General features: G+C 59.5%; 100 protein-coding genes and 6 pseudogenes (1 of these 106 cut by a window edge). 67 read left to right on the forward strand and 39 right to left on the reverse strand.

The genetic code is table 11. The features are described 5' to 3' along the window. The first annotated feature begins 399 nt into the window (after positions 1-399). The 13 genes and pseudogenes from E8M77_RS12195 to E8M77_RS12245 all read left to right on the forward strand — a co-directional run bounded on the left by E8M77_RS12195 (position 400) and on the right by E8M77_RS12245 (position 10591). On the forward strand, positions 400-615 hold the full coding sequence (locus tag E8M77_RS12195) for a hypothetical protein (RefSeq protein ID WP_205910481.1): 216 nt from the start codon (positions 400-402) through the stop codon (positions 613-615). A gap of 151 nt (positions 616-766) precedes the next feature. Further along, entirely contained in the window at positions 767-1705 is a 939-nt protein-coding gene (locus E8M77_RS12200) for a helix-turn-helix domain-containing GNAT family N-acetyltransferase (protein ID WP_137130900.1), read from the forward strand. Positions 1706-1740: 35 nt separating this feature from the next. Beyond that, positions 1741-2526 (forward strand): glucose 1-dehydrogenase, encoded by a 786-nt coding sequence (locus tag E8M77_RS12205; protein ID WP_246659247.1) that lies wholly within the window; start codon positions 1741-1743, stop codon positions 2524-2526. 167 nt (positions 2527-2693) lie between these two features. After that, a pseudogene (locus tag E8M77_RS12210) lies at positions 2694-3400 on the forward strand (IS6 family transposase). Between the two features lie 189 nt (positions 3401-3589). Next, positions 3590-4543 carry a helix-turn-helix domain-containing protein gene (locus E8M77_RS12215; protein WP_137130902.1) on the forward strand — a complete coding sequence of 318 codons (954 nt, stop codon included), beginning with the start codon at positions 3590-3592 and terminating at the stop codon, positions 4541-4543. Between the two features lie 114 nt (positions 4544-4657). Continuing rightward, positions 4658-6064 carry an aldehyde dehydrogenase family protein gene (locus E8M77_RS12220; RefSeq protein ID WP_137130903.1) on the forward strand — a complete coding sequence of 469 codons (1407 nt, stop codon included), beginning with the start codon at positions 4658-4660 and terminating at the stop codon, positions 6062-6064. Positions 6065-6129: 65 nt separating this feature from the next. After that, positions 6130-7725 carry a GMC family oxidoreductase N-terminal domain-containing protein gene (locus E8M77_RS12225; RefSeq protein ID WP_137130904.1) on the forward strand — a complete coding sequence of 532 codons (1596 nt, stop codon included), beginning with the start codon at positions 6130-6132 and terminating at the stop codon, positions 7723-7725. Positions 7726-7909: 184 nt separating this feature from the next. After that, positions 7910-8266 (forward strand): ABC transporter substrate-binding protein, encoded by a 357-nt coding sequence (locus tag E8M77_RS24385; protein WP_170975834.1) that lies wholly within the window; start codon positions 7910-7912, stop codon positions 8264-8266. Continuing rightward, positions 8199-8942, forward strand: a complete 744-nt coding sequence (locus tag E8M77_RS12235; protein ID WP_170975835.1) for an ABC transporter substrate-binding protein — start codon at positions 8199-8201, stop codon at positions 8940-8942. The genes E8M77_RS24385 and E8M77_RS12235 overlap by 68 nt, the downstream gene beginning before the upstream one ends. Further along, entirely contained in the window at positions 8921-9055 is a 135-nt protein-coding gene (locus E8M77_RS24390; RefSeq protein ID WP_281408189.1) for a hypothetical protein, read from the forward strand. Before E8M77_RS12235 ends, E8M77_RS24390 begins: the two co-directional genes overlap by 22 nt. Positions 9056-9066: 11 nt before the next feature. Then, positions 9067-9306, forward strand: a complete 240-nt coding sequence (locus tag E8M77_RS24040; protein ID WP_137130906.1) for a hypothetical protein — start codon at positions 9067-9069, stop codon at positions 9304-9306. Positions 9307-9430: 124 nt separating this feature from the next. Further along, positions 9431-9583: a hypothetical protein gene (locus E8M77_RS23895; RefSeq protein ID WP_170975836.1), complete on the forward strand. Its 153-nt coding sequence runs from the start codon at positions 9431-9433 to the stop codon at positions 9581-9583. 96 nt (positions 9584-9679) lie between these two features. Further along, the gene (locus E8M77_RS12245) at positions 9680-10591 is read left to right on the forward strand and encodes a helix-turn-helix domain-containing protein (RefSeq protein ID WP_137130907.1); all 912 of its coding nucleotides are present in this window, start codon (positions 9680-9682) and stop codon (positions 10589-10591) included. Between the two features lie 39 nt (positions 10592-10630). On the opposite strand, the gene E8M77_RS12250 is transcribed toward E8M77_RS12245, so the two are convergent. The 3 genes from E8M77_RS12250 to E8M77_RS12260 form a co-directional block, all read right to left on the reverse strand. After that, complete coding sequence (locus E8M77_RS12250; protein ID WP_137130908.1) at positions 10631-11524, reverse strand: alpha/beta fold hydrolase; 894 nt, start codon at positions 11522-11524, stop codon at positions 10631-10633. A 594-nt stretch (positions 11525-12118) separates the two neighbouring features. Then, positions 12119-13180 (reverse strand): SDR family oxidoreductase, encoded by a 1062-nt coding sequence (locus tag E8M77_RS12255; protein ID WP_137130909.1) that lies wholly within the window; start codon positions 13178-13180, stop codon positions 12119-12121. Between the two features lie 182 nt (positions 13181-13362). Beyond that, positions 13363-14250, reverse strand: a complete 888-nt coding sequence (locus E8M77_RS12260) for an AraC family transcriptional regulator (RefSeq protein WP_137130910.1) — start codon at positions 14248-14250, stop codon at positions 13363-13365. A gap of 192 nt (positions 14251-14442) precedes the next feature. On the opposite strand from E8M77_RS12260, the gene E8M77_RS12265 reads away from it, so the two are divergent. The 3 genes from E8M77_RS12265 (at position 14443) to E8M77_RS12275 (ending at position 18749) form a co-directional block, all read left to right on the forward strand. Further along, a complete protein-coding gene (locus E8M77_RS12265) occupies positions 14443-16182 on the forward strand; it encodes an NAD(P)/FAD-dependent oxidoreductase (protein ID WP_348639903.1) in 1740 nt (579 codons plus the stop codon). Between the two features lie 52 nt (positions 16183-16234). Continuing rightward, complete coding sequence (locus E8M77_RS12270; RefSeq protein WP_137130911.1) at positions 16235-17440, forward strand: serine hydrolase domain-containing protein; 1206 nt, start codon at positions 16235-16237, stop codon at positions 17438-17440. Positions 17441-17552: 112 nt separating this feature from the next. Continuing rightward, positions 17553-18749: an MFS transporter gene (locus tag E8M77_RS12275; RefSeq protein WP_137130912.1), complete on the forward strand. Its 1197-nt coding sequence runs from the start codon at positions 17553-17555 to the stop codon at positions 18747-18749. A 279-nt stretch (positions 18750-19028) separates the two neighbouring features. On the opposite strand, the pseudogene E8M77_RS12280 reads toward E8M77_RS12275, so the two are convergent. From E8M77_RS12280 to E8M77_RS12305, 6 genes and pseudogenes are all read right to left on the reverse strand, one after another. After that, positions 19029-19322 (reverse strand): annotated as a pseudogene (locus E8M77_RS12280) (ATP-binding protein); the annotation flags it as partial. 300 nt (positions 19323-19622) lie between these two features. Next, positions 19623-20519, reverse strand: coding sequence for a 5'-methylthioadenosine phosphorylase (locus E8M77_RS12285; protein ID WP_137130913.1), 897 nt, complete (start codon positions 20517-20519; stop codon positions 19623-19625). Positions 20520-20529: 10 nt separating this feature from the next. Further along, on the reverse strand, positions 20530-21330 hold the full coding sequence (locus tag E8M77_RS12290; RefSeq protein ID WP_137130914.1) for an ABC transporter permease: 801 nt from the start codon (positions 21328-21330) through the stop codon (positions 20530-20532). Next, positions 21323-22192 carry an ABC transporter permease gene (locus E8M77_RS12295; protein WP_137130915.1) on the reverse strand — a complete coding sequence of 290 codons (870 nt, stop codon included), beginning with the start codon at positions 22190-22192 and terminating at the stop codon, positions 21323-21325. Before E8M77_RS12295 ends, E8M77_RS12290 begins: the two co-directional genes overlap by 8 nt. Next, on the reverse strand, positions 22189-23235 hold the full coding sequence (locus tag E8M77_RS12300; RefSeq protein ID WP_137130916.1) for an ABC transporter ATP-binding protein: 1047 nt from the start codon (positions 23233-23235) through the stop codon (positions 22189-22191). The genes E8M77_RS12295 and E8M77_RS12300 overlap by 4 nt, the downstream gene beginning before the upstream one ends. Before the next feature lie 24 nt (positions 23236-23259). Then, positions 23260-24303 (reverse strand): ABC transporter substrate-binding protein, encoded by a 1044-nt coding sequence (locus E8M77_RS12305; RefSeq protein ID WP_137130917.1) that lies wholly within the window; start codon positions 24301-24303, stop codon positions 23260-23262. A gap of 197 nt (positions 24304-24500) precedes the next feature. On the opposite strand from E8M77_RS12305, the gene E8M77_RS12310 reads away from it, so the two are divergent. After that, entirely contained in the window at positions 24501-25520 is a 1020-nt protein-coding gene (locus E8M77_RS12310) for a LacI family DNA-binding transcriptional regulator (protein ID WP_137130918.1), read from the forward strand. 196 nt (positions 25521-25716) lie between these two features. Here E8M77_RS12310 and E8M77_RS24050 read toward each other — a convergent pair. The 5 genes and pseudogenes from E8M77_RS24050 to E8M77_RS12335 all read right to left on the reverse strand — a co-directional run. After that, positions 25717-25842: pseudogene (locus E8M77_RS24050) on the reverse strand (IS6 family transposase); the annotation flags it as partial. A gap of 91 nt (positions 25843-25933) precedes the next feature. Beyond that, positions 25934-26608, reverse strand: coding sequence for a TetR/AcrR family transcriptional regulator (locus E8M77_RS12320; RefSeq protein WP_170975837.1), 675 nt, complete (start codon positions 26606-26608; stop codon positions 25934-25936). Positions 26609-26645: 37 nt separating this feature from the next. Then, a complete protein-coding gene (locus E8M77_RS12325) occupies positions 26646-27713 on the reverse strand; it encodes a maleylacetate reductase (RefSeq protein ID WP_137130921.1) in 1068 nt (355 codons plus the stop codon). Then, positions 27710-28570 carry an intradiol ring-cleavage dioxygenase gene (locus E8M77_RS12330; RefSeq protein ID WP_137130922.1) on the reverse strand — a complete coding sequence of 287 codons (861 nt, stop codon included), beginning with the start codon at positions 28568-28570 and terminating at the stop codon, positions 27710-27712. Before E8M77_RS12330 ends, E8M77_RS12325 begins: the two co-directional genes overlap by 4 nt. A gap of 43 nt (positions 28571-28613) precedes the next feature. Then, positions 28614-29213: a nuclear transport factor 2 family protein gene (locus tag E8M77_RS12335; RefSeq protein ID WP_137130923.1), complete on the reverse strand. Its 600-nt coding sequence runs from the start codon at positions 29211-29213 to the stop codon at positions 28614-28616. Positions 29214-29427: 214 nt separating this feature from the next. On the opposite strand from E8M77_RS12335, the gene E8M77_RS12340 reads away from it, so the two are divergent. The 12 genes from E8M77_RS12340 to E8M77_RS12395 all read left to right on the forward strand — a co-directional run bounded on the left by E8M77_RS12340 (position 29428) and on the right by E8M77_RS12395 (position 42929). Beyond that, complete coding sequence (locus E8M77_RS12340) at positions 29428-30600, forward strand: autotransporter outer membrane beta-barrel domain-containing protein (protein ID WP_137130924.1); 1173 nt, start codon at positions 29428-29430, stop codon at positions 30598-30600. A 77-nt stretch (positions 30601-30677) separates the two neighbouring features. After that, positions 30678-32084: an aldehyde dehydrogenase gene (locus E8M77_RS12345; protein WP_137130925.1), complete on the forward strand. Its 1407-nt coding sequence runs from the start codon at positions 30678-30680 to the stop codon at positions 32082-32084. A 56-nt stretch (positions 32085-32140) separates the two neighbouring features. After that, complete coding sequence (locus E8M77_RS12350; protein WP_137130926.1) at positions 32141-33130, forward strand: dihydrodipicolinate synthase family protein; 990 nt, start codon at positions 32141-32143, stop codon at positions 33128-33130. Between the two features lie 36 nt (positions 33131-33166). After that, positions 33167-34366, forward strand: a complete 1200-nt coding sequence (locus tag E8M77_RS12355) for an acyl-CoA dehydrogenase family protein (protein WP_137130927.1) — start codon at positions 33167-33169, stop codon at positions 34364-34366. 28 nt (positions 34367-34394) lie between these two features. Next, complete coding sequence (locus E8M77_RS12360; RefSeq protein ID WP_170975838.1) at positions 34395-35294, forward strand: VOC family protein; 900 nt, start codon at positions 34395-34397, stop codon at positions 35292-35294. Positions 35295-35566: 272 nt separating this feature from the next. Next, complete coding sequence (locus tag E8M77_RS12365; protein WP_137130929.1) at positions 35567-37039, forward strand: carotenoid oxygenase family protein; 1473 nt, start codon at positions 35567-35569, stop codon at positions 37037-37039. Between the two features lie 71 nt (positions 37040-37110). Next, positions 37111-38385, forward strand: coding sequence for an MFS transporter (locus E8M77_RS12370; RefSeq protein WP_137130930.1), 1275 nt, complete (start codon positions 37111-37113; stop codon positions 38383-38385). 36 nt (positions 38386-38421) lie between these two features. Further along, positions 38422-38862, forward strand: coding sequence for a heme-binding protein (locus E8M77_RS12375; protein ID WP_137130931.1), 441 nt, complete (start codon positions 38422-38424; stop codon positions 38860-38862). 11 nt (positions 38863-38873) lie between these two features. Then, positions 38874-39815 carry a D-2-hydroxyacid dehydrogenase gene (locus E8M77_RS12380; RefSeq protein ID WP_137130932.1) on the forward strand — a complete coding sequence of 314 codons (942 nt, stop codon included), beginning with the start codon at positions 38874-38876 and terminating at the stop codon, positions 39813-39815. Further along, positions 39812-40993 (forward strand): M24 family metallopeptidase, encoded by a 1182-nt coding sequence (locus tag E8M77_RS12385; protein ID WP_137130933.1) that lies wholly within the window; start codon positions 39812-39814, stop codon positions 40991-40993. Before E8M77_RS12380 ends, E8M77_RS12385 begins: the two co-directional genes overlap by 4 nt. Positions 40994-41063: 70 nt before the next feature. Then, a complete protein-coding gene (locus E8M77_RS12390) occupies positions 41064-41555 on the forward strand; it encodes a flavin reductase family protein (protein WP_137130934.1) in 492 nt (163 codons plus the stop codon). Positions 41556-41780: 225 nt separating this feature from the next. Next, positions 41781-42929 (forward strand): helix-turn-helix transcriptional regulator, encoded by a 1149-nt coding sequence (locus tag E8M77_RS12395; protein WP_137130935.1) that lies wholly within the window; start codon positions 41781-41783, stop codon positions 42927-42929. A gap of 166 nt (positions 42930-43095) precedes the next feature. Here the strand turns inward: E8M77_RS12395 and E8M77_RS12400 are convergent, their stop codons facing one another. The 3 genes from E8M77_RS12400 to E8M77_RS12410 are packed head-to-tail and all read right to left on the reverse strand — an operon-like array spanning position 43096 to position 47034. Further along, positions 43096-44439, reverse strand: a complete 1344-nt coding sequence (locus E8M77_RS12400; protein WP_137130936.1) for a Gfo/Idh/MocA family oxidoreductase — start codon at positions 44437-44439, stop codon at positions 43096-43098. 13 nt (positions 44440-44452) lie between these two features. After that, positions 44453-46156 carry a dihydroxy-acid dehydratase gene (locus E8M77_RS12405; protein ID WP_137130937.1) on the reverse strand — a complete coding sequence of 568 codons (1704 nt, stop codon included), beginning with the start codon at positions 46154-46156 and terminating at the stop codon, positions 44453-44455. Further along, positions 46153-47034: an NAD(P)-dependent oxidoreductase gene (locus E8M77_RS12410; protein ID WP_137130938.1), complete on the reverse strand. Its 882-nt coding sequence runs from the start codon at positions 47032-47034 to the stop codon at positions 46153-46155. Before E8M77_RS12410 ends, E8M77_RS12405 begins: the two co-directional genes overlap by 4 nt. A gap of 322 nt (positions 47035-47356) precedes the next feature. Between E8M77_RS12410 and E8M77_RS12415 the strand changes: the two genes are divergently transcribed. The 4 genes from E8M77_RS12415 (at position 47357) to E8M77_RS12430 (ending at position 50797) form a co-directional block, all read left to right on the forward strand. Then, complete coding sequence (locus E8M77_RS12415) at positions 47357-48331, forward strand: tripartite tricarboxylate transporter substrate binding protein (RefSeq protein ID WP_170975839.1); 975 nt, start codon at positions 47357-47359, stop codon at positions 48329-48331. Positions 48332-48399: 68 nt separating this feature from the next. Further along, entirely contained in the window at positions 48400-48846 is a 447-nt protein-coding gene (locus tag E8M77_RS12420; protein ID WP_137130939.1) for a tripartite tricarboxylate transporter TctB family protein, read from the forward strand. Between the two features lie 11 nt (positions 48847-48857). Further along, positions 48858-50366 (forward strand): tripartite tricarboxylate transporter permease, encoded by a 1509-nt coding sequence (locus tag E8M77_RS12425; protein ID WP_137131104.1) that lies wholly within the window; start codon positions 48858-48860, stop codon positions 50364-50366. A gap of 50 nt (positions 50367-50416) precedes the next feature. Continuing rightward, the gene (locus tag E8M77_RS12430) at positions 50417-50797 is read left to right on the forward strand and encodes a VOC family protein (protein ID WP_137130940.1); all 381 of its coding nucleotides are present in this window, start codon (positions 50417-50419) and stop codon (positions 50795-50797) included. 115 nt (positions 50798-50912) lie between these two features. On the opposite strand, the gene E8M77_RS12435 is transcribed toward E8M77_RS12430, so the two are convergent. From E8M77_RS12435 to E8M77_RS12450, 3 genes and pseudogenes are all read right to left on the reverse strand, one after another. After that, positions 50913-51851 carry a LysR family transcriptional regulator gene (locus E8M77_RS12435; protein ID WP_137130941.1) on the reverse strand — a complete coding sequence of 313 codons (939 nt, stop codon included), beginning with the start codon at positions 51849-51851 and terminating at the stop codon, positions 50913-50915. A gap of 629 nt (positions 51852-52480) precedes the next feature. Beyond that, positions 52481-53067 (reverse strand): annotated as a pseudogene (locus E8M77_RS24195) (transposase); the annotation flags it as partial. A gap of 496 nt (positions 53068-53563) precedes the next feature. Then, entirely contained in the window at positions 53564-54523 is a 960-nt protein-coding gene (locus E8M77_RS12450) for a LysR family transcriptional regulator (protein WP_137130942.1), read from the reverse strand. Positions 54524-54618: 95 nt separating this feature from the next. Here E8M77_RS12450 and E8M77_RS12455 point away from each other — a divergent pair, with 95 nt between their 5' ends. The 16 genes from E8M77_RS12455 (at position 54619) to E8M77_RS12530 (ending at position 70890) form a co-directional block, all read left to right on the forward strand. Further along, on the forward strand, positions 54619-55770 hold the full coding sequence (locus tag E8M77_RS12455) for a muconate/chloromuconate family cycloisomerase (RefSeq protein ID WP_137130943.1): 1152 nt from the start codon (positions 54619-54621) through the stop codon (positions 55768-55770). A gap of 4 nt (positions 55771-55774) precedes the next feature. Continuing rightward, complete coding sequence (catC, locus tag E8M77_RS12460) at positions 55775-56065, forward strand: muconolactone Delta-isomerase (protein WP_137130944.1); 291 nt, start codon at positions 55775-55777, stop codon at positions 56063-56065. A gap of 74 nt (positions 56066-56139) precedes the next feature. Next, on the forward strand, positions 56140-57069 hold the full coding sequence (catA, locus tag E8M77_RS12465; RefSeq protein ID WP_137130945.1) for a catechol 1,2-dioxygenase: 930 nt from the start codon (positions 56140-56142) through the stop codon (positions 57067-57069). A gap of 70 nt (positions 57070-57139) precedes the next feature. Beyond that, positions 57140-58510: a benzoate 1,2-dioxygenase large subunit gene (gene benA, locus E8M77_RS12470; protein WP_137130946.1), complete on the forward strand. Its 1371-nt coding sequence runs from the start codon at positions 57140-57142 to the stop codon at positions 58508-58510. A gap of 106 nt (positions 58511-58616) precedes the next feature. After that, entirely contained in the window at positions 58617-59108 is a 492-nt protein-coding gene (gene benB / locus E8M77_RS12475; RefSeq protein WP_137130947.1) for a benzoate 1,2-dioxygenase small subunit, read from the forward strand. Positions 59109-59123: 15 nt separating this feature from the next. Continuing rightward, on the forward strand, positions 59124-60140 hold the full coding sequence (gene benC / locus E8M77_RS12480) for a benzoate 1,2-dioxygenase electron transfer component BenC (RefSeq protein WP_205910484.1): 1017 nt from the start codon (positions 59124-59126) through the stop codon (positions 60138-60140). Then, positions 60137-60919: a benzoate diol dehydrogenase BenD gene (gene benD / locus E8M77_RS12485; RefSeq protein ID WP_137130949.1), complete on the forward strand. Its 783-nt coding sequence runs from the start codon at positions 60137-60139 to the stop codon at positions 60917-60919. The genes benC and benD overlap by 4 nt, the downstream gene beginning before the upstream one ends. Positions 60920-61055: 136 nt before the next feature. Continuing rightward, positions 61056-62267 (forward strand): ABC transporter substrate-binding protein, encoded by a 1212-nt coding sequence (locus E8M77_RS12490; protein WP_137130950.1) that lies wholly within the window; start codon positions 61056-61058, stop codon positions 62265-62267. A gap of 56 nt (positions 62268-62323) precedes the next feature. Continuing rightward, positions 62324-63196 (forward strand): branched-chain amino acid ABC transporter permease, encoded by an 873-nt coding sequence (locus E8M77_RS12495; protein ID WP_137130951.1) that lies wholly within the window; start codon positions 62324-62326, stop codon positions 63194-63196. Positions 63197-63198: 2 nt separating this feature from the next. Next, on the forward strand, positions 63199-64206 hold the full coding sequence (locus E8M77_RS12500; protein ID WP_137130952.1) for a branched-chain amino acid ABC transporter permease: 1008 nt from the start codon (positions 63199-63201) through the stop codon (positions 64204-64206). Next, positions 64203-64961 carry an ABC transporter ATP-binding protein gene (locus E8M77_RS12505; RefSeq protein WP_137130953.1) on the forward strand — a complete coding sequence of 253 codons (759 nt, stop codon included), beginning with the start codon at positions 64203-64205 and terminating at the stop codon, positions 64959-64961. Before E8M77_RS12500 ends, E8M77_RS12505 begins: the two co-directional genes overlap by 4 nt. Next, entirely contained in the window at positions 64958-65668 is a 711-nt protein-coding gene (locus E8M77_RS12510; protein ID WP_137130954.1) for an ABC transporter ATP-binding protein, read from the forward strand. Before E8M77_RS12505 ends, E8M77_RS12510 begins: the two co-directional genes overlap by 4 nt. After that, the gene (pcaD, locus tag E8M77_RS12515) at positions 65668-66450 is read left to right on the forward strand and encodes a 3-oxoadipate enol-lactonase (protein WP_137130955.1); all 783 of its coding nucleotides are present in this window, start codon (positions 65668-65670) and stop codon (positions 66448-66450) included. Before E8M77_RS12510 ends, pcaD begins: the two co-directional genes overlap by 1 nt. A gap of 122 nt (positions 66451-66572) precedes the next feature. Next, positions 66573-67508, forward strand: coding sequence for an AraC family transcriptional regulator (locus E8M77_RS12520; protein WP_137130956.1), 936 nt, complete (start codon positions 66573-66575; stop codon positions 67506-67508). An 87-nt stretch (positions 67509-67595) separates the two neighbouring features. After that, complete coding sequence (locus tag E8M77_RS12525) at positions 67596-69089, forward strand: aldehyde dehydrogenase family protein (protein ID WP_246659234.1); 1494 nt, start codon at positions 67596-67598, stop codon at positions 69087-69089. 64 nt (positions 69090-69153) lie between these two features. Beyond that, entirely contained in the window at positions 69154-70890 is a 1737-nt protein-coding gene (locus E8M77_RS12530; RefSeq protein WP_137130957.1) for a GMC family oxidoreductase N-terminal domain-containing protein, read from the forward strand. A 205-nt stretch (positions 70891-71095) separates the two neighbouring features. Here the strand turns inward: E8M77_RS12530 and E8M77_RS12535 are convergent. Further along, positions 71096-71377: pseudogene (locus E8M77_RS12535) on the reverse strand (IS701 family transposase); the annotation flags it as partial. A gap of 126 nt (positions 71378-71503) precedes the next feature. On the opposite strand from E8M77_RS12535, the pseudogene E8M77_RS12540 reads away from it, so the two are divergent. After that, positions 71504-72255 (forward strand): annotated as a pseudogene (locus tag E8M77_RS12540) (helix-turn-helix domain-containing protein); the annotation flags it as partial. A 231-nt stretch (positions 72256-72486) separates the two neighbouring features. On the opposite strand, the gene E8M77_RS12545 reads toward E8M77_RS12540, so the two are convergent. Then, the gene (locus E8M77_RS12545; protein ID WP_137130959.1) at positions 72487-73665 is read right to left on the reverse strand and encodes an MFS transporter; all 1179 of its coding nucleotides are present in this window, start codon (positions 73663-73665) and stop codon (positions 72487-72489) included. 26 nt (positions 73666-73691) lie between these two features. Continuing rightward, complete coding sequence (locus E8M77_RS12550) at positions 73692-74210, reverse strand: DNA starvation/stationary phase protection protein (protein WP_137130960.1); 519 nt, start codon at positions 74208-74210, stop codon at positions 73692-73694. 931 nt (positions 74211-75141) lie between these two features. On the opposite strand from E8M77_RS12550, the gene E8M77_RS12555 reads away from it, so the two are divergent. Genes E8M77_RS12555 through E8M77_RS12565 form a run of 3 tightly spaced genes read left to right on the forward strand, consistent with a single transcriptional unit; the run spans position 75142 to position 79201 of the window. After that, complete coding sequence (locus E8M77_RS12555; RefSeq protein WP_246659235.1) at positions 75142-76461, forward strand: cytochrome c; 1320 nt, start codon at positions 75142-75144, stop codon at positions 76459-76461. Next, positions 76458-76946, forward strand: a complete 489-nt coding sequence (locus E8M77_RS12560; protein WP_137130962.1) for a (2Fe-2S)-binding protein — start codon at positions 76458-76460, stop codon at positions 76944-76946. The genes E8M77_RS12555 and E8M77_RS12560 overlap by 4 nt, the downstream gene beginning before the upstream one ends. After that, on the forward strand, positions 76943-79201 hold the full coding sequence (locus tag E8M77_RS12565) for a molybdopterin cofactor-binding domain-containing protein (RefSeq protein WP_137130963.1): 2259 nt from the start codon (positions 76943-76945) through the stop codon (positions 79199-79201). Before E8M77_RS12560 ends, E8M77_RS12565 begins: the two co-directional genes overlap by 4 nt. Before the next feature lie 569 nt (positions 79202-79770). On the opposite strand, the gene E8M77_RS12570 is transcribed toward E8M77_RS12565, so the two are convergent. Beyond that, positions 79771-80322, reverse strand: a complete 552-nt coding sequence (locus E8M77_RS12570; RefSeq protein WP_137130964.1) for an AraC family transcriptional regulator — start codon at positions 80320-80322, stop codon at positions 79771-79773. Between the two features lie 185 nt (positions 80323-80507). Between E8M77_RS12570 and E8M77_RS12575 the strand changes: the two genes are divergently transcribed. Further along, complete coding sequence (locus E8M77_RS12575) at positions 80508-81143, forward strand: response regulator (RefSeq protein ID WP_137130965.1); 636 nt, start codon at positions 80508-80510, stop codon at positions 81141-81143. Positions 81144-81230: 87 nt separating this feature from the next. Continuing rightward, entirely contained in the window at positions 81231-81605 is a 375-nt protein-coding gene (locus E8M77_RS12580) for a response regulator (RefSeq protein WP_137130966.1), read from the forward strand. A gap of 518 nt (positions 81606-82123) precedes the next feature. On the opposite strand, the gene E8M77_RS12585 is transcribed toward E8M77_RS12580, so the two are convergent. The 5 genes from E8M77_RS12585 to E8M77_RS12605 form a co-directional block, all read right to left on the reverse strand. After that, positions 82124-83101 (reverse strand): alpha/beta hydrolase, encoded by a 978-nt coding sequence (locus tag E8M77_RS12585; RefSeq protein ID WP_137130967.1) that lies wholly within the window; start codon positions 83099-83101, stop codon positions 82124-82126. A gap of 113 nt (positions 83102-83214) precedes the next feature. After that, positions 83215-85092 carry an amidohydrolase gene (locus tag E8M77_RS12590; RefSeq protein WP_137130968.1) on the reverse strand — a complete coding sequence of 626 codons (1878 nt, stop codon included), beginning with the start codon at positions 85090-85092 and terminating at the stop codon, positions 83215-83217. 49 nt (positions 85093-85141) lie between these two features. Continuing rightward, positions 85142-85399, reverse strand: coding sequence for a DUF1427 family protein (locus E8M77_RS12595; RefSeq protein ID WP_137130969.1), 258 nt, complete (start codon positions 85397-85399; stop codon positions 85142-85144). A gap of 150 nt (positions 85400-85549) precedes the next feature. Further along, entirely contained in the window at positions 85550-86206 is a 657-nt protein-coding gene (locus E8M77_RS12600; RefSeq protein ID WP_137130970.1) for a hydrolase, read from the reverse strand. Between the two features lie 146 nt (positions 86207-86352). Further along, complete coding sequence (locus tag E8M77_RS12605) at positions 86353-87105, reverse strand: AraC family transcriptional regulator (RefSeq protein ID WP_246659236.1); 753 nt, start codon at positions 87103-87105, stop codon at positions 86353-86355. Positions 87106-87580: 475 nt separating this feature from the next. On the opposite strand from E8M77_RS12605, the gene E8M77_RS12610 reads away from it, so the two are divergent. After that, entirely contained in the window at positions 87581-92497 is a 4917-nt protein-coding gene (locus E8M77_RS12610; RefSeq protein WP_170975840.1) for an ATP-binding sensor histidine kinase, read from the forward strand. Positions 92498-93108: 611 nt separating this feature from the next. Here E8M77_RS12610 and E8M77_RS12615 read toward each other — a convergent pair. Further along, positions 93109-93753, reverse strand: a complete 645-nt coding sequence (locus E8M77_RS12615; RefSeq protein ID WP_137130972.1) for a TetR/AcrR family transcriptional regulator — start codon at positions 93751-93753, stop codon at positions 93109-93111. 175 nt (positions 93754-93928) lie between these two features. Between E8M77_RS12615 and E8M77_RS12620 the strand changes: the two genes are divergently transcribed. The 6 genes from E8M77_RS12620 to E8M77_RS12645 are packed head-to-tail and all read left to right on the forward strand — an operon-like array spanning position 93929 to position 100763. Further along, positions 93929-95509 (forward strand): ABC transporter substrate-binding protein, encoded by a 1581-nt coding sequence (locus E8M77_RS12620; protein WP_170975841.1) that lies wholly within the window; start codon positions 93929-93931, stop codon positions 95507-95509. 6 nt (positions 95510-95515) lie between these two features. Continuing rightward, positions 95516-96448: an ABC transporter permease gene (locus tag E8M77_RS12625; protein WP_137130974.1), complete on the forward strand. Its 933-nt coding sequence runs from the start codon at positions 95516-95518 to the stop codon at positions 96446-96448. Further along, entirely contained in the window at positions 96445-97323 is an 879-nt protein-coding gene (locus E8M77_RS12630; RefSeq protein ID WP_137130975.1) for an ABC transporter permease, read from the forward strand. Before E8M77_RS12625 ends, E8M77_RS12630 begins: the two co-directional genes overlap by 4 nt. Then, complete coding sequence (locus E8M77_RS12635; RefSeq protein ID WP_246659237.1) at positions 97320-98387, forward strand: ABC transporter ATP-binding protein; 1068 nt, start codon at positions 97320-97322, stop codon at positions 98385-98387. The genes E8M77_RS12630 and E8M77_RS12635 overlap by 4 nt, the downstream gene beginning before the upstream one ends. Beyond that, the gene (locus E8M77_RS12640; protein ID WP_170975842.1) at positions 98384-99370 is read left to right on the forward strand and encodes an ABC transporter ATP-binding protein; all 987 of its coding nucleotides are present in this window, start codon (positions 98384-98386) and stop codon (positions 99368-99370) included. The genes E8M77_RS12635 and E8M77_RS12640 overlap by 4 nt, the downstream gene beginning before the upstream one ends. Before the next feature lie 19 nt (positions 99371-99389). Further along, a complete protein-coding gene (locus E8M77_RS12645; RefSeq protein ID WP_137130977.1) occupies positions 99390-100763 on the forward strand; it encodes a serine hydrolase domain-containing protein in 1374 nt (457 codons plus the stop codon). Positions 100764-100837: 74 nt separating this feature from the next. Here E8M77_RS12645 and E8M77_RS12650 read toward each other — a convergent pair whose 3' ends face one another. The 4 genes from E8M77_RS12650 to E8M77_RS12665 are packed head-to-tail and all read right to left on the reverse strand — an operon-like array spanning position 100838 to position 104255. Next, positions 100838-102103 (reverse strand): ABC transporter substrate-binding protein, encoded by a 1266-nt coding sequence (locus E8M77_RS12650; RefSeq protein ID WP_137130978.1) that lies wholly within the window; start codon positions 102101-102103, stop codon positions 100838-100840. A 19-nt stretch (positions 102104-102122) separates the two neighbouring features. Then, entirely contained in the window at positions 102123-103169 is a 1047-nt protein-coding gene (locus E8M77_RS12655) for an aldo/keto reductase (RefSeq protein WP_137130979.1), read from the reverse strand. 5 nt (positions 103170-103174) lie between these two features. Further along, positions 103175-103522, reverse strand: a complete 348-nt coding sequence (locus E8M77_RS12660; protein WP_137130980.1) for a TIGR04076 family protein — start codon at positions 103520-103522, stop codon at positions 103175-103177. 10 nt (positions 103523-103532) lie between these two features. Further along, a complete protein-coding gene (locus E8M77_RS12665) occupies positions 103533-104255 on the reverse strand; it encodes a GntR family transcriptional regulator (protein ID WP_137130981.1) in 723 nt (240 codons plus the stop codon). Positions 104256-104344: 89 nt separating this feature from the next. Here E8M77_RS12665 and E8M77_RS12670 point away from each other — a divergent pair, with 89 nt between their 5' ends. Genes E8M77_RS12670 through E8M77_RS12690 form a run of 5 tightly spaced genes read left to right on the forward strand, consistent with a single transcriptional unit; the run spans position 104345 to position 109247 of the window. Then, complete coding sequence (locus tag E8M77_RS12670; RefSeq protein ID WP_137130982.1) at positions 104345-105157, forward strand: ABC transporter ATP-binding protein; 813 nt, start codon at positions 104345-104347, stop codon at positions 105155-105157. Further along, positions 105154-105900, forward strand: coding sequence for an ABC transporter ATP-binding protein (locus tag E8M77_RS12675; protein WP_137130983.1), 747 nt, complete (start codon positions 105154-105156; stop codon positions 105898-105900). The genes E8M77_RS12670 and E8M77_RS12675 overlap by 4 nt, the downstream gene beginning before the upstream one ends. After that, entirely contained in the window at positions 105897-106808 is a 912-nt protein-coding gene (locus E8M77_RS12680) for a branched-chain amino acid ABC transporter permease (RefSeq protein WP_137130984.1), read from the forward strand. The genes E8M77_RS12675 and E8M77_RS12680 overlap by 4 nt, the downstream gene beginning before the upstream one ends. Then, positions 106805-107776 carry a branched-chain amino acid ABC transporter permease gene (locus tag E8M77_RS12685; protein ID WP_137130985.1) on the forward strand — a complete coding sequence of 324 codons (972 nt, stop codon included), beginning with the start codon at positions 106805-106807 and terminating at the stop codon, positions 107774-107776. The genes E8M77_RS12680 and E8M77_RS12685 overlap by 4 nt, the downstream gene beginning before the upstream one ends. A 4-nt stretch (positions 107777-107780) precedes the next feature. Continuing rightward, positions 107781-109247 (forward strand): aldo/keto reductase, encoded by a 1467-nt coding sequence (locus E8M77_RS12690; protein WP_137130986.1) that lies wholly within the window; start codon positions 107781-107783, stop codon positions 109245-109247. A 90-nt stretch (positions 109248-109337) separates the two neighbouring features. On the opposite strand, the gene E8M77_RS12695 is transcribed toward E8M77_RS12690, so the two are convergent. The 5 genes in view from E8M77_RS12695 to E8M77_RS12715 are tightly spaced (at most 52 nt apart) and all read right to left on the reverse strand, a layout consistent with a single transcriptional unit that may run on beyond the window. Further along, on the reverse strand, positions 109338-111065 hold the full coding sequence (locus E8M77_RS12695) for a biotin carboxylase N-terminal domain-containing protein (RefSeq protein ID WP_137130987.1): 1728 nt from the start codon (positions 111063-111065) through the stop codon (positions 109338-109340). A gap of 52 nt (positions 111066-111117) precedes the next feature. After that, complete coding sequence (locus E8M77_RS12700) at positions 111118-112713, reverse strand: 5-oxoprolinase/urea amidolyase family protein (RefSeq protein ID WP_137130988.1); 1596 nt, start codon at positions 112711-112713, stop codon at positions 111118-111120. Positions 112714-112720: 7 nt separating this feature from the next. Continuing rightward, positions 112721-113527 carry a putative hydro-lyase gene (locus E8M77_RS12705; protein WP_137130989.1) on the reverse strand — a complete coding sequence of 269 codons (807 nt, stop codon included), beginning with the start codon at positions 113525-113527 and terminating at the stop codon, positions 112721-112723. A gap of 20 nt (positions 113528-113547) precedes the next feature. Then, a complete protein-coding gene (locus tag E8M77_RS12710; protein ID WP_137130990.1) occupies positions 113548-114312 on the reverse strand; it encodes a 5-oxoprolinase subunit PxpA in 765 nt (254 codons plus the stop codon). Between the two features lie 25 nt (positions 114313-114337). Further along, positions 114338-114894 carry the end of an NRAMP family divalent metal transporter gene (locus tag E8M77_RS12715; protein ID WP_170975843.1) on the reverse strand. It continues 703 nt past the right edge of the window, so 557 of the gene's 1260 nt are visible here — the last part of the coding sequence; its start codon lies off the right edge, out of view; it ends in the stop codon at positions 114338-114340.

A 114894-nucleotide genomic window follows, 5' to 3' on the forward strand; every position in this document is an offset into this window, starting at 1 on the left:
GACGGAGACACAATGCAGGGCCTCCAAAAACAGCCGGTCATCTCGACCCTTGTCGCCCCGCCGCGGCAGCGAGGCCCGAAAAGCATCAAGTGCGACCGCCCAGTCCGTTTCTGTCATCTTCGTCAGCATCGCCGATCTCCTCTGAAACCGGCAACCCATGAATCATCCAAATACTGGTTTAGGAATCGCAGAAATAAAACATGCGGCAATCCGTCCACACCGCCTAACCACTCTACGAATACATCTGCAAAACCTGGAGAGCAGAGCCAGAACGGTTTAGACTCAATCCGCACCATCAAATGCCGGGACTAAACACCTACGTCGCCATCACCGTAATGACGGCGTCCTCATCTATCTGAACGGTGAGTTCTTCAAGCGTGACGAGGCCAAGGTTTCCGTATGGTGACGCGCGGCAAGAAGAAAACGCCTAACCGCGATCCTCGCTTTGCTCTTGGACGGGCGACGATTGCCATCGTGGCGGAATTCAAGATTCCAAAGCCTGAATCCAAGTCCAAGGGACTGACGCTGATGACCTCGACCGTGCGTTGCGGCGCGCCAACTCCGCCGATCTGTCGCCGTGGCGCGATAGTCTGCGCGACGACCACGCAAAATTAGCCGATTGCCGTACGCCGTTTATTGGATCCAGGACACACCGGACGCCCGGCGGGAGGTTTGTTGCCGTCCGACAAGGGCCGGCTTGACCACTGAGCCGCCCTCTGTCAGTGTAGTTGTATGATGCAACTAATTATGTTTTCGCCCTATGCCCATGTCGCAATCCACCATTGATCTCATCCGCGCCGCCTCACGGCTGCTCGTCCGCGAACTCGGTTTCATGGGCGGCGCCTTCGCGGGAACCGACCTTCCGCCTTCCGCCGTCCATGCCCTCATTGAAATAGACGCCAGCGACGGCATCTCGGCGCGCGATCTTGGTGGACGTCTCCGCCTGGAAAAGTCGAGTGTCAGCCGGATGCTGCGCAAACTCGTCGTCTCCGGCGACCTCATAGAAGAGCCGGGCGAGGAGGATGCTCGCACCAAGACGCTGACCCTGAGTGCGACTGGGCGAAAGCGTGTCGCGGAAATCCATGCCTTCGCCCGTGCGCAGGTCGCGGGCGCGCTGGAGCAACTTCCTTCTGAACGTCACCGAACCGTTCTTGACGGCCTGCGCCTCTACGCCGAGGCGCTGGCTGGGCGGCTGGAAGCCTCGAGCGCTGCGCCGCAAACTGAAATCGTCGCCGGCTACCGGCCTGGCCTCGTGGCCCGCGTCACCGAGATGCACGCGCTCTATTATGCGCGTGAGGCCGGTTTCGGCCAGCGCTTTGAAACCGTCGTCGCCGGTGGTCTCGCGGCCTTCTGTGATCGTCTCGACGCGCCGGTGAACGGGATCTGGGCTGCACTCTGCGACGAGCGGATCGTCGGCTCGGTCGCCATCGACGGTGAGGATTTGGGTGCGGGCATCTCGCACCTGCGCTGGTTCATCGTCGATGATGAGATGCGCGGCACGGGCGTGGGACGGCGGTTGCTAGAGGCCGCGCTCGCCTTCTCGGATGCGCAACGCTTCACCGAGAGCCATCTGTGGACCTTCGCCGGTCTTCATGCCGCACGTCATCTCTATGAAAAGAATGGCTTCGTGCTGGCTGAAGAGCGTCTCGGCAGCCAGTGGGGCAAGGAAGTGCTCGAACAGCGCTTTGTGAGGAGACGGGCATGACGACCACAGAGACGATAGTGCCTTCGATCACCGAGCTGGCGGGAACTCCACCCTCCTACGTACCGGCAGGGCGGCTCGCCGGTAAGGTCTGTCTCGTCGTCGGCGCAACCAGCGGCATCGGTCGTGCAACGGCGTTGCGCATGGCTGAGGAAGGGGCGGCGGCTGTGGTCGTCTCGGGTCGACGGCAGGCGCTCGGCGAGGAACTCGCCGAGGCTCTGTGCCGCATAGGCACGATAGGCGTGTTCGTCACAGCCGACGTCACCCGCGAGGCACATCTGGCCGACCTCGTGGCGCAAACGATGACCCGCTTCGGCCGCCTCGATCTCGCCTTCAACAATGCCGGGTTCCAGGAGCGCCGGGCGCCGCTGGCCGCACAGACCGATGACGTCTACGGGCAGGTCTTCGACACCAATGTGCGCGCGGTCTTTCATGCCATGCGCCATGAAATTCCTGCGCTGATTGCCTCGGGCGGTGGAGCGATCGTCAACAACACCAGCGTCAGCGGGATACGTAACCCCAATCTCGGCCTGTCGCTCTATGGCGCCTCCAAGGCCGCTGCCATCGCGCTCACGCGCGCGGCGGCGATGGAATATGCGCAGCAAGGCGTGCGGATCAACGCGATCGCCCCAGGGCGCGTCGTCACGGACATGATGCTGTCCTCCGGCATCGCCGACATGCGCACCGTCGCAGGCGGCCTGCCGCTGCGGCGCATGGGTCATCCAGACGAAGTGGCTGCGGCGGTCGTCTGGCTGCTGTCGGGCGAGGCAAGTTACGTCGTCGGCCATGTGCTCGCCGCCGATGGCGGCTTCCTCGCGGGATGAGACTTCGCCTGCTTATAAGATCCGGTCTGCTTCATAATCTGCGGCGCGAGAACGTCCGGCAGGTTATGCTGACCATGTGGTAGAAATCCTTTGATTGCACCTCGCCCGGTGTAGGGATGGCACCGTTACGTTACCCGAGAATCGATGAAAATGTGGGATCTGGTGGGATGACCAGATTTAGCCGTGATCCACTCTATCGCCGCCAACGCTTTCCCGCTGAAATCATTGCTCACGCCGTGTGGCTCTATTTCCGGTTTCCTCTCAGCCTGCGGATGGTTGAGGACTTGCTGGCTGCCCGTGGGTCACTGTCTCTCGTCAGACGGTCCGGCTGTGGGCAGAGAAGTTCGGCCGGCGTTTCGCCAAAGACATCCGTCGTCGCTCATTCGGCCAGCTTGGAAGCAAGTAGCACCTCGACGAGGTCGTCATTTCGATTCGAGGCAAGAAGCACTGGCTGTGGCGCGCCGTTGACCAGCACGGATTTGTTCTGGAGGTGCTGGTGCAAAGCCGCCGCAATGCCAAAGCAGCCAAACGCCTGATGCGCAAGCTTTTGAAGAGCCAGGGGCGAGCGCCGCGGGTGATGATCACCGACAAGCTCCGGTCCTATGGCACAGCAAAACGCGAGATCATGCCCGGGGTCGAACGCCGCTCGCACGAAGGCCTGAACAATCGGGCGGAGAATTCACATCAGCCGACACGACGACGGGAGAGGATCATGAAGCGATTCAAGTCACAGCGACATCTACAACGTTTCGTCTCTATCCATGACCCGAGTGCCAAGCTGTTCCACATCCCGCGCCACGGCATCACCTTCAGCCATCATCGCGAACTGTGTTCGGCGGCGATGAACCTGTGGGCGAAAATTGCCAGAGCATGACCGACGAACTCGGCCGCTACCATGGTTTGCCCTCTTTGCCTTTAAGCTTACGATGCCGACAGAACTTGAACGTCATTTCTGAAGCAAAATCGCCAGCGGCTGGCCTTGCCGAGACGCGGGGGCTTTGACATTTACAAATTTTGTTAACATGCTCATTAAATGCGAAGCCGGCTTTGGGAGGAGGCGGATATGTATCTGGAGAGCTTTGCGGGAAGGATCCCGCCGCAGTGGCCGTGTCTGCAATTCGACGACTGGTCGGCGAACTTGAAATCGATCTGCGGCCATTTCAATTCGCGTCGTTTGGAGAGGAACGACCGTGTCATAGGAGGCGCAGAGGTTTCCAATGCCGGAGGTTTGACTCTGGCCCAAGTCGCCAACAATCTCGACTATATTCGACGCGATCCTGACGACATTCGTGCGGATCAGGGGGATAATCTCTTCCTGCTCCTTCAGCTTGAGGGGTCATGTGGCATCGAACAGTCCGGGCGGCAGGAGCACCTCCATCCGGGAGAGTGCATTCTCGTTGATTCCACCCGCCCATCAGTTTTTTACTTCGGTGGATCCTTCTCCAATCATCTGTCTGTTCATTTGCCCCGCCAACTTCTCCTGTCGGACAAGACCGCTCTTATCTCGGTCAGTCGCAAGATCGGTGCAGATGATCCAATGTCGGTCATGCTCGGTGCGCTCGTCGCAAAGCTCATGAAAACATCTGGAGATGATATTCGGGCACCCCATCTGCGTGATCTTTTGTTCAACACCGCGAGGCAGGCTTTCGCCACGGTGCCCGGCGAGAAACTGTTCCTGCGCGCCGATAGCGCGATGGGCCGGATCGAGGTGGTTCAGGTATTGATCGATGAAAACCTCACGGAGGAGTGGCTTTCGCCCCAGTGGTTGGCTGACCGGGTCGGGGTGTCGCTGCGAACCCTGCAGGAAGACATGAGCGCGCAGGGTATGACGGTAACAGGGTTGATCAAGTTCAAGCGGCTGCATCTCGCACGTTCTCGCCTGGAAAGCCTGCGCGGCATCCGTCATCCCGGCGCTATCGCCGATGTCGCGTATTCCGTCGGGTTCAACGACATCTCCTATTTCAATCGCAGTTTCCGCAAGCTCTTCGATTGCAGTCCAAAGGACATCGCGTCCTGATCTGGTCAATTTTTGTGCGTCGCGTTTTTGTCCAATTCAGGCTGCGTCCCGATCCAAGACGACGATCCGGTCTGCCGCTAGGGTCCTCCCAAGATCTGCATGGGAGGATGCATCATGAAGGAATACGGGCTCGTTATTGATGGGCGCTCGATTGCGACAGCACGTCAGAAGCCGGTTACCAGTCCGTCGACCGGTGCGCTAGTCGGTCTGTCGCCGCTGGCGACAACCGCCGACCTAGACAAGGCGGTCGCAGCCGCTAATCGGGCCTTCCCCGCTTGGGCGGCAATGAGTTCCAGTGAGCGCGCCGCCTTGTGTGGGAAGCTTGCGGAGACCATAGAAGCTCATGCCGAGGAACTCGCGCATCTCCTTACCCTTGAACAGGGCAAGCCGCTCAATGGGCTGGGTTCGCGCTTCGAGATCGGCGGTGCCGTCGCCTGGACCCGATACACCGCATCGCTCGACCTGCCGATCGAGATCGTGCAGGATGGCCCTGAGGGACGCGTCGAACTGCATCGTAAGCCGATCGGTGTCGTTGCTGCGATTACGCCGTGGAATTGGCCTGTCATGATTGCCTGCTGGCACATCATCCCCGCCATCCGCATCGGCAACACCGTCGTCATTAAGCCTTCGCCGAACACGCCGCTGTCGACGATCCGCTTGGTGGAATTGCTCAACACCGTCCTGCCGCCTGGTGTTGTCAACGTCATTGCCGATGACAACGATCTCGGAAGCGCGCTGACCACTCACAAAGATATCGCCAAGGTTACCTTCACGGGGTCAACTGCGACTGGTCGAAAGGTCATGGCTTCGGCTGCGGACACGCTGAAGCGCCTCACGTTGGAACTGGGCGGCAATGATGCCGGCATCGTGCTGCCGGACGCTGATCCCAAGGCGATCGCCGAGGGCCTGTTCTGGGGTGCCTTCATCAATAGCGGTCAGACCTGCGCCTGCCTCAAGCGCCTTTATGTGCATGACAGTATCTATGACGCCGTCTGCGAGGCGCTCGCAGCCTACGCTGGTCAGATCAAGCTTGGTGACGGGCTGGCCGACGACAGCGTTCTCGGCCCGCTGCAGAACGCTCAGCAGTTCGCGATCGTGTCCGATTACGTCAATGATGCGATCGAGAAGGGTGGACGGGTTCTGACGGGTGGACGGCCTGCTGATGGGCCGGGCTATTTCTATCCTGTCACGCTCATTGCCGACGTGAAACACGGCGCTAAGCTCGTCGATCTCGAGCAATTCGGTCCGGCCCTGCCGATCATTCGCTACTACGACATTGAGGAGGCGATCGCCATGGCTAACGACAATCCGAGTGGTCTCGGCGGCTCCGTCTGGTCCAGCGACACAGCACGGGCGAAGGCGGTCGCGAGCCGGATGGAATGCGGCTCTGTCTGGATCAACAAGCATGGCGCCGTCCAGCCGAATGCGCCGTTTGGCGGCATTAAGCAGTCGGGTGTCGGCATCGAATTCGGCGTCGATGGGCTGAAGGAATTCACGGTGATCCAGACCGTCTTTTCCTGATTGCCAGCCTACAAGATAAGAGTGCGGGCTTGACGAAACTAAGCCTGCTTCCGGGAGGAGAGATCATGCGTGAATTTGACTATATTGTTGTGGGTGGCGGTTCATCGGGCTCCGTCGTCGCAGCCCGCCTGTCGGAAAATCCGGCCAACAAGGTGCTGCTGATCGAGAGCGGCCAGAAGGACAGCGATCGCTTCATTCACATTCCGGGGACCTTCTTCAAGGTCATCGAGAAAGGACGCGACGTTCATTTTTATACATCCGAGCCGGATCCGGGTCTGAAGGGCAAGCCGAATGTTGTGCCTCAGGGTAATGTGCTCGGTGGTGGTAGCTCGATCAATGCGATGATCTACATTCGCGGTCAGCGTCAGGATTACGATACCTGGGCTCAGATGGGCTGCAGGTCCTGGTCCTATGACAAGGTGCTGCCGGTTTTCCGCGAAATCGAGGGCAATCAACGGCTGTCGGGCGAGTTCCATGGCGCCGAAGGGGCGCTGAAGGTGTCGGATCGCCGGTTCGGACACCCCTTGTCCTGGGCCTTTATTCGCGCCGCCCAGGAAGCCGGTCTGCGCTACAATGAAGACTTCAATGGCGAGCAGCAAGAGGGCGTCGGTTTCTACCAGACGACGACCAATAATGGCCGACGCTGGAGTGCTGCCCAGGCCTTCCTGCGCGATGCAGAGAAGCGCTCGAACCTTGAGATCATGACCGGGACGAAGGTGCACAAGGTGCTGTTCGAGGGACGCACCGCGGTCGGTGTGCTCCTGTCGAACGGAGAGCGGATCAAGGCAAGTGGCGAGATCGTGCTGACGGCCGGCGCCATCGCGACACCGAAGATCCTGCAACTGTCGGGCATCGGTGCTGCGGGGCAACTGGCCGCCCACGGCATCGATGTTGTGGCAGACCTTCCGGGCGTCGGCGAGAACTATCAGGACCATCTCGAGGCGACGGTTCAGGCCGAGGTGCGAGATCCGATCTCCCTGTTCGGGCAGGATCGTGGTGTGGCGGCCGTCGGGCACATGCTGCAATACATGCTGACCAAGACCGGGGTCCTCACCTCTACCGTGGTCGAATCCGGTGGCTTCGTTGATACCGCAGGTACAGGACAGCCGGATATCCAGTTCCACGTGCTGCCGAGCTTCAACGGTTTCGGCGAGCGGCTGGCGCATCCGGGCCATGGCATTTCCATCGGGCCGTGTTTCCTGCGTCCGCAGTCGCGCGGGACGGTGAAGCTGCGCTCGTCCAATCCGGACGATCCGGCGCTGTTCAACGCAAACAGTTTCTCCAATCCGGCCGATATTGAGACGCTGGTGCGTGGTGTCGAACTTGCCATCCGGATCACCGAGGCACCGTCGCTCGCCAGGCTGATCAAGCGGCGCATTCTGCCCGAGCCGGGTGTCGAGAAGGATCCGGACGCCTTGCGCGACTATATCCGTGGCGTGTCGAAGACCGTCTTCCATCCGTCCGGCACTGCGAAAATGGGAGTGTGCGAGGACCGCATGGCCGTGGTCGGCGAGGATCTCAAGGTGTTCGGCGTCGACCGGTTGAGGGTTGCTGACGCGTCCATCATGCCGACGCTCGTTTCCGGCAACACCAATGCACCGACGATCATGATCGGGGAGCGGGCAAGCCGCTTCATTCTTGGAAAGGATCTTGCCGCCTGAGGAGGAGCGAGGGCGGCTTTGATCGGCCATTCTGCCACACGCTGGAATCATCCGGCACACATGGGAGGGAAACAACATACAGAGTGCGCATTTTCTTTATGGTGCGGCCGCAGTCGCGGCCCTGTTCTTTGCCAATGTCGGAACAGCTGTCGCTGCACCGAGCTGCGGACTGAACAATGGTCAGGTGGCAAGCGGGGAGCCGATAAAGGTCGGTGCGATCGTCGGCCAGACAGGTCTTGACGATCTTTCGTCTGCATCGAAGGCGGCAAAGGCCTATTTCGACTGCGTCAACGCTAATGGCGGCATCAATGGGCGACCAGTGGAATATCTGGTCGAGGACGATCAGTGGAACCCGGAAGTCGCGGCCCAAGTAGCAACCAAGCTGGTGAAGGACGAAAAGGTCGTCGCCCTGGTCGGCTGCCTCCTTCGTCGAGATGGGCGTCAACGCCAAACTCTACGAAGAAGAAGGTGTGATGGCGATGGCCTCCGGCTGTGCGGTGGCGGAATGCTTCGAATCGCGCAACATCGTGTCTACCAATGAAGGACCGCTTCCATCGTCGGTTGGGGCTGCCCAGTGGGCGGTCGGCAATCTCGGCTCGAAGAACGTCGTCTTCATCGGGCTGACCATCCCGAGCGTGGGACCCTATTCCTGCGGCTGGACGGAAAAATACATGCAGTCGAAGGGACTTTCTGGCTCCAGCGTGCTGCTTGATCCGGCTGCGGCTGATATGAACTCCGCCTTCCTGGAAGCAGTTGCATCGGGGGCCGATACCATCCTCGTCAACCTGCCGGCCGGCATGGCGGCGGCGCTTCTGAAAGTGGTTCAGGAATCGGGCCAGCGCGACAGCTACACATGGATTTCCTCGGCGCCGCTTTATGACCGCGATGTGCCCAGCATGCTCGGCGATGACTGGGCGGGTGTCTTGTATGTCAACGCCGAATTGATTCCGATCGATGGCACGGGGCCGGATGCCACCAACTGGCGCGGCGTGCTTGACACACATGGCAAGCCCGAGGATCCGCGCGACACCTTCAGCCAGGCCGGCCATCTCTCGGCGCGCTTCTTCGTCGAGGTGCTTTCTGAAGCAAGATCCCGCCAAGTTCGACCGTGCCGCGGTCACCAAGGCGATCCGCGGCATCAAGAACTACATCTCTGCTCTGCGGCCGTTACTATGTCGGCAATGGCGACCGGCACATGCCGAACCATGCCATTATGATGGTCCAGATGGTCTCGGGCGGCTATAAGGTTGTCGGCGAATGCACCGACATCGACAGTGCCTATCTCGAACCCTACCGCGCCGACGAAAAAGCGCTGGGTATCGGCAACTGAGGATGTCAGGCATGTTGGGCGCCTATGGAATGTTCCTAGTTTCGGGGCTTGCCGTCGCCACCCTCAATGCCTTCGAGCGCCGGATGACGGAACTGGCGCGATGCGTGGCCGGCCGTCCGAAACTGATCTTGCTTGATGAGCCAGGCGCCGGCTTCTCCCAAGTCGAGGTTGCGCGGCTGCGCAGCGTGATCGGCGGGATCGCGGGTGTGATCGGCGCAAGGACGTTTGTGATCGACCAGACGTGGATCTGATCCAGGCCACCTGCCAGCATACCATGGTGCTCGATTTCGGATCACTGGTGACCTATGGCGAGACCGCGACGATATTAGTCGACGATCGTGTTCGCGCTGTTTATCTAGGGACGGAGGAGGTGAAATGAGCGTGATTGAAATCTCCAACCTGTCGGTCCGTCGCGATGTGAAACGGGTCGTTGACGATGTTTCCATTCGGCTCGCGCCTGGCTTAGAAATCGCGGCTGGTGTCAGCTTGGAGGCGGGACGCGGTAGCCTTTCTTCAATCAGAACTTGATGTCTCCGTCAGGTCAGGTCAACTTTTTGCCAAACGAGTTGCTGGTCTAGAGAATGGGCGCGGTCGCGGGACCCGCATGCGCAGCAGAAAGAAGAAATGACAAACCTTGCGCCTTTTAGTGAGGCTTTCCTGAACTGGGACCTCAACATCTCGCCTGAAGTTGCCAGAGACACCCGACTGGAGTGCCGGCACTACGGCGATGTGCGGATTTCATCGCTCGAAGGCGGTGTATGCAGGGGCGCGCGCTCAGAAATCCACAATGCCCACGATGGTGGCGAATACACGGGGCTGGTCACCTTGATGCGGGGAAACATGCTCGTCAGCACCGAGGGTGTCGAAATGGAGCTTTCCGAAGGCGACACTCTCATCTGGAGCAATCGGGGGAACCACGAGTTTCACGTCAACGACCGGGTTCAGCAGCTGATCATCATCGTCCCAACCAGCCGTTTCCAGACTTACATGGCCCGCCCTCTGCCATTCACACAATGGGCGCTTCAGGGCAGAACCCCTGTTGGCGGTCTCATTTCAGGGTTCATGCGCGCACTGTCACAGAACATTGAGCTGTTGGACCGGCGGTCAGGCGAGACGGCGGTCGACATGTTCCTCGCCATGCTGAGCAAGGCGATCAAGGGTACGCACGTAAATGTCGAGGCAACACCCCGAACTGCAAGATACGACCGCATTCTGTCTTTCATCGAAGATCAGCTTGAAAATTCCAAATTGACGCCTGCTCTCATTGCGCGAGCACATGATATTTCTACTCGATATCTGAATTTTCTCTTCCATCAGCACGGTCAAACTGTTGTTGCCTGGATCAGGGAGCGCCGCCTTGTACACGGCGCCGAAGATCTTCAGGAAAACCAGGACGCATTGAGCATTACAGAAATTGCGCATAAATGGCATTTCAGCGACGGGGCGCATTTCACCAGATCGTTCAAGGCGAAATTTGGCGTCACGCCGAGCGCCTGGCGTCGCGACAATCGACCGACCAAGGATGAGGCCGAATAGACACGCCGCGACGCCAGAAAATAGTCCGGGCTGACTGCCTCAGAGGTGTTTCTTGAACCATGCCAGCGCCAGTTCGGCGGCTTCATCGAACTTGTCGTAGTACAGGTCGAAGTGTCCGCCTTCGACGATGGCGAGGTTCTTTGGATAGCCCGCCCGATCGAAGGCTGCCTGCGCAATGTCAGGAGTGGTGACGCGGTCGGTAGAGCCGATGATCATCTGGAACGGCCGGGGCGAAATCATATGGATCAGGGCCGCCGGTTCATAGGTGCTGGCAAGTTCCATCGAGCGCACGGTGACCCGGTTTTCCCATGTTTTCGACTTGCCTTGATGAGCCACCGTATGAGTCCAGGCATCGGCCATCGGCATGACGGCGGGCTCCATCGGGTTCTCTGTCACAACAGGCATCATCAGGGGAGGCTGACCCGCCATGCGTCCCATTCTGTCGCCTGCCCACATCTTCCGCACCATGGCAAGAAAATCGGGGCGGACCTGACGCGCGACGGTCTGGCTGCCGCTGACAAAGGGTACCTGCACTGAAACGCATTTAACGCGGTGATCAATCGATGCGACATTGATCGCGTGGCCGCCGCTGAAGCTCGACCCCCAGACGCCGATGCGCTCAGCGTCGATGCCCGGTTGCATCTGGGCAAAGGTGATTGCGTCGCGCATGTCCTCGACCTGCTGTTGTGGCAAGACCTCCTGCCGTTGCGCGCCATCACTCAGGCCGAAATTGCGGTGATCATAGAGAAGAACGGAAAACCCTGCATTGGCGAAATACTCCGAAAAGCCTTCGTGATTTGAGAAATCGATGGTGGAGCTGATGCCGCCCGTAAGAATGATCAAGGGCTTCGCCGCTTCGTCACCGGCACCGCTGTAGAGGCGGCCGCGCAATGTCGTGCCGTCAGCTGCCTGGAAAGAAATTTCTGAGTACATGATTGATATCCTTATTGGAGTTTGCTTCGAGGTGACGAATGTTCCGGTCGCAAGAAGATCGGACGGGCTCCACCATTCCAGTTTTCGTGGACCGGGATTTGGACTACGCCGCTGCTCTTGCGACAGCGGTTGCGTTTCTGGCGCAACTGAAGAGAAACAGCGCTAGGCTTCCATGCCGATGGCCAAATAGCCTACCGCCGTAAAGCCGAACATTTGCACGATGATGCCGCCGGTAAATCCACCGATTGTCGATCCACCCATTACGATAACCGGTGTCGCTGCTGTTGCGCGGCCTGTCGTTTCGATGCGAGACAAGAGACCGAAAATGAAGGTGTTTGCGATGGCGAAAGCGAAGGGAATCAGCAGCAGCGCCGCGAAATACCATGCAAAGTTTGTAGTGCTGGGAAGCCACAGCCAGCCGGCCTAGGTAGGTCCCATGACCATCGCCGTGTTCAGCGGGATAATCCAATGCTGCGTAAGGCCGACCATCAAGGGCAAACCATGATCGCTTCGTATCAATATTCTTCATATTTCTCCCCCCGGAGATCTAATACCAAACCAGCCTCCTCCAACGACGGCTCGGCATGATTGGTTTCAGCTGACGCTTGCCCCTGCATCGACCTGGAACGAAACCCCGGTCATGCCGCTGCTTTGATCGCTCAAGAGGAAGACAACGCTTTCCGCGACCTCATTGACGGTCACTGCTCTTCCCAGAGGGTGTCTGATTTTCAGCATTTGTTGAAAGCCCGGGTCGGCGAACATTGGACCCGTCATCGGCGTTTCGAAGAATGTCGGGCAGATCGCGTTGCAGCGGATACCTGCGCTGCCATAGTCCAGGGCAATGGATTTGGTCAGCCCTATGACACCGTGTTTGGATGAGACATAAGCCGGCAGCCCCCGCTCGGCGAGAAGGCCAGCCATAGAGGCGGTGTTGACGATTACGCCGCCTCCGACCGTCAGAAAGTGGCGAATTTCAGCCCGTGCCGAATAGAATACGCCATTCAGGTTTACACTCAGCACAGCCGCCCAGTTTTCGTCGCTGCATTCGTGCAGAGACCCGAGTTTGCCACCGATTCCGGCATTGTTGACCGCCCCATCCAATCTGCCAAAATCCGCAACGATACTTGCCACGACGTCATCGATGTCAGAGGACTTTGTCACGTCGACCTGATACGCTTTTGCTCCGTCGATCTCCTCCGCAAGCATCCGGGCAGCGGCGATATCGTAGTCGGCGATTGCGACGCGTGCGCCGCGTGCAGCCAACAGTTCAACGATTTTTGCGCCCAGACCAGACGCGCCTCCGGTCACAAGAATAACCCTGCCTTCAAAATCTTTCATGATGTCCTCCATTACAGACGAGCGCAGCGATTTTGATGGGCTCTTCTGATCTGGGCAGGCTAGTCTTCCCTCCAACTCGATGCTTGTTTTTGCGGGAATGAAGACTTGAACGTTTGCGAAGTGAACGAGCAGATCGACAGATCGGCGGTGCCGGCCATGGACTTGAAATCCCGAAGATTTCCCGTCGTAGAGATCTGCTTCCAACCCACAGCCAGGTTGCAATGCCTCGATATCGCCTGAGAAACACGCGCCGCCTGACGTGTGCAAGCCTGTGTGAGGCAGCAGGATCCCATCCTGCTTCAACTGATCGCCAGACAACTGCGGGCTCGCAATATCAACAGGGCGTTAGACCATTGTGATCTGCCCGAAGCTGCCTTCGTTTGGCGGAGCGCGGCGAACGTTTCGGGTAGCCCGGTTTTGTAATGGCGCGTCGTCGCAACGGGCGCGGATCTTGTCGCCCGGTGTATCTGATCGCGTCGAGGGATGGCCCCGGCCCAGGACTACGTCAATTGTTGTCGGAACTTTCCTGGCGTCGCGCCGAAGCGGCGGGAGAATTGTCGCGTCAAATGAGACTGATCCGCAAAACCGCAAGACGCCGCGATCTCAGCCAGGGGCATGGCTGCATGCTTGATGAGGTGCCGCGCGCGATCAAGGCGCTGCTCCTGAACATAGGCATATGCCGCCACGCCGAATGTTTCGCGAAAATGCCTGGAGAATGTGCATACGCCGAGATTGACCAGCCGAGCCAGGGAATTCAGATCCAGTGCTTCGTGAAGATGCGCGTCGATAAACTCTCTGATCAGATGTTGCTGCCGGTCATCGAGCTTTCCTTGCAAGCGAACCGGAGAAAAAGCCATTTGAGCATAATGCCTGAGCAGATGAATGGTGAACAGGCGTGCCATGAGATCGATATAGAGCACACCGCCACTTGCAGGCTCGTCGAGCTCCTGCTCGATGCGTTGTATCCCCTCGACCAGCACGGGATCTCGACAGTCGAGAATATCCAGAACGGCAACGTCGTCCACTGGGCGATTCATGACCTCGTTGGCGACATCCACCATGAGGCTGCGACTCAAATAAAGGTGGCTCGCCTCCACAGGCGGCAGCCAGCGCCATTGAGATGACACTCCCCGCGCCAGAAGCGACACCGATCCTGGCGGACAAACCCGTTTCGTCCAGCGCCCGTCCACCCGCCTTTCCAGCGTCGAACCACCCGACTTGCACAACACAATCAATGTATCGCGCATTGCAGGAAGCGCGACATCCTGTCCGGCATAGGCATATTTCCGGAAAGTCCCCTCTTTCCAGCCGCTGTGATCACTTTGCGCAAGCAACTTGCCGGGCAACCAGACGGGCAAGTCCGCAGGCGCTACACCTCCCTCGTGCACCGCGCTCCTCCTCTCGATGACAGACCGACCTGGCCCGCTGCGAGCAGGCCAGTATCAGGCCGTCGGCAACGCTCCTCAACCTTGCCGCCGGACAATCTCTTCATATGTTAACTATATGGCGCCCGTCCCGCAAGCCCGCGTGTTTCCGTCCGGGCGGCAAATCGCCTTTGCGTGTTTTGTTCAAAAAATCGCGTGGATCGATCAAGAACCGACGCGATGCCTCATGCAGCTTATTCGGGCCAAACCTGCCGGTCACGGACCGGGATGATGGGCAACGTGGGTGCGGGAGGAAAACGCATGTCGAATAAAATCATCGAAAAAGCACCCGCCGGTGCCGGTACCGAGCTGGACGTGTTGATCATCGGCGCAGGAGTATCCGGCCTCTATCAGTTGCATCTCATGCGCGAGAAAGGTCTGACGGCCCGCATTTGTGAAGCCGGTTCAGGCATCGGAGGAACCTGGTTCTGGAACCGCTATCCGGGTGCCCGTCTCGATTCAGAATCGCCGAGCTATCAGTATCTGTTCTCCGAGGAGCTCTATCGCAACTGGACCTGGAGCGAACGCTTTGCGACCCAGGCAGAAGTCGAGGCATGGCTGAATTATGTGGCTGACAGTTTGGCTTTGAGGCAGGACATAGATCTAGACACCGCCGTGACGAGCGCAGTCTGGGACGAAAGCATATTGCGCTGGACCGTGCAGACCTCGCGCGGCACGACACTCAGGCCGCGCTTTGTCATTGCCTGCTGTGGCATGTTGTCGGCGCCGCTCACGGACCAGTTTCCGGGTCAGACGCTGTTTAAAGGCCAGATTTTTCACACCGCACGCTGGCCGGCGACCGGAGCTAATCTTGCCGGAAAACGCGTCGGCGTCATCGGCACCGGCGCCACCGGCATTCAGGTCGTGCAGGCCCTCGCCCCGGTTGCGGGCGAATTGACCGTATTCGTGCGGACGCCGCATTATGCACTGCCCATGCAGAACGTTCAGTATTCGGCTGTTGAGATCGAAGCTTACAAATCGAACTTCCGCGCCTTGCAGGATCAGCTGCCGGTTTCCTTCGGCGGTTTCGATTTCGCCCCCGAATATGCCTGGGCGGATCTGTCGCCGGAAAAGCGGCTTGAAATCCTCGAAGCATGCTATTCGGACGGTTCGCTGAAGTTCTGGCTTGCGTCATTCGCCGAATTATTCGTTGACGAAGAGGTCAACGCGGAAATCTCTGCCTTTATCCGTGCCAAGATGCGGGCGCGCCTGAATGATGACCGGCTGAGTGAGATCCTGGTTCCTGCCGACTATGGTTTCGGCACGCGGCGCGTGCCGCTTGAAAACGGCTTCCTCGAAGCCTTTCTGCAACCAAATGTCCACGCCGTTCCCGTCAAGTCGAACCCGATTGCCGCCGTGACGCCCACGGGGTTGCAACTCGCCGATGGAACGGTTCACGAACTCGATGCAATTATCATGGCCACCGGATTCGATGCCGGTACCGGCGCATTTGCGCGGATCGACTTCAGGGGTCGCGATGGTCTGTCGTTGCGTGACCATTGGCAAAAGGGTGTATCCACCGCGTTTGGCCTGCAGATGAACGGGTTCCCCAATCTTTTCATGACGGGCGCACCTCTGGCGCCGTCGGCGGCACTTTGCAACATGCCCATCTGCCTGCAGTTCCAGAATGAATGGATAGCGGACTGCATCGAGCATGTCCTCGAAAACGGTGGCCATGTGATCGAGCCTACGGCGCAAATCGAACGGGAGTGGGTAGAGCATCACGATCTCGTCGCCGCCAGCGTGCTGATGAGCAAGACGGACTCCTGGTATGTCGGCTCCAACGTGGCTGGCAAGCCCCGGCGCCTGCTGGCTTACGCCGGTGGCGCGGACGCCTATCGGACCCGATGCCTTGAGATTGCCGAAAGCGGCTATTCCGGCTTCGACATCCACTGATCGCCCCCCCCCCCAAAAAAAAATCCCAGCTGAGACAGATCGAGGAAGACCTATGAATTCCGAACTCAAACAGGCAATGGATGCACATCTGGCCAAGACTGTTTCGACATCGCCGGGGCTGCCGGGCGTCATCGCCATGATCACCGATCGTGATGGCGACATCTATCGGGGAAGCGCAGGAACGCGTGCCATAGGCGGCGGCGACGAAATGACACTCGACACCGTTTTTGCCCTCTATTCGACCACCAAGGCGGTGACGGCCGTTGCGGTCCTTCAACTGATGGAAGACGGGTCTCTCGACCTTGACGCCCCTGCACGAACCTATCTGCCGGAAATCGGTGACCTGAAGGTGCTGGAAGGCTTCGGGGCCGACGGTCACCCAATCCTGCGCCGCCCGGCTCGCGAGATCACCACCCGCATGCTGCTCACCCATACGGCGGGGCTGGCCTATGATTTCTTCAGTGGCGATTACGTCCGCTTCATGCAAGCCACCGGAACGCCAAGCCCATTCAGCGGGCGCCGCGCCGCCCTCAACACGCCTCTGCTGTTCGAGCCTGGGGAACGCTGGCACTATGGGTCCAACATCGACTGGTGCGGGCAGATTGTCGAGGCCATTGCGGGGCAGCGTCTCGGCGAGGTCTTCGAAAAGCGCATCTTCGCACCTCTGGGCATGCGCGATACGAGCTTTCGTCTCCATGAAGGCCTGCACCCACGGCTCGCGACGCTGCACGACCGTCACGCCGATGGCAGCTTGACGCGCTCTGCCTTCTCGCTACCAGCCGAACCGGAAGTCGATATGGGCGGACACGGCCTTTTTGGCACCGTGGGCGACTACATGAAATTCATTCGGATGTGGCTTAACCAGGGTCGTGGCGATCACGGGCGGGTTCTGAGGTCCGAAACGGTCGCTTTGGCGCTGAGCAACCAGATGGGTGATCTGAAGGTGCAGCCCATGCAAGGCATGGTCCCGGCGCTTGCCAGTGATGCAGAATTTTTCCCCGGCATGCCGAAATCCTGGGGTTACAGCTTCATGATCAACGATGAGGATACCCCGATGGGCAGGCCAGCGGGCGCAGCCGCTTGGGCAGGGCTGGCAAACCTCTTCTATTGGATAGACCACCGGAACGGCTTCGGCGGCTTCTGGGCAACGCAGATCATCCCGCTCGGCGATCTGACCTCTATTGTTGGCTTCTTTGAAATGGAAGCAATTTTCAACCATGGTTTCGCCCCGCGTCTGCGTGGTGCCTCCGTGGCCTGAGCACGGATGCCGGCATCTCGGCAATTTGTTTCCCTTCCTCCCAGCTATCTGGGGGTAGGGGGACTACACGATATGGGTGGCACCCTCGGGGAGAGGATGCCGGGAGGAACAAATGAGTGACGGAATGAACGAAACCGGCGGCTTGCGAACCGCCCCAGGAACCTCTCAGGGCATCCTGCTCGGTCTTTTATCGTTAGTATCGGTGGCCGCAAGCGTTTTGCTCGCACCCGTTCTACCCAGTATGGTGGCGCATTTCGCACCACTCGATCCTCATGCCGAAACCAAGGTCGTTCTTGCCATGATGGCGCCGGCGCTCATGGTTGCCGTCAGTTCAAGCTTTGTTGGTATCCTGATCGATAAGATCGGGCGGCGGAGCGTTCTTATTGTCAGTCTCCTGCTCTACGGGCTGATCGGCATTTCGCCAGCCTTTATCCATGACCTGAATATCCTCGTCTGCTCTCGCTTCCTGCTTGGCATATTCGAAGCCGCGATCATGGTGGCATCAACGACCCTCATTGGAGACTATTTCGAGGGTAAAGAAAGACAAAAGTGGCTGATCATGCAGACGGTATTCGTTGCGGTTTCCGGGATTCCCTTCATCTTGATTGGCGGTGTTCTTGGGCAACTGCATTGGAATGTTCCCTTTTATGTCTACGGCGTATTTATCCTGGCCATACCAGCCGCGTTGACGTTGCTCAGGGAGCCGTCGCATCGCCCGCGCGACGATAATTCCCTGGCATTTCCGTGGCGCGATGTGATTGGCTTTTATGCAATAGGCTTGCTGGTCGCTATCTTGTTTCTCATCGTCCCCATCCAGTTGCCATTCTTGTTGACGCAGCGTGGCATCACCTCACCGTTGACAATCTCCGTGGGTAACATGGCGAATTCATTCGCCATACTTGTGGGTTCCATCTATTTCCGACGTCGGGCTGATCATCCCGTCTGGGCGAACTTTGCCTTCGCCTTTGCCTTCATCGGCGTTGGTTTGCTCCTTGTCGTTGGAACAGGAAATTTCTGGCTCACGCTTGTGGGGGCTGTGCTCTCCGGTTTGGGAGGAGGGTTCATTCTGCCTGCAGTTGTCAGCGAAATTCTCCGGCATCTGCCGTTCGAGCTGCGTGGACGCGGAACCGGACGCTGGCAGACGTCTTATTTTGCCGGCAGTTTCGGTGGCCCGTTGATCGTGCTGGGCATCACCAGTTTGACCGGCGCGCTAGAGAGCACGTTGATCGTCATGGCTCTTGTTTCGTTGGCAAGTGCTCTCGCAAGTCTGGTGGCGCTGTACAAGGTCAGAACAGTTTCACAAGACTAGTGGTCGATTTAATTCCATAAATGTGCTTACCTGATTTTTAATAAATCATTGATTTGCAATGAAGAAAAATCGATAGCAACGACGGAATCTTTGTATTCGACACGTCCGTTGCGGTCAGCGAACAACGTTGCGGTTTATCAACAGGCGTAGAGCATTTTTCGAATGCGTTGGAACTGGTGAGGTCCAGAATATCGCTGCGGGACACCGTCCGAGGGGGACGCTCGCGGCCATGCGAGCGTGAACTGGCACAGAGTGTCACCTCTGATTATGGTTTTCTGATCAGGGCTTGGTCAATGGGCTGGGCTTTTCTCCTCTCTTCTGTGCTGCGGCTGACGAGCTGGCTTTGAAGCGGAAGCTGTCGGTTTCCAGGATATGGCAAAGTTGGGTCAAGCGATCGAGCGGAGCCGTCGTCATCTTGGCGTCGCCGAAGACCGTGGCCCATTCGCTGAAGCTGAGGTTGGTGGTGATAGCGACGCTTGTTCGTTCGTAGAGCTTGCTCAGGAGGTGGAAGAGCAATGCGCCGCCTGAGGCGCAGAACGGCAGGTATCCCAACTCGTCCAGGATTGCCAAATCATCGCCACCCTGTTTGTGCAGATCCTGCCCAGGCCGATCCGCCTGCCTGACAGGCGTGTCACGGTGTCAGCCGCGACACGCCTCACCATCCAACTCGGTGCGCTCGTCATTGCCCTGTGGAGGAATGATATCGCTGACGCCAGATGACCATAGGTTCCTTCAATTTGCGCCAACAATCCTTCCATTTTTGTATGAGTCTTGACCGGACGCGGAGCGCCGCCAGCGGCACGCGATCCCTGCGACCCCGCGAGGTTCGGTAAGGCCAGTCGTGGGGCTGACCATAGCTCATCAGAGGCGCCATCAAAACCGTTCGTAGCGCTCTGCGGGCTGTGGTGATTTCAGGCTAGAGCAGACGCAATTTCCGTCGGTGGGTATCCTCGCGGCGGCTTCGAGGGCGACCCGCGAGGCCAGCATCGACAGGTTCGGCAGCACACCCTCCTGTAGTAGACTTCCCCGGCTGCGGTCCATGTAGTCGTTGAACCCTGCCGTTACGAAGGCGCAAGGCACGAAGCACGCGCCGATTTCGCGCGACAGGGTCGCTTCCGGCGCTATCGAATGGTTGATGACGTCTGCCCCCATGGAGCGGAAGGCCAATGCTTCTGCCGGGCTCGTCAGTCGCGGTCCGTAGGCATGGGCAGCAACCAATCCCTGTTCGATTCCATGCACGCGGCAGGTGGCTGGCCAGAACTCGCGGGCTGTCTCCGCCAGGATCCTGGCGCAATGCGGGCAGACGATCTGCTTGCCGGAGCAATCGAAGCGCTGGCGGCCCGGCAACAGGGAATAGGGGGTCTGGGTGAGTTCGATGATGTCGGCATTGATGACCATGTCACCCGGCTGGATCGCCTTGTTGACCGCCCCGATTGTTGAGCAGGCGATAACGTGGGTAACGCCTGATTCCATCAGGACCCAGAAGGATCGGCGGTGGCAGGAATGGTCGATGTGGTCGCGCGGATTGCCGTGCGAATACATGCACAAAGCCTGCCGTGTCTTGCCTTCGGCTGTGATGCTGGCGTCGAATTCCAGAAGCTTCCAGTTTTCCGAGATGCCATAGGGCGTGTCGAAGGCCAGGTCACGGGTGAGCACCCTGACGCCCGGCATGCCGACATCCTCCGGAAAGGCGAGGCCCCAATTGGCCGAGCCGGTGATGATGGCCAATCCGGTTTTCGGAATGGGAGAGAGAAGAATGTCATGCGTCATGTTATGTCTTTCAGGCGTTCTGCCCACGGTCGCGCAAATTGAAGAACAGGACCACACCGGAAATCAACACGGTCCAGAGGGTGGAAATGGCGGCAATCGTCGGGTCGATCTGGTCGCGCAACGAGATGAACATCAGCTTCGGCAGCGTGCTGCTCGGGCCGTTGGCGACGAAGATTGAAATGACCGCCTCGTCCAGCGACGTGAGGAAAGCCATCAGCGCCGCAGTTGACAGGCTCAATCCGAGTTGCGGCAGAATGATGCCGCCCATGGTCTGAAACCAGCTCGCGCCGAGGCTGCGCGCGGCCTGCGCCTGGGCCCAGTCGAACCGGTTGAGCGCCGGATAGAGCACGATCACCGCGACCGGAATGGCAAGCACCACATGTCCGGCCAGGACCCCGGTCAGCGTGCCGACGAGGCCGAGCTTCGCCAGCACGAAGAACAGCCCGATCGCGAGAAGGATGCCGGGCGTCACCGACGGCGAGAGCAGCAGCGCATAGATACCGGCGGCTGTCCGACCACCGAGCCGATTGAGTGCGAAGCAGGCCAGAAAACTCGCCGGTACGGCAACCGCAGCCGTCAATATGCCGAGGATCAGACTGGTGCGCAGCGCCGCCATCCACGCGGAAGACATAAAGAAGCTCTCGTACCAGCGAAGGGACCATTCGCGGGGCGGAAATTCAAGCAGATCCGACGCGGAGAATGACAGGGGCACCACGATCAGCGTGGGCAGCATCAGAAAGAGCAGGACCAGAGCAGAGAAGCTCCACAGCAAGGTTTTGCTCAAGCGATTGTCCTGATAGGCGTCAAGCATGGCGTGTCCCCCGGTTAAGGAACCAGCGCGTAGCAAACAGCATTGCGCCGGTGAGGAGAACGAGGACGAGCAACAGTACGCCGAGTGCGCTTGCCGAACCCCAGTCCTGGAAAGTGGAAAGCGTGCGGTCGATGCGGATAGAGATCGGATTGACCTTGCCGCCGCCCAGCACCGCCGGCGTGATGAAGAAGCCGAGCGTGTAGATGAAGACGATCGTTGAGCCCGACAGGATACCACCCGCTGAAAGCGGCAGGATGACCGTGCGCACGCAATGCCAGAGGCCTGCACCCATGCTGGCCGCAGCCCGGATAATGTTGCTGTCGATATCGCGCATGGCCGCATAGACCGGGAGCACGAAGAGCGGCAGCATGTAGTGCACCATGCCTATCAGGGTGCCATTGAAATTGTAGACAAGCGGCAACGGAGCGTCGGTAAGGCCTAGGCTTTGCAGTGCCGCATTCACCAGACCGTCTTTGCGCAGGAGGACGAGCCAGCCATAGGTGCGCACAAGGATCGATGTCCAGAGCGGCAGCATGATCAGGATCAGCACCCGGTTGGCGATCCGCGTGCTGGTACTTGCTAGCGTGAGCGCCAGCGGTATGCCAAGGATCATGCAGAGCACAAGTGTGGTCCCCGACAAAGCGAGCGTTGTGCCGAGTGCCGACCAGGTGAGCCCGCTGGACAGGATCTTTCCGTAATTGGCCGTGGTGAAGTTGCCACCGAGATCGAGAAAGGACTGGCGCAGGATCCAGGCGACCGGGAGCAGGGCGGCAAACCCCACCAGAACGAGCGCCGGCAGCGCCAGCGACAGATAGAAGCGCCGTTCGCGCCGGGCATCCTGCAGATAGGCGGCAGCACTCATCGGGCGGCACCTTCCGGGAGGCTGTGCACCGTTGCGGCGGCGGCATAGGCGGTCAGTTCCTGACCGGGCCGGAACCCGGCGCAACCGGCTGAGCGGGTCGCCGGCACGCTCAGCATCACTTCGTCGCCATTCGCCGTCTTGAGGTTGAGGAGCCAGTTCTCGCCGCGGAAGGCCTTGGTAGACAGGGTTCCCTTCACTGCCACCTTGCTCCCGGCGATTTCGGCGGGATCGAGGTGAAAACTCTCGGCGCGGATCATCGCCAGCCCCGAGATCGTGGCCCCGGCATCATCGCGGTGGAGCAGATCGATCGGCAGGATGTTCGCCTCGCCCATAAACTCCGCGACGAAGCGCGTCTTCGGCCGATGGTAGATCTCCGAGGGGGTGGCGATCTGCTGGATCTCACCGGCATCCATGACGGCGATCCGGTCCGACATGGTCAGTGCCTCGCGCTGGTCATGGGTGACGTAGATGGTGGTGATGCCAAGATCGTCGTGCAGACGCCGGATCTCAAACTGCATGTGTTCGCGCAAGTTCTTGTCGAGCGCAGACAGAGGCTCGTCCATCAGCATGACACGCGGTTCGAAGACGATCGCGCGGGCGAGCGCCACCCGCTGCCGCTGTCCGCCGGACAGGGCGGCGATGTTGCGGTCACCGTAGCCCTCGAGCTTCACACGTGCCAGAGCGGTCAGTGCCCGCGCACGGGCGTCCGCCTTGGATACCTTTCGTAGGATCAGCGGGTACTCGACATTGGCGAGCACGCTCATGTGCGGGAACAGAGCATAGTTCTGGAAGACGATGCCGATATCCCGCTTGTCGGGCGACAGCCGGGTAACATCCCGACCGCCGATGACAAGGGAGCCGCTGTCGGGGCGGACAAAACCCGCGAGCGCCATCAGGAGCGTCGTCTTGCCGGAGCCTGAGGGGCCGAGCAGTGTCAGGAATTCGCCGGCGGCGATCTCCAGGGAAATGTCGTTCAGCGCCACATAGGTACCGAAGGCTTTCCGGACGCGATCGATGGTGATGGGAAGCGAGGTGATGGCCATGGTGAAAGCGGCTCCAGGATTGTGTCAGCGGTTCATCATCTCGTCGAAGGCGGCCTGGGCCGCATCGCCGTTCTTCACCCACCAGTCTGCCTTAGAGAAGACCGAGGTTTCGACATTGCCGGGAGCTGTTGCCAGAAGCTGCAGGCGTTCTGCGGGGATCAGGCCACCTTCATAGGCTTTGGGGTTCAGCGGGCCGTAGGCGATGTAGTTAGTGAGTTTGGCACCGCGCTCCGGCTTGGTCATGGCGGCGATCAGCTTCATCGCGGCGTCTTTGTTGGCCGAGCCCTTCGGCACCGCGAGGCAGTCCGTGCCGATCACCGAGCCCTTGAAGCTGTAGTTCGCGGCGCCACCGTCTGCCTTGACACTTTCGGCACGGCCGTTCCAGGTGACGACGAGGTCCGCTTCGCCGTCCTTGAGGATCTGCGCCGACTGGGCACCCGAGGTCCACCAGACCGAAACATTCGGCTTCAGGACTTCCAGCCGGTCGATCGCGCGCTTCAGGCCTTCGGCGCTGTCGAGCACGGTGTAGACCTCGCTTGGGGCGACACCCTCCGACAGGAGTGCGATTTCGATCAGGTCCTGGGCATTGGCACGCAGTGCACGCGTGCCGGGGAAGGCCTTCACGTCCCAGAACTCCGCCCAGCTTGCCGGCGGCTTCTCGCCGATGGTCTTGGTGTTCCAGGCCATGACGGTGCCGTAGGAGCTGAAGGGGTAGCAATAGGCGGATTCCGCGCCGGCCGGCAGCGACTTCGGATCGATGATCGAATAGTCGATCGGCTCGAGCAATCCCTGGGCGGCAGCCTGGGCGCCTTCGGGTGAACCGAGATGGATGACGTCGGTCGTCACGGCACCGGACGTTACCTGCATCTTGAGGGCGGCGAAGCCGTCGCTCTGGGTTTCCTCGCGCACCTCAATGCCGAGTTCCGCCGCGGCGGGTCCCCACATGGCCTCTTTCATGGCGGTGCCATAATCGCCGCCGGCCGTCGTGATTGTCAGTGTCTGTGCAGCCAGCGGGCTGGCGGCAGCGATGGCAATTGCAGCCACGGAAAGGCGCAGAATACGTTTCATGGGTCAGTCTCCTATGTTCACCCTCGAATGACGATTTTGGGTCTTAATGCCCGAATTTTGAAAATCGTAACGTTACGATTGCGAGATATCTGCGTTCCGTCAAGCGGAATCTTGTTGAAGCGAACTGCCCACTTCCAATCTTTCGGAGGAAAGGGCACTGTGTCCCGGTTTCGAACCAGACAGGAATAACCGCGCGCATGGCATTGAATTCCAGACCCAATTTGAGGCAGATCGCGACCGAATTGGGCCTGTCGGTGACAACAGTTTCGAGGGCTCTCAAGGATGGCCCAGAGGTTCATCCAGATACCATCCGGCGGGTAAAGGCCGCAGCCGATGCCGCCGGTTACGTGCCGAATCTGCATGGGCGGGCGCTTCGCACCGGTCTGACGCGGACGCTGACCGCCATTCTTCCGATGGAGACCCGCGACTACCTTTCCGATATCGCCAAGCTGCCCCTGATCGAGGGCATGACGCTGGCTGCCCGCGAAGGCGGTTACAGCCTCTCGGTGTATTCGACCACGCCGGAGGAGGATCCGCAGGAAAACCTCGCGCGTCTGATCCAGATCGGTGGAGCAGACGGGATCGTCATCACGCGTATGGTTTCCGACGATCCCCGCATCCCGTATTTGCTCGAACGCGGTATTCCGTTCATCGCCTTCGGTCGAACGAGCACCGCGTTTGATTACGCGTTTGTGGACGTCGACAACGAGGGCATCGCCTTTGATGCGACGCGCATGCTGCTTGATCGGGGCTGCCGCCGCATTGCACTACAGCTGCTGACCCGCGAGGACCAGTATAGCGCTGCCCGCCTCGTCGGCTATACGAAGGCCATGAACACGGCAGGACAGCCGATAGACCCGCAGATGATCGGCCATGAGGATTTCACCATGGAAGCCAGCGAAGGCTGGATTTCCCGTTTGCTGGACATGCCCGATCCGCCGACCGGTCTCGTCTGTGCCAACGAACTGGGTCTACTTGGCGCCCTCGGGGCGACGCGCCGCAAACGACTGGTCGTCGGTCGCGACTTCCACATCGTCGTGCGCGACAACACGCATATGTGCCGCTATCTCTCCGTTCCCCTGATCGCTCACGTCGTTGACATGGTCGGGATCGGGCGCAGCCTCGTTCAAGGCCTGATCCGCCAGATCGAGGAACCGAACGCGCCGCGCATGCAGCGTGTCGTCGAGGGCAAGGTCCAGCAGATCGCCAAGATCTGACCGGGACAGAGGCCCGCGCGCCGGTCAGCCGGTGCCGAACCGGCCGACCGAGCCTGCGCACTGGAAAGCTTGCTCGTCAGCCGAGCTGTGCCGTCGCAGCGCCATAACCATAGACCCAGGCAGGTTCCTCCAGCTGCTTTAGCCAGGTATTTGCGTTCGAGATCGTCTGGACTTTGGTCGCGCAGTCTCGTCGAGCCACTAGCATATCCTCGACCATGCGCAGACTGAGCGGGAAACGGAAGTAGAGCCAAACGGCACGGGCAATCACGTCGGCTGGAAATCGGTGGCGACGATAAAGAGGAGCACGGCTAAATCTGGTCATCCCACCAGATCCCACATTTTCATCGATGCTCGGGTAACGTGACGGTGCCATGGCGAATTCAGCCAATAACAGGTACCCGCGCGTCAGATACTCAAGGGCTGTAAGCCTTCAAGAAGGCTTCTACGCCAGCTCGCGCCATGTTTTTCCGGTACTGCAGATCAATTGTATCTGCCAATCCCAGCAAGGCGCGTATCTGCATATCACCGAGAATGCCGCCGAAGAACTGTGCAGCAGCTACGCCGGGTTGCTCGGACCTAAGCTCTCCTTTCGCCATCGCACTCGCCAGAAAGGTCGCGAATTCATTCATGAGAGCCGCCGGCCCTTCCTCAAAGAAGCGCTTTGCCAGGTCTGGAAACAGCACGGCCTCTGCGGCGGCGGTTCTGTAAACTGCCACTGTAATCGGCGAGAGCAAAAGATCGATGGCATCGAGCGCGAATTTCTCCAGTACGGAGGCGAGAGGCTCACCGGGTTTTGATTGCAGGGCAAGGGTGTGCTGACGACCTTCTCGGACTATGATTTCGGAAAAGAGTTTTTCCTTGCACTCAAAATGGGCATAGACCGTAGCTTTTCCGACATTTGCGCGCTGTGCGATCGCGTCCATGGTCGTCGCGCCGAAGCCGCGCTCTGCGAAAAGATCTCGGGCAGCCTTCAGGATCTTCTCGCTCTTCACCTGAGACAGAGATCCGCGCTCTCGCCTGACGGGGGCAGGATTGTCGTTTTTCATGCGTTCAGTTTCATCAGCTTTCATCCGGTAGCCGTATACCATGATTTTTCTCCGGTTGGTATCGAAGTGGCAGCCGACTTCAAGGAGTTGTGCCTTCAAAGGCATTCTGAAGCAGATGACGTATCGTTTCCCTGTCAAAGGGCTTTGGTGACCAATAGGGGTTCAGGGTCGCAAGTTCTGCAGCCCGATCCAGCTGATCTGCGTTCATTCCGATCTGGGCAAGGTTGGTTGGCGCTCCGCAGCCCCTTGCAAGGTCCTGAATGGCTTTGGCAGGGCTCCGGTCACCCAGATTGGCCGCGCGTTGAATGCGCTTCATGGCCTGTGGCACTGCGTCGGAGACGAAACCCGTCACATAGGGCAGCATTACCGTATGCGTTTCCGCGTGAGGCAGATCAAAGGAGCCTCCCAGCACATGGCATAACTTGTGATGGATCGACATACTGACCGATCCCAGGCAGGAGCCGGCAAGCCAAGCTCCCTGGAGAGCGAGACACCTGCCGTCGATGCTTTGAGGGTACCGGTGGATGAGTGGCAAGGCGCCCATCAGATTACTGATCGCCTCCTGTGCCATAAGAGATATGATCGGATTACCATCTTGCGCATAGAGGGCCTCCACCGCATGGGCCATCGCATTCATGCCGCTTGTCACGCTGAGGGTGGTTGGCAATCCAAGGGTCAGCTCCACATCATAAACGGTCGCGGCAGGCAATATTGAAGGTGCCCGCTGGGTCGTTTTGATCCCATTTTTCGTTTCTCCCAGAATCGGGGTCATTTCAGAACCGGCATAGGTGGTGGGTACCGCAAGATGCGGAAGACCGGTGCGCAATGCCACCGCTTTTCCAAGGCCGATTGCCGAGCCTCCTCCGACGGAAATTATTCCGTTGGCGGAGGCTCGCGCCAGGTCCGCCATCGCCAAGTCGGTAATGTCTTTGGGTGTGTGCATCACTGCTCGAGGGCACAGTGCGGCACGAACTGTACCAAGGTGTTCGGCGACATCTGCTGCCATGTCTTGCTGTTCTGCCGTTGAAACGACAAGAGCATTCGACATTCCAAGCCTTTCGGCTTGCTGTCCAACAAGGCGCCTGGTGCCGCTGCCGAAAATCACGCGGTTGCTGGAGAACTGTAATGAGAAGTCGAAATCGCTCACTGTGCAGCCGCCTCCGCAAGTATGAAATCATAGTCCAGCACCAGATAGGGGCGGTCCATCTGCGTGCCGTCTGGGGCAGTACCGGGCTGACATTCCCGGTAGCGGGTAACGAGCGAGGTCTTGACACCGAACACCACATCGCTTTCCAGGTAGGGATCACCATCGATGAAGACATGTGTCACAAGGGTTTGGAAGCCCGGTGCTTCAATCATGAAGTGAACGTGTTCCGGCCGGAACGGGTGACGTCCCTGTGCCTCCAGCATCTGGCCGACAGGTCCATCATTGGGGATCGGGTAGTACTTCGGTTTGACCGACCAGAACCAGAACCTGCCGTCGACATCCGTGCGAAAGCTGCCCCGCATCTTCAGCTCATCGCTGACCTGAACATCATAGAAGCCTTCATCGTCGGAATGCCATGTGTCCACGAGGGCCGATAGGGGCGCGCCATCCGGGCCGCGAACTGTTCCGCTCACAAAGAGCGGCACGCCCGGCACGCCCGGCGATATGTTGTCCCCAAGTGACAGCTGTGGTCGCGTCTCTACAAAGAACGGGCCGAAGACTGTGGTTTCTGTTGCTGCATCTGCCGTGCGATGATTGATGGCATCGACAAGCATGGATACGCCCAGCGTATCCGACAGGAGAACGAATTCCTGTCGGGTCTCGCTGCACATTTGGCCCACCCGCGTCAGGAACGAGACACCGAACTCCCATTCCGCCTGGCTGGGCTCGATTTCCCGCACGAAGGCGTGAAGATGACGGACGAGGGATTCGCTGATCTGACGGATCCGCGGATTCTCAGCCTGCCCGACGGCGCACAGGACTTCCGCCGTTATGCTCTCTTCGTTGAGATCACGCATGGTCGAACTCTTTCATGGCTTCCCGACAACGACTGAAAGGCGTTTAGCCCACAAACGGCGATCCGCCATTCAGCCAATCCGCGCCACGAGAATAGAGAGCTTCCACTTCCGGTCCCACCAGACCCGGCATGTCCGGCTTGACCTTGTAGCCGATGGCGGTCTGCAGATAGGCCAGATGTCGGTAGCCTTCTGGAAAACTGTTCAAACGTTGCTGATCCAGAACAGGTCGCTCCATCGGATTGACGGCATCGATCCGGTCCTTCTCATAGATCGGCTGACGCACGACAATGCCCCAGCGTCCATCGCGCCGCTCAATGAAATCATAGAATCGGCCGGTGCAAACCACATCGCACAACACACCTTCGACCACGGCACGTTGGCTGATGGTCATCTTCGTCTGTGCGATCGCACGATCTCCCTTGATGTCGATCAGCGTTCCACCGAGGAAATGCAGAATACGAACACCCTTGGCAAAAGCAGCCTTGCTTATCTCGATGAATTCATCCGGCGTCCCCTGAAACCAGGTCGCCATCATCCGTCCGTCCGGGTGCCAACATGTGCGAAACCTCTCCCAAAGGCACGCATCGCGCGTGAGCGCCCATTCCTCAATAAGATCCCGGATGGCGTCGCGTTCTGCTTTCATGGTCTTCCTCCCTGCGAATTACCGGTGCGGCGAGCGGCTGAAGCTCAGAGGCACCTTCGAAATTGACGCTAAGGCTTCGTTTCATGCTCTGCCTCATCCGTTCGGATGATGCTGCCCTGCCTTCATTCAGCGAAAGTGCGCACCGTAATGCCGAGCGAGAGCCTCGAGAGGGGATGGTTGTCGCCCGCCGATGGAAGAATTCTGGGAGGAATGAATGGCCAAGCTATTGCAGTCTATTACCTGTTCGTCGCTGTCACTGCTGCTGTCAACCGCTGTGCCGGTGTTTGCTCTCGCAGCAGATATCGGCGCCGGCGCGCCGCCCCGTGGGCAGCCGAGCCTCGGCATCCTGACAAGCGCGAACTTGTCGAAGGCGGGTTTGCTTGAGCCGCTGTTTTCGGAAGAATTGATGGGGTCGATGCAGGCGCGCATCGGGGGGGCGCGCGCAACGGACGGTTATGCAACCTCGCTACCGTCTGGCGTGCCGCAGCCGAATTACCGTGACCGCGAGCTCTTCTATATTGCCCCGGTCAGCGTCATGTTCGAGCTGCCGTCGTCGGAGGGCGTCAATTTCATACGCCTGGCTGCCGTCGGCACCTGGGATGATGGCGCCTCGGACACTGCATTGTCTAACAATGGCGATGTGCGGCGTGCGGCGGTGCAGTTCTTCCATGCGACAGATCCCAGCCAGATCTTCGGCATCGGCGCAAGCTACGAGCGTCGCGATATAGATACGGATATCACCTCGGACGCCCTGGGCAGCTATTTCAACAACAAGTGGGAAGCCTGGGGCATTCAGGGCTTTTACGCGAAGGATTTCGGAAACAACTGGGGTCTGGAAGCAAAGGCTGAATGGCAAAGCGGACAGCATGATTTCCAGCTCACGCAGTACATTGCGCCGGGTCGTGTCTTGCCTATCAGCTATAGCCAGAACGACGACCACCTTTATGGAGAGGTTCAATTCGTTGGCACCTATACGAAAAAGGATGCCAACTGGATTCCGGATGGTCTCGTTCTGCACCCGTCCGTGGGTATTACGTTCCAGCGCAATTATCTTGAAGAAGTGCGCAACTCCATGGGTGCTCTTGTCTCCGGCGCTGCCGGGCGGACAGAGGATTATGGCCTTCTGCTTGCAACGCTTAGGCTTGAAAAGGAGCAGGCGCTATCACCGGAATTGCAATTCCTGCCCAATATGACAGTCGGCATTGAGCATGAATACGTCCACGATCTGGCGCTCTTCCAGAAGGATCCGACCTACGCCGTCGTAGGTGCAGGCTTCACGCTGACTGCCTACGGCCAGCGACTGGATGTCGGCTACAAGCTGCGGCAGGGTTTGAACGGCGAACGTCAGTATCAGACCTTCTCGACCGTGCTTGCATTCTCATTTTGACAATTGCGCACCTGCGCGTGGCGGGAAGGAGTCCGCCACGCAATGTGGGTCGAACATGACAGTGGAGGAAAAATATCATGGATAACGCTTTACCATCTCATGTCCAACAGGGCGTAGCTGATCCGGTTTCTGCCGTATCGTCCATGACGCTGACGCAAGCCCTTCAGGCAGCGGACCGAGCAGCTGCAGCGTTTGATCAATGGTCGAAAGTGGGGCCGACCGAACGTCGGCGCATTCTTCTGCGTGCGGCTGATCTCTTCGAGGCGGGCAAGGAACGCCTTGCGCAGGCGATGGCATCTGAAACCGGTGCCGCGCCGGCCTGGATCGGCTTCAATGCCATGCTTTCTGCCTCTCTCATCCGCGAGGCGGCGGCGCTGACCACCCAGATTACCGGCCAGGTCTTTCAATCCGATCACATGGAAAACCTTTCTATGGCGATGCGTATTCCTGCGGGCGTAGTCCTGAGCATCGCGCCCTGGAACGCACCGGCCATCCTCTCGGTCCGTGCGATTGCAACGCCGCTCGCCTGCGGCAATACGGTTGTCCTCAAGGCGTCGGAACTGTGCCCGCGCACCCATCGCACGATCGTGGATCTCTTCCTGGAGGCGGGTGTTCCCGAGGGCGTTCTCGAATTCGTGACCCACGAGGCTCAGGATGCCGCTGCAATCGTGGAGGCCCTGATTGCCCATCCCAAAGTGCGCCGCGTGAATTTCACCGGGTCGACGCGTGTGGGGCGCATCATCGGCGAGACTGCTGGACGTCATCTGAAGCCCGCTCTGCTTGAGCTGGGTGGGAAGGCGCCGCTCATCGTGCTCGATGATGCCGACCTCGACGAGGCCGTCAGCGCTGCCGCATTCGGCGCTTACATGCATCAGGGGCAGATCTGCATGTCCACGGAAAAGCTGGTTGTGGATGAGAGGGTTGCCGATCTCTTCGTCGAGAAACTGGCTGCCAAGGCCGCGACTTTGACAGCTGGAAATCCGGCGAAAACCAATGCGGTTCTCAGTTCGGTCATCGACCAGAATGCGGTCAAGCGTGTTGCCGATCTGGTTGCCGATGCACTTGCCAAGGGTGCAACGCAGCGGGCTGGTGGCCGCGTGGAGGATACCTATGTCGATGCAATTCTGCTTGATCATGTCACTCCGGACATGAAGGTCTATCATGAGGAAACCTTCGGCCCCTGCGTGAGCGTGATCCGCGTCAAGGACGTGGACGAGGCGGTTCGAGTTGCCAACGATACCGAATACGGACTTGCAGCCGCTATCTTCGGGCGCGACGTGGATCGTGCACTGAGCGTCGGTCGACGGATTGAAAGCGGACTGGTTCATATCAATGGTCCAACCGTTCAGGATGAGGCGCATGTTCCCTTTGGCGGTGTGAAGGCCAGCGGTTATGGCCGCTTCAATGGACAACCGAGCATCGATTTCTTCACGGAACTGAAGACGCTCACGATCCAGCACGGCCACAGGCACTACCCGATTTGATCCCATCTACGCCGCCCGTCTCGGGCGCACGGGCTTCTGCATGGAGAATGAAGATCATGACAAAACGATTTGAACTGACCGCCGCCGATATCAAGGGTGTCTGGGCCATCGTTCCGACACCGTCCAACAGCGAAGTGGGCGATATCGGTTCAAGCACTACCGTGGACCTTGACGAGGCGGCGCGGGTGGTGGATGCGCTGGTTACGACTGGCGTGGATGGCATTCTGTCGCTGGGCACATTCGGCGAATGTGCGACGCTCACCTGGGGCGAGAAGCGCAGCTTCATGGCAACGATTGCCGAGGCGGCGCGCGGGCGCGTGCCGGTCTTCGGCGGCACGACCACGCTCAACACACGCGATACGATCGAGCAGACCCGTCAACTCCCCGATCTTGGCATCAGCGGAACAATGCTGGGGTTGCCGATGTGGGTGCGTTGCGACGAGGATACGGCAGTGCGTTTCTATCAGGATGTGGCGGAAGCCTGCCCTGATGTGGCCATCTGCCTCTATGCCAATCCGCAGGCATTCAAGTTCGATTACCCGACGTCGTTCTGGTCGCGCGTAAGCTCGATCCCGCAGATTGTCAGCGCAAAATACCTGTCCATGGCGCGCCTTGCCGTAGACCTCGAAGCCGTCGGCGGCAGAATTGCCTTACTTCCAAACGAAGTTGAATACCCGAAGGCTGCCGAGCTTCATCCAGACGCTGTCTCCGCCTTCTGGTCCAGTTCTGCGACCACCGGCCCCAATACGGTGCTTGCGCTGCGCGATGCGGTTGCCTTCGCCAAGGCAAGCCATGACTGGAGCGCCGTTCAAGCCATGGACAGCGACATACACAAAGCGGAAGCGGGTTTCTTTCCGAACGGCGATTTCGCTGAATTCTCAAAATATAACATCATTCTGGAAAAGGCCCGTATGGACGCAGCCGGCTGGATGCGTGCCGGACCTGTGCGGCCGCCCTATCGTGAAGCACCGGCCGATTATGTGGCGGGCGCCCGTCGGTCTGGCGAGGCCTGGGCTTCGCTCCACAAGCGATATGCAAGCCGCTGATCAAGGCGTGTTCCCGTTCAAGGAGGAGATCGGACAATGAATGCCGAAGTTTTGGACCATGCCATGCGCGAAGCAGGCCTGATAGAGCAGGCGCGCGCAATGATGCCGGAACTCAAGCGGCGTGCTCGCGCCGCCGAGGCTGCACGCATGCTGCAGACCGAAACAATTGATGATTTCCGCAAGGCGGGCTTCTTCAAGATCCTGCAATCGCCTGCCTATGGGGGCTTTGGGCTATCGCCTCTCACTCTCTGCCGTGTCGTCTTCGAGGTTGGCCGGGGAGATATGTCCGCCGGTTGGGTGCTGTTCGTTCTTGCCCTGCACCAGTATGAGGTTACTCTCATGGGTGAGGCTGCCTGTGAAACGATCTGGGGTGAGAACCCTGACGCACTGGTTGCTTCTTCGGTTGCTCCCTTTGGAGCGCTGGAGCGGGTAGAAGGCGGCTTCAGATTGAATGGACGCTGGCGCTTCAGCAGCGGCATCGATCATTCCGACTGGGTTGGCGTCGGCGGGCTCGTTGCCAATCTGGACGGCAAGGGCAAGGACTTCCGCATGTCCTTGATCCCTACGAAAGACGCAAGGATCGATCCACAGTCGTGGAATCCGTTCGGTCTTGCGGGAACGGGCAGCAAGGACCTCGACATCGATAACGTATTTGTGCCGGAGCATCTGAGCTTCAGCCTTGTCGATGCCCATCGAATGATCGGACAGGACAAGCTGTCTCGCAACTTCCGCTATCCTTTCTGGATCGTGTTCAACGCGGTTCTCGGCGCGGCCATTATCGGCGGTGCGAATGGCGGCGTGGACGAAGCAATTGAGCAGATGTCGGTTCGCGTTGGTTCGGCAGATAACGGGAATGGCAAACAGGCGGCCGCTGACGATCACTTCGTGCGCATGAGGGTTGGCCGTGCACGAGTTCTGGTTCGCACTGCGCAGGCGCGCTACAGCGCTATATTCGCGGAGATGGACGATTACATCTCCAAGGGCGAAGCGATCCCGGTCGAGCAGCGTATGCATTACATCGCAGAGATTGCCCAATGTGGCCGTGATTGCGAGGAGGCCGTGCTGACCCTCTACAAGACCACCGGAGGGCGCGGTATTTCCTTGGACAACAATATGCAGGCCATTCTGCGCAACGTGCTGGCAGGCGCCAATCACGTGGCGATGAACCTTGACCCCATGCTGCAAAACCTTGGGGGACAATTGCTGGGCGGCGAGATTCCGCCGGTGATGTGCTGAGTGCGGCTGTTTCGGGAGTTGAATGAACATGCCATTGCAAAAGCTCGCCTTTGCTGAACTTCGTGTGCCAGACCTTGGATCGTGTCTTGATTTCCACACCCAGGTTCTCGGACTGAACATCATCGCGCAATCCGCCGGTCGGGCCTATCTCGGTGCAGGTGGAGACGATGGCCTCGATCTGATCCTGACGGAAGATCCGGCCGGAAGAAGCGGGGCGCCCCGGTTTGCCCTGATGGTTGACGGTGCCGATGATCTTATCGGTTACCAGAGCAGATTGCAGGAAGCAGGACTGGACAGTTGGCGCGAAAGTGCACCTGCGCCAGGCATTGCTGAAAGCCTGTCCTTCACCCTGCCATCTGGTCATGTTGTGGCACTGGTGACAGCCGCCGCCAGTAGCAAATATCTCCATCCTGCCCGGCGGTCTGCAGGCATTTCATGGGGCATAGGTCCGGTAGACGTCGACCACATCACGCTGCGGGTCGGCGACAGTCTTGCCTTGAATATGAAGTGTCTGAGCGAGGTTCTGGGTTTCCGGGCCTCGGATGTTTCCGTCATGCCGGATGGAAATGTGGCAGCTGTCTGGATGCGCGTCGGCGATTATCATCACGATGTCGCGATGTTTGGAGGCCCCCCCGGAGAAAGCCTCGATCATCTGGCCTGGAACGTATCGACATTCGAGAATATCAAGCGGTCTCTCGATGTTCTCGGTCAGTTCGGAATCCCGGCAGAAGCTGGCCCTGGACGCCACGGAATAGGCGGCAACCTGTATGCCTATTTCCGGGCACCCGGTGGCAACCGGTATGAACTAAGCGCGGAAATGCCGCGGTTTCTTAACCGCGACGCCGAACCGGTTATATGGACAGATCCGGCAGCTGGTTTCAGCGCATGGGGCAGCCGCCATCCGGAATCGTTCAAGGATGGCTCCTGATTGATCCTGTTACTTTAGAGATATTCGATGAACACTCTAGCGTCGGATCGACCCAATATAAGATGTTATTGCAGTGCATATATACTACTGCGATTGCATTATTGAGTTTGAAATTCAGTCTTCGCTCTATTCTAAACATCGACATGTGGCGTTGATGTTTTGTCGGAGCGGTGAATTTTTCAGAAAATATACAGAATAACTTCAACTGCATTGACAGATGCAAACTCTGAACGCAATATATGAACTGAACGGTTCAGTTCTGGGAGGATAAAATGGACACGTTTACCCCATCAGTGCCTCATGGCCTCAGATTTCCCCAAGGCGTCGCATTCGACGGCTGGTTTGCCCCCAGCCGCGTGGAGGCGGATGTCTATGACCTTGAGGTGATTGGTCGCATTCCCGAAGTCATGAATGGTGCCTACTACAAGGCAGCCGCCGATCCGCAGTATCCGCCGCTGCTCGGCGAGGCCATCTACCTCGACGGTGACGGCATGGTCACGATGCTGCGTCTGGAAAATGGTCATGCCGATCTGAGAACGCGCTATGTTCGCACGCCCCGTTTCATTGCTGAGCGTGAAGCACGTCGCTCTCTGTTCGGCAAATATCGCAATCCCTTCTTCGACGATCCTGCCGCAGAAGGCGTGGAGCGCGGCACGGCCAACACGGCCATCGGCTGGCATGCGGGCAAGCTGTTTGCCTTGAAGGAAGACAGCCGGCCAATCGAGCTGGATCCCAATACGCTCGATACAATCGGCTATTACGATTTCGACAAGCGGCTAACCCAGGGCACGTTCACGGCTCATCCCAAGATTGACCCGGAAACAGGCGAGCTGATTGCATTCTCCTATAATGCGGAAGGTATCGGCAGCACGACGATCTGGACCCACGTTATCTCGCCGGATGGTCAGAGCGTTCAGTCGGAATCCTTCGAGGCCCCCTATGCGTCGATGGTACATGACTTCCTGGTTTCCCGGAACTACATCGCCTTCACGATCCATCCCATGGTCAACGATCTGGAACTGGTCAAGCGCGGCGAACCCTTCTTCCGCTGGATGCCTGAACGCGGTGCACGGGTAGCGGTCATTCCGCGCAAGGGCGGCGTCGGCGGCATTCGCTGGTTCAACTGCCCCACCCCCGTCATGGAGGCGCATACGATCAATGCTTTCGATGAAAACGGGGTGCTCTATCTCGATCACGATATTCAGCAGTCTGGCTGGTTCTCCCAGTTCCCGTCGGAAAATCAGCCGCCGCACCATGAAGCACCGCCGATTGCACAGCGCTGGCGTTTCGACATGAACAGCCTGGCAGACGAATACCAGGTTCGCGATCTGACGGACGATCCGGGTGAAATGCCTGCAGTCGATCCGCGCTTCCTGATGCGCGAGGCACGCCATGTTTTCATGGGTTGCGTCAATCCCAAGCTGGGCCCGTTTGCGGAATTCGGTCCATTCGGACCTCCCTTCAACGCTGTCGTTCGGATTGATACGCAATCAGGTGCGCGCAAATACTACTATGCAGGTCCGACATCGGCGCCAGAAGAACCAGTCTTCGTGCCGAAATCCGCCGATGCACCTGAAGGCGATGGATGGATCATCACGATTGTTGAGCGTCGAACGGAAAACCGCAGCGATTTCGTGATCCTCGACTCCGCTACGATGGAACCGGTTGCCACGATCAAGGTTCCGTTCCGGTTGCGTTACGGCTTCCATGGCAAGTGGCTTTCAGCCGCCGAACTCGGCTGGTGATTTTCGGTCCGGGCGCAGGAGCCTGAGATCGTTCGCCGACGGACCGATTGGTTCGTCGGCGCGTCCAGAAGATGGCCGCTGCGATTTCTAGGCTGCGTCCGGAATGGCGCCATCCTGTTCAGTTTCACGTTTTCATAGCGAAGCAAGTTTCTTGGGAGGGAAAAATGCAAGCCAAAGAGAGCCGCACCGTGTGGTTTGCTCTGATGCTCGGCCATGTCGCCGGCATGCTCGATCTCATTATTCTGCCATTGTGGGTGAGCGGTCTCATGACCGGCTTCGGCTTTGGCGCTGCCAGCGTCGGCAGTCTGGTTACGCTCTATCTCGCCGGAACATTGTGCGCCAACGCGCTGCTGGCACGCAGGTTCGATAGTCTGCCGCCGCGTGTTGTTGCAGGTACCGGTTTCGTAGTCGCTGCCCTTGCGTTCATCATGATGACGGAAGTGAAGTCGTGGGATGAGGCTTCGCACTACTCTCTGCTGGCCATTCTGAACTTTGTGGCCGGGGCAGGGGCGGGTGCCGGTCTGGCGACGATCCATGGCCTCATTGGACGGAGCATCAACCCGCATCGCCTGTTTGCCTTCGTAAATTTCGGCATCAGCATCTGGGCTATCGTGTTTTTCGGGGCAACTCCCGGATTGATGGCGCGTTTCGGCGTCAACGGTCTGTTCGCCATCGTCGCCGGCATGTTCATTGCGGCGGTTGCTGCCATGCTTTTCGGCCTGCCCAGACGGGTGCCGGAGAAAAGGCAGTTGCAAAGCGACCGGGCAGGCACCACTGCGCCGCCTGTCGTCCTGGCGCTGTGTTTTGCCGGGGTGGTATTTCTGCAAGCCGGACAAGCCATGACGAATTCCTTCGTCGAGCGGATCGGGAACTACCGCGGCTTCACCTCCAGCCAGATCGAGTGGGTTCTCATCGCAGCTTCGGTTCTGGTGCTGATTTCGCCGCTCATTGCAGGTCTGCTCCAGAACAAGCTGGCCCCGCTCACTGTTGCAATCGGTGGCCTCTTGTTCCACGGCTGCCTGTGCGCCACGGTCTCCACCTCCACCAGCTTCGTGCCCTATGCGATCGCAACCTCGATGATGGTGATGACGGTGGTCTTCGTCCACACCTTCGTTTTCGGGCTGCTGGCTGCTCTGGAGCCAAGCGGCCGTACCAATGCGGCGACCCCTTCCATGCTGATGATTGGTACCGCCGTTGGGCCATCGGTTGGAGGTTTCATGGCGCAGGCATTTGGTTTTTCCTCGATCGGATTTGCGGCTTTTGTTTCCGCATGCCTCGGCGCGGCCTGCTTTTTTCTGGTTCGGCGCAAGCTTGCACACCAGACGACAGCGACCGTCGCTGTCTGACCCCTTCGATCATCAACATCACCAAAGGAGTAACGAATGTTGAAGCGTATTCAGGCCAATTCGATCATCGAGGGCGCCTTGACCGAAGCCCGCAAGCGTCAGATTGCCCCACTCGCCGTGAGTGTTCTCGATGCCGGGGGCGCACTGGTGGCATTCCAGCGTGAAGACGGTGCCGGTCTGCTGCGCCAGGATATCGCCGTTGCCAAGGCCTGGGGATCGCTTGGCCTCGGCATTGCCTCTCGCCAGCAAGCCGAATTCGCTCAAGCGCAGCCGGGTGTCTTTGCAACGCTTGTCAGCGTGGCGGGTGGGCGCCTGGCTCCCCTTCCGGGCGGCGTCTTCATTCTCGATGAGAACAAGAAGGTGATCGGCGCCGTTGGTATCTCCGGCGATGTTGGCGATCAGGATGAAGCCTGCGCAATTGCTGGTATCGAGGCCGCAGGCTTGTCCTACTCAGCCGGCTTTGCCGGTCGCGGCTAAGGAGAGGGCGCATGAAGACGATCATCGTCCATGACGACGCCGCAGACTGGTACTGCTCGGCTCTTGCCGATCTTCCCGGCTGCCGCTTCGTGCCATCAACCGCTGTCACTTCGGCAAGCGCGATGGATGTGGAGGCTCTGATCGCCTTCGCGCCTTCAACTCCGGCCTCTCTGCTGGAAAGCCTGCCCGCCCTTCGCTGGATCCACTCTCTGACTGCGGGGGTGGACAGGCTTATGGCCATGCCCGCACTTGGGCGTGGTGTGGCGGTCACCACCAGCAGCGGCATTCATGGTCCGCAAATGTCGGAGATGGCCTTCTTGCTGATGCTGGCCGCCGCCCGTCAGTTTCCCGCCATGATAGCCAATCAGGCCGCAGCCCACTGGGAGCGGTGGCCGCAGCCGCTGCTGTTGAACAAGACAGCCTGCATCGTCGGGCTTGGCGCCATAGCCGAAACTCTGGTTGAACGCTGCCGTGCCTTCGGCATGCGCGTAACGGGCGTCTCTTCCGGCAGAAGCGACATGGCCGGCGTCGATAGAATATACCCGCGTGAGGCACTGCGGGAAGCGGCTGCCGAGGCCGACTTTCTCATAGTTCTGGTTCCCTATGCAGCCTCCACCCATCATCTGATCGACGCTTCTGTCCTTGCATCCATGAAGCGGTCGTCGATCTTGATCAATCTCTCGCGGGGCGGTTGCGTCGACGAGGACGCGCTTTGCAAGGCGTTGCGTGCCGGCAATTTGTTCGCGGCGGGATGCGACGTGTTCAGCCAGGAGCCGCTGCCAAGCGACAATCCACTCTGGTCATTACCCAATCTGATCGTAACGCCACATGTCGGCGGCTGGAGCGATGTCTACGCCGAGCAGACAGTGCCGCTGCTGCGCCGCAACCTGCAACGTTTTCTGGCGGGCGATATCGACGGGCTTGAAAATCTTGTTTCGAGGAATCATGCATGACACGCTTCCGCTCTGGCATTTCCGATCAGGAATTATCCCGCCGCTGGTCGCTGGTGCGCCAGTGGATGCGCGAGGCCGATATTGACGTGCTGGTGATGCAGGGCGCGCAGGACTGGCTGGGTGGCATGGTTCGCTGGTTTACGGATTTTCCGGCAACCGCCGGCTACCCGCGGACCGTTCTTTTCTTCGCGGAAGGGCCAATGACCCTTGTGGAGATGGGCCCCTTTAACGGCAATCGTGTTCCTCCGATAGATGAACCCACCTATCGAGGTGTCGGCCGTGTCCTCACGATGCCTTCCTTTTCTTCCGCCCATTTCACCCATGGCTACGACCGTGATCGAGTTCTGGACGAACTGACACAGCGCGGCCTGAAACGCGTGGGCGTGGTCAATCCGGGGGCGCTGCCGCACGTGTTGATGCAGTCGCTTCTGGAGCGCTTTGGCTCGCTGGTCGATACGACCGATGTCATTGACACCTTCAAGGCGGTCAAGAGTGAAGAAGAGCTGGGCCGTCTTCGTGAGGTTGCTCATCTGCAGGACGATATATTTGCACAGGTTCTCGATTTCATACGGCCCGGCCTGAAGGATATCGATGTCGCCAATTTTGCTCAGGCAGAAGCGCACCGGCGTGGCAGCGACCAGGGCATTCTTCTCGGCGTGTCCGCGCAACTCGGCTCGTCGGCCCGCTTTGGCGGTCGCGCCGTTCAGGGCAGGGAATTACATGCGGGCGACCACCTTACGCTTCTGATTGAAGTCAATGGCGCGTGTGGAATGTATACCGAAATCGCCCGTACGATTGTTCTGGGTACGGCCAGCGATAAACTGCTCCAGGCGTTCGACAATGTCCGTCGCGCGCAGGATCACACTCTCTCCCTGATCCGAGCCGGGGCATTGCCGGCCGATATTGCCCAGGCGCACGATGCCTGGATGCAGGCAGAGGGCCTGCCGGTTGAAACACGTCTTTACGCGCACGGCCAGGGACAGGATCTGGTGGAGCGTCCCCTGATCCGCCATGACGAGACGATGCCGCTCGCCGCGGGGATGTGTCTAGCGGTGCACCCAAGCTATGACGACGGATCGGTCTTCGCAGTGATCTGCGACAACTACATCGTGGAAGCAAATGGCGTCAGCGAATGCCTCCACCGAACTGAGAAGAAAATTTTCGAGAAATATGTCTGAGAGACCCAAGAGGGTGCTGGCAGGTTGATCCTGCAAGCGCCGGTTCGAACGATTGCAGGAGGAACCCAGAATGGACGACCTGATACAGAGCTTCAAAGCTACCATGGCACGCTACCCGGCCGGTGTGGTCGTGGTGACAACGACCGATGAGGAAGGTCGCGCCTACGGCTTTACCGCGACTTCATTTTCATCCCTGTCGCTGAAGCCGCCGTCGATCATCGTATGTCTGGCCAACACCGCCTATTGCTACAATGCTTTCGTCAATTCGCGCCATTTCGCCGTGCATTTCATTGATGCTGAAGACAGCGCGCTCGCCATGGGATTTGCGAGCAAGGGCATCGACAAGTTCAGCGGCGTGAAGGTCGATCTTTCTGCAGAAGGCGTTCCGCTTCTGAAGGACAGCGTTGCCGTGCTTGAATGTGGAGCCGGCGGGCATTTCGTCAGCGGCGATCATGCAATTCTGATCGGGAATGTTTTGCGCACCAAGGTCAGCGACGACCGCGACGTTCTCGTCCACTACCGCAGACAGTTTGGCAAGGTCAGCATGCCCGCAGCAATCTGAGCCGCAATTCACCCACTGCAACGCGAATGGAGGAGCATCGCATGTGTGCAGGTATGAAGATTTGCAATGTAAGTGTATGCGAAGGCAAGTGCGCGGGGAACGGCAGGCGATGGCAGGAGGCGCTGGCCATCGTATCACCCGTCACGCCGACACCTGAGTTGCCGTGTGCGGAAAAACCCAGTTCGGTCGGTGGTTCACAAAACCCCGTGCGTGGGGTTGGCCAACATGCGCAATGAACCCTTCAGTGCCATGCCCTCCCTGGGCTTCTCCCACCTGATGTTTGGAAGCAGCCCTGACGACGGCGACTTTCCAGACCTCGATGCAGGCGTCCTCACCATTCGCCGCAAGCTTTCGGTCGAACACGCGGCCCTGATCTTCCGGGCTGCCGATTCGCCTTCGAATATATCCGGCATTACGATCTCCACCGATCAGTCGACCCAATGGAACGGTCCTCGTCAAGAGGCACGTTATCTGGATACATTCAGGGTCAGAGATCCCTTCGTGAACCTGCCTGTAGGGCGCCCCGTAGTCATTCAGGAATTCCAAGATGAAGGAACATGGAACAGCAATGATTTCTATCAGCAGTTCCTTAAACCCATGGGCGTGTTCCATGTGATGGGCGTCGATCTGGCCGCAAAACCTGGCATGATATGCAGTTTGCGGATCTGCAGAAGCCAACTTGCGGGCCGCTTCATGGAAGATGAGTTAGCCTATCTCTCGTCGCTTTTGCCGGACATCGCGCGTTTTATCAAACTGCGGGTGCGCCTGAACGAGATGGAAATGCAATCGCGCATGCTTGATACGGTAACCGAGCGGCTCGATATCGGCGTCGTGCTTGTCGACGACAGTATGCGGATCCTGCAATATGTGGGAAACGATGCTGAAAAACGTCTTGAAAAGCGAGGATTTCTGGTCTCCGGCGGACGATTGCGCGCCAAGTCTTCAGCGCGCAATCGCGAACTCCAGAGTCTCGTCCAGAATGCAGCGAACGCGACGGCGGGTACCAGTCTTGCATGCCGGTTTGAGCGAATCGACGACGATGCAGCACTCGGCGTTGTCGTGAAGCAAATGGCGCATCGTGTGGTACAGGGTGAATTTCATCAGCGCCCTTCGATCATGGTCATGTTCCGCGATCTGAACGCGGATAGCGGCGTCTCGGAGGAACGTGTCAAATGGATGTTCGATTTGACTGGAGCAGAAGCAAGGCTGGCTCGTCTATTGACGGAAGGTATGAGCCTGGATGAAGCGGCTGCTCATCTGAATGTCAGCCGCAACACCCTGCGCAGTCACTTGAGAGTACTCTTCCTCAAAACGCATACATCCCGACAATCCGAACTTATGCGAAAGTTGATGTCGAGTTTGGCCCTACTCTGAAAGCACTTGAACGCATAATTGCTGCGCTCAAGAACAGGCTGATCCTTCAAGGGGAAGAGTTTGATCAGGGCGACGCGCGCATGAGCAACTTTTTGATTTGAAAGGCTCAAGGAGCTTAAGTCTTTCAAATCAATCGGATAAGTCCAATTTGTCAACAAGTCGGTACTTATCTTCCCCTAAACTTGCGCTCCATCTCACGGCGCAGGCGCACCGCCGGTAGACGATCGTCCAGATCAACATCTGTCGATTTGACGACGCTTCCTTCCGGCACATCAACCCTTAGCCGCACACCATGCGCAAGGCCAAGCGGCAACCATCCTTCTGCAACGGATCGTTCCGCCGGACGTAGACCGCCGGCCACGGTATACCCGCCCTCGCCATCCAGTGTCTCGCCGGCTTTCAAATCGCGTTTTGCAACAGCAACTGCATCGGCATTGAAATAACGGGAAACGCCGGTTGCCTCTCTGCGCAGCGCCACGGAGGCGACCGAAACGGCCAGTTCGAGACCAATCAAATGCCATTTACGCGTCAGCGCCATGTAGCGTCCCGACGGGTCGGTGGTAACGTTATACTCTTCAAAGCAGTTCTTCAGATATTCCGTATCTGCCTCGATGGCGACCCAGACGCCCTTCCGGATGTCGTTTGCGATCGGTTTGCCGTCGCGCGTGAGGCAGGAAACGACCTCAACCATGCCCTTGGCATCCAGCACGCCACCTTCGGAGACCGGTCGCATCAGGCCCGGAATATCCTCGATGGAGCCTGGCGGATACTTCAACCCCTCGGCTGGTGCGGCAAGGCCGGTCGCATTGGCGATGGCCGCACTTTCGATCGCAGGCTTCGAACCGTCGAGAAATGCATTGAACATTTTCGGATTGAGGCGACCGCGTTCTGCCTGTTCCCGCGTCAGACCCCAGTGATCCCAAACGGTTTCCGGTGTTGAAGCCCGGTAATGCGGTAGCCACTTATGGCCCCGACCGGCAGCCACCACCGGGAAGCCTGCCGTGCGAGCCCAATCGACAAGCTCGGATGCCAGGGCAGGCTGGTCTCCGTAGGCCATCGAATAGATGACGTCTTTTGCCTTGGCAGCTTCGGCCAGTCCGTAACCGCAGAAGGCGTCGGCCTCGACGGTGACGTTGATGACGTCCTTCCCGGCGTCGAATGCTGCCAGTGCATGCTCCACCGCTGCCAGCGGATTGCCGGTCGCTTCAATGACTATGGAGACCTTGGGGTGCTTGACCAATGCCTGCCAGTCATCACTGACATAGGTTGTACCCTTCGCCGCTGCATCATCCAGACTGGCGGCGGCGAAACGCGCCTGCGGCCAGCCCACTAGCGCTAAGTTGCTGCGCGCCCGATCCGGCGACAGGTCACATATACCGACGAGATGAATTCCTGGCAGCCGGTTCAACTGCGCAAGGAACATCGAGCCGAATTTCCCGGCGCCGATCAATCCAATGCGCACGGGGTCGTTCTCGGCCGCGCGTGCGGCGAGTTTGGAAAACAGATTCATGATCGGTTACCTTCTAGGCTTTATCAGATGGTGGTGCAGCGGTCAGGAAGTCGAAGTCGCAACCCTCTGCGGCCTGCGTGACATGCTTGGCATAGAGCGCCCGATAGCCTCGGGGCGGTGCCGGCGGTAGCTTTACACCGGCAAGTCGATCGCGGATTTCGGCTTCAGGCACCAGGAGATCGAGCCGCTTCTCCTGAATGGACAGACGTATGCGATCTCCGTTTCTGACTGCGGCCAGGGGGCCGCCGACATGTGCTTCCGGCGCGATATGCAACACGATGGTGCCGAAGGCGGTTCCCGACATGCGGGCATCGGAAATACGCACCATGTCCTTCACACCCTGCTTGGCGAGTTTCTTCGGAATCGGTAGGTAGCCCGCTTCCGGCATGCCTGCCGCAACCGGCCCAGCATTCTTGAGGACGAGAATATCATTGGCTTCGACATCCAACTCCGGATCGTCGATACGGGCGGCAAGGTCTGCCAGATTTTCAAAGACCACGGCCCTGCCTTCAACCTCGAACAGCTCTGGCGTGGCAGCGGCACGCTTGAAGATGGCTCCTCCCGGTGCCAGATTTCCCGACAGCGCGATCAGGCCACCAACAGGCGATACCGGATTGCTGAGAGGACGAATGACTTTGCTATCGATCCAATCCGTCGGTTGCTCCAATCGCTGACCAAGTGTCTGACCGGTCACATTGATCGTATCCAGATGCAGAAGATGGCGAATTTCTCTCAGCACAGCCCCGACGCCACCTGCGGAATGGAAATCTTCCATGTAACCGGCCCCGACGGGCTTCAGATCAACCAGCACCGGCGTTTCGTCTGAGATCGTATTCAATCGCTCCTGCGAAATGCGGATACCAGCACGGCCGGCAACAGCAGCCAGATGGACAACGGCATTCGTGGAGCCGGATACGGCCATAAGGACTCGCAAAGCGTTTTCCACCGAATGCAGGGTGACGATTTCGTCAGGTCTCGGCCCCTTGTCGATTAATTGCACCGCCAACCTGCCGCTTTCCTCGGCGGCGACCAACCGATCGGAATGGACTGCTGGAATGGCGGCGGTCCCTGGCAACGACATGCCGAGAACTTCCGCAATTATGGCCATGGTGGAAGCCGTGCCCATCACGGCGCAGGTGCCGGCGGTCGTCGCGAGCCGTCCTTCGACCTGATCGATTTCCGCCCGATCCACTTCGCCGGCACGGTACTTGCCCCAGAAGCGACGACAATCCGTACAGGCGCCCAAGCGCTCCCCCTTGTGGCGTCCGGTCATCATCGGGCCGGTCACGAGCTGCACTGCAGGCAGATTGGCCGACACGGCACCCATCAACTGGGCAGGAACCGTCTTGTCGCAGCCCCCGATCAGAACGACGGAATCCATGGGCTGGGCACGCACCATCTCTTCGGTGTCCATCGCCATCAGATTGCGATAGACCATGGATGTCGGCTCCAGGAAAACCTCCCCCAGCGAGATGGTAGGAAACGGCCGCGGCAGGCCACCGGCGGCCAGAACGCCTCTGGATACGGCCTCGACCAGTTCATCCATCGTCCGGTGACAGTTGTTGAAGCCCGAAGGCGTCATGGCAATGCCGACAATCGGGCGGGACAGCATCTCACGCGACAGCCCCATGGAGCGGGCAAATGACATGCGCAGATATCGCGCAAAATCCCGATCGCCGTAATTCGTCAGCCCCCGTTCAATACCCTTGCCTGTCATTGGACTTCTACCTTATCTGCCCGGAACTTCACATTCAGCAAATTCTCAAAGACAAGGATCATTGCCCCCTTGTCTTTGCTTCCATGCCCTTCACGCAGCGCCTGCTGATAGGTGGCGCTTGCGGCATAAAGGACCGGTGCGGGGATCTGGCGTTCGGCGCACAGACGCAACCCGGATGCAATGTCCTTGTAGGCTGCCGCCAGCGGATAACCTTGACTGAAATCAGCCTCCAGAATGCGTGGCAGGAAAAACTCGCTGGCAAAGCTTCTGCCCGTTCCGGAATTGATGACGTCGGAAATCGCCGTTGGATTCAGCCCCATAAGAACTGCGAGCGGCCCAATTTCCGCAATGGCCGCAGCATTGATATCGAATAGCAGCTGATTGATCAGCTTGGCGGTCTGCCCCGCGCCTTCGGGACCCATGTGCAGAATTGAGTTTGCCATCGTCGAAAGATAAGGTTCCAGCGATTTCAGCAAGGTGCTATCGCCGCCAACCATCATTGTGAGTGTCCCATCTTCAGCGCGCGATTGCATGCCAGATACGGGCGCATCCAGAAACCGCAAACCGGCTTCGGACAGCTTACGTGCAAACCTCAAGGTTTCGGAGACGTCAGTTGTTCCGGTGTCGATGATGATCGTACCTGGCTTCAGCCTGTCGGCCAGACCACTTTGAAACAAAACGCTGTCGATGATCTCCGCTCGCGGCAAAGACAGCAGGATGAGATCGGCCGCAGCAAGATCAGAAAGATCGGCAGCAACTCGGCCAAAGCCGCGCTTAGAATCCTGATTTGCATCAAATACGATCAAATCCGTTGTTTTGGACAAGTTGACCGCCATCGGTCGCCCCATCTGACCCAGTCCCACAAACGCGACCTCCATCGCAATCCTCCCTGCTTGTCGGTGATGGTCAACTTACTGGGACTTTGAACCCACAAAAGTTGTCGTTGGCGAGGCCTGCCGTCTTGAAACGCGATGGCTGGACTCATTGTTGCCAACGAATAGCTGCGTTCTATCCCAGCATATCGTATGCGACACGAGACTCCTCTCGCAAATCCGCCATCGCAGATCGCGATGGTGCTCATCACCAATCAAGACTGGTTAAGGTCGGCCGGCTCTGGTGCATTGCAGACGCCGGGTTGGACTGGTGTTGGAGGACACACCACAGACTCGGAACTTAATCATACAAACAGGGAGGTTTAGTATGACCGGCAATTGGCTATTTGTCGCAGCTGCAACTTTGATGTGCACTCTGGGACCCGCGAATGCTCAAGACGCATATCCTTCGAAAACGGTGACGATTGTGGTCCCCTCTTCTCCTGGCGGAACGACAGACATCACAGGACGCATGCTTGCTGAAGGTCTGTCGAAACGCTTCAACCAAACGTTCATTGTTGAAAACAAAGGGGGAGCGAGCGGTAACATCGGTATTACCGAAGTGGCCCGTGCCAAACCTGACGGCTACAAGCTCCTCGTCACCTATTCCGGCTACCAGGTCACCAATCCGGCTCTCTTCACCAATCTGGCCTGGGATCCCATCAAGAGCTTCGATCCAGTCGCGCTTGCCGTCACTGCACCGCATGTAATTTTGGTCAACGGTAAACTGCCTGTCACAACCTTGTCGGACTTCATCGCTTACGCGCGTGAAAAGAACGGCGCAGTTACCTACGCATCGTCCGGTCCGGGATCCTTGCAGCAAATCGGAGCCGAACAGCTGGCCCGCCTGACGGGCACAAAGATGATTCACGTGCCCTACAAGGGTGCCGGGCCCGCGCTGACCGACCTTATCGCAGGTTCGGTGGATCTTTTCATCACCACACCGCCGTCGGCCGTCGGCCACATCCAATCCGGTGCCGCCAAGGGTCTGGCTCTAGCCGCCAAGGAACGTCATCCGCTGCTGCCGAGCGTGCCCACAACCACGGAAGCGGGCGTACCTGGGCTCGACCTGACTGCTTGGTTTGCACTTTATGCACCTGCCGGCACGCCAGAACCGATTACTGAAAAGCTCTCTTTGGCGATCAAGGACCTGGTGTCCAGCCCGGAATTTCAAGAGCAGGCGATCAAGCAAGGCGCCTATGCAAAATATATGAGCCCTGCCGAGCTGAAGGCCTTCACTCAAAGCGAACTGGCTGTCTGGAGCGACATCATCAAACAGACCGGCATCACCGTACAACAGTAAGAATGGTTCGGCGGTGACAAACACCGCCGTCTAATCGTTGCTTCACCAACATTTATGGATTGAACGGGATGCGCATCCAAAACGAACGTGACTTCTTCAGCGGAGCCGGGTTGACGTCGATTGCTGCAATCATGTGGTATCAAGTCTCCGCTTTATCGCTAACGCAAGGAACAAGCCTCGGCTCGGGCGGTCTGCCGAAGCTTTCTGCAATCATTCTGGCCTTGTATGGCCTCTATTTCGTCTTCAGGGGCATCACGAAGTCCGGTGAGCGTATCGGTAAACTGCCATATGTCGGCATGGCGGCGCTTGCCGCATCCGTTGCAGTTTTCGCGCTCGGTCTGGAGCCTCTCGGCGCGGCGATTTCAGGCGTTCTTGCAGCGGGACTGGCGGGCTTTGCTGCGCCTGACCGTCGTTTCAAGGAGCTGATGATTTTTCCGTTGATCGTTTGCGCCGGTTGTCTGCTGCTCTTTGTCTACTTCCTCGGGATTCCGCTTCCCATCTGGCCGTCAACGTGAAGGAGACGACAATGGAGCTTCTTTCCAATATCGGGCTCGGCCTGTCTGTGGCCCTTTCTCTATCGAACCTTCTGTACTGTCTTATCGGCGTGCTGGTGGGAACGCTGGTTGGTGTGCTTCCTGGTCTCGGTACAACCGCGACGCTGGCGATCTTGCTTCCGCTGACCTATCAGCTCGACCCTACAGGTTCGCTGATCATACTTGCTGGTATCTACTACGGTGCGCAGTATGGCGGCTCAACCACCGCCATACTGGTCAATATGCCTGGGGAAGGCACATCGGTTGTTACAGCTCTCGACGGCTATCAGATGGCGCGACGCGGGCGTGCTGGTGCAGCTCTTGCCAGTGCCGCTCTTGCTTCCTTTCTTGCTGGCACACTGGCCACGCTGGTCATTTCGGTTTTCGGGCCGCTCCTCGCGGGTGCGGCACTCTCCTTCGGTCCCACAGAATACTTTTCGCTGATGGTTTTCGGCCTCACCATGTCCGTCGTCATCGCGTCGGGAAGCCTGGTGAAAGCATCGGCTATGGTATTCCTCGGCCTGCTGCTCGGCGCGATCGGAACGGACATCGAGACCGGCGCGCAACGAATGACATTTGGCCTGCTGGATCTCTATGATGGCGTGGAGTTTGCTGTCGTTGCCGTAGGCCTCTACGGTATCGCGGAGATCCTGAGCAATCTGGAAGGCAAACAGCAGCGCTCTATCCTTTCCGAGAAGCTGAGCAATCTGTGGCCTTCGAAAGACGATTTCCGCCGCGGTACACCCGCAGCGCTTCGCGGTTCCGTGCTGGGTTCGATTCTGGGCATCCTGCCGGGCAATGGGGCAGTGCTTGCTCCCTTTCTCTCCTACGTTACGGAGAAAACGCTTTCCAAGCATCCGGATGAGTTTGGAAAGGGAGCCGTAGAGGGCGTTGCCGGGCCGGAAGCCGCAAATAACGCAGCCGCGCAGACGGCCTTCATACCGATGCTGACACTGGGTATTCCGCCAAATGCAGTCATGGCGGTGATGATTGGCGCCATGATGATCCAGGGTCTTGTTCCCGGACCGCAGGTCATGTCTTCCAAGCCCGATCTTTTCTGGGGCCTTGTCGCCAGTATGTGGATTGGCAACATCATGCTGCTGATCATAAATCTGCCGCTTATCGGAATCTGGGTGCAGCTCCTGCGCGTCCCATTCCGTCTGTTGTTCCCGGCTATTATCCTGATCTGTTTCATCGGTGTCTTTTCATTGAGAAATTCTACCTTCGACGTGGCAATGGTAGGGGTATTCGGCTTTCTCGGCTATGCGATGGTGAAGTTCGGCTTCGAGCGCACCCCTTTCGTAATCGCCTTCATTCTGGGGGACCTGATGGAGGAAAAGCTCCGGCAGGCTCTTCTGATTGGCCGGGGTGATTTAACGGTCTTCGTGCGCAGCCCGATCAGTCTGGTTCTGCTGATCATGGCGGCAGGAATGATTGCGCTCTGTTTTCTACCTTCGGTTCGCCGTCGCCGTGAAGAGGCCATGGCAGATGAAGACGGTTAACCGTTCGGAATACCAGCTACTAGAAATGACACGATTGGAAGGATACCACCATGCAGATTGACCGCGTTGATCACTTCGTTCTGACCGTTCAGGACATAGACGCAACTTGTGACTTTTACCGCAAGGCTTGCGGGATGGATGTGGTTGTGTTTGGAGAGGGACGAAAGGCGTTGGCGTTCGGCCGCCAGAAGATCAATCTTCATCAGGCGGGTGCGGAATTCCTGCCGAAAGCTGCGAATCCAACCAAGGGAAGCGGCGATTTCTGCCTCATCAGCAGTGTCCCTCTGGAAGAGGTCATGGCAAACCTAGAAGCTCATGGCATTGTCATCGAAGAAGGGCCGATCAACAGAACGGGGGCCACTGGAGCTATAAGATCAGTCTACTTCCGTGACCCGGATCAGAATCTGGTAGAGATTTCGGTCTATCTCTAACTCGATCCAGAACGTGGGGCTACATCTCTGCCCCACCTTGAAGGGTATGTGCGGCGAAACCGGCCCCGCCTGAGATGCTCTTTCTGAGAGTATTCATGCGAAATAACTTTCACTTTCACTTGCTCTGCGCCGGCGCAAGCAGATCGAGCAGTGCCCGGGCAACGATCGGCAGGGATTTGTATTCCCGGCAGCCGATGAGCAGGGCACGGGTCGCCCATTGTTCATCCAACGGTACGCTGGAGAACATACCAGTCCCGAGATAGGGAAGGACGGCACCCGCTGGAAGAACCGCAACGCCGAGGCCAGCCTCGACCATTCGACGGACACCGTCGAAGCTCATGACCTTGACCCGGAAGCGCAAGGCCTTTTCGTTCAAGACCGCTTCGTTCGTCAGCTTTGCCTGCAAAGAACTGCCGTCCTGAAGACCCACCTGCTGGTATTGCGCCACTTCCAGCATCCTGACGCCCGACTTGCCCTCGAGTTCATGGCCCCGAGGCACGATAACCATCAACGTATCTCGACGGTAGACTCTTGTCTCCAGACCAGGATGACTTGTATGTTCGGAAAAAATGCCAATATCGGCGAGTCCATCACGGATGGCGTTTACGATGATGCCGCTTGTTTCTTCCTTTAGAAGAACTCCGACATCTGGATACAGTCCAAGGTAATGCGTAAGGTCTTCTGGTAGAAACTGCGTGACCGCTGACGTGTTGGCCCAGACACGGACCTGCCCCTTATCGCCATCCGAGTATTCGCTGATTTCAGCATCGAGCTCTTCCAACTGCGCCAGCACACGACGGATATGGCGCAACAGCACGATTCCGGCCGGCGTCGGTTCTACTCCATCCTTCAACCGATAAAGAAGCTTCACGCCCAATAGTGCCTCCAGGTCGGAGATGCGCTTGCTAACGGCCGAAGCAGCTATGTTGTTTAGGCGCGAAGCAGCCGCAATGTTGGCGTGGTCGACAACCGAAGCGAAAAGCTTCATGGTTACGAGATCGATTGCCGGCAAAGAGCTTCGCGCAGAAACCTGGTCTTTAGGTGCCGATGTCAAGAGACCCCCCTTATCATTCCTCCACTAGAGATTGGCGACGCATTCCACGTCGAATTGCGCCGCGTCCTTTCAGGATATGGCAAAAATCGCTCACTTTCGCGTCGCGAAACCTGGATGGATATCGGATCCACCGGCGGCTTCGCTCCTAAAACTGAACTATTTCTGGCCATGCCACGCTCCAAACCCTGAATGTCGATCGGTCCTCTTCCGGAACGGTCATAGCACAGCTCCCGAAGAGGAGCGAAGATCTTCCCACATGACACTGGAACCGGGAGATCTTTGTAAGAAAGAAGCACATTAGAAGAACCGATGAGCCTCCTGGAATTTTTCAGTAGAGAGCCTTGCATTGTGATAGATCATCTTATTGCACGGTAGGCTGGTGGTTGCGCTTCTCGATTTTCCAGACGTCGCCATTCTTGATTGAACTGCGCCGGCGTTCCAGACGACATGCGGACCTCTCGCACGAAGCCGGAGATTGGACACCTCGATTTACCCCGATTTCCTGGGTTGACGGGACGATCTGAGCCTATCGCCGCGACCGGTGGCGATATTTGAACTGTCGGTACTGGCATTCACGCCCCTTTCGGAGCGTTCCTCGTCATGGGTGTCGGCGTTTCCGTCGGTTTCTTGGCCTTGGAATACTTCACCGTCCAGCGCGCATCGCGATCCTTCTGTGCAAGCTTGCCGGGCTTCTCCTTCCAGTCCTGCGGTATCTCACTGGCTTTGATCGCGCCCTTCTCTTCCTGGCTGTTGTGCTGCCTGGAGCCTGGATGATTGTCGCATCTATGATCTGCCCACCCCTGGCCAGATACCCGGACCGTGAGAGATGTTTGTCGAAACGTGCGATAAGGTTTTCGATGGCACCGGCTCGCACGAGGCTTTCGCGAAACAGCCAGATCGTTTTGGCATCTGGAATCTTGTCGGACAGGCCGAGCCCCAGAAACCGCATGAAGGACAGCCGGTCCTGGATGACGAACTCGGCCTCATCGTCAGAGAGATTACAGAGAGCCTGCAGAACCAGGATCTTGAACATCATGACCGCCGGAAACGGCGAACGGCCGCCGTTCGATCCATCCGATCGCTTCAGCGGCTTGGCGAACGGCTTTTCAAACACCGACCATGGAATGATCGCGTTCAGCTTTTCCAGAGGATCGCCGACCGCGCTCAGCCGCTCGTAACGCTCGTCCAAATCCCAAAAACCCGGCTGTCCCCGCATCAGCCGTTCCCAGCAAATCACACAAGCAGGATGGAATCACGAACACCGGCAAAGGGGGAGGTATTTCGAGGTCTCCAATTGCTCTTGCTGAGATCGATCGGTTGATCGTGAACGGTATCCGGTTTGGCACAGTGCTGGCCGACGCAGGTTACGGCCTGTCCAACTTGCCGGTCGATGTGACATTGAAAGTGCTGGCGGACGCGATCAATGTACTTGCTATACCGGGAGCACAGATCCGATGTCCGCACTGTCAAAGCAAAAATTCAATTCTGCAAAAGTCGTCATAGATGGGCAGTGGTTGATCGAAACGCGAGTCACCTTTTGAACTTCCAGATCGCCGGCTGGCTGCGCAACACTGACGCCACGTTGTTGCGGCAACTTCACGGCTTAAAGCTTGTGCTCACGGCTGCATATTCGTCTTTGCATTCAAGCTCTCCGGGTTCAGCTGGAACACCTGAACTCGATGTCCATGAAACCGGCCGCCGGGCAGGCTGGCTCAGTTGGAATCCGTCGGCCTAAGCTCAACTCCGGAATCTATCTTCACATTGGAGAGCTGTAGCCAGATGGGATTGTCAGCATACATTTCGCGGATGATCTGCTTGATCTCCTCGATACGGCTGCCGGCTTCTTCGCGTCTGTAGCTCATGATGATGGGGGAAGTTGCATTCTCGTCCTTGATCATGCGGTAGCAGACATCGTCTGGTCGTTGGCGTTGGGAGGCAGCCGGAATGATGCAGAGGCTGACGCCTGCGGCAACAATGCCAAGGGCCGTCTGGATTTCACGCACCTCATCGACATGCGACGGCGAAACGCCCAGTTCCTCCAGCATATTGAGAACTTCATCGGCAAAACTCGGCCGGGGTTGAGAGGGATAGACGAGCAGCGGCTCGTTTTGCAGTTCGGTCAGCGCAATCGGCTCATTGGAAAAGGACTTCGGGTGCCCCTTGGGCAGGGCCAGAACCAGGCGTTCCTCCCGCAATGTCAGTCTTTCCACCTCGCGATCGTTGAAGCGCACTCGCCCGAAGCCGAGATCGATCCGGTGTTCCTTAAGCGCGCTCACCTGTTCGGTCGAGGCCATTTCGCGGATTTCGAAGTCAAGATCCGGCCAGCGGATCCGCATTCGGCGAACAAGGTCCGGCATGCCGCCGTACAGCGTCGAGCCGACACAGCCAATGATATACCTTTCCCGTCGCGACAGGCCGATACGTCGGGTCTGTTCGCGCACATGCTCGGTCCTGGCGATGATCTGGCCGGCCTGCCGGTAGAAGAAGCGCCCGGCCTCGGTCAGCGTCAGAGGGCGGTGACTGCGGTCGATGAGGAGAACGCCCAGTTCCTCTTCCAACTGCTGGATCTGCCGGCTGAGAGGCGGTTGGGCCATATGCAGAATTTCCGCAGCACGGGAAAAGTTTCTCTCACGTGCAACCGCAACAAAGTACCTCAGCTGTCTCAGTTCCATTTTCATACCTTTTGAGTATCGAATGCCACTTTTATAGTTTTGGACTGATTTCCGGCAGAACGCTAATTTCCCTATCAAGACAGGGAGGAAGCGTGGTGTCAGCAGAAAGTCGCATCGTCGAGATCGAGACGATTATACTCGATTTGCCTACCATCAGACCGCACCGTCTGTCGATGGTGACCATGAGCGGCCAGAGCATGACGATCGTGCGGATCCGCTGCGCCGATGGGTTTGAGGGCTTGGGTGAAGGCACGACCATCGGTGGCCTTGCCTATGGTTCGGAAAGCCCCGAGGGGATGAAGCTTACCATTGATACCTATGTCGCGCCGCTTCTGATCGGTCAGGACGCCGCGCGCATCCAGTCCTTGATGGACCGTGTGACAGGGGCGGTTAAGGGCAATCATTTCGCCAAATGTGCCGTGGAATCGGCTTTGCTGGATTGCCATGCACGCCGCCTGGGACTGCCGCTGTCGGAACTTCTGGGTGGTCGTCGGCGTGACAGTCTGCCGGTTGCCTGGACGCTGGCGTCCGGCGATACGGCCAAGGACATCGATGAGGCGCAGACCATGCTGGATCGGCGTCGTCACAAGGATTTCAAGCTGAAGATCGGTCGTCGCGTGCTTACCGACGATGTCCGCCATGTGGCCGAAATTCGCAAGGCGCTGCCGGATCACGCTTCCATCCGCGTCGATGTGAACATGGCCTGGCGCGAACGCGAGGCACGTCAGGGCATTGCTGCCCTCGCTGACGCGGGCTGCGTGCTTGTCGAACAGCCGGTGGCCGGCATTGCGCCTCTTGCGAGGCTGACGCGCACATCTTCCATCGCCATCATGGCCGATGAGGTGCTTGTCGGCCCTGAAAGTGCGCTGGAAGCGGCTGTGGCACGCGCGGGCGACGTCTTCTCCATCAAGATCGAACAGGCTGGCGGTCTCTTTGCTGCTGCAAAGGTGGTGGCCATTGCCGAGACGGCGGGTGTCAGCATCTATGGCGGCACCATGCTGGAAGGCCCGATCGGCACGATCGCTGCAGCCCAGCTCATGGCGGGTGTGAAGGATCTGCATTGGGGAACGGAGTTTTTCGGTCCCCTGCTGCTCACGGAAGACATCCTGCAGGAACCGCTGAATTTCTCAGATTTCGAGCTGAAGCTGCCGACTGGGCCCGGTCTGGGAATTGATCTCGATGAAGCGGCTGTCGCCCGGTTCCGACGCGACGGCAAGCCGGCCAATTCCTTGCGCGTGGTGGGGTAAATTCATGCTTTTTCATGTCGAAATGACCGTCAACATTCCGCACGACATTCCGAAGGAGGAGGTCGAGCGAATGAAGGTACTCGAGCGGGAGCAAGCCCATGAGCTCCAGCGGACGGGGCAGTGGCGGCATCTGTGGCGCATCGCCGGCCGTTTCGCCAATGTCAGCATTTTTGATGTCGCAAGCCCTCAGGCCTTGCATGACATCCTGTCCAATCTGCCGCTGTTTCCGTTCATGGAGATCAAGGTGATGCCGCTTTGCCGGCATCCCTCGTCGATCCGCGACGACGACACCTGAATCGTCCGGGAGGGACGGTTTTCTCACCCATCAATAGCGACCTCGTGGGGTCGCACATGCCAAAGGAGGATGTCATGGCAAAGGGTCTGATCGAAAAGGAAGTGATCGCAGCGCTCGCAAGGCGCGCAAGCGGGATCGACGAGGAAGGCGGCGACCGCCGTCTGAAGGAAATCATGAACCGCCTGCTGGCGGATCTCTTCCAGGCGATCGACGATCTGGATATCAGCATGAACGAGGTGTGGAGCGCGGTCGCCTATATCGGAGCCGCCGGTCGCAGCAACGAGCTTGGCCTGATCGCGCCCGGCATCGGTCTTGAGCATTTCCTCGATCTGCGTCTCGACGAGGAAGAGCGTCGTGCCGGTCTTGCCGGCGGTACGTCCCGTACCATCGAAGGCCCGCTCTACATCGCCGGTGCACCTCTCTGTCAGCATTTTGCGCGTCTCGACGACGGTTCGGACAAGGGCGAAGTCCTGTTCATGAACGGTCAGGTGCGCGATCAATACGGCAAGCCGGTGGCCGGTGCCGTGGTTGATGTGTGGCACGCCAACACGCGCGGCAACTATTCGCACTTCGATCCCGAGCAGGCACCTTACAACCTGCGCCGTCGCATCGTCACCGACGCCGAGGGGCGGTATCGCTTCCGCACCATCATGCCGAGCGGCTATTCGACGCCTCCGGGCGGCAATACGGAAAAGCTGTTGTTCGCCATCGGGCGTCACGGCAACCGGCCGGCCCACATCCACTTCTTCGTGGAAGCTCCCGGTCACCGTCACCTGACGACACAGATCAACATCGAGGGCGATCCCTATCTGTTCGACGACTTTGCCTTCGGCACGCGTGACGATCTGATCCCGCCGGTCGAGCGCGTCACCGATCCCAAGGCGATGGCCGACAACCAGGTCCAGGAGCCTTTCGCCACCATCGAATTCGACTTCGTGCTGATGCCGGCCGTCGAAGGTGTCGTCGGCACCATCGTTAATCGCGAACGGGCGCAGGCCGCGTAAGCAACCTGTCCGGCTGAACAACTGGAAGGGGTGAGGGCTCTGCCCCACCCCCGTTTAGGAGGAGAAAAGCATGCTTGACGTGACCGTCGATCCCTACATCGAGAACAAGCTTGAAGCGTCCGTCGTCGATGATGCTGCGACAGGCACCTATCGCTGTCGCCGAGACATCTTCACTGATCCGGAACTTTTCGAACTGGAGATGAAGCACATCTGGGAAGGCAACTGGGTCTATCTGGCGCATGAGAGCCAGATTCCCAGCCCGAATGACTACCTCACGGGCTTCATCGGGCGTCAGCCTATCGTCATCTCGCGCGACAAGAACGGTGAGCTGCACTGCTTCCTCAATGCCTGCTCGCATCGCGGCGCGATGGTCTGCCGCCACAAGCGCGGCAACAAGTCCACCTATACCTGCCCCTTCCACGGCTGGTCCTTCTCCAATACGGGCAAGCTGCTGAAGGCCAAGGATCCGAATGGCGCTGGCTATCCCGAGCAGTTCAACAAGAACGGTTCACACGACCTGACCAAGGTCGCCCGGTTCGAAAGCTATCGCGGCTTCCTGTTCGGCAGCCTCAATGCCGACGTGCTTTCGCTGGAAGAACATCTGGGCGAGGCGCGCAAGATCATCGACATGGTGGTGGGCCAGTCTCCTGACGGGCTGGAGATCCTGCGTGGCAGCTCGACCTATGTTTATGACGGCAATTGGAAGCTGCAGACCGAAAACGGTGCCGACGGCTACCATGTCTCCTCGGTCCACTGGAACTATGCGGCGACGACGCAACACCGCAAGGAGGCGATTGCTGCGGCCAATGGCCAGGATGTCACCCGCGCCATGGATGCCGGCGGATGGGCCAAGCAGGGAGGCGGCTTCTATTCCTTCGAGCATGGGCATCTGCTGCTGTGGACCCGCTGGTCGAACCCGGAAGACCGGCCATTGGCGGAAAAGCGCGGCGAACTGACGGAGCAGTTCGGTCAAGCCTGGGCTGACTGGATGATCGACCGCTCGCGCAATCTCTGCCTTTATCCGAACGTCTATCTGATGGATCAATTCTCCTCGCAGATCCGCATGTACCGGCCGATCGCCGTGGATAAGACGGAAGTGACGATCTATTGCATCGCGCCCAAGGGCGAGAGTGCCGAAGCACGCGCGCGCCGTATCCGCCAGTATGAGGATTTCTTCAATGCCAGCGGCATGGCAACGCCCGATGATCTCGAGGAGTTCCGCTCCTGCCAGATCGGCTATCAGGCGCGCCATGCGGAATGGAACGACCTGAGCCGCGGCGCGGCCCACTGGATCGAAGGCCCGGATGATGGGGCTGCAGCCATCGGGCTTCAGCCGCTGTTGTCAGGTGTGAAGACCGAGGACGAGGGCCTGTTCGTCGTCCAGCACAGCTATTGGAAACAGGCGCTGCAGAAGGCCATCGGACGCGATCCGACCCTCTGAGTGGTCGGCAAACGAACCAACTGACACATGGATGTGCGGGCGGGCCGGGAGGGCGCGCCCACCTGGAAAGGATACGGCCGCCTTAGATGCGGTTCGAGGAGGAAACATGACGATATCCCGCCAAGAGGTGGAAGACTTCCTGTATCGCGAGGCGCGTTATCTCGATGACCGCGATTGGGACAGCTGGCTTGCACTGTACGCCCCCCATGTCGATTTCTGGATGCCGGCCTGGGATGATGATGACCGGCTGACGGAGGATCCGCAGACAGAAATTTCGCTGATGTACTACCCCACCAAACAGGGGCTGGAAGATCGCATCTTCCGCATCCGTACCGACCGGTCCAGCGCCACCAGTCTGCCCGAGCCGCGCACGCTGCACCATATTTCCAATGTCGAGATCCTGTCGCAGACGCCGGAAAAGCTGGAGATCCGCTTCAACTGGATGACGCAGAACTTCCGCTACAAGACCACCGACACCCATTACGGCACCAATTATTACACGCTCGAAGTGTCGGGCGGCCAGATGCTGATCGCATCGAAGAAGATCGTTCTCGTCAACGACTACATTCACCACGTCATCGATATCTATCACGTCTGAGCAGAGGGAAAGATCATGCCGAGAGTGGCTTTGAACTTCGAGGACGGCGTGACCCGCTTCATCGAATGCGGTGCAAACGAAGTCCTGGTCGATGCCGCCTATCGCGCCCGGCTGAACATTCCGATGGACTGCCGCGATGGTGTGTGTGGCACCTGCAAGTGCAAGGTGGAGGCCGGCTCCTTCGAGCTGGGCGACTACATAGAGGATGCGCTGTCGGACGACGAGCGCAGCCAGGGCTTTGCCCTGAGCTGCCAGATGCGCCCCAGCAGCGATTGCGTCGTCTCGGTTCCGGCCACGTCGGCCATGTGCAAGAGCGGTCCGGCTGAATTCGGCGCAAGCCTCCTCGAAGTGCGCCCGCTGTCTCACACGACCCTTGGCTTTTCGGTCTCGCTGGATGATCCGGATGCGCTGGGTTTCCTGCCCGGCCAGTATGTGCAGGTCTCCGTGCCTGGCATGGATACCAGTCGCGCCTATTCCTTCTCGTCCATGGTGAGTGATGGACGGGTGGACTTTCTGGTGCGCAACATTCCAGGCGGTCTGATGTCCACCTATCTATCCACAAAGGCCAAGCCCGGCGACCGGTTGACGTTGAAGGGGCCGTCCGGCGCTTTCTACCTGCGTGAAATGAAGCGTCCGGCGCTGTTTCTGGCGGGTGGAACCGGGCTTGCGCCGTTCCTTGCCATGCTCGAGCATCTCTCTGAGCGCGATGAGCCGTTGCAAACCGTCCGGCTGATCTATGGCGTCACGCGCGATGTGGATCTGGTCGAGGTGCAGCGTCTGGAGGCGCTGCGCGCCAAGCTTCCGGGCTTCACCTATGATGTCTGCATATCCGATCCACAGAGCCAGGCGCCGCTCAAGGGCTTCGTCACCGACCATTTCGGGGCCGGCGACCTCAATGGCGGGGACTGTGACGTCTATCTCTGCGGTCCGCCGCCGATGGTGGAGGCCGTGCGCCGGCACTTCAGCACGATCGGGGTCACACCCGCCGTCTTCCATTACGAGAAGTTCAATCCGGCGGAGACGGTACAATGAGCCGCGAGCGCTTTGCCGACAAGGTGATGGTGGTAACCGGTGCCGCCCAGGGTATAGGTCGCGAAGTTGCCCTACGGGCAGCGGGCGAAGGGGCAACCGTTGCGCTCATCGACCGCTCGCAACTGGTCAACGAGGTCGCTGCGGAGATCACCGCACAGGGTGGGATGGCGCATGCGATCACTGCGGACCTGGAAAGCTGGGAAGGCGCAGACAAGGCAATTGCCACGGCTCTTGAGCAGGCCGGCCGCATCGACATCCTGGTCAACAATGTCGGTGGCGCCATCTGGATGCAGCCCTTCGAAGTCTTCGAGGCGGAGCAGATCGTGGCTGAGGTCAGCCGGTCTCTCTTCCCGACGCTCTGGTGCTGTCGCGCGGTGCTGCCATCAATGATTGCCGCCCAAGCAGGTGTTATCGTCAACGTGTCGTCGATTGCGACGCGCGGCATCAATCGCGTGCCCTATTCGGCGGCGAAGGGCGCGGTCAACGCACTGACCCTGTCACTTGCCATGGAAAATGCCACCCGTGGCATCCGCGTCAACGCAGTCGCGCCGGGTGGTACGGAAGCGCCGCCACGTAAAATTCCGCGCAATGCGAATGCGCAGAGCGAAGACGAGCGCCGCTGGATGGCCGAGGTCGTGGCCCAGACCAAGCAGAGCAGTTTCATGAAACGATACGGGACGCTGGAGGAACAGGCGAATGCCATCCTCTTCATGGCGTCCGATGAAGCCTCCTACCTGACGGGCACCATCCTGCCCGTCGGAGGCGGCGATAGCGGCTAGAGCCTTATCCGACCGGCGTGAACACGTGCCGGGACGACCAGGCTTGAGAAACAAACTGACAGTGTCGATCTGCCACCCGACCGGGGCGTCTTGAGGAGAAGGCCCCCGTCGATAACCGATAAGAGGAGGAACAAAAATGACAAATGACAAGAGTGTTTCCAAGTTCGCAATCAGCCGTCGCGGACTGTTGGCCGCATCCGCAGCCGGCGCAACCGGCCTGGCGCTCGGCTTTCCAAGCCCGGCCCTTTCGCAAGGCGCCCCGCTGAAAGTGGGGCTTATGCTGCCATCAAGCGGCACATTCGCCAAGCTCGGCCAGTTCATCGACAACGGCTTTAGCCTTTATGTCGAGCAGAAGGGCGGCATGTTGGGCGGACGGCCTGTCGAATTCATCCGCCTCGACGATGAATCCAAGCCGGAAACCGCCACGGACAACATGAACAGGCTGGTGGGCCGCGACAAGGTGGATTTCGTCGTCGGCACCGTGCATTCCGGCGTTGCCATGGCGATGGTCAAGGTGGCGCGTGATACGGGCGTGCCGCTCATCATTCCCAATGCGGGCGCCGACGAGGCAACCGGCCCGCTCTGTGCTCCCAATATCTTCCGCACCTCCTTCTCCAACTGGCAGGTGTCTGAACCGATGGGCAAGGTCATGCACTATGTTGGCCACCGCAATGTCGTCAGCATTACCTGGCGCTATGCGGCAGGCATCCAGATGGCCAAGGGCTTTGCCGAGGGCTTTACCAAGGCCGGCGGTACCGTGGTGGAAGAACTGACGCTTCCCTTCCCGGAGGTCGAGTTCCAGGCCATGATCACCCGCATTGCGCAGCTGAAACCGGATGCCGTCTTCGCTTTCTTCGCCGGAGGCGGCGCAGTGAAATTCGTGACCGATTACGCAGCTGCCGGCTTGCAGGGCAAGATCCCGCTCTATGGCACGGGCTTCCTCACCGATGGCACTCTGCCGGCGCAAGGGGCTGCGGCTGAAGGCATCCGCACGACACTGCATTATGCCGATGATCTCAACAATCCGGCCAATGTCGCATTTCTGGAGGCTTTCAAGAAGAAGACCGGGCAGGTTGGCGATATCTATGCAGTCCAGGGCTTTGATGCCGCAGCATTGTTGGATGTGGGCCTCACGGCCACCAAGGGCGACAGTGCCGCTCGTGATGCAATGTTTGCCGTAATGGGCAGCGCCAAGCTGGATAGCCCGCGCGGACCGCTGGCTTTCTCCGCCGCGCATAACCCGATCCAGGATATCTACCTGCGGGAAGTGCGACAGGGCAAAAACACACTGGTTTCCGTGGCCAGCAAGGGTGTGGCCGATCCGGCCCGTGGCTGCAAGATGACCTGATGCTGCCGGCGGGGCATTCCGGTGCCCCGCCTATCCCCAACCTTCCGGAGATGTTCATGGATATCGCCACCTTCGCCATCCAGCTGTTGAATGCCGTGCAGTATGGGCTCGTGCTGTTTCTAGTCGCCAGCGGGTTGACCCTCGTTTTCGGCATCCTCGGGGTCATCAATCTCGCCCATGGTGCCTTCTACATGCTGGGCGCTTATTTCGCCTGGTGGTTTACGCTTGCCACGGGAAATCTGTTCATCGGCATCGTTGCGGCCTTCGTCGTCAGTTTTCTTCTGGGCCTGCTGCTCGAAAGCCTGTTCATCAAGCGCCTCTATGGGCGCGATCACCTGTCGCAGGTCTTGCTCAGCTTCGGCCTGATCCTGGTGCTCGACAAGCTGCGTCAGATCGTCTTCGGCCGCGATGTGTATTCGGTTCCTTTGCCGGAATGGCTGTCCGGGTCGATCCAGCTGACCGATCTCCAGTCCTACCCGCATTACCGGGTCGCGCTCATCGGTTTCTGTCTGCTGGTGGCAGCTGCCATCTTCTTCGTTATCAACCGCACGCGCATCGGCATGATCGTCCGTGCCGGAGCGGAGAACCGTGACATGACGCGGGCGCTTGGGATTCCCTTCGACAGGGTGAACCGGCTGGTATTTGCCGTGGGCATCGCGCTGGCGGCGCTTGCCGGCGCCGTCATTGCACCGGTGTCCACCGTCTTTCCAGGCATGGGTGACAGCATGCTGATCCTCTCTTTCGTAGTGGTTGTGCTGGGGGGCGTGGGCTCCGTGCCCGGTGCGGCCATCGGCGCGCTGCTGATCGGCCTTATCGACACATTCGGGAAAGTCTTCCTGCCGGAATTCGCCGGTGTCCTCATCTATCTGCTCATGGCACTGGTGCTGCTCTGGCGGCCCACCGGCATCATGGGCAAACGGGAGATCTGATCATGACGCCCTTGTTTTCGAGGAGCAGCGCGCCGATGGCAGCCATGTTTGCTACGGCTCTGTTCCTGCCTTTGGTGGTCGGTGACTACTATCTGCAGTTCGCCGCCAAGGTGATGCTGCTCGGCATTCTCGCAATGTCGCTCAACCTGAATGTCGGCTTTGGCGGCATGGTCAGCCTCTGTCATGCGGCCTTCTTCGGCCTGGCGGGCTACGTACTCGTCCTGGTGACCCCGGAATACGAGGCGCCGAACCTTGTCTGGACGCTGTTGGTCGCGCTTGCCGTGGTTGCCCTGGTGGCGGCTGTCATTGGTGCGCTTTCGCTACGCACCCGCGGCATCTACTTCATCATGGTGACGCTCGCCTTCGGGGAAATGCTGTATTTCCTGTTTCACGACACCTCGATCGGCGGTGGTTCGGACGGGATCTTCCTTTATGTAAAGCCTCTGCTGACGCTAGGCGGCCTTTCCATCGACCTGGAGAACCCGCTCACCTTCTACATGGTGGCACTCGTCTGTTGCGCCTTGTCCTGGGCGTTGATCACCCACCTGCTTGCAAGTCCTTTCGGAGATTCGCTGACGGCTGCCCGTGACAATGAAAGGCGGGCCATGTCACTCGGCATTCCGGTGTTTGCCGTCCGCCTCGTCGCCTTCATCGTCTCGGCGGTGATGGCGGGGCTTGCCGGTTACCTGTCCGCTGCGCAGTTCGGCTTCGTCGCCCCGCAGATGCTGGGATGGCACATGTCCGCCGTTGCGCTGGTCATGGTGGTTCTCGGTGGTACCCGCAAGGTCGCCGGGCCGCTCTTCGGTGCCGTCGTCCTCGTCGTGCTTGAGGACATTCTGAAGATCTATCTCGGCGAGCAATGGAAGCTGGTCTACGGCGGCGTGATCGTGGCGCTCGTCCTGTTCCTGCCGGGCGGTCTGCAGGACATCCTGCGCTTGACCTTGCCGCAGGGCTGGTTTCGCCGGACGGCGCCTGTGACGCAACCGATTGTCGTGGGAGGCAAGCAATGACTAAGGATCTGCTCGTTGTCGAGGGACTGAGCAAACGCTTCGGCGGTCTGCTTGCCGTCTCTGACGTTTCACTTCGCCTGCGTCAAGGCGAAATACACGCCGTCATCGGACCCAACGGGGCCGGTAAGTCGTCGCTGATCAACCTGTTGTCGGGCGATCTTTCGGTGAGTGCCGGACGCGTTCTTCTTGAGGGCAAGGACGTGACAGGAGAGGCGCCCCATCGCCGCTGCCGTGCAGGCATCGGGCGCTCTTATCAGAAGACGACGATCTTCCATGAGCGCACCGTTCTTGACAATGTTCGCCTCGCTGCACAGAGCGCAAGGCACAACACGCTCGCGATGCGTCGTGTCAGGTCGGTCGAGATGGAGACGGAGGCCGCGGCACTGGCTGCCCTTCAAGAGACGGGTCTGGCGGATCGGGCCACGACTGTTGCGCGCCAGATGAGCCATGGCGAGCAACGCCAGCTGGAGGTGGCGATGGTGCTTGCGACGAAGCCCAAAGTGCTGCTTCTCGATGAGCCTCTGGCCGGTATGGGGCATTCCGAGGCCAAGCGTATGGCGGAGGTCATCCGCGGACTGGCCGTTGGCCGGGGCATTCTGCTCGTCGAGCATGACATGGACATCGTTTTCGCCATCGCCGACAGGCTGACCGTCATGGCGGACGGGCAGGTGATCGCATCCGGTGCGGTCGAAGAGGTGCGCCGCAATGCCAAGGTGCGCGCCGCCTATCTGGGAGAAACGGAGGACGGCGCATGACACTCCTGACAGTCGAGGGGCTGCAAGGCTTTTATGGTGCAAGCCAGGTGCTGCATGGGATCGACCTGCAGATCAGTCCGGGCGAGCAGATCGCTCTTCTCGGTCGAAATGGCATGGGCAAGACCTCATTCCTGCGGTCGCTTGTGGGCGCCTTGCCGAAATTGGCGGGAGAGGTCGCACTCAACGGCAAGAGCATCCGTGGGCGATTGCCGGAGCATATCGCGCAGGCGGGCGTTGCCATTGTTCCGGAAGGGCGGGGCGTTTTCGGCTCGCTTTCGGTGATCGAAAATCTCGTCATGGCAGCGCGGCCGAGTCCGACGGGCAAATGTCAATGGACGTTGGACCGGGTTCTTTCCGTCTTTCCGAGGCTCGCGCAGCGGCGGGGGCATGGCGGTCATCAATTGTCCGGCGGCGAGCAGCAGATGCTGACGATCGGTCGCGCTTTGATGACAAATCCTGACCTTCTGCTCATCGACGAAGCAACCGAAGGCCTTGCTCCGCTGGTTGCCCAGGAAATCTGGAAGACGCTGGGGATCATCCGATCCGAAGGGATCGCGACGATCGTTGTCGACAAGGATGTGAAGAACCTCAGCCAGGTCGCCGATCGGATGGTCATCATGTCCAAGGGTAAGCTGGTGTTTACGGGAACACCGGTGGAACTTGCCGGACAGGGAGACCTGCTGGAGCGGCACTTGGGGGTTCAGTGATGCCGTTTCTGACTGCATCCGGCCTAGCGCTGCATTACCGGATCGGCGGGCGAGCCGGCAAACCTCGGATCGCCTTCACGAACTCGCTCGGGTCCGACATGCGCATCTGGGGTGCGGTCGAGCAGATCCTGCGCGATGATTTCGAGATGGTGTTTTTCGACCAACGTGGCCATGGCCTCTCGCAAAATGTTGTCGGTCCCTACACACTTGACGATCTCTCCGGCGATCTGCTGGCGTTGCTGGAGGCGCTCGGTTGGGAAAGGACAGCACTTTGCGGCGTCTCGGTTGGCGGCCTCATTGCCATGGATGCGGCGCTGAAAGATGCCGGGCGCTTCTCGCATCTTATGCTCTTCGATACGGCGCCCAGGATTGGCAACACCGACCTCTGGGCAGCCCGCATCGCGACTGTCGAGGCAAACGGACTTGAGGCGCATGCCGACAGCTTCCTCGCCCGCTGGTTCCCCACGTCGTTTGCCCAGACCCAGCCGGAGGCTTGGCAGGGCTGGAAGCGGATGCTCGAGGCGACGCCGAAGGAGGGCTATATCGCCACATGCGCGGCGTTGCGTGACGCAGACCTGACGGCATCGGTCCACCGACTTGATCTGCCCGTGATGCTGCTGGCTGGCACGGATGATGTTTCAACGCCGCCTTCGCTGGTGCGGCAAGCGACCGATCGCATCGCGGGCAGCCGCTTCGTGCCGATCCTGGGCGCCGGTCATCTTCCGATGATCGATGCGGGTGATGAGGTCGCGAGCGAGATCCGGCGCTTTCTGGGAGGATAAACGTCGACGGCTGCATGGCTACAGGCACGGGATCCTATCGCCCTGTGTCGATGCGCCGGTCATCACGATGTTCGCAAGAGCCTTGACTGCATAACTGGCATCCGTCTGACAGGGAGGAGACGATGGAGGCATATCCCAATCACTTGCATGAGCGGTCATCCGATCATGTCGAGAAACTGATCGAATACCGAACTGCCCATTACGCCGCATTTTCTGAGGCGGCGAGCTATTTCACCAACACGCCCGCCCGCGTGACATTTCGATTTTCCAATCCCATCATCTGCGACCTGAGAGGCGGCACGAAGATCATGCGCGTTGGCGGCAGTGATGCCTTCGAGTTCTTCACCGGAGATGTAATGTTCGTGCCGCCGGGGCTCGAGATTGATGTCGATCTCGGTCTGGCAAGCCAGATCTCGCCCATCCAATGCAACTGCTTCGAGATCGAAACAGGTCGCCTTGAGGGTATCCTTGGTCGGTTGAACGAGAGGATGACCAGAGCCGGACATCGCACGGCTGCCGCACTCGACTGGTCGACCTTTGCGGTCCTGCGCGGCGAAGAAGCCGAGCATCTGCAATTGACAAGCCTGATGCACCTCTTCTGCGGCGAGAGAGACGTCTTTGCCGATCTGAGGATCGATACCAGGCTCGACGATGCGATCCTGAGGCTGATGCAGAGCCGCAGCAGCCAGCTTCTGGTGCTCGATCACTCGATCGAAGACACAGGTATCCGCGCCGCAGCGCATCTCATTCGGGAGAACCTCGGCCGCCATGTCTCGACGGTTGAACTCGCCCGTGTTGCGGTCACGTCGGAAGCGACGCTGCATCGCCAGTTCCGCAAATTCTTCGGTACGACGCCTGCACGCTTCGCCAATCGGCTGAGGATGACGGAAGCAAAGCGCCGGCTTCGTCAGTCGCGGGACCCGATCGAGGTGCTGGCCTTCGAACTCGGCTTCTCGGATGCCAGCCACTTCAGTCGCGAATTTCGAAAGACGACGGGGGACAGCCCGGCGGAGTATCGCAAGCGGCGCCGGCAGCCGGCGAACATGCTCGATTGGTAGTCTGGTGCCGGAATCTGCGAGTCCTGTTCATGGTTCACGCGGCCTAAATCAGTTTTCCTTGCCTCCAGTGTTTCTGGGAGGAAAACAATGCTGGAACGTATCAAAACATCCGAAAACGAGGCTGGCCTCGTCCATGAAATGCATATCGGTGGCAGCTGGCGTGCTGCCGCAGGCGGTGCGACATTTGAGAGCTGCAATCCGAGTGATGGCAGCGTGGTTGCCCATGTGCCCGATGCCCGGCAGGCCGATGTCGATGCGGCAATCGAAGCAGCCGCTGCCGCGCAAGCCGGCTGGGCAGCACTTCCACCGGCAGCGCGGGCGGGCCTGTTTCATCGCGCAGCATCGCTGTTCGTCGAGCGACAGCAGGATTTTGTCGAAATGTTGATTGCCGAAACCGGCTCGGGTTTCGGCAAGGCGATGTTCGAATGCTCTCTCGTGCCCCTGGCGCTTGCCGAGGCTGCCGGGCTGACCACCCGCGAGATCGGAGAGATCTATCCGAGCCAGGTGCCGGGCAAGATCAATCGCACCATGCGCGCGCCGGCCGGGGTGGTTGGTGTCGTCAGCCCGTGGAATTTCCCGCTCTATCTGTCGCTGCGCGGTTTCATCTATGCGCTGGCGCTTGGCAATACGGCGGTCCTCAAACCATCGGAGGACAGCCCTGTTGTCGGTGGCCTGATGTTGGCCAGGCTCTTTGCCGATGCGGGCTTTCCGTCCGGCGTCTTCAACGTCATTACCACATCCCGCGATGGTGCGGCGATGGTCGGGGACAGCTTCGTGAAGGACAGCCGCATTGCTGTCATCAGCTTCACCGGATCCACCCGCGTCGGGCAGTTGCTGGCAACCGCCTGTGCCCAGGTCTTCAAGCCAATCATCCTGGAACTGGGCGGCAAGAACCCGATGATCATCCTTGATGACGCTGATCTCGACCGTGCCACCGATCTCGCCTTCTTCGGCTCCTTCCTGCATCAGGGCCAGATCTGCATGTCCTGCGACAAGATCCTGGTGGCCCGCAGTATCCATGACCGCTTCGTCGAGAAGCTGGTGGCGAAGACCGTCCATTTCGTGCCCACCAATCCGCAGGAACAGACCTGCGTCATCGGACCAATCATTAACGAGCGGCAGCTGCGCCGGATCGAAGGTCTCGTCGAGCAGGCGGTGAAGGATGGTGCAAGGCTTCACTGCGGCGGCAAGGCCGAGGGTCGCTACTACACGGCAACCGTGCTGACGGATGTGACGCGGTCCATGGGTGTCTGGACCGACGAGATCTTCGGACCCGTGACGACGGTGACCCCTTTCGACAGCGAGGAAGAGGCGATCGCGCTGGCGAACGATACACCTTACGGGCTGTCGGCTTCGGTCATCACCGGCGACGTGCTGCGCGGCGAGCTGCTGGCCGAGCGCATCCATGCCGGCATGGTCCATGTCAATGATTCCACGGTGCATGACGAGCCGCATTGCCCGTTTTCCGGGCTCGGCGCATCCGGTGGCGGCGGCAAATGGGGGCCGAAGGGCGCAATCGAAGCCTTCACGACCCAACGCTGGATTTCGACGCAGCGTCAGGCGCATCGCCTGCCGTTCTGAGGGGCATGGGTCCGGTGGAGGAGGAACCCCGGACCGCAACAACACGCGCTCTGGGAGGAGCATCATGCGATTTTTTTCAAACGCGCTCGACAAGGGCGACAGACTGATGGCGTTGCAGGCCGGCCTCGTTCATGGCCGGATCGGGCGGCGCGACTTCATAAAGATGGCCGTGGCCACCGGCGCGACGCTCGCCACGGCCGAAGCATGGGCACAAAGCCTGGGAGATGCCGCCATCACCCAGCGCTACAATGCGCAGAAACTGGCCTCCAGCTACGATTACATCGTGGTCGGCTCGGGCTCGGGCGGCGCAGTTGTGGCGGGCCGGCTTGCGGCGGAGACAGAGGCGAGCGTTCTGGTGCTCGAAGCTGGCGGAACCGACCAGCTGGATGCCGTTCTCAACCCGCTCATGTGGCCAATAAATATCCGTTCCGAGCGTGACTGGGGGTACAGTGCCGAACCTTCGGCGAAGGTCAACGGGCGCTCGCTCATCCTGCCGATGGGCAAGGTGATCGGCGGAGGCTCGTCGATCAATGTCATGATCTGGGCGCGCGGCCACAAGAACGATTTCGATTTCTGGGCTTCGGAAACAGGCGACAAGGCCTGGGCCTACGAGAATGTCCTGAACATCTACCGTCGGATCGAGGACTGGCATGGCCCGCAAGATGCCAGCCGTCGCGGCACAGGCGGACGGCTCTACGTCAGCGAAGTCCAGGATCCCAATCCGATTGCTCCAGCCTTTCTGAAAGCCTGCGAAAGCGTCGGTATTCCCGCCTATGCCGACATGAACGGCGAGATGATGGAGGGCAAGGGCGGTGCAGCACTCGCCAATGTCCGTATCAAGGATGGCATGCGGCGCAACCTGCCTTCCGACTATCTGTGGGAGACCCTGAAGCGGCCCAATATCACGCTGCTGACCGGTGCCGTCGTGCATCGTTTGACCCTGGATGGAACCAGGGTGACCGGCCTCACCTTCGAAAAGGACGGTGTGATGCATACGGTCACCGCCGGCGAGCGCGTCGTGCTTTCGGCGGGAGCCATCAACACGCCGAAGATCCTGATGCAGTCGGGGATCGGCCCTGCCGCACATCTAAAGGAGGCGGGCGTTGCGGTTGTCCATGATCTTCCCGGTGTCGGTCAGAACTTCCAGGATCATATCCTGGCCGCCGGCTGCATCTGGGAATACAACACGCTCTTGCCGCCGAAGAACTCGGCCGCCGAGGCGACCTTCTTCTGGAAGTCGGCTTCCAGTCTCGATACGCCTGATCTTCAACCCTTCCAGATCGAGGTGCCGTTCGTATCGGAGGTGACCGGTCCGGCTTTCAATCCGCCGGCAGGCTCATGGACGATCGCCCCTGGTCTGGTGCGGCCGAAATCACGCGGTGAGGTTCGCCTGACGGGTGCCGACCCCAAGGATCCGGTCAAGATCGACGGCGGGTTCCTCAAGGAGGAAGCGGACATGAAGGCGCTTTTGACCTGCATCGAGCTGTGTCGGGAAATCGGCAACTCGGCGGTCATGAAAGAGTTCGTCAAGCGCGAGATCATGCCCGGCCCGCTGGCTGGCGAAGATCTCAGAGACTTCGTGCGTAACGCGGCAGGGACGTATTTCCACGAAAGCTGCACCTGCAAGATGGGCAAGGATGCGCTTTCGGTCGTAGACGGCAACCTGTCGGTTTATGGGGTCGAGGGCCTTTCCATCGCCGATGCCTCGGTCATGCCGCGGGTGTCGACGGGCAATACCATGGCTTCGACCGTCATCATCGGCGAGCGTATGGCCGACATCCTTCTCGGCGAGGCGGGATAGTGGGCCCAAGCTCCTAGCCGAGGACCATCTTCGACAACCCGGTCCGCCATGGAGGTGGGCCGGTTTGTCCAGTCTATCACTACTTTGGCAGAAGTGATTTTTCGCTTCGAAAGCGCTGTTGACAGTGCGGACATCGGATCTGTGCTGTCGGTATAGCAAGCACATTGATCACGGCCGCCAGCACTTTCAATGTCGCATCGACACGCAAGTTGGACAGGTAATATTTGCGCGCGTCGTTCGATCGCCATTCGCCAACCAACGAGGCTTCCTCGCCGGCCATGTGCTGCTGTCCCTTGTCATAGATGCGCTGCGGCGTGCCATCGGCGATCCGGATGCGCAATGCGGCAAAGCGTGCCGTGAGGCGACCTTTTGTGCCGCGGCGCCAACTGACTTTTGCCAACATCGTTTCGGCGGCAACCGAAAGGGTGTCGGGGAACGAATGCTTGCGAGGACGGCCATGGCCGGAGACGGGAAGGATCAATCCGACTGTCCCGGATCACCGCCCATGAGACAGATTTGGTTTAATTGAGAAGAGAGGATTTTAGGCTCATCGTAGCTCATTCAAGGGAAGCGAAGATGAGACAATGAGGCGGAAAAGAAAACGATCCGGTGAATCGTTTTCCCGCCGAATGCCGGGCCGCAGACATCGACGGTCGAGAAGACAATCAAAGACATCCGCCGCGCGACGCGCAAGCATCATTCGGCCGAGGACAAAATCCGGGCCGTCCTGGAAGGCCTGCGTGGCGAAGACAGCATCGCCGCGATCTGCCGCCGTGAGGGGATCGCCGAAAGCCTGAATTATAGCTGGTCGAAGGAATTCCTCGAAGCTAGCAAGAAGCGGCTCGCAGGGGACACCACCCGTGCGGCGACCAGTGACGAAGTGAAGGCGCTGCGTAAGGAGAGCCGCGACCTGAAGGAGGCGCTGGCCGACCTCACCCTGGAGAACCGCCTGCTCAAAAAAAGCATGATCGGGCATGGGGGCAACGACGAATGAGATATCCCGCCATCGAGAAACTGGAAATCATTCGGCTCGTCGAACAGTCGCACCTGCCGGCCAGGCAAACCCTCGACAAGCTCGGCATTCCAAGGCCGACATGCTACCGGTGGTATGATCGTTTCCTGACCCATGGCGTCGAGGGACTGGAAGACCGGACGTCCGCGCCGAAACGGGTGTGGAATCGCATTCCCGATGACATCAGGGATCGCATAATTACCATGGTGCTGGATCATGCCGACCTGTCACCCCGCGAGCTGGCGGTGACGTTCAATGACACGGAAAGCTAATTTGTATCAGAAGCTTCAGTCTATCGCCTGCTGAAGGCCCACGACCTGATCACCTCGCCAACCTTTATCGTCATCAAGGCAAAAGCGACCATCGGGATGGCCTTGTCCGTCATATCGCGCAGGTTGTTGGTTCGGTACGTGCCAATCAGCTTCGACAGGACATCGCCTGTCACAGTCTTGAGGCTCCTGCGTCGCTTGGGGCACGGCGGCGTTGCGCGCGCCAAGAGCGGGATCGATGATCTGCTTCTTCCTTCGTCCGTTCTTTGTCAGGCCGAATTCTAGTCAAGTCTGGAGGAAATTCTCAGTGGCAAGTCACTGATGATGGGCAGCCTTGATTGATATCGCAATGATCCCAAATGCGGCACCGAGTCCACTTACCCCAAGCCAACCGGCTTGGCTCCAGGCCGCTGTTGCGAGAGCCGAACCAGCCGCACCGCCCAGAAACATTCCTGTCATGAAAATTGTATTGATACGGCTGCGTGCGTTCGGATCCAGCGCGTAGATTATGTGTTGGTTGGAAATCAACGCACCCTGTATCCCGAAGTCGAGCACGATGACGCCAATGATTAAGGCGGAAAGCGATGGCCAGAACCCAAATAGAACCCATGCAGCAAACGTCAGCATTCCGCCAAGCCAGACCACGAAATGCGGTCCCCGACGGTCGGCGATCCGGCCTGCCAGCGGTGCTGCAAAAATTCCGACGGCACCGACCACGCCGAACAAACCTGCGACGTCTGCACCGAGATTGAATTGCGGTCCTTGGAGGTAAAGAGCGAGTATGGTCCAGAACACCGTAAAGGACGCGAACAGAAACGCCTGGATGAACGTTGCCGCCCTCAGGGTGCGCTCGCGCTTCCAAAGCCCGGCGAGCGAAGCGATTGCCTTGTGATAGGGCAGTGAAGCTGCAGGCTTATGATGAGGAAGGGTCCACCACATGAGTGCCATTGCCAAGAGCGCCAGGGGAACTCCGATCCAGAACATCTCACGCCAACCCGCATGCTCGCCGACGAAGCCAGACAGTGTCCTGCTGAACAGGATACCGGACAGGACCCCTGCCATCACAGTGCCGATGGTCGCGCCGCGCCTTTCGGGCAGCGCAAGAGAGGCGGCGAAGGGAACAATCTGTTGCGCGACCGTGCTACTGGCACCGACGATCAGGGACGCCGCGATAAGAAGCGCTGGCGTCGGCGCTATCGCAGCAAGAGCGAGCGCGCCTGCGAGTATGAAGAATTGGCCGATGATCAGCCAGCGGCGATTGACGAGATCCCCGAGCGGAAGCAGAAGAAACAATCCTGCTGCATAACCGAGTTGGGTTGCTGTTGGGACCATGCCGACGAGATGCTGGCCCGGAAAGTCGGCTTCGATAATGCCGAGCATTGGCTGGTTGTAGTAGATATTTGCGACAGCGATGCCGGCAGCGGTAGCCATGGCTACAAGTTCCATCTGGCTCAGGGGCTTCACTTTCGAAAGGTCTTCAGTGATTGTGGTCATGGTGGTGTCCTCCAATACTGGCGCGCTTATTCCGCGCCGCGCGTTGTCTCGAACAGGAACCATGAGCGTCGTTCCGTTTCATCGATCCAAACTTCCAGCAGGCTGGTCGTTGCTACATCATTGTATTCTGAGCACAATTCGTGGGTCTGGCGCATGAACGAGGTAAGGCGCTGGTTGTCGTCCTTCAGTTCGGCCAGCATGTCGCCCGGAGTGACGAAGTCCGAATTGTTGTCGAGAATGCGCTGAAGCTGACTGATTTGTGCGATTGAATGGAGCGTTTTGCCACCGATTTTCCGGGCGCGCTCGGCGATTGCATCCGTCATCGCGAAGATCTGGCTGGCTTGCTCGTCGAGCATGAGGTGGTAGTCGCGGAAGTGCCGTCCACTCATATGCCAGTGAAAATTCTTCGTCTTGATGTAGAGCGCAAATGCGTCGGCGAGCAGTTTCGTCAAGGCGCTGGATATCTCGAGAACCGCTTGCGAACTGAAATCCGAGGGAGTGGCTAGCGGTGCATTGCGGCGTGCTTCGATCGCTGTCCGGTCCATGGTTATTCTCCTGAGTTGGAACGTTGATGTCTTGGCCGCTGGCTCTTGATGAAATTCAAATCGGGTTCTGTCCGGCGGATGACGAAATGTATAACGGCCCAGCAATGCGCGACATCCAACGCTGGTTTAACTGAGACTATACTTAGATTTAGGGAGCCGACGCGGCGCGGCAGGAAAAGCTCGTATGACGGGCGAGTTCTGTATAGACGGGCAAGGGGGCTCTTTGATGCCGCGTCGCCTTGCTCGAAACTTTGCGCGATAATGGTCAGCTTCTGCACAGTTGTCTATTTGCCTGCGGCGGACATCAGAGCGGGTTTCGACCTGATTGAATCGTTCTGCAGCAGGGAATTTTTGTGAGGATCAAGGCCTTCGTCGAAGGCCATACCCGCGGTGTACGGTCGAGACGAAGGCCGCCGATCATCGCGAAAATTCATGCCGCCCGAAGGGTTGGCCCAAACCGGCGCTCTCCATCGTCGAAGGGCTTACCATGTATGCTATGGCTACACCGTGCGCCCTTCTCCTTGGATAGCATCCGGTTTGGGCCAACAGAACTGATCCAATCAGATCGAAACACGCTCTAGCCGTCGGCAACTCAAAGCGTATCAAGTCGCTGGCATGTGTCGGCTGGCTGGATCTTGTCGAGGCTATCAACATCCACCTGCTCCCCTCGACGTCAAACATCTCCAGATTTCGAGCAAGCAGGGCATGCCGATGCCATCGTTGTATTATTTGCCGCAATAGTCTGGCTTTGACCTAAACCTAAGTATTGGTCGGATGAAACGATCCTATAATTCCCCATCTCTTCACATGTTTTAATATCGTTGCGCAGAGCCATAGCTGGACATTTTAAAAAACCAAAAGCCTGATCACTCATCAAGGGATGACGGTTGTGACAAATTCAAATGTGCTTGCTGCAGTGGGAAGCTCGATGATGAGGCGGATCCAATCCAAAGCATTGCTGGCAAGCTTCAGCCTCGCCGCAGTCGCCGGCAGTGTCATTGCCGCCGCTATCATCTATGCGCCAGAGATCAAACCGGTGGAGCGCCCGTTACCGACGAGCTTCGATCCGGGAGAGGTTGCGAAGGGTGCGCAACTGGCGAGCATTGGCGACTGCATCGTGTGCCATACCGCGGATGGAGGCAGGCCCTTTGCCGGGGCAAGGGCTCTGCCGACGCCCTTCGGCACTCTCTACTCCGACAACATCACCCCGGATGAAAAGACAGGTATCGGCAACTGGTCGTTTGCTGCTTTCAGACGCGCGATGGTTAACGGCGTGGCGAGAGACGGAAGCCATCTTTATCCGGCTCTGCCGTATGAACATTTCACGCATGTCGATGACGCCGACCTTCGGGCCATCTATGCGTTCCTGATGACGCGCCAGCCGGTGGAACAGGTCCAGCCGAAGAATGACCTTCTACCGGGCCTCGGATTTCGCCCGCTGCTTGCGGGCTGGAAGCTTCTGTTTCTGCACGAAGGTCCTTCGACGCGGGATCCCGCCCGGAGTGCCGAATGGAATCGCGGAAAGTATCTCGTGGAGGGTCTCGGCCATTGTGGGGGCTGTCACACCCCACGCAATATCCTGGGTGGGGAAGAGCGCTCGTCGGATCTGTCGGGCGGTATCGCCGAAGGCTGGATCGCGCCTGCTCTCGACAAATCCAATCCTTCCGCCGATCGGTGGGACGAGGCCTCGCTGTTTGATTACCTGACGACCGGTATTGCCGGCGGTCACAGTGCCGCCGGCGGCCCGATGGGGCCGGTTGCGGAGGGATTGTCGACGGTTAACGATGCCGATGTCCAAGCAATTGCTGTCTACATCGCCTCGCGCATGAAACCCGAGAGTGCGCTTCAGAAGGCTGCGTCCACGGTGGCAACCCTGCCACGGGATGTTGCGTCCCAGGATCCTGCGTCGTCGAAGTCGACCATTGCGCATCCCGCGACGGACACGCTTTTTGCGGGCGCCTGTGGCGGTTGCCACATGCCGGGCGCACCGATGCAGGTTACCGGACGTCCGCCGTTGTCGGCCGTGTCCGATCTGCGCATGACGAACCCGCGCAATGCCATTCAGGCGGTCCTGCAGGGCGTTGCGCCGCCCTCCGGTCGCGGCCCGGCGATGCCCGGTTTTGCCGATATCCTGACCGACCAACAAATTGCCGACCTGCTCGGCTATGCAAGGGCGCACTTCACGGATGCAAGCCCATGGCCGGATCTGACCGCCGAGGTTTCCGCCATTCGAAAGGAAGACGCAAGATGACTGTCTCGCTCATTGTCAACGGCCAGCGTCGTACTGTTTCGGCCACTCCCGATACACCACTTTTATATGTCCTGCGCGATGACCTTGAACTGAATGCCGCGAAATATGGCTGCGGCCTTGGCCAGTGCGGCGCCTGCACCGTCCATCTTGATGGTAAGGCGGTCTTCTCGTGCCTTACTCCGATCGGGGCAACGCAGGAACGGCAAGTGACGACGTTGGAGGGACTGGGTACACAGGCACAACCCGGCATCCTGCAGCAGGCCTTCATCGATGAACAGGCTGCACAATGCGGTTATTGTATTGCCGGCATGATCATGCGGGCTCAGAGCCTGCTGGACCGCAATCCAGCCCCCTCGGATGCCGAAATTCGTCGGCATATGCAACCAAATCTGTGCCGCTGCGGCACGCATCACCGGATCATCCGCGCCATCAAGCGGGCCAGCGCTGTCCTGGGCAGCCAAAACGGCAAGGGAGATGCATCATGATGCCATCCAATGCTCTAACGACTACGCGTCGCAACTTTCTGGGTGGTGCGGGTCTGCTTGTCGCGTTTTCCCTCGCCGGCCTTTCATCTGCCAGGGCCGCGGCGACTGGTGAGGCGGAACCGGAGGGGGTTGGTGCATCCTCTGCCCTGCCGGATGATCTGCAGCCCTTTCCCTATCTCGATGCCTGGATCAGGATCGACCCGGCCGGTCGGGCACAGGTCTTTACGGGCAAGGTCGAACTGGGGCAGGGCATCATGACCGCGCTGCTTCAGGTGGCCGCCGAAGAACTCGACATGCCGCCACATCTCGTTTCGATCGTGACAGGCGATACAGCCCGTACGCCGGATGAAGGGCTGACGGCGGCAAGCCATTCGATGCAATATGGCGGCACCGCCCTTCGCCTTGCGGCGGCCAATGTACGCATGCTGCTGCAGCGGGCCGCAGCACCGATGCTGGACACGGACGAGGCGGGCCTCGAGACAACGGGAGAGGGCACGATCCGCGCCCCCGATGGTCGCAGCATCGGTTATGGTGCGGTGGCCGCGACGCTCTCGTTGCATGTTCAAGCCCAGGCTGACGTCCCTTTGCGCCAGCCAGCCACCTTTCGGACCATGGGCAAGAGCCTTCCGCGTCTCGATATCCCGGGCAAGGTGACGGGCGCCGTGTCCTTTATCCAGGATATGCGCCTTCCCGGAATGCTGCATGCGCGGGTCATCCGGGCTCCGGCGGAAGGCATGACGCTGACCTTGCCCTCGCGTACCGAGATCGAGGCGATGCCGGGTCTCTATGCCTTTGTTCAGGATGGCGATTTCGCCGCCGTCGTCTGCGAACGGGAATGGGATGCGGTGCGCATCATGCGGCAATTGCTGGCCGGGCAATCCAAGCGCAAAAATGGCGCCATTCCAACAGGGACAATTGCTGACATCCTCAAGGCGCTACCGGCGCAGGACTACCCCATAGAGAAAGTTGCGCATCCAACTGCGGCGGCAACCACGCGTCTTTCCGCTCGTTACGCACGTCCCTGGTATAGCCACGGTTCCATCGGACCATCCTGTGCGATTGCTGAGATGAAGGGTGGTGAACTGACGATCTGGAGCCATAGCCAGGGTATCTTCGATGTACGACGGGTGGCGGCGAACCTCCTTGATCTGTCGGAAGACAAGGTCCATGCCATCCATGTGCAGGGTGCCGGATGTTACGGCCAGAACGGTGCAGATGATGTGGCAGCGGATGCAGCGCTCATTGCCCACGCTTTGCCAGGCCGTCCGGTCCGCCTGCAATGGATGCGCGAGCAGGAATTCGGCTGGGAGCCGCTGGGTGCGGGTATGGTGACCGAAGTCGTCGCCGAACTTGATGCAGACAACCGTATCGTCACCTGGAACTACGACGTCTGGAGCCCCCCGCACAACACGCGACCGACTTCCGCCAACGGAGTGCTGGCCGGTTGGGAGGTTACGCATGCATTTCCACCGCCGGAAAACGTGCCGATCCCGATGCCGGCGGGCGATGGCAGCCGCAATTCCAATCCTCTCTATGCGCTGCCGAACATGGATGTGAACTTTCACTTCATACCAAAGGGGCCATTCAGATCTTCCGCCATGCGCTCGCTCGGTGCGCACCTGAATGTGTTTTCGATTGAAAGCATGTTCGACGAACTGGCAAACGCAGCGGGCATCGATCCGCTGACGCTTCGGCTCGACCACATGAGCGAACCACGGGCGCGGGCCGTGATGATGGCCGGCGCTGAGGCTTTCGGTTGGCAGACACGGCGTCCCAAGGGGAAGTTTCATGGCTATGGCATGGGCTTTGCCCGTTACAAGAACCTTGGTGCTTATTGTTGCGTGTTCCTCGAAATTTCGGTTGAGCCGAACACCGGTTTCATCACGGTTCAGCGTGCACGGGCTGCTGTCGATTGCGGCGAGGTCGTTAACCCGGATGGCGTCCGCAATCAGGTCGAAGGCGGCCTTATACAGTCGCTGAGTTGGTGTACCCGCGAGGCGATCACCCATGATGCAGAGCGCCGCACCAGTTTTGATTGGAGTAGTTATCCAATCTTGCGTTTTGCAGACGTGCCGGTTGAAATCGATGTCGATGTTTTGCCGCGGCTAGGAGAACCGTTCCTCGGCGTGGCGGAGGCTTCGCAGGGTCCGACGTCTGCGGCATTGGCGAATGCACTCGCAGATGCGACCGGCGTGCGATTCCGCGAGATGCCGTTATCGCCCGAAAAGCTGAGACGCGCTCTCATAGCACTCTGAGAGCCAACCTTTCGTCGTGAGGTTTGCCTGTCCCTTCCTCTCCTAGACGAAGGTCCTCAGCAGTTTCTTATCAGGGGCGGCGCATGATCAACCTTCACCCCAGGATAGCAAGACTTGCTCAAAAATGATGCGTTTGGTGCTGGCAGATGAGGTCACACTTCGTTCGTTTTGTATGATCCTAGATTGCCTAGATAACCGATGCGCGTAAAACACGCGACCGAGGAAACAGACAGCCCGTTCTGCTTATATGGCGATTGGGCAGGTTGCTCTATCGTCCGCGGCAGCCGGTGCTGGAATCGCAGTTGCAAATAGCGGCGTCGTATAAGTACGGCGATTGCACCTTCTATGTCGGTAAAGGTATCAACATAGGAACTGTCGACACCAGCACCATTGTCGCTACCCCGCATACAATACGATATGCTCGACCCTCCGGTTTGCGGGAGCGAATGATCCTCGATACTGTCTACATTGTCTTCCACGATCCGGATTTTCCGACAACCAGGCGCGTTTTCCGCTGCTTCAGTTCTCGGCTGATAGTCAGCGGATGTGTCCTCGCTTCAACCGGACCGTCAGGCCGTTCGTGTGTTCCGCCGCCATGCCGCTGGTGTCTGGCCGGTGATGCGGCGGAAAACCCGGCAAAGATGTGGCTGGTCGGCAAAGCCGCAATCAAGGGCGATTTCGCAAAGCGGTTTATCGGTCGTTGTCATCTGGTGTTGAGCTTGGTCGACGCGCTTTCTACAGACATAGTCGTGTGGCGACGTGCCGAAGCTCATTCTGAAGGCGGCGGAGAAATAGCTGGTGCTGAGGCGGGTCATTGCGGCAAGTTCGTCGATGCCAATCCGACCGGCGTAGTTCTTCTCAATGTGGCGTCTCACCCGTTCTGATTGCCACGGTGCCAGACCGCGTATCGACTGTTCGGCGTGTTGATCAAACAGTTCAAGTCGTCCGGCGAGCGCGGATGCTCGCCTCACGAATTCCAGAGCGCTTTCCTCATCGCTCTCTACGACGGAAATGGCATGGACGAGAAGGCTGGTCAGTTGATGGTGCTGAATTTTGACAGAGCTGCCGCCGGACTGTGGTTGGTGCTTGCTGTCTTCGATCTGAAACTGAAGCGCGGACATGACGACCCCCCTTGGACCCTTGCTTATAGGGGAAATCTTCTGGCAAATTACGGCTCAGCGATATTGTACGGGAATTGATAGACGTCAGACTGCAGTGCTAGCCTCGCATACCCACGTATAGTTGCCGCAGGGCATGGGTCGGCTTTAAAACAGATCGAACATTCATAAGCGCTGGAATTCGAAGGATGTCCGTGAGCCCTCTCGTACTGGTCGTCGATGACGAGCAACTCGTCCGCAATTCCGTCGATAGCCTTTTACGTTCGGTCGGCTATCGGGTGAAATGTTACGTCACTCCACTCGACCTGTGTCAGGATAAAGAGTCCCTGAATGAAGCGGATTGTCTGGTTCTGGACGTCAGGCTTCCGTTCACCAGTGGCCTTGATTTTCAGCAGAAACTTGCGGAGATGGGCAGTGATATCCCGATCATTTTCATGACGGGACATGGCGATATTCCAATGTCCGTGCGGGCGATGAAGGCAGGTGCGGTAGACTTTTTACCAAAACCGTTTCGTGATCAGGACATGCTTGATGCGGTCGCGGCCGCCTGCTTGACCCGTGCTGCGGCCAAAGGTGAAACCAAGCTTGAGGCTGAACTCAAGCAGCGCTTTTCTTCTCTGACGCCACGTGAGCGGCAGATCATGGAAATGGCCACGAGAGGCCTCATGAACAAGCAGATCGCCGGTGAACTCGACCTCAGCGAGATTACTGTGAAGATCCATCGTGGCAAGATCATGCGCAAGATGATGGCGCGGACCTTCGCCGATCTGGTCAAGATGTCGGAAGCCATCGCGCGGACCCAAGGCACATCGGTTAGCCCATAAACGTGAGTATAATCGCGGAGAGGCCGGAATATGCTTATAATGGCGGACAGGTGAACCCGGTCCCCGACCGGAGATTGGCAGATCAAGGTGGATGCTCCCCGGCTTATTTCCGTAATCGACGATGAGGTCGAGGTTCTTCGTGCGACGAGCAGTCTCCTGAGATCCTGTGGCTTTGACGTCGCGACCTATTCCTCAGCCGAAGATTTTCTCCACTCGCAAAGCAATGGTCGCTCGGCTTGTCTCGTTTCTGATGTGCAGATGCCAGGCATGAGCGGTGTGGAACTCTACGCATTCCTGCGAGAGCGCAAGGATCCGGTGCCTATGATCTTCATCACGGCCTTCGCCGAGACTCCGGTCCGCGCGCAGATCGAGACGCATGTCTGTGTGCTTCAGAAACCTTATCAGGCCGAGGCGCTGATCGCCTGCATCGAGCGTGCGATCGATCTTGGGTTCCAGGTCTGAGTGCTTCAAGCGGTTCTCCTTTCATTCTACTCAACCCTGATCGTGCCAGACAGCATGAAAAGTTGCGGTCCGTCGGCAGCCCTTGCGCACTGAGCTCTCCCCAGAGTCCTTCCGGCAAACTTGGGCTCATTCTAACGGAGCGATTTTGCGTCGAGATCAAGTTGGGACACAATGAGCGCTTATCTGCTGATGAGGTCGCGTGGCTTGGCGCTGGTATCGGCGCAAATGCGCCCGTTCGGATTGGCGGACGCTCGATGGCCGTTCAGTATTGTCCGATGCTGGAGCATCGAACTTCACCCGTTTCACTATCGGATCGCATTCGGCAATCCAGAAACAGAGTTGATCCAGAGTTTACTGTAAGGACATCGGGTTTGATCTGGCTGGATTTGGTTCATGGCTGACGTCTCGAGGTTCGAGGCAGCCATGCTTCTTGTACGCGGTAGAAGGCGGTTCAGGTAAGATACAGACACACAAAGGCCGCCGCGGGTAAGGCGGCGGCTTGGTTGTCGGATAGGGGCTCAGCTTTTGACGAAGGCCAGGAGGTCTGGATTGATCACGTCGGCGTTGACCGTCAGCATGCCGTGCGAAAAGCCCTTGTAGACCTTCAGCGTGCCCTTCTTCAAAAGCTTGACCGAGATCTCGGCAGAAGCGGCAATCGGAACGATCTGGTCGTCGTCACCGTGCATCACGAGAGTCGGCACCGAAATATTCTTCAGATCCTCGGTCTGGTCAGTTTCAGAGAAGGCCTTGATGCCGTCGTAATGGGCCTTTGCACCGCCCATCATGCCCTGGCGCCACCAATTCTGGATCACGCCTTCATGCACGGTCGCGCCTTTCCGGTTGAAGCCGTAGAAGGGACCTGCCGGCACATCCCGGAAGAACTGGGCGCGGTTGGCGGCAAGGGCCGAACGGAAGCCGTCAAAAACCTCGATCGGCAAGCCGCCCGGATAGGCTTTCGTCTTCAGCATAATCGGCGGGATGGCGGCAACCAGGACGGCTTTCGCAACACGACCCTGCGGTTCGCCGAAGTTCGCGACATAACGAGCCACTTCGCCGCCACCGGTGGAGTGGCCGATATGGACCGCATTGCGCAGGTCGAGCTTTTCGAAAACGGCCGAGGCATCGGCGGCGTAGTGGTCGAGATCGTGACCTTCGCTCACCTGCTGTGACCGGCCATGGCCACGGCGGTCATGGGCGACGACGCGGTAGCCGTTGAGGAGGAAGAACAGCATCTGCGCGTCCCAGTCATCGGATGACAGCGGCCAGCCGTGATGGAAGACGATCGGCTGCGCATCCTTCGGACCCCAGTCCTTGTAGAAGATTTCGACGCCGTCCTTGGTGGTGACGAAGTTCTCGGTCATTGGTATCGTTCCTTCCTGTTGAAGTGCGTTGAGGGTTTCCGAGGCAAAGACCGGGAGCGTCTTTGCCAGCGAAAGGGTGGCGCCCGCGAGCAGTGCCTGCCGCCGGGACAAGAGGAATTCGTGTTTCTGATCCATCGCTATGTTCCTGCTGATTGGATGATTTGAGCTTATGGGGTGTCAGGCGTTTGCTCTTGTCGGCTAGACTGGTTTTTTGGACGTTTGAGCTCCGACATTCATCGTTGGTTCCGCTAGACGGCCCAGCACGAGCAGCCGAGTGCACCGAAAAATCCTTTGAGATCGCTGATGGGCAGGCTGGAGGTCCATGCCCCTGCATGGTCGTGGCCATGCACGCCGCAGTCGTTGGCGCAGCCGCAGGATGAGATCGCGTGGCGGCGGAGTGAGTGTTTGCCAGCCCCCTGTGGCTCGCCCCAGGCGCCGTAGCCACCAAAGGTTCTGACAGGCGACCAGTCGGGCATGGCAGGTGGAAGTGGCGGTGCGTCGATCCCGCTGAAGTCCCCGGCACCATAGACGACCTTGCCGCCGACGATGGTGAGGTCGGAGGTCAGGAAGGAAATCTCGTCCTCGGGGCAGGAGAAGTAGTCCTTGCTCGGCACGATCAAGTCGGCGAACTGGCCTTTTTCGATGCGGCCCTTGCGCCCCTCTTCATTGCTGAACCACTGGACCTTCTCGGTCCACATCCTGAGCGCCGTTTCGCGGTCCAGGCAGTTCTGCCGCGGGTAGAGGTTCATGCCGCCCACGGTCTTGCCTGTGATCATCCAGGAAAGCGAGACCCAGGGGTTGTAGGAGGCAACGCGCGTCGCATCGGTGCCGGCCGAGACGCGCAGGCCGCGATCGAGCATCTTGGCGATCGGCGGCGTTGCTTCGGCGGCACCATGGCCGTATCGCTCGATGAAATACTCACCCTGATAGGCCATGCGGTGTTGCACCGCGATGCCGCCGCCAAGGGCAGCCACGCGATCAATCGAACGATCGGATATTGTCTCCGCATGGTCGAAGAACCAGTGGATGCCATCGAGCGGCGTATCGCGATTGACCTTCTCAAAGACGTCGAGCGCCCGCGAGATCGTTTCGTCATAGGTGGCATGCATGCGCCAGGGCCAGCGGTTCTGCGCAAGCACGCGTACCACCTCTTCGAGATCGCCTTCCATCTCCGGCGGCATGTCCGGGCGCGGTTGACGGAAGTCCTCGAAATCGGCAGCGGAGAAGACCAGCATCTCACCGGCACCATTGTGACGGAAATAGTCACTGCCCTGCTTGTAGGTGACCGAGGAGGTCCAGCGGAGAAAGTCCTCCTTCTCCTCCTTCGGCTTCTGCGTGAAGAGATTGTAGGCGAGCCGGACCGTCAGCAGATCCTCGTCCGCCAGCTTCTGGATAACAGCATAGTCATCTGGATAGTTCTGGAAGCCGCCGCCGGCATCGATGACGGCGGTCACCCCCAGCCGGTTGAGCTCGCGCATGAAGTGGCGCGTTGAATTCACCTGATAGTCGAAGGGCAGCTTCGGCCCCTTGGCGAGTGTGGCATAGAGAATGCCAGCATTGGGTTTGGCAAGCAGCAGCCCGGTCGGATTGCCGGCGGCGTCGCGCGTGATCTCGCCACCCGGCGGATCTTGCGTTTCCTTGGTGAAGCCGACAGCGCGAATGGCAGCGGCATTCAGCAGCGCGCGATCGTAAAGATGCAGGAGGAAAACGGGGGTGTCCGGCGCGACCGCGTTGATCTCATCGATCGTCGGCAAGCGCTTTTCGACAAACTGGTGCTCGGTGAAACCGCCGATCACCCGCACCCATTGGGGTGCCGGCGTGACTGCCACCTGGCGCTGCAGCATGTCCATGGCATCGGCCAGCGAGCGGATGCCGTCCCAGCGCAGTTCCATGTTGAAGTTCAGCCCGCCGCGGACGACATGGGTGTGATTGTCGTTGAGGCCGGGCAGGACGCGTTTGCCGCGCAGATCGACGGTCTTGGTCTGTGGACCGGCATGTTTCATGATCTCGGCGTCGCTGCCAACGGCCAGAAACTTGCCGTCCTTGATCGCAATCGCCGTCGCCGATGGGTTGGAGCGGTCAAGCGTGGTCACGAGTCCGTGGTAGAGGATGAGGTCGGCATCCATCACAGTGTTCCTTCTGAAGTGGGAGGGCATCGGTACTCGGGCGAGAAGCTCAGCTCGCCCGGTCCTGCGGCCTGCGCGTGTCGCTGAGGTCGGACGTGGTCCGCGATTCGAACGGTCTCGGAAGCGACGTCGTGATCGGCTGCCGGACGAGAGCGGCTTTGGCGAGCGGCACGATCTGTTCGCCGAGGAGGATTCCAAGCAGGCCGATCAGGGCAATGACCGGCGGGGCAGGGGAGCGCACGTTGAGGACGCCGTAGATCACGCCGACGAGCAGCCCGGCTGCGAGTGAGATGAGGTAGAGTTTCATCACCGTTTCCTTTCGGCGTGAGATCGAATGCATGTCGTGGAGCTGCGCACGTGTCGTCCACCTACGCCTAGCGCGGGAGGGGAGCCGCGCCAGGCGTGGTTGGTCGTTCCGGTTGGGAGGCGGCACGCGGAACGACCGGCGGTGACGGGGTCAGTGGCCTTCGGCTGCGTTGAACATCGTCTTGGCGTAGGTGACGCCGAGGCCATAGGCGCCGCCGAGCTTCTTCGCGATGCCGGTGGTCGCCTCGTAGGTCTCAGCCCGAGCCCAGTCACGCTGCAGTTCGAGCAGATACTGGAGCGAGGTCATCGGCTGGGCACCTGCCTGCACCATGCGGTCCATGGCGCGGTCATGCGCTTCCGTGCTGACATCACCGCAGGCATCGGCGATCACATAGACCTCGAAGCCCTGGTCGAGGGCCGAAAGGGCTGGGCCGACGATGCATACGCTCGTCCATAGGCCGCAAAGCACGATCCGCTTCTTGGCGATCCGGTTGACGTCGGCGATCACGGCCGCGTCTTCCCAGGTGTTCATCGACGTGCGGTCGAGCATCGCCTGGCCGGTGAAAGTGCTTGTGATCTCTTCGAACATCGGGCCGGAGAAGCTCTTCTCGGCAACGGTGGTCAGGATGGTCGAGACGTTGAAGGTCTTCGCGGCATTGGCAACAAGCGCTGCATTGTTGCGCAGGTTCACGGCATCGATGCTTTTGGTCGCAAAGGCCATCTGCGACTGGAAGTCGATCATGATCAGGGTGTGATCGGCGGCGTTCAGAAGTTTCGCGCCAGGGGCGGCTTTGGCTTGAATGGTCATTGTTTGTTTCCTCGGTGCTTTGGAGAAGCAGTGACGAGGAGAAAATGCCACGAGGGGCCAACCGTCTCTTGTCGGTTACTCAGCCGATTTGGACGTTTCGCTGATCTCTAGCCGTTCGTACCTTCTGCCCAGGACCGGGAGCGCGTTTAGCCCCTGTGCCTGCGATAGTCGCCGGGGGACATACCGGTATGTCGCCGGAACGCACGCCCGAAGGCTGCTTGCGAGGAAAAACGGCAACGGAAGGCGACTTCCGAAAGTGAGAGGGTCGGATCATCCAGGAGTTTCCGCCCCAGCAGCAGCCGCCGATTGGCCACATAATCCGAGGGCGATTGTCCGAGCGCCGCCTTGAAGGACCGGGCAAAATGATAGCGGCTGAGGCAGGCGACTTCAGCAAGCTCTGCAACAGTCAGATCAGCTTCCAGATTTTCCTCGACATAGTCGATGACCCTGTTTCGTCTCGCCGGGCTCAAGGCGCCGTTCACATCGGCCGACGTTCCTATCAGACTGTTTCCCGAATACCGTGACAGGAGATGCAGAGTGAGCGTCATGGAGAGCTGCTCGATGAGCAAGTCCCCCGCTGCCGTTTCATGGCGCATTTCCTGAAGGACGCGGACACAGATCTGCCGAACGAACTCATCAGCCACGTCGGCCAGATAGGCGATGTCGCCTGATGCGACAGGCTGCGATGTCAATTCGCCGACCGTGGCAAACTGGTGCTCGGGGAGATAGAGATGCAGGATCTCGGGCAGCGCCTCGGTAATGCGGATGGAATCTTCCTGGACCCCGATCGGGCAGAACCAGAGCGTGCCGCTGCGGACCGCCGTCGACTGAGATCGACCGTCACCTCGGCGGTGTACGAAGCCTGAGGGCGTACCTTGGAGCGCAAGGGTTATTTCCATCTGGGTACTGCAAATGTCGGGTATCTCGCAGGCTGGATGCGCACGTACTTCCGCGCCCAGATTACGCCACCGCCGATCCACAGAAGAGTTGATGACACCCGCTTGAGGGAACTTGAGAATGCCATGATCGTGTAGTGACGACATGCGCCTTTGCCCCTCTGTAAGCAATTATCATAATACTCCGATTTGCCGTCAGCAATGCCAGGTTTTCGCATTCGCAGCAAACTCGGCCTGAATGACAGCACGTGGGGCAAAGACAGTCTTGGCTCGTCGATGCTACGAGCGTAACATGGGCAACCAAATCGGGTTATAACCATGCTCCACGTAGACCAGAGATAGCGGAATGTTCGATCGAGCGTGGCTTCGAGCCTGCAATCAAACTCTTGTCTGGCAGTCTGCCGGATCGAGCTTCTATCGCCTGTCGCAAGACGAAGGTGGATGGGATGCGCTCTTTCTTCCCCGATCCAGGGAACCTGTGCGATCGGCTCAGGCCGACCTGCGTCTGCGCCGCTATGCGAATGCCGAGATCTGGCTCGATAGCCCTGCCGCGATTCTGGAAGAAGACGAACTCCGGGTCCTCGTCTTCGATACCGCAAGTATCGTCCTCGGATTGTTGTCGCCTTCGCCCGTTCCGCTGCAAGAATTCCTGCCACGGGCGCTATCCATGGTTCGTGCGCTTGCCGCAGCCCATGCGGATGGCGCACCGCTCGGCTCTCTGCATCCGGTCGATTTTACCATCGATCAAAAGGGTACTGTCCGTTTGCGAGCGATGCCCGTCACGGACACCGCCCAGACACTCGGCGTGATCGACGAGATCATCTACCGGGCGCCCGAGCAGTTGAGACCGGTTGCACCGCAATGCGACAGCAGGAGTGACCTGTACGCACTCGGCATGATCCTCTTCAGGCATTTGACAGGCATCTTCCCGCTGGCTGCTAACTCGCCGGTCGAATGGCGTCATGCGCATCTTGCGCTGACACCCATGGATGCAAGCAGCATGTTCGCAGATCTGCCGCCGGTGATTGGGCAGATCCTCAAGCGTCTGCTCGCGAAAGAACCGGCCGCACGCTACCAGTCAGCCCTGGCACTGGAGCTTGACCTCGCGCGCTGCGATCAGGAATGGCGCGAGAACGGCTCGATCAGTGAATTCGAGATCGGACGCGTCGACGCGCCTTTCGCACAGCTCTGGACCTCTGCACTCTTCGGCCGTGGCGACGAGGAACAGATCCTCGGCACTGTGCTCGATCGGTTCCTGGGCCATGGCAGGCCGTCGATGATATCGGTGCATGGCCAGCCGGGTGTTGGCAAGTCGAGTCTCATCCAGAGTCTCGCTAAGATCGCCGGTGGAAGGGCCCTGTTCATACAGGGCAAGAGCGATCAGCATCAGTCGGAAGTCCCTTATGGTCCCATCGTGCAGGCCATTAGCGCCTTCATCGACGAAGCCGTGCGCGCTGATCATGCGACCCTCGCATCTCTTCGAAAAGCGCTCGCCCGCGAGCTTCAGGGAAATGCGTCGTTGCTGGTTGACCTCTTGCCAGCCGCGGAAATTCTCACCGGTCCCCAAGCGAGCCGGATCGAGATACCTGGTCCGATGGTCCAACTTCGCTTGCAGCGGGCATTGCGCACGGTGCTGTCAGTCGCTGCAGCGACGATCAGCCCCATGGTCCTGTTTCTCGACGATATACAATGGGCTGATGAAGCGACCCGTTCCTTCCTGTCGGTCTTGGTCAGCGAGCCAGTCACCGGTCTGCTTTTGATCGTCGCCCGACGCGATCAGTCTGGCGAAGCGCAAGCCCTGTCCGACCGCTTGATGGCAGATGCACGCGTCTCGATGGCTGAGCTGGCAGAACTCTACCTGCGCCCACTGTCGCTCCAATCCACCCGGCAGATGCTCGAAACGATCTTTTCGGATGCCCCGGACGGTCTCTCGGATCTGGCCGAAACGCTGCATGAGAAGACAGGAGGAAATCCCTTCTACCTCAGAAGACTGCTGCAGGCACTGGTCCAGGACGGCGTCGTATACTTCTCGCCGGGTGACAAGGCCTGGCTGTGCCGGGTTGAAGATGTGGCACGTTATCCGGCGAGCGAAAACATTGTCTCCTTCGTTACGGCCCGTCTCGAAAAGGAGGGCCCGGAGGCACTCGGTCTGCTGCAGACCATGGCCTGCATAGGCCCGGAAGCTGAAAAGGCAGTGCTTGCCAGCGCGCTTGGCCTGTCCGAAGAAAACCTTCTGCAACTTGCCGCCCGTCTGGCGCGTTCGGGTTTCGTCGTGCTGTCGCCTGCGAAACTCAGCTTCGCCCATGACCGTATCCAGGAGGCCGCCTATTCGCTGATGGAGGAGGCGATAAGACGCGATCGCCATCGTCATCTGGTCGACGTGATGATGTCGATGTGGGACAGTGGCACCAATGCTGCCGCCTTCGCCATTGCCAGTCAGATCGAGCAATGTCGAGCCGAAGATCTGCCGCTTGAAAAGCGCAAGTTGTTCATAGAGGCGCTTCTGGCCGCACTCGCTCATGCAAGGCGTTCCGCAGCCTTTGGTCAGGCGGTCCGATACGGCGAGACGGCGGTGAAGTTGGTCCGGAACGACCTTTGGGGAGACGATTACGGGCTTTCGTTCCGCACGCATACTCACTTGTGTGAGGCTCTGCTGGGATCAGCCTCGCTCGAAGCAGCAGAACGCCGGCTCAACGAACTGCTGCAATATGCGCGGTCCGCACTCGACAGAAGTGCCGTCTTCCGCCTTCGCGCCAACCTGTTGACACTGAAATCCGACTATGATGGCGCAATCGACGAGGCGTTGCTGGGTCTCGACGAACTTGGCGTGCAGCTCGCACGCGGGTCGAGCGAAGTGGAACAGGATGAGGCTTATCGCGCCATCCGGCGACGACTGGACGGGAGGCAGATTTCCGATCTCGAACACATACCTCTCATGGAGGATCCGCGCATCCGGGCCGCCATGTCCCTGCTTGCGCCGCTGATCTCATCGGTTTTCACGACGGATGGCCTCCGCTTCCTGCATCTTGCCAAGATGGTCGAACTCACACTCGATCATGGGGCAAGCCCGGAATCCACCCATGGCCTCGCCTGGTTCGGCGCCATGATCTCCGACAAATACGACGCTTATGCCGACGGTCTGAGCTTCAGTCTCGCCGCTCGCGCAATTCTCGACAAATACGGCTTCGAGGAGCATCGGACCTCGGTCCTGCTTGCCGTTGATCAGGTCTCCCCTTGGACCCGCTCGATGCCCTACGCCCTGGAACGCGTGCGCGAAGCCCTCGATGCTGCCCATGCGGCCGGGGATGTTGGCTGGATGTGTTACGCACGCAACCACCTGGTTTCCGATCTCATTGCCATGGGTGAGGAGATCCCAAAGATCCGGCGAGAGGCAGAGGAGTCGATCGCTGTTACCCGGCGCTTTGGTTACACCGACATCGAGCATATTCTGGCAGCACAGCTCCGTCTGGTCGTCGATCTCGCCGAGGGGCAGGGCTCTGTCCAGTCGTCAGAAGGCCTTGCGCAGACGGCACCTGTGGTTTCGCCGACGACGGCTTTCTGGGTTGCCTTCTATGAAGGCACCTCGCTTTACTACAACGGAGCCTATGGTGACGCGGTCGAGAAACTGCTCGCCGCCGACGCATTGAGCATCTTCCTGCTTGCCCATATTGATACGGGTTTTTGCAAGTTCTATCTCGGCCTCGCTCTTGCCGCCCGTGGACGAGACGCATGCGCCGACAAACCCGACGATCCCCGTCTCGATGAAGTCCGCTCCCGTCTGGCGCTCTGGGCAGACCTCAATCCCTTGAACTTTGCCGACAAGCTCCTGCTCCTCGATGCCGAGATCGCCCGCAGAAACAGAAATTACGCCGAAGCCCTTGTCCTCTACGAGAAAGCCGCGGCCGCTGCGCGATCCTCCCGCTTCGAGCATGAGCACGCGCTGGCGCTAGAGCGTGCGGGGGGCTGTTGCCTGGAAATGGGCAATCGCATCAGTGCCAACGCCTATCTGTCGCTTGCGTCGGAAGCCTATGAGCGCTGGGGCGCAGGACGCAAGGCAAGAGGCCTGAGGACATCTTTTGCTGTCGATTCAGAGCGGCATCCGTCTGCCGCTTCTGGCCTTGCCTCGGCCGGCGACCTTGAGACAGTCCTTGGTACCTCGCTTGCGCTCTCGGAAGAGATCGTTCTCGACCGGGTGATAGAAACCCTGATGACGCGAATGCTGGTTCATGCCGGAGCTAATCGCGGGCTGCTGCTGAAAATCGCCGAGGGCAAGCTGGAGGCAGAGGCGTCCGCTTGGACCGAAGGTGGCAGTGTCCGCGTCAGCACCATAAATCCGGATCGCTATGGCCTCAGCCCACCCTATTCGGTGATCGACCGCGCTCTTCAGACGCGAACCCCTTTCGTTATTTCCGGCTCTGATTTCGGGGCGTGGGCGGCTGACAAGCAATCCGCAACGGGTCGCTCGATCCTCTGCGTGCCGCTGCTGCGCCGTGGCGAACTAACCGGTCTGCTCTGCCTTCAGAACGACTATCTTGAAGGTGTCTTTGCCGCTGACACCGTGGCACTCCTCAAGCTCCTGGCCTCGCAGGCGGCAATTTCGCTGGAGAACGCCAGGCTTTATACCAAGCTGCTGCAGGAAAACGAGCTGCGCGCGCGAAGCGAGCAGGCACTGGCAGGTGCCAGGGCCGAACTTGAGAAAAACGCCCGCCTCACCTTGCTGGGCGGGATTGCCGCATCGGTGACACATGAACTGGGCCAGCCGCTTGCCGCAATCGCCTCCAATGCCGGGGCAGGCTTGCGCTGGCTGAAACGTGGCGAACCTGACATCGCAGAAACACTTAGCGCACTGACGGAGATAGAGACCAGCGTGTCGCGCGCGCATGACATTATCCGCGCCCTGCGGGCACTGTCAAAACAGGCCCCCTCCGTTCAAGAGCCCGTCGTCGTGGATGAGGTAATTACCGAAGTCCTGCGCATTTCCAGATCCGAGATCGATAGCCAGAAGACGGAAGTCGCTCTTGATCTCATGGCCTCGGAGGTTACGGTTCTCGGTGATGCCACACAGCTTAAGCAGGTGGTTCTGAACCTGCTTCAGAACGGGATGGATGCCATGGACGATCTTCCGGCATCCCGGCGGAGGATCGAGATCATGTCGAGAAAGACCGACACAGATATCGTGGTGACCATCCGCGACTTCGGCAGCGGGATTCCGGCCGAACTCGCCTCTCAGATCTTCGAACCTATGTTCACGACGAAATCTTCCGGAATGGGAATGGGGCTTGCAATTTGCAAGTCTATAGTCGAGGCACATAGCGGTTCGTTGATTGCCACTAGCGAAGAGGTCGGAACCCGGTTTACGTTTTCTATTCCGCTAAAATCGGGACCTGGTCGATGAGCCTTTGCGATGAGAGTTTTCACAGCTTACTCCAACCCACGACGTGTCTATCGTCTTCAGCAATTGAGGTTTTGGCTGGCCATAGTGTGCGAACAATGCGCTACTCTGCGATTGGGTCATCGTGCTCGCAAACGCTCTGCTGAAAAGCGGCCGAAAATGGACATCAAAACCCGCTTGATAAAAACGGATACTCTAATGTCTATTCTGAAACGTAAGCGCTCGCGTAAAATACATCCCCTCAGTGTCTGAATAGGGAAAGCTGCATCCGTCGCTTTGTTGTGAACGACAACGGAATAATTCGCTGGAACGGAATTTACGCTTACTGTCAAAATATACCCGACGCGTAGAATGTTGCTGGTTCAGATGGCGGCGTCGCCACCTGATCGCAATTCCTTTTTAAACTATTCTTCCCACCATCCAAGATGTGACCATGAATCACGGCACCGGTGCGGCGGCAAATGCTACTTATGCGTGTTCTCGCTGAATTCGACTCTCTTATTTGCCCAAGGGCGACGAACCTGAATATCTGTCGCAAACTGGAGGTTTGCCATGGAAGCAGCGATTTCCTTAGGGGAGGATTTTGACGCGGGAGGTCTTCGGCGTCTGGCTCGTCAGGGCGTTTCAGACGGGCTCGGCTTTGTCTGAAAGACATCTTCGACCAGCAGGATCGTCATGCGGATCTGGCGTTCGATGGCAATCATGTCCTGATTGTCCTGCAGGCGCCAATAGCTCCAGTTGGCGTTGACCAGCGTATAGAGGCTGATCCCCAGATCATAGAGGTCCTCTTGCGGCCAGGTTGAGCCCAGCCGCCGAAGCAGCGTGACATAGGTGCGCGCCAGAAGCTGCGCATGGTCGCGGGCAATGCGAAACAGGTCTTCATAGTAGTAGGCTGCATCGACCAGCGTGCGATCAAGACCGATGGAAAGCTGGTAGTCCCAGGTCTTGCGGATCAGATCAGCCAGTTGCGCCTGCCAGTGCTGCGCATCGATCGTCTGGCTGCCCGCTTCCAGGAAGGCGCGCACGGCGGCCAGCTTCTCTCCGTAGATATCGGCAATGATCGCTTCTTTGTTGGGAAAGTAATCATAGATCGAGCCGACCTTGACGCCGGCCTGGGCTGCCACGGCATTGGTGGTGATGGCGCGCACGCCATTCCGGCGCATCACCTCATGGGCTGCCTCCATGATCTGCAATCTTATCTTGCGGGAGCGGGCCTGCACCGGCTTGCGCGGTGATGCGGTGCGCGGTTTGGCATCCATGCGAATCTCCTGTTCGTCTCTTGGCCGTAGATGGTGGCAAGATTCTTGCGTCGATGAAACATATCTCTTGCGTCGCCCTCTAATCCGAGTAATCATTCGGATTAGAGGGCGTGACGCTCCTATCACACCAGACGGGTGTCGCGAAAGAATTCCCTCGATAAAAAGGGGAAATTGCATGTTGAATCGCCGTCAATTTTCGATTGCTACAGCTTTGTCCGCCGGGGTTCTGGCATTCTCCAGTACTCGACAGGTATTGGCGCAGGCGCCGCAGGTCGCGCGCTTTCGCCTGCCGATTGATCCCGAAGGCCTTTTTAATGTGCAGAGCATTTCCGCCGTCGTCAGCGGTGTTCTGGGCAATTACCTTCTCGAAGGTCTCGTCTATCTGGATGCAGACGGGAAGGCGCAGCCCTGGCTTGCTCAATCCTGGCAGGCCAGCGAGGATGGCAAGGAGATCAGTTTCAAGTTGAAGGATGGCAAGACCTTCCATGACGGTACGCCGTTCAACGCCGAAGCGGTCAAATTTCACTTCGATACGATCCTGGATCCGAAGAGCGCGTCGCCGGCCAAGGGCATTGTCGGCCCGCTGTCCAAGGTCGAAACGCCGGATGGAATGACGGTGGTCTTTACCTTCGCCAAACCCTTTGCTCCGTTTATCAATCTTTTGGGCCAGTCCTATTTCGGGTTCAACTCTCCGACGGCGGTCCGATTGGCAGGGGATGCCTATCCCCGCAAGCCGGTTGGCACAGGCCCCTTCATGTTCGACAAATGGGTGCCCGGTGCCAGCATTGAATTGATCCGCAATCCGAACTTCAAGCAGTTCCGGCCTGATGCGACCAATCAGGGGCAGCCTTATCTCGATCGCATTGTCTTGAACGTTCTGACCGAAGATGGCGTCGTGACATCGGCGCTCATGACGGAGGAGCTGGACGCAGCCTCCCTGACGGCTGACGGTGTTGTGCCTTTTGCGGCAGATGATCGCTACAATATCATCAATGACCAGAACGCCAAAAACCTGATGTTCATGGAGTTCAACTACAAGAAAGCGCCTTTCGGTGATCTGGCCTTTCGTGAGGCGATCAGCCATGCGATCGATCGGGAAGCGGTGTTGGCTGCGGCCTTTGGCGGCAATGGCAAGATTGCGCTTGGACCGTTGTCGCGCGGTATCCCTGGTTATGATGACAAGGTGGCCGAGGCCTATGGTACGCCCTATGATCCGGAAAAGGCAAAGCAGCTCTTTGATGCTGCCGGATGGGTGATGAAAGACGGCATTCGCACAAAGGATGGAATGCCTGCGAAATTTTCCATCCGCAGCTATGCCTCCAGCACGACCGAGCGTGCACTTGCCGTCATCCAGGCCAATCTCGCCGATATCGGCATCGTCGTGGACGTTGGAACGGCGGATTGGGGCAGTTTCTATCCGGGCCTGCTGAAGCCCGACTGGGACATGGCGCTCAACCGTTGGACCTGGTCGGATCCGAGCGTCATGTCGCAGCTCTTCCGGTCTCCCGGCCATCGCCAATTGCTGCCTGCCAATCCGGCGATCGATACAGCGCTTGATTCCGCCGACACGGCGCTTGATCCGCAAAAGCGGATGGCGTTCGTCAGTGATGCGCAGAAGGCCATCCTGGAAGATCGCCGTATCCTGCCACTGCTGACCGACTGGCCGATCACCGTGAACCGCAAGGTGCTCGAAGGGTATCACTTCGATTATCTCGGCTATCTTTATGCCGGTGATCTCAAGATCGCTGCGGCTTGAACGGTGATGCTGCAGTATGTCGCCAGACGGCTGCTGCTTCTCATCCCGGTGGTGATCGGCATCTTGCTGGTCACCTTCCTGATGAAGGCGCTGATTCCGACCGATGCCGTCACAGCCATCTATTCCGGTACCCTTTCGGAAAAGGATGCTGCCGAAGCGATTGCGACGCTGAGGGCCAAATATCATCTCGACCTGCCGTGGTATCAGCAGTTCTATATCTATGTGCGAGATCTGATGAGCGGCGATTTCGGCGAGTCCATCCGGCTGCGCAAGCCGGTGATGGATGAGCTTGGCTATCGCTATGTCAACACGATCATTCTGACGCTCGCAGCGCTTGCGATCGCTCTGGTGGTTGGCTTGACAACCGGCATCCTGGCCGCTGTCAAGCGCAATAGCTGGCTGGATGTGACGGCCACGACTATCGGCCTGTTTGGCATCTCGATGCCTGCCTTCTTCTTTGGCTTGCTGCTCATTCTGGTATTTGCCGTCTGGCTGCGCTGGCTCCCCGTCGTACCGCGTGGCACGATGGCACTGCTTCTACCGGCTGTCGCCCTAGGTTTGATCGAGGCTGCACCGATCTCTCAGGTCGCGCGCACCAGCATGATCGATGTCCTCGGACGTGACTATATCCAGGCGGCGCGCGCCCGTGGGGCAAGTGAGTTCGCCCTGGTTGTACGCCATGCCTTGCCCAATGCGCTCATTGTAGTCCTAACCCTGGTGGGGCTGCAGATCGGCAATCTTCTGGGCGGTGCCTTCATTATCGAAGCGATTTTTGGCTGGCACGGAATCGGAGAACTCGCGGTCAATGCCATTGAATGGCGTGATTTCACCCTGACGCAAGCGATCATCCTGATCAGTGCCGCGACCTATCTGGTCGTCAATCTGGTTGCCGACATTCTCTACGCCTGGCTGGATCCGAGAGTGGAGCTGAACTCATGAGCGTGATTCTGCTGGATGAACCCCTGGTCCCGACGCCGCCGCGCTGGCGCCGGTTTGTCGCTCGGCTGCTGCGCAATCCCTCCGTTGTGGTTGGCGGCACGATCCTCATACTGCTGATCCTGCTTGCCCTCTTTGCTCCATGGGTCGCACCCTATGATCCCTTCAAGGTCAACCCCGTCCAGAGGCTGAAGCCGCCGAGCTGGCTCCATCTCATGGGCACCGACGAGGTCGGGCGCGACCTATTCAGCCGGCTGATTTTCGGCAGCCGTTACTTCCTGCTGATCTGTATCGTCACGGCCTCGATCTCTGCCAGTATCGGCACGCTTCTCGGATTGATCGCTGGCGCAGGTTCGGTCGTGACCGAAAGCATCATCATGCGGTTGATCGATGTGATGCTGGCCTTTCCCTATATCCTGATGGTGCTGGTGATCGTGGCCATTCTCGGCCCCAGCCTTTGGACAGGCATGATCTCCATCGGCATTGCCGGCATTCCCGGTTATGCAAGGCTCGTGCGCAGCGCCGTTCTGACAGTCAAGCGGGAGGATTATGTCGTCAGCGCCAGAGCGCTTGGCGCCAGTGAAGCGGATATTCTGTTTCGCACGATCCTGCCAAATGTGTTGTCGCCTCTTATCGTCTACCTCGCTTTTTCCATGCCGCTGGCCGCGCTCGTTACCTCTTCCCTGTCCTTCATCGGACTGGGCACGCAGCCGCCGGCACCGGAATGGGGGGCCATGCTGGTCAATTCCCGCACCTATCTGTTTTCTGCCTGGTGGGCCGTTACCGGGCCGGGCATGGCATTGTTCATCTCGATCTTCGGCCTGAATATTCTGGGCAACGGGTTGCGGGATGTGCTCGACCCGAGGAGCGCGGCATGATGGCAATGCAGCAGATAGAAACACCGCAGACCGGTAGCCCGAAGAATGTCCAGCCACTGCTGCGCATCACCGGTCTGACGACGGAGTTCCGACTTGAAGGCGGGCGCCGGTTGCAGGCGGTGCAGGATGTCGATCTGGATATTGGCGCCGGCGAGATCCTCGGTCTTGTGGGGGAATCCGGTTCCGGAAAGTCGGTTTTTGCGCAGTCGATCCTGCGTCTCGTCCAGCCGCCGGGGCAGGTTGTTGCCGGCGCCATCGCGTTTGAAGGCCGCAGCGTGATGGATATGTCGGCGCGCGAATTGTCGCGCTGGCGGGGCCGCGATGTCGGCATGATCTTCCAGCAGCCGCAAAGCTGTCTCAATCCGGTCCGGCGCATCGGCTGGCAGGTGGCGGAACCCTTGTTGCTTCAGGAAAAACTCAGTCGCAAGGCTGCCTGGGCTGGTGCTGTTGATCTTCTGCGTGCCGTGGGCATACCGGCCCCGGAGGAGAAGGTGCTGGCCTATCCGCACCAGCTTTCCGGTGGTCAGGCGCAAAGGGTGATGATTGCCATTGCTCTTGCTCTGAAACCGAAGCTGTTGATTGCCGATGAACCGACGACGGCGCTCGACGTGACTATCCAGGCGCAGATCCTTGAACTACTGCGCGAAAGTTGCCGCATGCTCGGCACATCGCTACTGCTCGTCACGCATGATCTGGGCGTCGTTGCGCGCCTCGCCGACCGTGTGGCGGTCATGTATGCAGGCCGGATTGTCGAAGAGGGGCCGGTTGAGACGATGCTCACTGCGCCGGCGCATCCCTATACCCAAGGACTGATCGGGGCGGCACCCCAATTGGGACAGGCCCGTGGCGTGAGATTGAAGGATATTCCCGGAACGATCCCTGATCTCAGTCGTCTGGGGGCCGGATGTGCCTTTGCGCCGCGCTGCGATGCGCGCGCCGGTCAAAATCTCGAAAGCTGCACCCTGTCACAGCCATTGCCGGTGTCGATCCGACCGCGTCACCGCGCGCTCTGTTTTGCCGCAAAGGCAAGTTCTGCCGTCTCTCCATGCGAGATATCCCCATGACAGTGCCCCCGCTTCTCGAGGTCAGTCATCTGCGCGTTCAGTATGCGGTGAAAACCGGCCTCTTCGGTCGGGTTCTCGACCACATCAATGCCGTCGATGATGTCAGTTTTTCCCTGCAGCGTGGCGAAACACTTGGCCTGGTGGGTGAATCCGGCTGCGGCAAGAGCACTCTGGGTCGCACGGTTCTGGCGCTTCAGAAGCCGGCCGGCGGGCAGGTCCGGTTGCGCAATCAGGATCTCTTTTCGCTGTCGCCCGGTGAACTGAAACACCAGCGTCGTTTTGCGCAAATCATCTTCCAGAACCCGCGTTCCTGCTTTGATCCGCGCCGCACGCTTGGCTCATCCGTACGCATGGCGCTCGATGTGCAGGACATGCTCGACCCTTCTGCGCGGGATGCGGCAGTGGCGGAGATTTTTCGCAAGGTTGGACTTCGACCTGAGCATCGCCAGCGCTATCCGCATGAGCTTTCCGGGGGGCAGTTGCAGCGTCTTGGCATTGCGCGCGCTTTGATCCTGAAGCCTGACCTCATCGTCTGCGATGAGCCGGTATCGGCGTTGGATGTATCGGTGCAGGCGCAGATCCTCAATCTGTTGAGCGATTTGCGCGCAGAGTTGCAGTTGGCGCTGATTTTCGTGTCGCACAATCTGGCGGTAGTCGAATATATCGCCGACCGGGTGGCGGTGATGTATTACGGGCGCATCGTGGAAATTGCGCCCACGCGCCAGCTGTTTGCTGATCCGCAGCATCCCTATACCCGCGCGCTTTTGTCGGCGGTTCCATCGATCGACGTGGCCCGCAGGGCAGAGCCGATGCCCAAGCTCGGAGATCCGCCCAACCCGGCGCGATTGCCCTCCGGCTGCCGCTTTCGCAGCCGCTGTCCCATGGCGATGGCGCGATGTGCGGTGGAAGATCCGCAATCCGTCGAAATCATATCGGGCCATTGGGTGGCCTGTCATGCCGCAGCAGGTCCTGTCGGCCAATAACAAATTGAAAGGAAACACCATGACGGACTGGCTGGATGCAGCCCTTGCCTATGCGAGCGGCTGGTTGGATTATCAGATGCAGGCAAGCGGGCTTCCCGGTTGCGTGCTGGCCGTTGCTAAGGGGCAGGACCTGTTGTTCGAGCGGGCCTATGGTGTCAGTGACCTGTTTACCAATGAGGTTCTGACACCGCGTCATCGCTTCCGCGTCGCCTCGCATTCCAAGACCTTCACGGCTGTCGGTATCATGAAGTTGCAGGAGGCCGGGCGCCTGCATCTGGATGACGCTGTTTCACAATACGTGCCGGGGCTGGATGTGGGTGTGGCTGCAACCACCATTGGCCAGCTCCTGTCGCATTCGGCCGGCCTCATGCGCGATGGCACGTATGCGCCGCACTGGCAGGTGCGCGATAGCTTCTTTGATGCGCAGCAGCTGTGCGCGCAATTGTCTGAACCGCTCACTCTCGAAACCAATACCCGCTTCAAGTATTCCAATCTCGGCTATGGTCTGCTCGGCCTTGTCATCGAGGCGATCACCGGCGAGGATTATGGCAACTGGATCGAGCGTGAGGTTGTTGCAGCCTCCGGTCTGGCTGAAACCACGTTCGATATGCCGACTGACGGGAGCGCGCCCCTCTCATCGGGCCATAGCGGCAAGCTGCCCAATGGCCGCGGCCGGATTTTTGGCAATCAGGCCACCCATGCGCTGGCCTCGGCCACCGGCTTTGTCAGCACGGCTGCCGATCTGGCACGCTTTTTTGCGCTTATTCATCCGGGTGCGGATGAGGCTGTCCTGTCACCCGCCAGTCGTCGGGAAATGACGCGGCGTCACTGGCATTTGCCGGGCGAGGGCGAGAAGCGTCACTATGGCCTTGGCACGATCTGCATGGATATCGATGCCCAGGCCGTGTTTGGTCATGCGGGTGCCTTTCCCGGCTTCATCAGCCGGACATCGGTGATCGAAAAATCGGGCCTCAGCGTTTCGATCGTTACCAATGCCATCGATGGCATGGCGAATGCCTGGGTGGAGGGGGTTATCTCGATTTTCGGCCTGTTCGCCGAAATTGGCAAGCCGCAGGCGACGGTCGCCGATTGGGACGCGCGCTTCTGGACGATCTGGGGAGCCTGCGATCTCGTGCCTGCCGGCGATAAGGTACTGATTGCCGATCCTGCCGCACTTCGTCCCTTTGCCGATCGTGGGGAAGTCACGGTCGCGGATCGGCTGAACGGCTATATTTCACGCTCGAACGGCTTTGGCAGCTATGGCGAACCGGTGCGCCGGGAAATGTCGCAGACCGGTGCCATGACGCGCCTTATGCTCGGCGGCAATGAATTGCTGCCCGATGCGCAAAACCTTGCAATCGATTACGACGCTGCCCTTATGGCAGATGGATAGTCCATCTGCGCTGAGATCCGGGGATCGGGCAGAGGTTTAAACCTGTCCGATCCCTTGTTGTTCAATGTAACCGCTTATTTGCCAAGCGAGGCCTTGATCTTCGATACCTCGTCGGACGCCATCTGCCCAACCGTCGTCACTTGACCATCGGTGATCTTCCAGAGGCGGAAAGGACCGGTGATATCACCATACTGGTCAAAGCTGACAGGGCCGATGACGCCTTCATATTTGATCGGCTTGCCCTCTTTCAGCAGTGCCAGGGCCTTTTCAAATTCCGCCTTGCCGGCATGGATCGGCGTTCCGCCCGGTGCCGTCACCTCTGTAATTGCAGCCTTGATGGCCGCCTTGTCTGCCTTGCCGGCCTTGGCAATGGCCAGCGCCACGATGGCACCGGCATCATAGGAGCGGTCTGCAGCCGGCGCAGAGGGTGCGATGCCGCCCGAGAACTTTTCGTAATTGGCGTTGAAATACTCGGTGGACGCCGTCGGCGTCGTGCCGGACGAGGTGCCATAGGCGGCATTCAGGTACTGGGCGCCGACGCTTGCGATGAAATCCTTGGAGTTCATGCCGTCATTGAACAGGAATTTCTGCACGCCGCCGCCGGAAATCCAGGCGCGGGCAATGGTTGCGCCATCCACCGGGGTCGAGACAAGGTAGAGCGCATCCGGTTCGCCGGTCATGGCGACGGAGGCTTCCGACGAATAGCTCGCCTGCTTTTCATTGTACGGCGTTGTCGAGGAAATCGTACCGCCAAGCTTGGTATAGGCGGCGGTGAATTCGCGCACCAGGTTCTTGCCGAAATCATTGTTGACGTGAATGATGGTGATCTTCTTCAGGCCCTGGTCGAGCGCATATTTGGCCGCAGCCGTGCCCTGCAGCGCATCGGATGTGATGGTGCGGAAGAACACGCCGTTAGTCTTGCCGTCGCGGCCAAGCGCCGTCAGCGTGGGCGAAGAGGAGGCGGGTGAAACTTGCACGACGCCGGCTGGCGCCGTCACCGAGGTGAGGATCGGGATCGACACCGACGAAATGATGCCACCGATGATGACCGGCACCTTCTTGATATTGACGAGCTGGGTCGCCTGATCGACGGCGACATTGCCCTGGCTCTGGCTGTCGCGGGTGTCCATCACCAGCTTGCAGCCGCCGACGCCGCCGGCCTCGTTGAAATCACGGAAAGCCATTTCGACGGATTTCGCACCCGCCTTGCCATATTCGCCGGCAGGGCCGGTCAGCTCCATGACAACACCGACGGTGATATCGCAGCTTTGCGCGAAGGCCGGTGAGGCGCCAAGCGCAAGACCGGCAAGCATGGTGGATGTAAGGACCAGTTGTCTCATCTCATTCCCCTTTTTCATGTCATTCCCCTTTGTTGAGATTGTATTTCATGATGCTGCCGTGACGCCCCGTGCGGTCGCGCTCGAGGGTATAGACGTCGCCTTCCAGCTCGTTTGCGCCGCCCAGCGCCTGATCGATCTCGAAGAGATCGGCATCGGAGAGGGCAATGGTGGCGATGGCGAGATTGGAGGGGAGGTGGTCGCGGTTGCGCGCGCCGACGATGACAGCCGATACGCCGGGCTTGCGTAACATGGCTGCACTGGCAATCGTCGCGATATCGGTGGCATGCCTGTCGGCGACCTTGCGCAGGGCTGACAGAAGCGACTGGAAGAGATCCCAGCCGCCGAGATCATCGATGATCAGCTTGTATTTCGTGAGTGAGCGGTTTTCGAGCGGATGCTCGGGCTCCTGCCTGCCCAGCCAGCGGTCGGAGAGAAAGCCGCCGGCCACGGTGCCATAGCAGAACAGCGCAAAATCATTGGCTTTGCCAAGCGCCACCATGCGCTTTTCCGGGCGCCGGTCGAGCAGAGAATATTGCAGCTGCAGCGAGGTGAAGGGAATGCCGGCATCGAGGATGGCCTCCACATGCTCGCTATCGAAATTGGTGCCGCTGATCTTGTTGATCTTGCCGTCGGCCTGCAATTCCTTCAGCCAGCCCAGCGTGTCGAGCCAGGCCGGCATGTCATAATCCCACCAGTGAAACTGCACGAGATCCAGGCAATCGAGGTTGAGGCGCTGGCGCGATGTGTCGATCACGCTTTCCACATAGGCCTTGGTAATGGTCGGCAGAACGCCAAGATCCGGCACGAATTTCGTATGAACCCGGATGCGCTCCAGGGCCTGTGCACCATGAAGGTCGCGGTAGCGCAGCCGGAAGCGGCCGATCAGATCCTCGACGCCGGTATAGATATCGGCACAGTCGAACGTGGTAATGCCGGCATCGGCAAAGGCCACCATGTCGTCGATCGCTAGAGCCTGGTCCACCGCGCCATGGCCGCCGGCCAGTTGCCAGCCGCCGCGAATGACGCGGGATATCTCATAACCGGGGGCGATGGTGATGCGCTGCATGGGAATTACTTTTCTTGAAGGGGAACGGCTGTGGTTTGCGCATGGCTGAAACGGCGAAGGCCGGTGCGCCTTATCCTCAGCCGCGTCGAACAATTGGGATCGGGACAGGCAATGTCGGCATCCGTCGTCATCCAGTCATGGGCATGAGTGGGTCGCTGCTTGGCAGCCAGCAGCGGCAGTACGGCGGCAAGCGAATAGATCGACATGCCCTGTCCGGGCGGCATATGCAGCATCTCGCCCTGCAATTCGAAGTAATCGCCGGGCTTTGCGCCGCAATAGACCTTGCCGCCTTCCGGCACGATGACCTCGACCCGCAGGTCGAAAAGCTCGAATGTATCGTCTAGGCTGCTCATTGCTCGCTCCTCATGCTGCTTCCTCGCCGGCATCGAGACGCCCGCGCACCAGATCGAAGGAGCGACCGATATCATTGGCCAGCGCCTCGACGGCTGCCGTCTCATTGCGCGCCTCTAGCGCTTCCACCATCATCCAATGGTGATTGGTGGCGGCAAGTCCGCCCTGTTCGTCGTGGATATGGGCGGCGGCACGCACCACTGGGCCAGATTGCAGCCAGAGGCTTTCCACCATGGGGATGAGCACCTGAGAGCCAGCGGCCCGGTAGATCTGGAAATGGAAGCGCTGGTTGATTTCCGAGGTTACCGGCGCAATATCCTGGCCGTGGCGGGCAAAGGCTGCCTCGCAATCCCGGTTGATCTGCTTGAGCCCTTCCAGATCGTTCGCCGTCAGCCGCGTGCAGGCGAGCGCCACCAGACGGCCTTCGATGAGAATGCGGGCGCGCTCCAGATCATCCAGCCGTTGGCGGGTGATCAGCGGCACGCGCACCGAGCGGTTGGGCAGCGCTTCCAGCGCCTGTTCGGAGACGAGCCGCCCGAGAGCCTCGCGTACCGGCATGGTGCTGGTCTTCAGCCGGTCCGCCAGATCGACAATGCGCAGCATATCGCCGGCCGAAAATCCGCCATTGATCAGCGTGCGGCGCAGCTGGCCATAGACGCGGTCCTGCACGGTCTCTCGCCCGACGGGGGTGAGGAGATCATCCATCTGGCTAACCGTTTCCGTCATTCCTGCCATTGTGCGCCTTTCAGGAAATATCGGTTGATTTTCGTTTAGACCTAAAGTTTGATCAAACATCACCGATCAAATCAAGGCCTCATTTGAAGATGACTGCCGAATCATTCCAGCCACCCGCACCGCCCTTCAATGCAGCAGCGACGTCTGCCATCGAGGCGCGGCATCTGACCAAGCGGTTTGATGGCCTCACCGTCGTTTCCGATATGTCGCTCACGGTCGGGCAGGGGGAAATGGTCGGGCTGATCGGCCCGAACGGTGCCGGCAAGACCACCATGTTCAACCTGCTGGCCGGCAGCTTGGCGCCCACCGCTGGCGAAATCTGGATTGCCGGTCGCGAAGTATCGGGCGATCCGCCGGAAAAGCGCATCGCCCATGGCGTCGCCCGCACCTTCCAGATTCCGCGGCCCTTTGCCGAAATGAGCGTGCTGGAAAACCTGCTGGTCGGCGCGCAGAAACAGCATGGCGAGCGGCTCTTTGCCAACTTCCTCACCCCCGGTCTGGTGCGGCGCGAAGAAAAGACCGCACTGGACAAGGCGCACACACTTCTCGATTTCGTCACGCTTTCACGGCTGGCGCATGAGCCGGCGCGGGTGCTGTCGGGCGGGCAGCGCAAGCTTCTGGAACTGGCGCGCGTGCTGATGGCCGATCCTCAGGTAATCCTGCTCGATGAACCGGCAGCCGGTGTCAATCCGGCCCTTCTGGAGGTGATCATCGAGCGGGTGGTGGCGCTCAACGAACAGGGAAAATCGATCCTGCTGATCGAGCACAACATGGACATGGTCTCGCGGCTCTGCTCGCGCGTGGTGGCCATGGCGCTCGGCAGGCCACTGGCGGAAGGATCGCCCGCCGATGTCGCGGCCAATCCGGCCGTCATTGAAGCCTATCTCGGAGGTGTCGCATGACCAATACCGTTCTTGCGACGTCTTTGCTTGTGGCGGGTTATGAGCCGGATCTGCCGATCGTGCGTGGCGTGGATTTTGCCGTCACGAAGGGCGAGATTGTCATACTTCTGGGGCCGAACGGTGCGGGAAAATCCACCTTCGTCAAGGCGATTGCCGGCATGGTGCCGGTGCATTCCGGCACGATCCATCTGGCGGGCCGCGATATCACCAGGGTTGCGCCGCATCGCAAGCTGGCGGAAGGTCTGGCCTTCGTGCCGCAGACGGAGAACGTCTTTGCCAGCATGAGCATTCTGGAAAACCTGCAGATTGCCGTGGCTCTTCTGCCCAAGGCTCAGCGCGCCGCCAAGATCGATGCCCTGTTTGCCCGCTTTCCGGATCTGGCGATCAAGCCTACGCGTTTGGCCGGCGCCCTTTCCGGCGGGCAGCGGCAGATGCTGGCGGTCGCACGGGCGCTGGCGCTCGATCCGCCGGTTCTCATTCTGGACGAACCCTCGGCCGGGCTTTCTCCCAAAACCGTTGGCGAGGTATTTGCCATGCTCAAGCGCATCAATGGCGATGGCGTGACGATCATTCTCGTCGAACAGAACGTCAAGGCCGCCATGGCGATTGCCGATCGTGCCGTCATCCTGGCAGAGGGGCGCATTGCCCATGAAGGCACGCCGGCGGAACTCGCCGATGATCCGCTGATCGGCAAGATCTATCTCGGCACGGCACGGCATGTATCGAGCGAGGCCGCCCTATGAACCCGCAATTCCTCATGGATGGGCTAATTGCCGGCGCCATTATCGGGCTCGGTGCCATCGGCGTGACGCTCACCTATTCGATCCTGCGCTTTTCCAACTTCGCCCATGGCGAGCTTTTATCCTGGGGCGCCTATCTGGCGCTCGGTATCAGCGGCGCGCTCGGCTTTCTTGCCGCCGGGCTCAAACAGCCCATTGGCCCGTTTTCGTTTGGCTGGTCGCTGCCGATTGCTGCCGTCCTCGCCATCATCCTCACCGGGCTTCTGGCGCTGGCCGTCGATGCGGCCCTGTTTTCCAGCTTCCGGCGGCGCGGCAGCGCCATCATCATCATGGTCATGGCAAGCTTTGGCGCCTCGCTTGCGCTGCGCAGCCTGCTAGAATTCTTCTTTACCTCCAAGCCCGCCTATTTCACGCAGGCGCTGCAGATCGCCATGAAGCTCGGCGGCGGCCTGCGCGCCACGCCGGACCAGCTGGCCATGCTGGTCGTGGCGCTGGTCTCGGTGATTGCCGTCCATCTGGTGATGACCCGCACGGATATCGGCCGGGCCATGCGCGCCGTCAGCGAAAACCCGTCGCTTGCCGGCATTGCCGGCATCGATGTGCGCCGCGTCATCCGCACTGTCTGGTTTCTCGGTGCCGCACTTGCCTGCATTGCTGGCATGATGAGCGGCCTGATCATCCAGATCCGTCCCTATCTCGGCCATGACCTGCTGCTGCCGCTGTTTGCCGCGGCCATTCTCGGCGGCATTGGCTCGGTGCCGGGCGCCATGATTGCCGGCCTGATCATCGGATTGTGCGAGGCCTTCACCGTGCAGATCATCGGTGCCGAATGGCGCTCGGCGGTCTCCTTCGCCATTCTCATTGCCGTCCTTCTCGTTCGTCCTCGCGGCCTGTTTGGAAAAGCATCATGACCCTTGATCTTGTCGCCTACGGCGCCTTCTTTCTCACCATGGCGCTGACTTATGCGATCATCTGCCTGGGTCTCAACGTGCAATGGGGCATGACGGGCCTGTTCAATGTCGGCATCGCTGCCTTCGTTGCCGTCGGGGCCTATACGTCCGCCATCCTCACCACGCCGGAAACACCGGACCGTTTCGGCGGCTTCGATCTGCCGATTGCTATTGGCTGGCTGGGGGCAGCTGTGGTCTCCGGTGCGCTTTCCTGGGGTGTCGGTGCGCTGACGATCAGGCTGCGGGCCGATTACCTTGCCATTGCCACTTTCGGCGTGGCGGTCACGGTGCAGCTTTGCATGCTCAATCTGCAGCCGCTGACCGGCGGCGCCTTCGGCATCGGCTTCATCCCGCGGCCTTTTGCGCAGCTGCAGGCGGATGCCTTGCTGTTCAGCCTTGCCAATTGCGGTCTTCTGATGCTCGTCATCGCCGGGCTTTATCTTGGCCTGCAGCATGTCGCGAAAAGTCCCTGGGGCCGCGTCCTGCGCGCCATTCGCGAGGATGAAACGGCGGCGCAGGCGCTCGGCAAGCGGCCCATCCGCTTTCGCCTGCAGGCCTTTACCCTTGGCGGCGCCATCATGGGGCTGGCCGGTGCTGCGCAAGCGCATTTCATCGGCTTCATCGCCCCGGATAATTACATGCCCATCCTCACCTTCCAGGTCTGGGCCATGCTGATCGTCGGCGGCTCCGGCAACAATCGCGGTGCGATTGCCGGCGCCATCCTTGTCTGGGGCCTCTGGGCGCTGACGGCTGCTGCCGTCTCCGCCTTCGTGCCGCCGGAGGATCAGGCGCAGGCTGCCGCCCTGCAAATCGTCGCCATTGGCGTCGGGCTCTGCCTGATGCTTCTCCTGCGCCCGCGCGGTCTCTTCGGCGAGGTAAGCCCGCTTGCCCGCCTGCGCAACACATTGCCCCTATCGGCCAAGGAATAATACAATGCCAATCTATCCCGAACGCACCATGCTTGCACCGGGCCTTACCATCAGCCGGCTCGTCTGTGGCCTCTGGCAGGTCGCCGATATCGAAAAGAGCGGCACGACGATCAACCCGGAGTTGGGGGCAGACGCATTGCAGGCCTATGCGCAGGCCGGTTTCGATACATTCGATATGGCCGACCATTATGGATCGGCGGAAATCATCACCGGCCATCTGCTGAAGCGCTATCCGGCGGCATCCGCACGGCCGCTCGCCTTCACCAAATGGTGCCCGGAACCCGGCCCGATGACCCGTGATGTAGTGCGGCGCGGCGTGGAAGACCGGCTGCAACGGCTGGGCACCGATAAGGTTGACCTGTTGCAGTTCCACTGGTGGACCTTCGAACATCCGGCCTGGCTCGATGCCCTGCATGAGATGCAGGCGATGAAGGCGGAAGGCCTGATCGGCGCTTTGGGATTGACCAATTTCGATGCCGCGCACCTCAACCTCGCGCTTGCCGACGGTATCGAGATTGCCAGCAATCAGGTGTCCTTCTCGCTGATCGACCGGCGTGCGGCGGGGGATCTGTCGGCGCTTTGCCAGAAGACGGGCGTGAAGCTTCTTGCCTATGGCACGCTCTGCGGAGGTTTTCTGTCTGAAAAATGGCTCGGCCAGCCGGAGCCGGCCTCGATCCCCGACTGGAGCCGCTCGAAATACAAGCGCTTCATCGATACCGCCGGCGGCTGGGCCGTCTATCAGGGCATCCTCGCAGCTGCCTCTGATATTGCCCGCAAGCACGGCGTTTCGGTATCGAATGTCGCCAGCCGCTGGGTGCTGGAACATCCGGCAGTGGCCGCCACCATCATCGGCGCGCGGCTTGGCGAAAACGAGCACCGGGACGACAACCTCAAGGTCTTTACCTTCACGCTGGACGAGGATGACAAGGCTCTGCTGGAAGATGCCTTTGCCGCAAGCACCGCCATCCCCGGCGATTGCGGCGATGAATACCGAAAGCCGCCCTTCCTCACTGCCTCCGGCGACCTCAGCCACCATCTCGAGGCGATCCCGTCGGTCTATACGGCCACGCCGGTGCCGGGTCGGGCAAACCGGCTGCGTGTCTCGTCCGGCAGTATCTGGGAACCGCTTGCCGGTTATAGCCGCGCCGTGCGCATCGGTGATCGCATTCTGGTGTCGGGCACGACGGCGACGCATGACGCCGACCGCTGCGTGGCACCCGGTGATCCCGGTGCGCAGGCCACCTATATTCTCGACAAGATCGCGGCATCCATCACAGCGCTCGGTGGGCGCATGGAGGACGTCGTGCGCACCCGCATCTATCTGAAGGATGCTGCGCAGTGGGAGCCCGTATCGCGCGCCCATGGCCGCGTCTTTTCCGAAATCCTGCCGGCCAATACGCTGATCGAGGCCGGCGCTCTGATTGGCGATTATGAGGTGGAGATCGAGGCCGAAGCCATTGTCATGCAATAGAGCGGGTCTTGATCCGGTCGAAATACGCTTGATCGATCCTGACGCAGGGCACTGCTGCGTCAGGACGGGGTGATAGTCCCCGATCCGATATCAGTCCTCGAAACGGGCAATCTCGCTTCCGGCCTGCAGATAGGCGCCGGCACTGGCGGTGATGCGCACGCGCCCGGCGCGTAAGGCCGTCACCTGCGTTTCCATCTTCATCGCCTCCATGACAGCGATCAGATCACCCTTTTCGACATCTGCGCCATCTTCCACCTTGAAGGCCTGGAGCGTGCCGGAGATTGGTGCGGTTATGCTGGCTGTGTCTTCAACCTTTGCCGGGCCGGCGGTTGCTGCGCCCGTGGAAAGCCCGCCAAGGCCCGCCAGAAGGGCGGCCGGAATGCCCAGAGCATGGCGCTTGCCGTCGATCTCCACATGGGTGCGGATGAGTGTGTCACCGGCACTCGGTTGCGGCCGGGCGGCGGCCTCCAGCGTGTCGGCAAAATCCGTCTCGATCCAGCGGGTATGCACCTTGAAGCCCTGTTCGGCGGTAAAATCCGGGTTTTCCATGGCGGCGCGGTGGAATGGCAGCACGGTCGCGACCCCTTCGATCCGAAACTCCTTCAGCGCCCGGCGGGCACGCGAAAGTGCCTGCTCGCGGGTTGCACCGGTGACGATCAGCTTTGCCATCAGTGAATCGAATGTACCGGGCACTGTCGATCCGGACACGACACCGGTATCGAGCCGGACGCCGGGGCCAGACGGCGGCTCAAACAGGCTGATTGTGCCCGGCGTCGGCAGGAAACCACGGCCCGGATCTTCAGCATTGATGCGAAATTCGATCGAGTGACCGCGCGGCGCCGGCGTCTCGGTAATGGTAAGCGCCTTGCCTTCTGCGATGCGGAACTGTTCGATGACGAGGTCGATGCCCGTGGTTTCCTCGGTCACCGGATGCTCGACCTGCAGGCGGGTATTGACCTCGAGGAAAGAGATTGTGCCATCGACGCCGAGCAGGAATTCGACCGTGCCGGCGCCCGAATAACCGGCGGCAGCGCAGATGCGCTTGGCCGCGTCATGGATCGACTGTCGCTGCTCATCACTGAGGAAAGGGGCTGGTGCCTCCTCGACGAGTTTCTGGTTGCGGCGCTGCAAGGAGCAATCGCGCGTGCCGAGCACCAGAACATTGCCGTGGCTGTCGGCAAGCACCTGCGCCTCGATATGGCGCGGCCTGTCGAGAAAACGTTCGAGGAAGCATTCGCCCCGCCCGAAGGCAAGTTCGGCTTCGCGCACGGCAGAGGCATAAAGCTCGGGGATTTCCTCCATATTCCAGGCGACTTTCAAGCCGCGTCCACCGCCACCATGGGCCGCCTTGATCGCGACCGGCAGGCCATGGCTCTTTGCAAAGGCGATGACTTCCTCCGCCGTTTCCACCGGGCCGTCGCTGCCGGCAACCAGCGGCGCGCCAACGCTTGTGGCAATCCGGCGCGCTTCAACCTTGTCGCCCAGCGCCTCGATGACATGCGGGTCAGGGCCGATCCAGGTGAGGCCGGCCTGCTGGACGGCGCGGGCAAATTCGGCGCGCTCCGAGAGAAATCCATAGCCGGGATGCACGGCATCCGCCCCGGCGCGCTTGGCGATCGCAATCAGCTTGTCCATGTCGAGATAGGTCTCGGCAGGGCGGCTGCCGTCAAGGCCATAGGCCTCGTCGGCCAGATGGACGAAAACGGCGTCCAGATCCGGATCGGCATAGACGGCAACCGATTGCAGCCCGTAATCGCGACAGGCGCGAATGATGCGCACGGCAATTTCACCGCGGTTTGCGATCAGCACTTTCTTCATCGGATGTCTCCTCACTGACATTGATAGGTTCTGGCGGTCACTGCGTTGCGGTTCAGCCCTTGGCGGGCTTTATCTCGGCAAAGGAGGTGACGGGCCGGAACTGGATTTTGGCATTGACCGGGATCTGCCCGGCCAGATCGAGATGATAGTCTGCAACCGTCCCGATAACCGGATAGCCGCCGGTCAGTGGATGGTCGGCGAGAAACAGAACAGGCTGACCGCTATGCGGAACCTGGATGGCGCCGGTTGCCGTGCCTTCGCTCGGCAGTTCGGCTTTGTCCTTGCGCTCCAGGGCTTCTGGCCCCGATAGCCTGATCCCGACGCGGTTGGATTGCGGCGTGACCTCATAGGTCTGTTCGCTCAAGGTCTTCACGCCATGATCGGTAAACCAGTCGCTGCGCGGTCCCATGATGACGTCGAGCGTCACCGTTTCGCCGGCCATGGGCAGATCGAAGGCCGGCAGTTCCAAGAGCGACACGGCTGAGAGTTGCGCGGTATCGGATCTGATCGACAGGACAGCACCTGAAGTGACCGGATCCGGGCCAACGACCGCCAGCGTATCGGTGGAAGCGCTGCCGAGTACCGGCGATATATCAAAGCCGCCGCGAAGGGCGAGATAGCTGCGCGCACCCTTTAGGGCAAAGCCGAGCGTCACGACATCACCCGCTTCCAGCGCAATCGGCTGATAGGTCGCCTGCGTCATTTCGCGGCCGTTTACATCGCGGATGGTGATCGGGCAGGGGGCTCCGGTCAGCGCCATGACGGCCCGGCCCGAGACTTCAAAGGAAAAGCCACCCAGCGTGATTTCAAGACAGGGCGTGCCGGGCGGATTGCCGACGACCCGGTTTGCTGCCTTGAACGCTCCCAGATCAAGCGCGCCGGAAGCCGAAACGCCCTGGCCCGTCTGGCCAAAACGCCCGAGATCCTGAAACAGAGCCGGCATGGGCGCGGAAAGCACCCTGATAGACAGGCCCGCTTGCGCGTCACTCTGCGGTTTTGCCGGCGCTGGTGTGCTCTCCACCTCTGCCATTGCCCTTCTGGAAAGATCGAAGAAGCGCACGCGGTAACCGGGCTGGAACAATGCCGGCGGGTCACGCGACAGGTCCCACATTTTGAGGGGCGTTGTGCCGATGATCTGCCAGCCGCCCGGACTGTTTTGCGGATAGACACCGGAAAACGCGCCGGCAAGGGCGACTGACCCGGCGGGGATCTTCGTGCGCGGACTCTGGCGGCGGGGAACCTGCAAGGCCGGATCGCCGCCCACCAGATAGCCAAAGCCGGGAGCAAAGCCGCAAAAGGCCACCGTGAAGGTGCTTTGTGTGTGGCGGCTAACAACCTCCTCGACCGAAAGCCCGGTGAGAGCGGCCACATCGGCCAGATCCTCGCCATCATAGTGGACGGGGATGTCCACCAGCATGTCGGAGGGTGCGATCTTTGCCGAGAGGTCACGATGGGCGATGTCTGCGGCAAGACGTTCCGGCGTCAGCCTGTCGGGGCGAAAGCGGATCATCAGCGTGCGGGCCGCCGGCACCATGTCCTCGATGCCCTCCACAGGATCGGCTTCCAGCGAGGCAAACAGCGCCAACGTCTCGTCGAGATCCTTGAGTTCGACAAGCAGTACAGTCAGGCTTACGGGCAGAAAGCGCATCGGGACCTCAGGCGTGGTAGGCAGAATCGGGAATGTCGGTGATGAACATGTGCCCCGGCGCATGGGTGATGGCAAAGGGTACGCCGGATGCCATCACGGCTGCCTGTGGTGTGACGCCGCAAGCCCAGAACACCGGCACTTCGCCGGGTTCGATGCGCACGGGATCGCCGAATTGCGGTTTGGCAAGATCGACAATGCCAATCTCCTCCGGTGCGCCGACATGCACCGGCGCGCCATGCACGGCCGGAAAGCGGCCGGAAATGGTGGCGGCATCCGCCACGCGTGAGGCCTGGATCGGCCGCATGGAGACGACCATATTGCCATGCAGGCGGCCAGCCGGCCGGCAGGGCCTGTTGGTCAGATACATTGGCACGTTCGACTTGTCGGTGATGTGGCGGATTTCGATGCCGGCATCCAGCATCGGGGTCTCGAAAGTGAAGCTGCAACCGATCAGGAAGCTTACGAGATCCGGATATTCGGCCCAGGCATCCGAGGCATCGGAGGTTTCCTCGGCAAGTTTGCCATCGCGCCAGATGCGGTAGAGCGGCAGATCGCGGCGCAGGTCGGCGCCCGGCGCAAGCAGGGTCGCATGCGAGCCCGGATCGGACACGTCGAGCACGGGGCAAGCCTTCGGGTTGCGCTGCGCATAGAGCAGGAAATCAAAGGCCCAGTCGCGCGGCAGCACAATCATGTTGGCCTGGGTGAAGCCGGGTGCAATGCCGGATGTCGGTGCGATCTGCCCGGCGCGATAGGCCTCACGGGCCAGGCGGGCAGGCGTTGCATCGACATGGCGGAGATGGTCAAGGGCGATCATGGATGGGCTCCGAAACGGGATCAGGCGGCAAGAAAGGAGCGGACGGCAATGCCGGCCGTCTCGAAGGCTGAGCGAATGTCACGGGCGATGGCAACGGCGCCGGGGCTGTCGCCATGCACGCAGATCGATTGCGCATCGATCTTGATCACGGAGCCATCGATGGCTTCCAGCGTGCCATCCGTTGCCAGTTGCAACATGCGTCTGGCGATCAGTGCCGTGTCGTGCAGGACAGAGCCGGCCTCGCGGCGCGACACCAGCTCGCCCTTTGGCGTATAGGCGCGGTCGGCAAAGGCTTCTGCCACCACTTTTAGCCCGGATTGGCGGGCGAGATCGAGGATCGGCGCGCCGGCAAGTCCCATCAGGACAAGGTTCGGGTTGATCGTCTTGATGGCATCGATGACGGCCTGGCCCTGCCTGGGGTCATGGGCGATGCGGTTGTAAAGCGCGCCATGCGGCTTCACATAGCCGACGGTGACGCCAGCGGCTGAAGCAAGGCCCTTCAGCGCGCCGATCTGGTAGATCACGTCGGCGATAAGTTCCGCCGAGGTTACGTCCATGTCGCGCCGGCCAAAGCCGACGCGATCGGGATAGGAGACATGCGCCCCGATGACGACACCGCGTTCGGCAGCAGCCTTGACGGTTTTCCAGATGCCGAGTGGATCGCCGGCATGAAAGCCGCAGGCGACATTGGCGCTGGAGACGATCGAGAGCATGGCCTCGTCGTCGCCCATGGCCCAGGCGCCGTAGCTTTCACCCAGGTCGCTGTTGAGATCGATGGCAGTCATGTCGTCCTCCCTTGTTTGCTGGATGTCAGGCTGCCGTCAGCAGCGCAAAGATCGGGCCGATCGACTTGTAGCCCATGTACCAGGTGAGTGCGCAAGTGATGGCGCCCAGCACCAGCAGCCAGCGCGGATAACGATAGCCGCCCATCAGGTCGGGACGCGCCCAGCCTGCATAGATGAAGATGGACAGGCCGATCGGCAGGATCAGACCGTTGAGGCCACCGACGAAGACCAGCATCTGTGCCGGGGGCGTGGTGATGATGACGTAGAAGAACAGCGAGACGGCAATGAAGATGACCGTTGCGATGTTGCGGGCACGCTCACTGATGTCCTTCTTGAAGACGGTGATGAAGGAGACCGAGGTATAGGCCGCACCGATAACCGAGGTGATCGCGGCAAACCAGAGAACGGCACCGAAGATGCGGAAACCGACATCGCCGGCAGCTGCCTGGAAGGCCTGTGCCGCCGGGTTGGCGCCCTTGCCCGATATGTCGATGACGACGCCGCTTGCCACAACGCCGAGAATGGCGAGGAAGAGAACGTAGCGCATCAGGCCGGTGACGGCGATGCCCGTGAGGGCTGCGC

It is taken from the genome of Rhizobium sp. FY34 (genome assembly GCF_005222845.1).
Taxonomy (GTDB): Bacteria; Pseudomonadota; Alphaproteobacteria; order Rhizobiales; family Rhizobiaceae; genus Neorhizobium.

What these genes read in the sequence shown, in the direction of transcription:
- catC (WP_137130944.1), top strand. Translation starts at nt 55,775, where the DNA reads ATGCTTTTTCATGTCGAAATGACCGTCAACATTCCGCACGACATTCCG.
- E8M77_RS12700 (WP_137130988.1), bottom strand. Translation starts at nt 112,713, where the DNA reads ATGCGCTTTCTGCCCGTAAGCCTGACTGTACTGCTTGTCGAACTCAAG.
- E8M77_RS12635 (WP_246659237.1), top strand. Translation starts at nt 97,320, where the DNA reads ATGATGGCAATGCAGCAGATAGAAACACCGCAGACCGGTAGCCCGAAG.
- benA (WP_137130946.1), top strand. Translation starts at nt 57,140, where the DNA reads ATGCTTGACGTGACCGTCGATCCCTACATCGAGAACAAGCTTGAAGCG.
- E8M77_RS12300 (WP_137130916.1), bottom strand. Translation starts at nt 23,235, where the DNA reads ATGGCCATCACCTCGCTTCCCATCACCATCGATCGCGTCCGGAAAGCC.
- E8M77_RS12620 (WP_170975841.1), top strand. Translation starts at nt 93,929, where the DNA reads ATGTTGAATCGCCGTCAATTTTCGATTGCTACAGCTTTGTCCGCCGGG.
- E8M77_RS12345 (WP_137130925.1), top strand. Translation starts at nt 30,678, where the DNA reads ATGGATAACGCTTTACCATCTCATGTCCAACAGGGCGTAGCTGATCCG.
- E8M77_RS12245 (WP_137130907.1), top strand. Translation starts at nt 9,680, where the DNA reads ATGACAAACCTTGCGCCTTTTAGTGAGGCTTTCCTGAACTGGGACCTC.
- E8M77_RS12365 (WP_137130929.1), top strand. Translation starts at nt 35,567, where the DNA reads ATGGACACGTTTACCCCATCAGTGCCTCATGGCCTCAGATTTCCCCAA.
- E8M77_RS12420 (WP_137130939.1), top strand. Translation starts at nt 48,400, where the DNA reads ATGCGCATCCAAAACGAACGTGACTTCTTCAGCGGAGCCGGGTTGACG.
- E8M77_RS12235 (WP_170975835.1), top strand. Translation starts at nt 8,199, where the DNA reads ATGGCGATGGCCTCCGGCTGTGCGGTGGCGGAATGCTTCGAATCGCGC.
- E8M77_RS12430 (WP_137130940.1), top strand. Translation starts at nt 50,417, where the DNA reads ATGCAGATTGACCGCGTTGATCACTTCGTTCTGACCGTTCAGGACATA.
- E8M77_RS12370 (WP_137130930.1), top strand. Translation starts at nt 37,111, where the DNA reads ATGGCCGCTGCGATTTCTAGGCTGCGTCCGGAATGGCGCCATCCTGTT.
- E8M77_RS12215 (WP_137130902.1), top strand. Translation starts at nt 3,590, where the DNA reads ATGTATCTGGAGAGCTTTGCGGGAAGGATCCCGCCGCAGTGGCCGTGT.
- E8M77_RS12195 (WP_205910481.1), top strand. Translation starts at nt 400, where the DNA reads ATGGTGACGCGCGGCAAGAAGAAAACGCCTAACCGCGATCCTCGCTTT.
- E8M77_RS12565 (WP_137130963.1), top strand. Translation starts at nt 76,943, where the DNA reads ATGATGCCATCCAATGCTCTAACGACTACGCGTCGCAACTTTCTGGGT.
- E8M77_RS12590 (WP_137130968.1), bottom strand. Translation starts at nt 85,092, where the DNA reads ATGGATGCCGACCTCATCCTCTACCACGGACTCGTGACCACGCTTGAC.
- E8M77_RS12585 (WP_137130967.1), bottom strand. Translation starts at nt 83,101, where the DNA reads ATGGATCAGAAACACGAATTCCTCTTGTCCCGGCGGCAGGCACTGCTC.
- E8M77_RS12560 (WP_137130962.1), top strand. Translation starts at nt 76,458, where the DNA reads ATGACTGTCTCGCTCATTGTCAACGGCCAGCGTCGTACTGTTTCGGCC.
- E8M77_RS12385 (WP_137130933.1), top strand. Translation starts at nt 39,812, where the DNA reads ATGACACGCTTCCGCTCTGGCATTTCCGATCAGGAATTATCCCGCCGC.
- E8M77_RS12375 (WP_137130931.1), top strand. Translation starts at nt 38,422, where the DNA reads ATGTTGAAGCGTATTCAGGCCAATTCGATCATCGAGGGCGCCTTGACC.
- E8M77_RS12395 (WP_137130935.1), top strand. Translation starts at nt 41,781, where the DNA reads ATGCGCAATGAACCCTTCAGTGCCATGCCCTCCCTGGGCTTCTCCCAC.
- E8M77_RS12390 (WP_137130934.1), top strand. Translation starts at nt 41,064, where the DNA reads ATGGACGACCTGATACAGAGCTTCAAAGCTACCATGGCACGCTACCCG.
- E8M77_RS12570 (WP_137130964.1), bottom strand. Translation starts at nt 80,322, where the DNA reads ATGTCCGCGCTTCAGTTTCAGATCGAAGACAGCAAGCACCAACCACAG.
- E8M77_RS12650 (WP_137130978.1), bottom strand. Translation starts at nt 102,103, where the DNA reads ATGAGACAACTGGTCCTTACATCCACCATGCTTGCCGGTCTTGCGCTT.
- E8M77_RS12225 (WP_137130904.1), top strand. Translation starts at nt 6,130, where the DNA reads ATGCGTGAATTTGACTATATTGTTGTGGGTGGCGGTTCATCGGGCTCC.
- E8M77_RS12550 (WP_137130960.1), bottom strand. Translation starts at nt 74,210, where the DNA reads ATGGACCGGACAGCGATCGAAGCACGCCGCAATGCACCGCTAGCCACT.
- E8M77_RS12275 (WP_137130912.1), top strand. Translation starts at nt 17,553, where the DNA reads ATGAGTGACGGAATGAACGAAACCGGCGGCTTGCGAACCGCCCCAGGA.
- benC (WP_205910484.1), top strand. Translation starts at nt 59,124, where the DNA reads ATGCCGAGAGTGGCTTTGAACTTCGAGGACGGCGTGACCCGCTTCATC.
- E8M77_RS12490 (WP_137130950.1), top strand. Translation starts at nt 61,056, where the DNA reads ATGACAAATGACAAGAGTGTTTCCAAGTTCGCAATCAGCCGTCGCGGA.
- E8M77_RS12695 (WP_137130987.1), bottom strand. Translation starts at nt 111,065, where the DNA reads ATGAAGAAAGTGCTGATCGCAAACCGCGGTGAAATTGCCGTGCGCATC.
- E8M77_RS12410 (WP_137130938.1), bottom strand. Translation starts at nt 47,034, where the DNA reads ATGGAGGTCGCGTTTGTGGGACTGGGTCAGATGGGGCGACCGATGGCG.
- E8M77_RS12400 (WP_137130936.1), bottom strand. Translation starts at nt 44,439, where the DNA reads ATGAATCTGTTTTCCAAACTCGCCGCACGCGCGGCCGAGAACGACCCC.
- E8M77_RS12705 (WP_137130989.1), bottom strand. Translation starts at nt 113,527, where the DNA reads ATGATCGCCCTTGACCATCTCCGCCATGTCGATGCAACGCCTGCCCGC.
- E8M77_RS23895 (WP_170975836.1), top strand. Translation starts at nt 9,431, where the DNA reads ATGAGCGTGATTGAAATCTCCAACCTGTCGGTCCGTCGCGATGTGAAA.
- E8M77_RS12595 (WP_137130969.1), bottom strand. Translation starts at nt 85,399, where the DNA reads ATGAAACTCTACCTCATCTCACTCGCAGCCGGGCTGCTCGTCGGCGTG.
- pcaD (WP_137130955.1), top strand. Translation starts at nt 65,668, where the DNA reads ATGCCGTTTCTGACTGCATCCGGCCTAGCGCTGCATTACCGGATCGGC.
- E8M77_RS12425 (WP_137131104.1), top strand. Translation starts at nt 48,858, where the DNA reads ATGGAGCTTCTTTCCAATATCGGGCTCGGCCTGTCTGTGGCCCTTTCT.
- E8M77_RS12295 (WP_137130915.1), bottom strand. Translation starts at nt 22,192, where the DNA reads ATGAGTGCTGCCGCCTATCTGCAGGATGCCCGGCGCGAACGGCGCTTC.
- benD (WP_137130949.1), top strand. Translation starts at nt 60,137, where the DNA reads ATGAGCCGCGAGCGCTTTGCCGACAAGGTGATGGTGGTAACCGGTGCC.
- E8M77_RS12645 (WP_137130977.1), top strand. Translation starts at nt 99,390, where the DNA reads ATGACGGACTGGCTGGATGCAGCCCTTGCCTATGCGAGCGGCTGGTTG.
- E8M77_RS12330 (WP_137130922.1), bottom strand. Translation starts at nt 28,570, where the DNA reads ATGCGTGATCTCAACGAAGAGAGCATAACGGCGGAAGTCCTGTGCGCC.
- E8M77_RS12640 (WP_170975842.1), top strand. Translation starts at nt 98,384, where the DNA reads ATGACAGTGCCCCCGCTTCTCGAGGTCAGTCATCTGCGCGTTCAGTAT.
- E8M77_RS12360 (WP_170975838.1), top strand. Translation starts at nt 34,395, where the DNA reads ATGCCATTGCAAAAGCTCGCCTTTGCTGAACTTCGTGTGCCAGACCTT.
- E8M77_RS12530 (WP_137130957.1), top strand. Translation starts at nt 69,154, where the DNA reads ATGCGATTTTTTTCAAACGCGCTCGACAAGGGCGACAGACTGATGGCG.
- E8M77_RS12415 (WP_170975839.1), top strand. Translation starts at nt 47,357, where the DNA reads ATGACCGGCAATTGGCTATTTGTCGCAGCTGCAACTTTGATGTGCACT.
- E8M77_RS12660 (WP_137130980.1), bottom strand. Translation starts at nt 103,522, where the DNA reads ATGAGCAGCCTAGACGATACATTCGAGCTTTTCGACCTGCGGGTCGAG.
- E8M77_RS12615 (WP_137130972.1), bottom strand. Translation starts at nt 93,753, where the DNA reads ATGGATGCCAAACCGCGCACCGCATCACCGCGCAAGCCGGTGCAGGCC.
- E8M77_RS12450 (WP_137130942.1), bottom strand. Translation starts at nt 54,523, where the DNA reads ATGGAACTGAGACAGCTGAGGTACTTTGTTGCGGTTGCACGTGAGAGA.
- E8M77_RS12340 (WP_137130924.1), top strand. Translation starts at nt 29,428, where the DNA reads ATGGCCAAGCTATTGCAGTCTATTACCTGTTCGTCGCTGTCACTGCTG.
- E8M77_RS12675 (WP_137130983.1), top strand. Translation starts at nt 105,154, where the DNA reads ATGACCAATACCGTTCTTGCGACGTCTTTGCTTGTGGCGGGTTATGAG.
- E8M77_RS12270 (WP_137130911.1), top strand. Translation starts at nt 16,235, where the DNA reads ATGAATTCCGAACTCAAACAGGCAATGGATGCACATCTGGCCAAGACT.
- E8M77_RS12380 (WP_137130932.1), top strand. Translation starts at nt 38,874, where the DNA reads ATGAAGACGATCATCGTCCATGACGACGCCGCAGACTGGTACTGCTCG.
- E8M77_RS12685 (WP_137130985.1), top strand. Translation starts at nt 106,805, where the DNA reads ATGACCCTTGATCTTGTCGCCTACGGCGCCTTCTTTCTCACCATGGCG.
- E8M77_RS12625 (WP_137130974.1), top strand. Translation starts at nt 95,516, where the DNA reads ATGCTGCAGTATGTCGCCAGACGGCTGCTGCTTCTCATCCCGGTGGTG.
- E8M77_RS12200 (WP_137130900.1), top strand. Translation starts at nt 767, where the DNA reads ATGTCGCAATCCACCATTGATCTCATCCGCGCCGCCTCACGGCTGCTC.
- E8M77_RS12310 (WP_137130918.1), top strand. Translation starts at nt 24,501, where the DNA reads ATGGCATTGAATTCCAGACCCAATTTGAGGCAGATCGCGACCGAATTG.
- E8M77_RS12335 (WP_137130923.1), bottom strand. Translation starts at nt 29,213, where the DNA reads ATGAAAGCAGAACGCGACGCCATCCGGGATCTTATTGAGGAATGGGCG.
- E8M77_RS12525 (WP_246659234.1), top strand. Translation starts at nt 67,596, where the DNA reads ATGCTGGAACGTATCAAAACATCCGAAAACGAGGCTGGCCTCGTCCAT.
- E8M77_RS12630 (WP_137130975.1), top strand. Translation starts at nt 96,445, where the DNA reads ATGAGCGTGATTCTGCTGGATGAACCCCTGGTCCCGACGCCGCCGCGC.
- E8M77_RS12220 (WP_137130903.1), top strand. Translation starts at nt 4,658, where the DNA reads ATGAAGGAATACGGGCTCGTTATTGATGGGCGCTCGATTGCGACAGCA.
- E8M77_RS12285 (WP_137130913.1), bottom strand. Translation starts at nt 20,519, where the DNA reads ATGACGCATGACATTCTTCTCTCTCCCATTCCGAAAACCGGATTGGCC.
- E8M77_RS24390 (WP_281408189.1), top strand. Translation starts at nt 8,921, where the DNA reads ATGCCGAACCATGCCATTATGATGGTCCAGATGGTCTCGGGCGGCTAT.
- E8M77_RS12290 (WP_137130914.1), bottom strand. Translation starts at nt 21,330, where the DNA reads ATGCTTGACGCCTATCAGGACAATCGCTTGAGCAAAACCTTGCTGTGG.
- E8M77_RS12405 (WP_137130937.1), bottom strand. Translation starts at nt 46,156, where the DNA reads ATGACAGGCAAGGGTATTGAACGGGGGCTGACGAATTACGGCGATCGG.
- E8M77_RS12510 (WP_137130954.1), top strand. Translation starts at nt 64,958, where the DNA reads ATGACACTCCTGACAGTCGAGGGGCTGCAAGGCTTTTATGGTGCAAGC.
- E8M77_RS12680 (WP_137130984.1), top strand. Translation starts at nt 105,897, where the DNA reads ATGAACCCGCAATTCCTCATGGATGGGCTAATTGCCGGCGCCATTATC.
- benB (WP_137130947.1), top strand. Translation starts at nt 58,617, where the DNA reads ATGACGATATCCCGCCAAGAGGTGGAAGACTTCCTGTATCGCGAGGCG.
- E8M77_RS12505 (WP_137130953.1), top strand. Translation starts at nt 64,203, where the DNA reads ATGACTAAGGATCTGCTCGTTGTCGAGGGACTGAGCAAACGCTTCGGC.
- E8M77_RS12670 (WP_137130982.1), top strand. Translation starts at nt 104,345, where the DNA reads ATGACTGCCGAATCATTCCAGCCACCCGCACCGCCCTTCAATGCAGCA.
- E8M77_RS12690 (WP_137130986.1), top strand. Translation starts at nt 107,781, where the DNA reads ATGCCAATCTATCCCGAACGCACCATGCTTGCACCGGGCCTTACCATC.
- E8M77_RS12600 (WP_137130970.1), bottom strand. Translation starts at nt 86,206, where the DNA reads ATGACCATTCAAGCCAAAGCCGCCCCTGGCGCGAAACTTCTGAACGCC.
- E8M77_RS12555 (WP_246659235.1), top strand. Translation starts at nt 75,142, where the DNA reads ATGAGGCGGATCCAATCCAAAGCATTGCTGGCAAGCTTCAGCCTCGCC.
- E8M77_RS12605 (WP_246659236.1), bottom strand. Translation starts at nt 87,105, where the DNA reads ATGGAAATAACCCTTGCGCTCCAAGGTACGCCCTCAGGCTTCGTACAC.
- E8M77_RS12320 (WP_170975837.1), bottom strand. Translation starts at nt 26,608, where the DNA reads ATGGTATACGGCTACCGGATGAAAGCTGATGAAACTGAACGCATGAAA.
- catA (WP_137130945.1), top strand. Translation starts at nt 56,140, where the DNA reads ATGGCAAAGGGTCTGATCGAAAAGGAAGTGATCGCAGCGCTCGCAAGG.
- E8M77_RS12350 (WP_137130926.1), top strand. Translation starts at nt 32,141, where the DNA reads ATGACAAAACGATTTGAACTGACCGCCGCCGATATCAAGGGTGTCTGG.
- E8M77_RS12545 (WP_137130959.1), bottom strand. Translation starts at nt 73,665, where the DNA reads ATGACCACAATCACTGAAGACCTTTCGAAAGTGAAGCCCCTGAGCCAG.
- E8M77_RS24040 (WP_137130906.1), top strand. Translation starts at nt 9,067, where the DNA reads ATGTTGGGCGCCTATGGAATGTTCCTAGTTTCGGGGCTTGCCGTCGCC.
- E8M77_RS12665 (WP_137130981.1), bottom strand. Translation starts at nt 104,255, where the DNA reads ATGGCAGGAATGACGGAAACGGTTAGCCAGATGGATGATCTCCTCACC.
- E8M77_RS12575 (WP_137130965.1), top strand. Translation starts at nt 80,508, where the DNA reads ATGTCCGTGAGCCCTCTCGTACTGGTCGTCGATGACGAGCAACTCGTC.
- E8M77_RS12655 (WP_137130979.1), bottom strand. Translation starts at nt 103,169, where the DNA reads ATGCAGCGCATCACCATCGCCCCCGGTTATGAGATATCCCGCGTCATT.
- E8M77_RS12250 (WP_137130908.1), bottom strand. Translation starts at nt 11,524, where the DNA reads ATGTACTCAGAAATTTCTTTCCAGGCAGCTGACGGCACGACATTGCGC.
- E8M77_RS12710 (WP_137130990.1), bottom strand. Translation starts at nt 114,312, where the DNA reads ATGACTGCCATCGATCTCAACAGCGACCTGGGTGAAAGCTACGGCGCC.
- E8M77_RS12520 (WP_137130956.1), top strand. Translation starts at nt 66,573, where the DNA reads ATGGAGGCATATCCCAATCACTTGCATGAGCGGTCATCCGATCATGTC.
- E8M77_RS12355 (WP_137130927.1), top strand. Translation starts at nt 33,167, where the DNA reads ATGAATGCCGAAGTTTTGGACCATGCCATGCGCGAAGCAGGCCTGATA.
- E8M77_RS12305 (WP_137130917.1), bottom strand. Translation starts at nt 24,303, where the DNA reads ATGAAACGTATTCTGCGCCTTTCCGTGGCTGCAATTGCCATCGCTGCC.
- E8M77_RS12500 (WP_137130952.1), top strand. Translation starts at nt 63,199, where the DNA reads ATGACGCCCTTGTTTTCGAGGAGCAGCGCGCCGATGGCAGCCATGTTT.
- E8M77_RS12495 (WP_137130951.1), top strand. Translation starts at nt 62,324, where the DNA reads ATGGATATCGCCACCTTCGCCATCCAGCTGTTGAATGCCGTGCAGTAT.